The following is a 115,343-nucleotide window of genomic DNA, read 5'->3' as shown; positions in this document are numbered from 1 at the left end:
ACACGATAGATCGGCGCGCGCGTACGTCTGTCGTTCGACGGCAACAGCGGCCGGATTTGTTGCATCTGCACACGGCCCGCATGCGCTTTTCGCAGTCGCCTGCGTCGATTGCCCGCGCCGCGCGCAGGGCTTCGGGCGAGTCGCGGGGCTCGGCGAAAGATCAAGCCTGCGCCCGGAATAAAATCCGCATTTTCAACAGGGAGGATCGAGCTTGAGCGGTTGACCGGATGCGGCTCAGATGTGTTCACTCTTTGTTCTGATCCCGATCACGCAACCCAGTCCGGTCCATGCCCCCTGCCCTCTTGCCCGACTTGCCGGATTCACAAGTCGCCGAGGCACGGCAGGACATAACGCATGTCCCCTCCCCCTTGTGGGGAGGAGTTCGGGGTGGGGGTGGTGCAGAAGGCACCGCCCCGCTCGATCCTGAACCACCCCCACCTCCTGCCTCCTCCCCACAAGGGGGAGGAGAGGCCCCCCGACCTGTTCGCCTATGGGCCGGTCGACACAGTGATCCTGCTCCAACGAGTCAGAGGCCTGTTCGCCCTCCCCCGGCACGGACCGAAACCGTCCTGGCCGAGCTGCGCCGGCTCGCCGAGCCGACGCCCCGCACGGATCGCACCGTGCTGCCGTTCGGAGCCCCTGGCCTCGATCAGGCCCTCCCAGGCGGCGGCCTGGCGCTCGGTGCGCTGCACCAGATCCACGAGGGCGGTCCGCGCGGGCGCTACGCCGCCTCCGCCGTGTTGTTCGCGGGCGGCATCCTGGCCCGGCTCGACGGGCCGGTGCTGTGGTGCCTGCACAGCCGCGACCTGTTCGCCCCGGCGCTCGCCCGCGTCGGGCTCCATCCCGACCGGGTGGTCTATTGCGAGACCTGGCGCGACGCCGAGGTGCTGCCCGCGATGGAGGAAGGTCTGCGCCATCGCGGGCTGGCGGGCGTCGTCGGCGAGCTGACCCGCATGGCGCTGACGCCCTCGCGCCGGCTCCAGCTCGCCGCCGAGGGCTCGGGCGTGACCGCGCTGGTGCTGCACCGGGTCTGCGCGGGCGAGGCGGCCGAGCCGGAATCCTCGGCCGCCCGCACCCGCTGGCGGGTGAGCCCGGCCCCGTCGGACACGGCAAACCCCCGTCATCTCGGCCGCCCGCGCTGGCGGCTCGACCTGCAGCGCAGCCGCGGCGGGGCGCCGGGCTCATGGATCGTGGAGGCCTGCGATGGGCAGGGTCGTCTCGCTGTGCCTGCCCTCTTGGCCGACCGACCGGCTGCGCCGGAGCGCGCCTTCCGCCGTGCCGCCCTCCGGTGAGCCGCTGGCGACCGTGCGGCCGGACGGCCCCCGGCGGGTGCTGGCCGGGATCGACGCCGCCGCCCGACGCGCGGGCTTGAGGCCCGGCATGCCCGCCGCACAGGCGATGGCGATGGTGCCGGGCGTGCACCTCGTGCCCGCCGAGCCGGAGGCCGACGCGGCGGCTTTGGTGCGGCTCGGGCTCTGGTGCCTGCGCTACGCTCCCCTCGTCGCCCTCGATCCGCCCGACGGCCTGCTGATCGACGTCGCGGGCGCCGCCCACCTCGTCGGCGGCGAGGCGGCGCTGATCGCCGACCTCGCCGCGCGGCTGGAGCGGACCGGCCTGTCCGCGCGCCTCGCGCTGGCCGACACCCCCGGCGGCGCCTGGGCGCTCGCCCGGTTCGGGCCGGGCGGGATCGTGCCGCCGGGCGGCCTCGCCGTCGCCCTGTCGCCGCTGCCGGTCGCGGCCTTGCGCTTATCCCCGGAAACCGTCGCGGTACTCCGCGAAGTCGGCATCGAGCGGGTCGGCGGGCTGATGCAAGCGCCCCGCGCCCCGCTGCGACGGCGCTTCGGCCCCGAGCCGCTGCTGCGGCTCGACCAGGCGCTCGGCGCGGAGCCGGAGCCGCTCGCCTTCCTCACCGCGCCCGACGTGGTGCAGGCTGCCGCGCGCTTCGCCGAGCCCATCGGTAGCCCGGAAGTGCTGGAAAGAATCGTCGCCGACCTCTGCGCCCGGCTGGTGCCCGATCTGGAGCGGGCCGGGCTCGGGGCGCGCCGCCTCGATCTCGTCTTCCGCCGGGTCGATCGGCTCGATCAGGCGATCCGCATCGGCACCGCGCGGGGCAGCCGCGACGCGGCTCATCTCGCCCGCCTCCTGACCGAGCGCCTGCCGCGGATCGATCCCGGCTTCGGCATCGAGGAGATGGTGCTGACCGCCTCCCGCACCGAACCCCTGGCCGAGCGCCAGATCTCGGGCGCCGTCCTTGGGCAGGGCCCGGAGATCGCCGACCTCGCGGCGCTGATCGACACCCTGCGGATGCGCCTCGGGCCGGAGCGGGTCTACCGGCTCAGCCCCGTCGAGAGCGACCTGCCCGAGCGCGCGGTGTGCCGGGTCGCCCCGCTCAGCGCTCCCTCGGGCGCGCTCTGGCCCGCCGACCTGCCCCGCCCGGCCCGCCTGCTCGACGCTCCCGAACCCGTCGCCGCGGTGGCCGAGATTCCCGACGCGCCGCCCCTGTTCTTCGTCTGGCGCGGCGCCCGCCACCGCGTCGCCCGCGCCGACGGGCCGGAGCGAATCTTAAGCGAATGGTGGGTCGCCGACGACGAGGCCGATCAGGTGCGCGACTATTACCGGGTCGAGACCGAGGCCGGCGAGCGCTTCTGGCTGTTTCGCGACGGCCCGATGGAGGCCGAGGGCCGCTGGTGGCTGCACGGGCTCGGCGAGGCGTGACCATCCCCGAACTCCACGTCACCACCCACTTCTCCTTCCTGCGCGGCGCATCGAGCCCGGAGGAGCTGTTCGCGGCGGCCGCTCTGCTCGGCATCCCGGCGCTGGGCGTGACCGATCACGGCTCGCTCGCCGGGATGCTGCGGGCGCATCAGGCGGCCAAGGCCACGGGGGTGCGCCTCGTGGTCGGCGGCCGGCTCGATCCGGAGGATGCGCCGCCGCTCCTCGTCTATCCGACCGACCGGGCGGCCTATGGCCGGCTGTGCCGATTGCTCAGCCTCGGCAAGGCGCGGGGCGGTAAGGGCCGCTGCGTGCTGACGTGGCAGGACGTAGCGACGTGGCAGGAGGGGCTGTTCGCCATCCTGCTGGCGGACCACACCGACCCGCGCCTCGGGGACGAACTGGCCCGCCTCAAGAGCCTGTTCGGCGCGCGCGCCTCCTGCGCCCTCACCCGCCGCTTCCGGCCCGACGATGCCGCGCGACTCGACGCCCTGGCCGGTGCCGCCGGGCGGGCGCGGGTGCCCGTCGTCGCCACCGGCGACATTCTCTACCACGCCCGTCAGCGGCGACGGTTGCAGGACGTGGCAACCTGCATTCGCCTCGGCGTCACCATCGAGCGGGCGGGCTTCCTCAAGGAGCGCCACGCCGACCGCTTCCTCAAGGCGCCGGAGGAGACCGCGCGCCTGTTCGCCCGCTTCCCGGAAGCCCTATCGCGCGCGCAAGACATTGCGGAGGCCTGCCGCTTCTCGCTCGACGACCTCGCCTACGAGTACCCCTCGGAGGCCGGTCCCGAGGGGCGAACCGCGCGGGAGCGCCTGGAGATCCTGACCTGGGCCGGGGCCGAACGGCGCTACCCGAACGGCGTGCCGGAGGCGGTGGCGCGCCAACTCGTCCATGAACTCGGCCTGATCGCCCGGCTCGGCTACGCCCCCTACTTCCTCACCGTCCACGCGATCGTGGCCTACGCCGAGTCCCAAAAAATTCTCTGCCAGGGCCGCGGCTCGGCGGCCAATTCCGCGGTCTGCTACTGCCTGCACATCACCTCCATCGATCCGGTCCGACAAAACCTGCTGTTCGAGCGCTTCGTCTCCGATGCCCGGCGCGAGCCGCCCGACATCGACGTCGATTTCGAGCACGAGCGGCGCGAACAGGTGATCCAGTGGATCTTCGAGACCTACGGCCGCCACCGCGCCGCGCTCACCGCCGTCGTCAGCCGCTACCGCGCCCGCGGGGCCTTGCGCGAGGTCGGCAAGGTGCTGGGCCTGCCCGAGGAGGTGACCGGCGCCCTCAACCGGCTGACCTGGCCCTGGGGCGGCGAGGGCGCGGGCGAGCGGGAGCTGAAGGCGCTCGGCCTCGACCTGTCCGACCGGCGCCTGCGCCTGACCCTGGAGATCGCCCGCGAGCTGATCGGCACGCCGCGCCACCTGTCGCAGCATCCCGGCGGCTTCGTCCTGACCCTCGACCGCCTCGACGAACTGGTGCCGGTCGAGCCCGCCGCGATGGAGAACCGTCAGGTCATCGAGTGGGACAAGGACGACATCGACGCCCTCAAGTTCATGAAGGTCGATGTGCTCGGCCTCGGCATGCTCGGCTGCCTGCGCCGAGCCTTCGCTCTTTTGGAGGTGGCCGGGCGCAAGCCCCTCGACCTCGCCACGATCCCGCAGGACGACCCCGCCACCTTCGCGATGATCCGGCGGGCCGACACGGTCGGCGTCTTCCAGATCGAGAGCCGCGCGCAGATGGCGATGCTGCCGCGGATGAAGCCCAAAGAATTCTACGACCTCGTGATCGAGGTGGCGCTCGTGCGCCCCGGCCCGATCCAGGGCGACATGGTCCATCCCTATCTGCGCCGCCGAGAGGGGTGCGAAGAGGTGACCTATCCGACCCCCGCCTTGCAGAGGGTGCTCGAAAAGACCCTCGGCGTGCCGCTGTTCCAGGAGCAGGCGATGCAGGTCGCGATGGTCGGCGCGGGCTTCACCGCGGCGGAAGCGGACGAACTGCGCCGCTCGATGGCGACCTTCAAGATGACGGGCGGCGTCCACCGCTTCGAGAGCCGGCTGATCGAGGGGATGGTCGCCAACGGCTACGCCCGCGACTTCGCCGAGCGCACCTTCCGCCAACTCGAAGGGTTCGGCTCCTACGGCTTCCCGGAGAGTCACGCGGCGTCCTTCGCGCTCTTGGCCTACGCCTCGTCCTACCTGAAGTGCCATCACCCGGACGTCTTTTGCGCCGCCCTGCTGAACGCGCAGCCGATGGGCTTCTACGCCCCCGCCCAGATCGTGCGCGACGCCCGCGAACACGGCGTCCCGATCCATCCCGTCGACGTGAATTGTTCGGACTGGGACTGCACCCTGGAGCGGGTCGGGGATGGGTTTCTCGCGGTGCGGCTGGGCCTGCGCCTCGTCAGCGGCCTGCCCGAGCGCGACGGCGCCCGTCTGGTCGCCGCGCGCGAATCGCAAAACTTCGCGACGCTCGCCGCGCTGTCGCGGCGCACCGGCCTGCCCACGAGTTCGCTGGCCTGCCTCGTGCGGGCGGACGCGTTCCGTTCGCTCGGCCTGAACCGGCGCGAGGCCGCCTGGGCGGTACGCGCCCTGGTGCCGGCCGCGCTGCCGCTCTTCGCCGCCGCGGCAGTTGAGGGCTCGGCCGAGCCCGCCATCGCCGAGCCGCCGGTCGTCTTGCCGCCACTGAGCGCGGGCGGCGAGGTCGTGGCCGATTACCGCGCCAAGGGCCTCAGCCTGCGGGCTCACCCGCTGAGTTTTTTGCGCGACACGCTGACGGATTTGGGCGCCCGGCCCTGCAACCGCCTGGGGCAGGCCCGCGACGGGACGCGGCTCACGGTCTGCGGCCTCGTGCTGATGCGCCAGAGGCCGGGCTCGGCCAAGGGCACTTTGTTCCTGACGCTGGAAGACGAGACCGGCATCGCCAACCTGATCGTGCGCCCCGACCTGTTCGAGCGCTCCCGCCGCACCGTGCTGGCGGCCCGGCTGATGGCCTGCCGCGGCCGGGTGCAGCGGGTCGGCGAGGTCGTCCACCTCATCGCCGCCGAGCTGTTCGACCGCTCCGATCTCCTCGCCCGCATTGGCGAAGAGGGCCCGCCTTCGGAGCCGCAGCCCGTCCGGGGCGCGGCGCTGCCGGTGCGGTCGCGCAACTTCCGCTGATCGCTCGAGGCGTGGCCCATTCGCTACACGCAACCGTTTCCAAAAACGGTGGTGGAAACTGCCTCCCAAATATTCGCCCCGCAAAATGGAAAATCTTTTGGCTATTCAGTGATATACGCGGATCAACAAATCGTAAATCAATCCTCGCACTGACAACGGGCAGTGCAGGGGACCATAAATGTCTGAAACGTTCGTCAATCAAACGTTCAACGCTGGCCAGGCCGCGACCGGCGTTCTCGCGCTCAATAGCTTCACGGGGACGAACATCGCCAGCGGCGTCTCGACGATCACCATCAACGGCAACGTGAATCTTCCGGGCTCCCCCGTCACCGTCAACGCCAACCTCGTCGGTCTCGTCGGCGCAGGCCTCCAGGGCACTTATGTCGGCTTCAGCCAGCCTCAGGGTGAAACCGAGCCGACCTACTTCTTCAGCGTCGCGCCGGGCGGTCTGTCGCTCCCCGTCACCGTGGCGGTCAGCGCGGGGCAGTTGTCGACGCTCAGCCTGCTGGCTCCCGTCAACACCACCGGCAACATCTCGGCACCCGACAGCCCCACCATCGTCTGCTTCGCCTCGGGCACGCGCATCCGCACGCCGAAGGGCGAGGTGCGCGTCGAGGAGCTGAGCGTCGGCGACACGGTCGTGACCGCGTCGGGCGCGCACCGGCCGATCCGCTGGATCGGCCATCGTACCATCGATTGCGCCGGCCGGGCCGACCTCACCCAGGTCCTGCCGGTGCGGATCGCCCGCGACGCCTTCGGCGAGGGCCGGCCCACCCGCGACCTCCTCGTCTCGCCCGCCCACGCGATCTGCGTCGATCTCGTCGGCGAAATCCTCGTCCCGGCCTGCCGGCTCATCAACGGCACCACGATCACGCAGGTCGCGGTCGAGGAAATCACCTACTGGCATATCGAACTCGACAGCCACGACATCCTGCTGGCCGAAGGTCTGCCCGCCGAGAGCTACGTCGAGTGCGGCAACCGCGCCTTCTTCGCCAACGCTCCGGTGACCGACGCCGACACCGCGCCCGACGCGCGCCCGAGCGGCCGCGAGGCCTTCTGCCGCCCGCTGCGCGAGAGCGGCGCGCTGGTGGACGCCCTGCGCGAACGCCTGAGCGAGCGGGCCGAGACGCTGGGCTGGACCCTGGTCGAGACGCCGCTCGCCGAGCTGCGGGTGGTGGCCGACGGGCGGGTCCTGCGGCCGGAGAGCGACGGCTTGTGCGCCCGCGTCCGCCTGCCCGCCGACGCCCGCGAGGTCTGGCTCGAATGCGAGACCAGCGTGCCGGCCCATCTCGGCGGCAGCGGCGACGACCGGGCGCTCGGCCTCTGCCTCGCCGCTCTGACCGCCGACGACGGCCTGAGCGTGCGCCGGACCCTGCCCGCAGAAAGTGCCGAACTGGATGAGGGCTTCCACGCCTCCGGCGAGGGCCATCGCTGGACGACGGCACGGGCGCGGGTACCGGCCTCGCTGTGGCAGGGCTGCCGCGACGAGTTCTTCCTGCGCATCGACCTCGCCGCCCCGGCCCTGCCGCGCTGGGTCGATCGCGGCCGCGCCGGCGGCAAGGCCGAACTGCGGCTCGTCGCCTGAAGGCCCAACGCGGGCTCGGGGTTTCACCCGAGCCCCCTCACGAACATGAAGAACGCCGTCCCGGATGCCGCATCCGGGGCGGCGTCGCCGTTGGCCGGGAGGCTTACCCCGCCGCCTCCCGCACCGGCGCTTCGGCGGTGTCGGACAAGGCCGAGAGGCGGCGCGTGGCGAAGTCGATGAAGCTGCGCACCTTGGCCGGCAGCAGCCGCGAGGTCGTCACGATGTAGAGCGGCGTCGGCTGGAGCGTCCAATCCGGCATCACCTGCTCCAGGACGCCGCTGGCGAGATCGGGCCGGAGGCCGCTGAGGCTCGCGGCAAAAAGCCCGTGGCCGGCGAGCGCGAAGGTGCGCATCAGGCCCGGCGAATTGCAGCCGATCTGGCCCGAGACCGCGATCGAGGCGGCCTCGTCGCCGCGGACGAACGACCAGTTCGTCGGAGGCCCGGCGACGAGGACGTTGTGGTCGGCGAGATCCGGCGGGTTCATCGGCCGGCCCCAATCCTCAAGGTAGGACGGGGCGGCGAAGACGCCGTTGGCGAGTTCCGCCACCTTGCGCACGATCAGCGAGGTCTCGCGCGGCGTCTCGACCGCGAGCGCCAGATCGTAACGCTCGTCCATCAGATCGACCGGCCCATGGCCAAGGCCGAGCTGGATCCTGACATGCTCGTTGCCGTTGGCGAAGTCCGAGACGATGCCCGACAGGTGCTCGTTGACCCAGCCGTCGGCGGGCACGGCGATCTTAAGGAGGCCGCTCGGCCCCTTCGCCTCCGCCATGATGTCGTCGTAGGCCTGCTGCGCCTCCTCCACGAGGCGCATCGCCTGGAGAAAATAGGCCTCGCCGTAGGAGGTGAGCGTCAGACGGCGCGTGGTGCGGTCGAGCAGGCGCAGGCCGATCGCCGTCTCGAACACGGTGATCCGGCGGGAGAGCGAGGAAACCGGCATCCCCAGGACGAGAGCGGCTTGGCTGAAACTTCGCCGCTTGGCCACTTCGACGAACAGGGCCATGTCGCGCAAGACTTGGGGATGAGGCATGCGTGAGCGATCCGCTCCAAACGTTGAGTGCCGTGCGTGGACTTTCGCCATGCGCCTCAGGCCGAGAGCACAGCGTCGATCGAAAGTCCCGCAAGGCACGTTCGAAGGTCGTCACGAACAAACGAAACGCACATCCGCAAAAACTCGTACGGCGGCGGAGCGGCTGAAACGCGAGAGACCTTTCAAACATTTGTGAATTTTTGCCCGGCCGAAGCCGGACGACGCTTCATCAACGTAAGATGATTTTTGATAGTTGAATACCACCCCCGGAAACTCTCAATGCCCCGAAAACACCTTCCCTTTGCACAACGGGGTTTTTGAGAAAGTTCTTTCTGATTTTGCTCGTAATCAGTCCTCTTTCCCGGCTCCTCGCGAGGATGTGCGTAGTGTGATGGCTGGCGCGGGCCTGATCGACGCGGCAAAGCCTTGACCGGAGCAGCCGGTCTGCCGATTGTTACTCGCTAACACTTGTTGGGGACCGCCCTGGGAAGGGGGCAGATGATCCCCGTTCAGTCCTGTGTCTCCGCCGCCGGAAATCGGCGGAGCACGTTTCGAAGAGAGATGACGACGTGTATCAGAACTGCCCGCGGAGCTCGGAAATCCTGTTCGCCGCCGCCGACGCCACATGGCGGACCGAGGCGGCCCGGTTGCTCGACCGGCGCGCCGACGATCCGGAACTGGTGCTTTGCCCCGAGGCGCGGGGGCGCCCCCACAGCCTGCTGCGGCTTGCCTACGAGGCGCGCGAGCGGGCGCTGGCGGGCTGGAAAGCCTCCCGGGCCGAGGCCGCCGCGTAAACTCGGCCGATTGGCAGGACGACGAAAAACCCCGGAGCGGCGGACCGCTCCGGGGTTCTTTTTTTCACCCGTTCCGTGAGAGCCGGCCCCCGAGACGATCGTCCTAGAGCATCGGCCCGACCGTATCAGCGCGCCGCCATCTTCTTGGGCAGCTTGAACGCCCAGAAGCTGCCGCCCTGGTTGATGCCGGCGGTGGACTTGGCCACCTCGCCACCCCAGAGCGGGACCGCGCCGCCCCAACCGGCCGCGACGCCGACCCACTGCTCGCCGTCCTGCTCCCAGGTGATCGGCGAGGAGACCACGCCGGTGCCGACCTGGAACTTCCACACCTCTTCGCCCGACTTGGCGTCGAAGGCCTTGAGGAAGCCCTCCGGCGTGCCGGTGAAGACGAGGTTGCCGCCGGTGGTGAGCACGCCGCCCCAGAGCGGGGCCTTGTTCTTGTAGTTCCACACCACCTTGCCGGTGGCCGGGTCGATCGCCTTCAGCGAGCCGATATGGTCGTCGAAGATGGGCTTGATGGTGAAGCCGGCACCCAGATAGGCGGCGCCCTTCTTGTAGTTCACCGGCTCGTTCCAGATATCCATGCCCCACTCGTTGGAAGGGACGTAGAACAGCTTGGTGTCGGGGCTGTAGCCGATCGGCATCCAGTTCTTGCCGCCGAGGAAGCTCGGCACCGCGAACACGGATTTGCCCTTCTTGCCGTCCTCGGACTTCGACGGGTCGCCGGGGCGGAACGCGTCGTCGTAGATCGGGCGGCCGTTTTGATCGATGCCCTTGGCCCAGCTGATCTTCTCGACGAACGGCGAGGCCGAGATGAATTTTCCGTTGGTGCGATCCAGAACGTAGAAGAAGCCGTTGCGGTCGGCGGTGGCGCCGGCCTTGACGGTCTTGCCGTCCTTCTGGAGGTCGAACGGCACGAACTCGTTCACGCCGTCGAAGTCCCAGCCGTCATGCGGCGTGGTCTGGAAGCCCCACACGATCTCGCCGTTGTCGGGGTTGAGCGCGAGGCGCGAGGCCGACCACTTGTTGTCGCCCGGGCGCAGGGCCGAGTTCCACGGGCCCGGATTGCCGGTGCCGAAGTAGAGCAGGTTGGTCTCGGCGTCGTAGGTGCCGCCGAGCCAGGTCGCGCCGCCGCCGTACTTCCACAGGTCGCCCGGCCAGGTCTCGTTGACCTTGCCGGTCATGGTCGAGGGCTTGCCGTTCAGCTCGCCCATATGGCCTTCGATGACCGGGCGCTTCCAGAGGATCTCGCCGGTCTCGGCGTCGCGCGCCTCGACCCGACCGACGATGCCGAATTCGCCGCCCGACACGCCGGTGATGATCTTGCCGTTCACGATCAAGGGGGCGGCGGTGTAGCTGTAGCCGGCCTTGAAGTCGTCGATGTCCTTGCGCCACACCACCTTGCCGGTCTTGGCGTCGAGCGCGACCAGCTTGGCGTCGAGCGTACCGAAATAGACCTTGTCCTTGTAGAGCGCGGCGCCGCGGTTCACCACGTCGCAGCAGGGCAGGATGCCCTCGGGCAGTCGGGCGTTGTATTCCCACAGCTTCTCGCCGGTGCGGGAATCGACCGCGTACATGCGCGAATACGAGCCGGTGACGTAGATCACGCCGTCCTTGACCAGCGCCTGGCTCTCCTGGCCGCGCTGCTTCTCGCCGCCGAACGAGAAGGAATAGGCCGGCACGAGGCCCTGGATCGTCTCCTTGTTGATGGCCTTCAGCGGCGAGTAGCGCTGCGCCTGGAGGCCGAGGCCGTAGGTGACGACGTCGTCGGGGGTCTTGGCGTCGTTGAGGATCGCCTCGTTGCTGACGCCGGCCGACGTCTTGTTGGCCTCGGGGGCCGCGAGGGCCTGGGACGCGCCCGCGAGGAGCGCCGCCGCCCCCACGGCCGCGAGGAACCGGTCATGCACCTTCATCAAACGTCCTCCTGATCTCGGTCGGGCGGCCGGCGGACCTTGTCTTGGTCTCTCGAACGACCTCCCATGATCGGCAAGCTATCCACGCGCGCGTGGCGTGGTTATTGGCCATAAGTCCAAGATAAGATTGTTGCGGTGCGGCAAATCAGTTCGGGATTGGAGGTTCGACCGATCTCTGCAGTCGATGCCGCAAAGTCGGACGCGAAAAAGCCTCGGACCACGCGGGGAGCGCAGCCCGAGGCTTTCTCGATTCTTGGCTGCTTCCGAAATAGAAGCGGCGTCACAAGCTTTCCGGCCGGTCGCGTCGGAAGCAGCCGCTCTCCCCCCTCTTCCCGCACGCGGGGAGAGGGTCGCGACAACCCTGTCGTCGGCGCGACAAGCGGCAGGCCTTTCAAAACCCCTTCGGCGCCGCGTAGGTCACCCCGTACCGCTCGCAGATCGCCTTCAGCCGCCCGTCCTCCGTCATGGCGCCAAGCGCCTCGCCGACGGCGTAGCCGAGGTCGCGCGAATCGGAACGCACCGCGCCGCCCAACTCCCAGTTCGTCTTCACGATGCCGCCCAGCGCGATCTCGACCATCGGGAAGCGGTCCGGCCCGACATGCGCCGCGAACAGCGCGGCCTCGATCGCCGGACGCGTGCCGGCCAGGATCGCGGTCTCGCCGGAAAGAAACGCCTTGGCCGCCTCGTCGAAATTGCGGAAGTGTTTGAGGTTGTTCCGGTAGCGCCCGTTCTCGGCCATCAGGATCTGGAGGTCGGAGGCGCTGGCGCCCTCGACCGCGATCTGATTCTCTTCGATGTCGGGAAAGCTCGAAAAGCCCTCCATCTTGTCGCGCGCCCAGGCGAAGGCGAGGCGCTGCTCGAAATAGGGACGCACCAGGAAGACCTGCTCGTTGCGGATGCCGAGCAGCTTGTCGTTCGGCACATGCAGCATCAGGTCGGCGAGCTTCGAGCCGGCGAGATCGCCCTTCCACAGATTGAGGCGGAAATCGCCGTCCACGTTCTCGCCCGCATCGACGAGGCGCAGGTCGAGCTTGAGCTTCAGCGCCTCGGCGAGAGCCCGGGCCACGTCCACGTCGATGCCGACCGGTTGGCGATCGCGCATCTCCGAGAACGGCGCGTTCTCGGCGTAGAGCGCGACCCGCAGGGTGCCGTCCGCGGTCGCCTCGTCGAGGGGACGGGCGAAGGCCGGAGAGGCGGCGAGCGCCGCGAGGCCGGCGAGCGCGCCGCGCCGGGTGAGGGAGCGCGACACGGCTACTCTTCGTGCTTGGCTTCGATGTAGGTGCGGATCGCCCACATGGCTTCCTGCGAGAGGATGCCGTCGAAGGCCGGCATCTTGGTCATGCCGTTGACGACGGCGCCGTGCTTCATCCGCTCGACGAAATACTCGTCCCCCTCCTTGCCGGTCGGCAGGTAGCGCAGATCCGGGGCGAGGCCGCCGGACACGACCTGGAGGCCGTGGCAGCGGGCGCAGTTCTGGTTGTAGCCGGAATCGCCCACCGTGACCGCCTTGGCGTTGCCGCGGTAGGGGTTCTCCTCCTTCCACTCGGTGCCCAGCGATTCGAGCCCGTCGGTGTTGACCGGCTGGGGCTGCACGTCGCCGTGGGCGAACGCACCGCCTGCGAGCATGAGGCCGAGCAGCAGCCCGCCGGCCAGCCGAATCCGTGTGGTCATGTCCGTCTCGCTCCCTGGCCTGCCCGAGACTTGATGCGTGCGGGGCGGCGCGTTGTGCGGGAGGCGGGACAAGTTGTGGCCCGCGCTCCTCGATTATGCGCCACGGTATCAAGCGGGCCGGAGACGCCCCATTGTGCTTTGGTACGACAGGGCCGCGCCCCCGGTTGCGACCTTGGTCCAATATCGGCGTCGCCGACCCCGCGCCTATGCTTGCCCCAAAATCCAGGGTGGAACCGTTCGGGGCAGGATGCCGACACGCGCCGATCTCACGGAGGGCGGCCGAAGGGGCTTCGGCAGGCATGCGCTGCGGGCCCTGCTGACGGCCTGCGCGCTCATCGCCGCTGCCCCGGCGCTCGCGAACCCGCAACTTGCGATCCACTACGTCGAGCGCCGGGTGGAGCGCCCGACCCCGCTCAACAACGAGCCGCCGATCCCCGACGACGAGGGACTTCGCGGGGCCGAGTTGGGTTTGCGCGACGGCAACGCCACCGGTCGCTTCGTCGGCCTGTCCTTCGCCCTGACATCGACGGTGGTGGAGCCCGGCGCCGACCTGCCAGCGGCGTTGGCCGCCCTGGCGCGCGAGAGCGGCCCGTTGCGCTTCCTCGTCGTCAACGCCCCCGCCGACGACCTTCTGGCCATCGCCGACGCGCCCGAAACCCGCGACGCCGTGCTGCTCAATGTCGGCGCGCCGGACGTGCGCCTGCGCGACCGCGATTGCCGCGCCCGGATGCTGCACGTGCTGCCCTCGCGCGACATGCTCACCGACGCGCTGGCGCAGCTTCTGCTCTACAAGCGTTGGAACCGCCTGCTGCTCGTCTCCGGCCCCGGCGCCGACGACGCCCTCTACGCCGACGCGCTGCGGAAAAGCGCCAAGAAATTCGGCGCCCGGATCGTCGCGGAAGCGAGCTTCGACGCCCGCGGCGCCGACCTTCGGGACTCCGCTCTGAAAGAGTTCGCGGTCATCACACGCGGCCCCGAGCACGACGTGGTGGCGGTGGCCGACGAGCGGGCCGAGTTCGGGGCCAACCTCGTCTACAACACCGCCTCGCCCCGCCCCGTCGTCGGCACGCAGGGCCTGATCCCGACCGCCTGGGGCCGCCCGGTCGAGGCCTGGGCCGCGGTGCAGTTGCAGGGGCGCTTCGCCAAGCTCGCGGGCCGCCCGATGGGCGCCATCGACTGGGCGGGCTGGATGGCCGTGCACGCCGTGACCGAGGCCGCGACGCAGCTCAAGTCGAGCGACGGGAGCGCGATCCGCGACTTGCTTATCTCGAAAAAGTTCGAGGTCGGCGGGTTCAAGGGTCGCGCCCTGAGCTTCCGCCCCTGGAACGGACAGTTGCGCCAGCCGGTCTTCGTGCTCTGGCCCGGCGCCGTGGTCGCCGCCGCCCCGGTCGAGGGCTTTTTGCACCGGCGCACCGAACTCGACACCCTCGGTCTCGACGAGCCCGAGAGCGCCTGCCGCGCCTTCGGAGGCAACGGATGATTCTTTTCAGACTTTGCGTCGGTGCCATGCTGCTGATGCCGCTGGGTGCGGAGGCCCATGAAGTCTACGTCTCGAACGAGCGCGACAACACCGTCTCGGTGATCGATTCCACGACCTGGGAGGTGACCCGCACCTTCCCCGTGGGCCGGCGCCCGCGCGGGCTCACGTTCTCGAAGGACGGCCGGCGGCTGTTCGTCTGCGCCAGCGATTCCGACGCCGTGCAGGTGATCGACCCCGACACCGGCAAGCTGCTGCACGACCTGCCCTCGGGCGAGGACCCGGAGCAGTTCTCGCTCGCGCCCGACGGAAAAACCCTCTTCATCGCCAACGAGAACAACGCCACCACCACGGTGGTCGATGCCGACACCCGCAAGGTGCTGGCGCAGATCGATGTCGGCATCGAGCCCGAGGGCATGGCGGTGAGCCCGGACGGCAAGCTCGCGGTGACGACCTCCGAGACCACCAACATGGTCCACTGGATCGACACCGGAACGCTCCAGGCCACCGACGCCACCCCCGTCGGCCAGCGCCCGCGCCACGCCGAGTTCACCCGCGACGGCAAGCGGCTCTGGGTCTCCTCCGAGATCGGCGGCACGGTGGCGGTGATCGACGTCGCGACCCGCCGGGTGGTCGAGACCATCGGCTTCGAGATCAAGGGGATTTCCGGCGACCGCATCCAGCCGGTCGGCATCGCCCTGTCGGAGGACGGGCGCAGCGCCTTCGTCGCGCTCGGGCCGTCCGACCGGGTCGCCGTGGTCGATACCGAGAGCTTCAAGGTGAAGGCGACCATCCTCGTCGGTCGCCGGGTCTGGCACGTCGCGGCTCTGCCGGGCGGCGAGCGGCTGGTGACGACGAACGGCGTGTCGGGCGACGTGACCGTGATCGATGCGGTGAGCCTCAAGGCGATCCGCAGCATCAAGGTCGGGCGCTATCCGTGGGGCGCCGCGGTGCGGCCGGCGGCGGGCGTGCGCTCGGCAGGGGCGGCGGAGTGAGGCGAGCAGGGTGCCGCCGCGCCGAAGAACCCTCTCTCACGGGGAGGGATGCGCGCACGGCTTTGTGCCATCTCATTGCAATCCTTTTCGTCTTTCTCGCCCTCCCCGCCCACGCCGGCACCCTCGGTCGCGCCGGCATGGAAAAACAATTCCCCCCGCCCCTCGTCGTCGGCGAGCGCGACGACCGCATTCCGGTCTGGCCGATCCTCAAGCAGGAGGCCGGCTCCTACGAGGTCATCGCCTACGCGTTCGAATCGATCGACTTCGCCCGCATCCCCGGCTTCGGCGGCACCGCCCCGAACCTCTTGATCGCGCTCGCGCCCGACGGCACGTTTCGCGATGCCAGGGTGACTTCGCATCACGAGCCGGTCTTCCTCGAAGGCCTGGGCTCGGAGCCGCTCTTCGCCTTCGTCGAGCAATATGTCGGCCTCTCGGCCCGCCAGCCGATCCGGGTCGGGCGGCCGAACGCGCGGGCGGCCGGGGCCGCGCCCGCCACCACCGTCGACGGCATCTCGATGGCCACCGCCTCGACCCGCGTGATCAACGAGACGATGCTCGCGGCCTCGCTGGCGGTGGCGCGGGAAAAGCTCGGTTTCGGCGCCGTCAACATCGGCCTGCGCGTCGAGGCCAAGCCCGATGTCGAGCCGCTGGGCCTCGCCGAGTTGGAGCGGCGCGGCTGGGTGAAGCGCTGGCAAATCACGCATGCGGAAGTCGATGCGGCCTTCGCCGATACCGGCTTGAGCGATCCCGATCCGGGCGCACCTGAAAAACCCTTCGCCGAGCTGACGTTGGCCTATCTCAACGTGCCCACCATCGGCCGCGCGATCCTCGGCGAGGCGGCCCATGCCCGGCTGATGCGCGAGATCGGGCCGGGTGCCCACGCCGTGATGGTGGTGAGTTCCGGCCATTGGAGCCCGCTGCCGGACGAATTCGTGCTGGGCTCGGTGCCCGACCGCCTGACGATCCAGCAGGGCGGCCTCACCGTGAACGCCCGCGACGCGGCCTGGGAACGGCGTGACCTCGCCCCCGATCTCCCTGCCGGCCCCTGGAGCCTCCTGAAGATCGGCGACGCCGCCGGCTTCGATCCCTCCGCCCCCTGGTCGCTCTCGGTGAAGGTCACGCGCGAGCGCGGCCAGATCTTTCCCGAAAAGGTCGCCTGCGAGATCGCCGCCGAGTATCGCCTGCCTCCTGAGCTGTTCACCCGCGAGGTGCCGGATGCGGGACCGAGCTGGACCGATTCCTGGCGCGCCCGCGGCGTCGAACTCGGGATCATCGCGGCAGCCCTCGCGCTCCTCGTGCCGGTGCTCGCCCGTCAGGACGTGCTGGTGGCCCGCGCCCGCCCGTTCTCGCTGTTCCGCTTCGGCTTCCTCGCCTTCACGCTCGGTTTCGTCGGCTGGACCACGCAGGCGCAGCTCTCGATCGTCACGCTCGTCGGCACGGTGCGCGCGCTGGTCCATACCGGCGATTTCGGCTTCCTGCTCTACGATCCGCCCTCGCTCGTGCTCTGGGGCTTCGTGCTGGTCACGCTGGTGGTCTGGGGCCGGGGCACGTTCTGCGGCTGGCTCTGCCCGTTCGGCGCGCTGCAGGAATTCGTTGCTTTTCTCGCCAAGCCCTTGCGCATCCGGCAAGTCACCGTGCCGCCCCGCCTCGACCGGGCCCTGCGGCAGGTGAAGTACGTGGTGCTCGCCGCGATCCTGCTCGCTGCGGCTTTGGGCTCGCCGCTCGCCGACACGTTCTCCGAGGTCGAGCCGTTCAAGACGGCGATCACCCTGTACTTTATCCGATCCTGGCCGTTCGTGCTCTACGCGGTCGGGCTGATCGTCCTCAACCTCTTCGTCTACAAGGGATTCTGCCGCTATCTCTGCCCGCTTGGCGCCAGCCTCGCGCTGGCCGGACGCCTGCGCCTGCTCGACTGGATTCCGCGACGGCCTGAGTGCGGCTCGCCGTGCCAGCTCTGCAAGGTGCGCTGCCGCTACGGCGCCATCGAGCCGTCGGGCAAGATCGATTATCCCGAGTGCTTCCAGTGCATGGATTGCGTCACGATCATCCGCGATCCCGCCCAATGCGTGCCGCAGGTGCTCGCGGCCAAGCGCGGCAAGCGCCTCGTCCCACAGCCGGTGGCCGCCGAATGAGCCTCTCCCTTCGCCCCGCAATGGAGCGCCGCCGCATCCTGCTCGGCGGCCTCGGCGCGCTGGCGGCGCTCGCCACCGGTCCAGCGGCGTTTCGGGCGCTGGCCGAGCACCGCGGGCGCCGCGCCGCGACGCGGGCCGGGCTCGCCTTCGGGACCACGGTCTCGCTCACCCTGGTGGCGGAGCGCGACGACGCGTTCGAGCCGGCCTTTCGCGACGCCTTCGCGGCGATCCGCGCGGTCGAGGCGGCGGGCAGCCTCTATCGGCCCGACAGCGCCCTGTCGCGACTCAACCGCGACGGCCGGCTCGACGCGCCCGACCCGCTGGTCCTGGCAATGCTGCGTTTCGCCCTGACGCTGGCCGAGCGCAGCGGCGGTGCCTTCGATCCCACGGTGCAGCCGCTGTGGACGCTGTGGTCTGACGGGGCCGCGAGGGGCGAGCGGCCGGGGCCGCAGGCGCGCGCAGAGGCCGTGTCGCGCGTCGGCTGGCGGCATGTCGCGGTGGATGAGACCGGAATCCGCTTCGCGCGGGCCGGCATGTGCCTCACCCTCAACGGTCTGATCCAGGGATTCGCCGCCGACCGGGTGATGGCGGCGCTCGCGGCCCACGGCATCGCCGACGCCTTCGTGGATACCGGCGAGTTCGCCGCCGCAGGGGCGCATGCCGACGGCACCCCCTGGCGGCTCGGGCTCGGCGCGCACGGCGATAGGCCGTCAGAGGTCATCGCCCCGTTCGCGGGCTTCGCCGCCACCTCCGGCGACGACGCCACCGCCTTCTCGCCCGACCGGCGCGACCACCACATCTTCGATCCCGCCACCGGCCTCTCGCCGACCGCGCTCTCGCGGGTCACCGTGACGGCGCCGAGCGGCTTGTTGGCCGACGGCCTCTCCACCGCGGCCTTCGTGATGGGCGAGGCGGCGGGCGCCGCGCTGGTGCGGCTTTACAGCGGCTGCGCGGCGCGCTTTACGGTCAAGCTCTGAACTCGACGCACACCGCACATTCTCGCGACCGTGGCGATGACATGCGCACAATTGATATAGGATAGTGGTCGAGACCTGCGGTCACGCTCTATCCCGCTCCAACGGTACCCCGACACACGAAGCCCCGATCAGGATGTCCAGCGCCTCCGCCCCACCGCCACCCGCCGGCGGGCCCGTCGCCGTCGTCGCCGACGACGACGCGTTCTTCCGCCTCGCCCTGACGACCCTGCTGGTGCGCCGCCTCGGCTTCGCCCGCGTGGTCGAGACCGGCTCCCTCGACGAGGCGCTGGCGGCGCTCGCCGAGACGCCGGAGGCGAGCCTCGCCCTGTTCGACCTGCGCATGCCCGGCATGGCCGGCGCCGCCTCGCTCAGCGCCGTGCGCGAGTGCTTCCCCACGGTGAAGGCCGCGATCCTCTCGGGCTCGACCGACCGGGAGGACATTTTGACGGCGCTCGCCGCGGGCAGCCACGGCTACGTGCCCAAAACCCTGCCGCCGCCGGAGGTGGTGAGCGCGCTCGAAGTCATCCTGGGCGGCGCGATCTACGTGCCGCCGTTTCTGGCCGACATCCCCGGCCCCGGCACCGCGCCGCCACCAGTCCCGCGGGAGCCCGGCGACGTGCCCGCGGCCTCGCTGACCCGGCGCCAGCGCGACGTGCTCGAGCTGATCGTCGACGGCCGCTCCAACAAGGAGATCGCCCGTACGCTCGCGCTCGGCGAGGGCACCGTGAAGGTCCACGTCGCCGCCCTGCTGCGGGCGCTCGGCGTCGCCAACCGCGCCGCAGCCGCGGCGCTCGGCGCGCGGGCGCTGGGGCGGACCTGACGAGAGCATGTCCCATCCATCCCCCTCAGAGGTGCCGGAGCGCAGCGGAGGCCTCGAAGGTGGGCTCCAACTCGCGCGCGATCCCTGGAGCCCTCCTTCGAGGCCCGCCGAGGAGGCGGGCACCTCAGGATGAGGGGGATGGTTGGGATGGGGTGGGGCTGAAAAGCCCCTTACGCGCAGCGCGCCGGGTCGGCCCGCCCGCCCCGCGCCCAGTGCTCGACGGTGGCGAGCAGCGCCTCGCGCTTGAACGGCTTGCCGATATGGCCCTGCATGCCGGCGGCGAGATAGTCCGACATCTGGTGCGGCAGCACGTTCGCCGTCATCGCGACGATCGGAACCTCGGCCGCGGGACCGCCGAGGGCGCGGATGCAGCGGGTCGCGGTCAACCCGTCCATGCCCGGCATCTGGATGTCCATGAGCACGAGATCGTAGGTGCGCTCGGCCACCGCCCGGATCGCCTCGGCTCCGCTCGATGCGATATCGACGGCGTGGCCGCCGAGTTCGAGCACGGCGCGGCCGAGTTCCTGGTTCAGAAACACGTCCTCGACCAGCAGCACCCGGCAGGCGGGGCGACGCAGCCGTTCCGCCGTGGGGACGACCGGCGCCGGCAGGGCCACGGCCGGCAACGGCACCTCGACCCGGAAGGTCGATCCGACCTCGGGCTCGCTGGTGAGCCCGATCGTGCCGCCCATCAGCTCCACCAGCCGCTTCGAGATGGCGAGGCCGAGCCCGGTGCCGCCGAACTCCCGCCGGATCGTGCCGTCGATCTGGCTGAAGCGCTCGAACAGAAGATGCTGCTTGGCCGCCGGGATGCCGATGCCGGTGTCGCGCACCGAGAAGCCGATCCGCTCACCATCGGACGCTTCCAGCGCCAGGGTAACGCCGCCGCGGCGGGTGAACTTCACCGCGTTGTTGAGGAGGTTGAGCAGCACTTGCCGCAGCCGGTCGCGATCGCCGACGACGGACGCCGGCAGGCCGGGTCCGATCGCGACCGTCAGGCTCAGGGCTTTCTGCTCGGCGCTGGCGCGCACGATCGCGGCGGCTTCTTCCGCCAGCGGGGCCAGGGCGAAGGGCGTGGGCCGCAATTCGATCCGGCCCACCTCGATCTGCGAGAAGTCCAAAATGTCGTCGACGATGGTCAGGAGCGCCGAGCCGGCGGAGCGGACGCGCTCGGCGTGGAGGCGGGCGCCGGGACCCAGCGCCGGGTCGTCGAGCAGGAGGTCGGTGTAACCGAGCATGCCGTTGAGCGGCGTGCGGATCTCGTGGCTCATGGAGGCCAGGAAATCGGTCTTGGCGCGGCTCGCCGCCTCGGCCTGGACGCGGGCGGCGTCGAGTTCCGCCGTGCGCGCCGTGACGCGCTCGGCCAGCGTCGCGTTGAGGTCGCGCAAAGCCCGCTCGGCGGAATCGCGGGCGGTGTCGTCACGCACCGTCAGCACGGCGCCGACCTGCCGCCCGTCGGCGCCGCGCAGCGGCTGGGCGGTGCCGACCGCCAGCACCCGCGAGCCGTCGGGGCGGTGGATGCGCCAGCGCGCATCCTCGACCCGCTCGCCGGCCACGGCCCGGACGAGGGGCAGTTCGGCGATCGGATGGGGCCGGCCGTCCTCGGTGAAGAGGTGGTAGGTCTCGCTGTAGCGCTCCGGCGCGATGTCGAGCCGGGCAACGCCATGGATCGCGGCCGCCGCCTCGTTGACGAAGGTGAGCCCGCCCGATGCGTCCGCGACGATGACGCCCTCGGCGAGCTGGCCGAGGATCGCCGCGTTCTGGTCGGCGGCCGCCCGCGCCCGCTCGGCCTGCCGTTCGTAGAGGCGCAGGTGCGCGACGACGACGGTGGCGAGATCCCGCAGCCGCTCCCGATCCTGCTGCCCGAAGGCACGCGGCTGCCGGTCCATCAGGCAGAGCGTCCCGATCCGCACGCCCGGCCGCAGGATCAGCGGCGCGCCCGCGTAGAAGCGGATGCCTGCCTCGCCTGTGACCAGCGGGTTGTCGGCGAACCGCGGGTCGGCCTGCGTGTCCTCAATGACGAGATTTGCGTCCGACAGGATGGTGTGGGCGCAGAAGGCCATGTCGCGCGGCGCGCCCTCGGCCTCGATCCCGCACTTTGCCTTGAACCAGAGATCGTCGGCATCGAGCAGGGCGACGGTGGCGATCGGCACCGCAAACAGGGCGGCGGCGGTGCGGCAGACCGCGTCGAAATGCGGCTCAGGCTCGGTCCCGAGGATGCCGAGCGCGCGAAGCGCGGCGATCCGTTCCGGCTCGTTGGGCGGAGTGGCGACCATACCGATCCAGCGCCTCAAGGGCGCACGCGGCGATGAGGCCCACGTGCGTCGACCCGATCCTCGACGCGGGAAGCCTCGCATCGACCGGTTGAGGCCTGTTTAATCCCTTCCGCGGCGCGCCGGTTATCACACTTTCGGGAAAGGCGTTTCCCGCCTGTCGCGGTAATCGCCCGGAACCGGCGACGGCGCGTGCGGCAAGTCGCGGCAGCCATGCCATGTTGATGCGCCGCCGCGCGAGACCGACTATCGAAGCCGACCCGACATTCCGCGACACGCTGGCAGGGATCGACCGATGAGCGCCCTCGACGGACTGCTCCTCCTGGCCTTCCTGGCCCCGCCGACACCGATCCGGCCGGAGCCGCCGCGGCGGGTGCCGGGCTGGTTCCCGGCCTTCATCATGGGCGCGACGGTGTTCCTGATGGTGGCACCGATGATCGCGATCTGGGGCTTCCACCGCCCGGAAAAACCCTTTCGCGATGCCTGCGCGGCGGCGGGTGGGCGCGTGGTTCCGGCCTCGCTGGCGGGCGACGGCCCGCCGCGGTGCCGGCGGCCGTAAAAAAAGCGAAAAATACCAAACCCGTCATTCCGGGGCCGCGTAGCGGAACCCGGAATCCGCCCGTGATGCGCGGTGCCAGCACAACGTCGCGGCCAGTCGTAGATTCCGGGTTCTCGCCTTCGACGAGCCCCGGAATGACGGTGACAACGGTTACTGGTTCGCCTCGACGGCGCCGCGCAGCACCGGGGTCCAGCGGGCGACCTCACTCTCGACGAGCTTCTGCAAAGCCGCCGGGCCGGCCTCACCGTCCTTCGGCACCGTGCCGCCGAGTTCGAGGATGCGCTTCTTCGCGTTCGGGTCCTTGAGCGCCGCATCGAGGGCGGCCACGAGCTTCTTGCGCACGTCCTCGGGCAGGCCCTTGGGGGCGAACACCGCGTTCCAGGCGCTGACCTCGTAGCCCGGCAGGCCGGCTTCCTTGGTGGTCGGCACGTCGGGCAGGCTCGGGTTCCGCTCGGGCGTAGCCACCGCGTAGGCCTTGATCGTCCCGCCGTTGATCTGGGTCGCGACGTTGACGATCTGGTCGGTCATGAAGTCGACCTGACCGGCCATCAGGTCGTTCAGCGCCGGGCCGGTGCCGCGATAGACCACCAGCGTGGGCTTGGCGCCGATCTGCGAATCGAACAGCACGCCGGTCGAATGCGAGACAGAGCCGACCCCGGCATGCGCCTGGTTGATCGAGGCGCCACCCGCCTTCACCGCCTCGACGAAGCTCTTCAGGTCGGGGGCCGGGAACGCCTTCTTGGCGACGATGACGATGGGCGTGCCGGCGGCGAGCCCGATCGGGTCGAAGCTCGTGGCCGGGTCGTATTTCAGGCCCTTGAACAGAGCGGGTGCAGCGCCGTGCGTGCCCATATGGCCCATCATGATGGTGTAGCCGTCGGGCGCAGCCTGCGAGGCGCGGGTGATGCCGGTGGTGCCGCCGGCCCCGGTGACGTTCTCGATCACCACCTGCTGGCCGAGCGCCTTCGACATCGGGTCGGCGACGATGCGGGCGACGATGTCGGTCGGGCCGCCGGCCGCGAACGGGACCACCATGGTGATCGGACGCTGCGGGTAGGAGTCGGCGCGGGCGTTGACGGCGGTGAGCGCGGCCAGAAGCCCGAACGCTAGAGCCTTCTTCACGGTATTCCCCCTGCTTGATCTTGATGTCGTTGCGAACTCGACGCTCGGCCGCGGCGACGCGCCCCTTGGGAACGAAATCCGCCGCGGCTTTAATCCCGATGCTCTCGCGTGTTGTGCCGCATCGGCTTCTTCCGAAAACCGGTTCCCACTTTCGGGCCGATGCTCAGGCTTCGGTGAAGACTTCGTCCCGGCTTTTTCGCAACGACGGCAACAGGGCCGCGGCGAGGATCGCGAAGGCGATGATGAACAGCACCGCGCTGACTGGACGCTCCAAGAACACCATCGGATCGCCGCGCGAGAGCGTGAGCGAACGGCGCAGGTATTCCTCCATCAGCTTGCCGAGGACGAAGCCGAGCAGCAGCGGGGCCGGCTCGAAGCCGAACTTGATCAGCAGGTAGCCCATCAGCCCGAAGAAGCCGATCAGCATCACGTCGGTCGGGAGCGAGTTGATCGAGTAGATGCCGACCGAGCAGAACATCAGGATCGCCGGGAACATCAGCCGGTAGGGCACCTTCAGCAGGCGCACCCAGACGCCCACGAGCGGCAGGTTGATGATCAAGAGCATCAGGTTGCCGATCCACATCGAGGCGATCATGCCCCAGAACAGGTCCGGGCTCTTGGTCATCACGCCGGGGCCGGGGATGATGCCGTGGATCGTCATGGCGCCGACCATCAGGGCCATCACGGCGTTCGGCGGGATGCCGAGCGTGAGCAGCGGGATGAAGGCGGTCTGCGCGCCCGCGTTGTTGGCGCTCTCGGGGCCGGCCACCCCCTCGATGGCGCCGCGGCCGAAGCGGCTCGGGTCCTTGGCGATCTTCTTCTCGATCGTGTAGGCGGCGAACGGCCCGAGCACGGCACCGTTGCCCGGCAGGATGCCGAGGATCGCGCCGATGGCGGTCCCGCGCAGCGTCGCCGGGGCCGCCTGCCTCAGTTCGGCGAGGCCCGGCAGCAGCCGGCCGATGCGCTCGCGCACCACGTCGCGGGCCTCGGTCTGATCGAGGTTGCGCAGGATCTCGGCGATGCCGAACAGGCCCATCGCCAGCACTGAGAAGTCGACGCCGTCGGTGAGGAAGGCGAAGCCGAAGGTCATCCGCTCCTGGCCGGTCTCCAGATCGGTGCCGACCGCCGCGAACAGCACGCCGACGAGGATCATCGCCACCGCCTTGAGCACCGAGCCGTGGGCGAGCACGACCGCGAAGGCCAGACCCATCACCATCAGGGCGAAGTACTCGGCCGGGCCGAAGATCAGCGCGAGCTTGGTCAGCGGGGCACCGAGCGCGGCGATCAGCAGGGTCGCGACCGTGCCGGCGAAGAACGACGCGATGGCAGCCGTACCGAGCGCGATGCCGGCCTTGCCCTGGCGGGCCATCTGGTGGCCGTCGAGCGTGGTGACGACGGAGGTGGCCTCGCCGGGGATGTTGACGAGGATCGCGGTGGTCGAGCCGCCGTACTGCGCGCCGTAATAGATGCCGGCGAGCATGATGAGGGCGCCGACCGGATCGAGCCCGAAGGTGATCGGCAACAGCATCGCGATGGTGGCGATCGGCCCGACGCCGGGCAGCACGCCGATCAGCGTGCCGACGAGGCAGCCGAGGAAGCACAGCGCGATGTTCTGAAGGCCCAGCGCGACCGAGAAGCCGAGGCCGAGATTGGAAAACAGGTCCGCCACGGGAGCCGCTCCGCGATCAGGTGGTCAGGGAGTGGCGCGCGACCTCGATGGGTTCGCGCCGGCCCGAGCGACGTTGGACGACGAGGAGACCGAGCCCTACGAGCGCCATGGCGCCGGCCGCGAGCCGCAGCATCGTGCGGGCCGGCAGGACGCCGGTCATCGCCTGCACGACCGCGGTCGGGAAGATCGGGATCGGCAGGTTCAGCATGTCGCCGAACAGCAGCATGCAGCCCGCCGTCAGGAACAGGGCGAGCGTCAGCAGTTCGATGAAGCGCGCCTCGGTGCCGGCATAGCCCGCGATGATGATGGCGAGCGGGCCGGCGACGATGAGGCCGAGGCCGGGCGTGGTGATGCCGCCGAGCGCGAAGGGCCGGATCGTGACCGCGAAGGCGATGATCGCCAGGGTGATGACGACGGGGCCGCGGAACGTGAAGGACTGAAGCGGGGCACCGTCATGGGTGAAGCCGGCGATCGCGAGCGCCAGCCCGCAGAGGCCGACGCCGATGGAGAGCCAGAACGGCATCAGGCCGGGGCCTATGGCGCGGAGCGAACCGTAATCGAGGTCGCTGCCGGCCCAGATGCCGAACACCCCGAGTCCGATCAGGCCGAGGCCGGCGACCAGACTCTGCGGTGCCCGCACCGGACCGCGGCGCGACGACGTGCCGTCGAGGGGCGCGTCCATTCCTTCTTCCTCCAGAGTTCAGTGCCGCCATCGAGGGCGGCTTTTTTGGCGTTCTGACACGACAGGCCTGGCGCGTCGTGCCTGAAATGATGCCTTTGGCCGGCCATCCACGGCGGGCCGTGCCCGCCTTGGATGGCCGCGCATTCCGTCCGACGAAGCGGTCTCCGCCCCTTCGGACGGCGCTGCCGGATCAATCGGCCTGGATGCCGGCTTCCTTGACCACCGGGGTCCACTTGGCGATCTCGGACTTGACGTGCTCGGCCAGCGCCTCGGGCGTCGAGGGGGTGAGCTTGGCGCTGAAGCCCTTCATCCGCTCGGCCAGCCCCGGATCGGCCAGCGCCTTCACGGCGGCGGCGTTGAGGGCGTCGATGATCGGCTTCGGCGTCTTGGGCGGGGCGAACAGCGCGTTCCAGGTGTAGGTCTCGTAGGCCGGGATGCCCGATTCCGCGATGGTCGGCACGTCGGGGAAGGAGGGCGCGCGCTCTTTCGTCGTCACGGCGAGCGCCCGCAGGCTGCCGGCCTTGATGAATTCCGAGGCCGAGGGGAGGTTGTCGAACTGGATCGGCACCTGTCCGGCGACCACGTCGTTCAGCGCCGGGCCGGAGCCGCGATAGGGGATGTGCTGCATCTTCACGTCGGCGAGGCTCTTGAACAGCTCGCCCGAGAGGTGGAGCGGCGTGCCGACGCCCGAGGAGGCGTAGTTGTACCGGCTCGGCTCGGCCTTCAGCAGGGCGACCAGCTCCTGCACGTTCTTGGCCGGCAGGTTCGGGTTGACCACGAGCACGTTCGGCACGACCGCGAGCAGGGCCACGGGGCTGAAATCGGTGATCGGGTCGTAGGGCTTGCGCTTGAGGATCAGCGGGTTGAGCGCGTGCGTCGCGACCGTGCCCATGAGGATGGTGTAGCCGTCGGGCTCAGCCTTGGCCACGCGCGCCGCGCCGACGTTGCCGCCCGCGCCGACGACGTTCTCGACCACGACCTGCTGGCCGAGGATTTCCGACATCTTCTGCGCGACGAGGCGCCCGACCACGTCGGTCGAGCCGCCTGCGGCGAAGGGGACCACGAGGGTGATGGGCCGTGTCGGATAGGCCGGCGCCTGCGCGCGCGCACCGAGCGGCAGCGCGGCGACCAGAAGTCCGCCGACGACGAGCATACGGCGCGACAGGGTGGATAGACCCATCCAAATTCCTCCCGAATCATTCTCTTGGCGCGCCGACACGAGGCGGCACGCCTCCGCATGAAGGGAGGGGAACGGCGCGCCGCGCAAGCCGTGCGCGGCGCCGTTATGCAACAGACTTGTGGAGTCGCAACATAAATCGACCCGTCACAAGGCTGTCCACAACAGGATCGAGGATCCTGTTCAGTGCCTCCGGCGGACGAGTGCCGTCGGCAGGCGCGTCTCCTTTTGCACGGACAATCGATGCTGAGTGTCATCATCGACGGGGATCGGGCGACCCCGAAGAACGTGCCGTCAGGCCGGCCCGGAATGGGGCGGGCCGAAGAAGGTCTCGCGCTCGATGAAGATCAGCTCCGAGCGCTTGTGCGGCAGGTCGAATTCCTTGAGCCGCACGAAGCCCTGACCCTGCATGTACTCGATCCAGCGCACGTGATCGATGCGCGGGTCGCCGATCACGCGGGTGGTCCGGGAATCGTCGAGGAACATGTAGTGGAGCACGGCACGGAACCACGCCTCGACCTTGCCCGGCCCCTGATGGCGCGGGTCGCCGACGAGGAGATGCAGGCCGCGGTCGTAATCGTGCGCGTCGTAGAACGGCGAGACCCGGTCTTCCTTGGCCCAGTAGATCTCGAAATAGGCGAACGGCGCATCGTCGAAGCAGCCGATGAAGCTGGCCATGTGCGGGTCGGCGGCCACCGTCGAGAGATACTTGCGGTGATGGTCGTGGTCGCCGCGCTCGTTCCAGAAGGCGGCGACGCTGTCGAGGTTCATCCAACGGTTGATTGTGTCGAGGTCGCCCTCGATATCGACGGCGCGGATGGAGAAATCCGCCTTGAAGCGCGGCATGTGGCGCCGGTAGACCTCGCCGACCGGCTTCACCGGGCGCTTCGGATGGCGCTTATCGCCGCTCATGACGTAGGCGAGCGGCGTCCGCCCGCTGGCCCGGCCCTTCAGCCACAGGTCGGGATGCTGCCAGAACGCGCCGCGTTGCGCGGTGAGACGTAAGCCCCCCTCCCCCGGCTCGACCGACTGGACCAAGCCGGCTCGGATCGCCTCGCGGGCCCAGGCGTCGGAGGCCGGCAGGGTGATCTGCGCCGCCTCGACCTTCGGTCGCCGGGCGAAGACGTGCGCGAAGAGCGGAAGCAGGGCTTCGGGCGGCAGCGACTCCTCGAAGCCGTCGATGGCCGTGAAGACGTGCCGCTCGGGACGCGCCAGGACCAGCGCGCCGGCCCCCTCCACGACGATGCGGGCCCGCTCGTCCTCGACCTCGGCGAAGACTTTTCGCCCGTCGGCGAGGACGAGGGTGAAGGGCACCGTGACCTGATCCAATGAACTCACCACGTGTAACCCGCTCCGAGGATGACCTTGCGCTCCTGGCCGTAGAAGCAGGAAGTCGGGTCGCTGCACGCGCTGATGAACTTCCGATCGGCGAGGTTGCGGACGTTGAGGGAGAAACGCCAGTTCTCGTAGGCGTAAGACACGCCGAGATCGACGAGGAAGAATTCCGGCGCCCGGACGACCAGGGGGTTGTTCTGGTCGGTGCTATCGATGCCGCCGTAAGAGGCGCCGGTATAGCGCAGGCCCGCACCGACTCGCAGACCGCGGAGGTCGCCGGTGAGGAAGGTGTAATCGCCCCAGATTGAGCCGATGCGATCCGGAACCGCCGTCGGACGCAGACCGACATCCGAAGGGAAATCCGGGCTTCCGATCACGCGCACATCCTGAAGCGTGTAGGAGCCGATCATCCGGAAGCCGTTTCCCAGATCGACCAGCGCCTCCATCTCGTAGCCGCGCGAACGCAGATCTTGCGCGTAACCCTCTGTTCTGAACGTCGTAATGACGTTGGTCTGCGTGATGTCGAAGGCGGCGGCGCTGAGCAGGATCGGCAGGCCCGGCGGCTGGTAGCGGATGCCGATCTCCTCCTGCTTGCCAAAGCTCGGACGGAATGGAGCCGTCGTCTCGCCGGGACCCACCGCGCCGTCTCGGGCGAGCCGACCAGCGCCTGGATTGACCGTGAAGGATTCGGAATAGCTGATGTAGGGGGCTAGTCCGTTGTCGAACAGATAGACGGCACCAACTCTCGGGGACAGTGCCGTATCATTGGATACGCCTGAAACGCCTTCTTCCGCCAGCGGATCCTTGAAGTTGCTGAATGCGGAATCATAGCGGAAACCACCAGTCAGCACGAGTTTGTCGAAGATTTTGATTTGATCTTGAAAGTATGCCCCGACCTGCGAAACCGTCTGCCGTTGATCCTGATAAAGTGTCAGCGGACCACCGATCGGCTCGCCGACGCCGGTGAACAAATCCAGGGCGCCGCCGAAGGCGAAGCTCTGTCGATCGTAACTGTACTGATTTAAGTAGTCGATGCCCATCAACACGGTGTGTTTCGTCGGGCCGACGGTGAAATCCGCCTGCAGTTGATTGTCGATCGTCAGCGACCGTGCGCCGATGTTTCCGCCGATGGCGTTCCGGCCCATGCTGCGCTGGAGAGCGGGATCCGTCCCCCCCGGAAGGCTGCTATCGAATTGCGGGATACCCGCCCCGTAGACGGTGTTGATGCTGGTCCCGACGGTCGCGTAACGCAGGTTCTGACGGAAGGCGAAAATGTCGTTGAAGCGGTGCTCGAACTCGTAGCCGATGGCGTATTGCGTGCGGATCTGCTTGTCGTAGTTCAGGTTTCCCGTCCAGAGCCGACGCGAGATGCGTCCGTTCGGATTCGGCAGGACGGTGCCGCGGGCCGGCAGGAAGTCGCTGTCGATATGCGTGTCGTCCTGCAGGACCGAGCCGAACACGATCAGCGAGGTCTGGTTGTCGGGCTTCCAGGCGATCGACGGCGCGAGAGCGAAGCGCTGACCGGTGAAGGGGTTGCCGCCGTTGAGCTGGGTGTTCTGGCCGACGCCGACCATGCGGTAACTCAGCGTGCCATCGTTGTTGAGTGCCCCACCGAAATCGACGCCGACGCGCGGCTGCTCGAAATTGCCGACCTGCATTTCGACGTTGGCGAAGGGCACCGGGGTCGGGCGCTTCGAGACGTAGTTGATGGTGCCGCCGGGGCCGCCCTGACCGTAGATGACCGAGGCGGGACCGCGTAGCACCTCGATGCGCTCGACGGTGAACGGATCGACCCGGTAGCCGCTGTAGGGACGGGTCAAGGGCAGGCGCAGGTTGTCCTGAAAGAAGTTCGCCGGCAGGCCGCGGATGGTGATGTAGCTGTCGGAGCGCGAATTGTTGCCGTAGGTGTCGGCATTGATGCCGGGCGTGTACTGGAACACTTCCGAAGCACTGGTCGATTGTTGGACCTGGATTCGATCTTGCCCGATGACGGTGATCGATTGGGGGGTCTCGATGATCGGCGCGGCGGTCTTGGTGCCCGCGGTGCTGGTGCGGGCGACGTAGCCCTCGACCGGGCCCTTGCCGCCCGCTTCCGGATCGCCGGAGACCGAGACGACGTTGCGGCCCGGCGCGCGGCCGCCGGGGCGGCCGGTGCCGCCGCCCTCGCCCGCCACCGAGATCTCGTCGAGCCGGGTCGATTCCTGGGCCATGGCGCCGAGCGGCGCCACGAGGCCGACCGCGCCGAGCAACGCCGCCGAGCCGGCGGACAGCACCGACATCCGGCACAGTTCCGAGATACGCATCAACACCCCCGAAGCAGAGATCGGTCAATGGTCTAGCTTGCTATTCGGTCACGCCTTGACATGCAATACATGTCATCAAATCTGGAATTGTTTTTAGAACCGTTCTACTTTTGAAATTTTCCAGATAGACTGCCTATCCATCCCGGACGATCTGCCGAATTGTGGCTGCACCGTCACAGCGGCACGGAAATCGACGGGACGGTGGAACGAAATGGCGATTCATCCACACGAACGTCAGCCCGCCGAGGCGAGAGAGCGGCCGGCCCGGCTGGAGAGGAGGTCGCCGACGATCTCGGAGGCCCGCAGCGGCAGGATCGAGAGCAGCGTGTCGGACAGGCCGTGGCTGCGCTCGTTGCAACCCTGAAGATAGATGCGCGAGGTGTAGGTGGCCGGCGCCTTGAGGCGATAGAACCGATCGACCTCGAACGCGCCGAGGTCGGGACTGAGGCCCGCGAGCAGCCGCTCGTGGCCGTCGTGGCGGTAGCCGGTCGCCAGGATCGCGATGTCGAAGCCCTCGCTCGTCACCGCGCCGCCGACCGCGTCGCGCAGGTCGAGGACGAGGCCGTCCCGTTCGCGGGCGGCCTCGATGGTCCGCCCGGACAGCACCCGGTGGCGCTCGGTGCCGGCCACGCGCTGGCGGTAGAGCATCGCGTAGATGCGCTCGATCAGATCGTGGTTGACCACGGCGTAGTTGGTGTTGCGCATGGAGGCGATGAGGCTGTGGCGCGCCTCCGCCTCCATCGCATGCACGGCATCGACGAAGGCGGCGTCGAACACCTCGTTGACGAAGGGGCTGTCGTCGGCCGGGCGCAGGGCATGGTCGCGCAGAATCAGTGTGGCTTGCGCCTCGGGAAAGCGCTGGGTGACGTCGTAGAAGACCTCTGCCGCGCTCTGGCCGCCGCCGATCACCGCGACCCGTACCGGGCCGCGCCCGCCGATCCGCGCATCGCGCCGCGAGAGGTAGGTCGAGGTGTGGACGATCCGGTCCTCGCCAAGTCCCTCGAACTGGGCCGGGATGCGCGGGCGCCCGCCCACCGCGACGACGAGATCGCGGGTCAGGCGCTCGCTGCGGGCGCCGTCGGCGTTCCGCGAGACGACCCGCAGGCGCGAGACGGTGCCGTTGCGGGTGACGGGCTCCACCGCTTCGACGGTCTCGCCGTAGCTGACCCGATCCTCGAAGGCGGCGGCGGCCCAGCGGAAGTAATCGGTGAATTCTTCCCGTGTCGGCGCGTCCTGCTTGAGGTTGATGAAGCTCTCCAGCCGGCCCTTGTGATGGAGGTAGTTCACGAAGGTGAACGGGCTCGTCGGGTCGCGGAGCGTCGCCAGATCCTTGAGGAAGGAGATCTGGACGGTCGCGCCCTCGATCTGCATGTCGCGGTGCCAGTGGAAGCCGTCCTGGCGCTCAAGAAAACCCCAGTCGAGCCGCTTGGCGCCGGGCATCTCGGCGAGCGCCACGGCGAGCGCGAGGTTGGCTGGCCCGAAGCCGATGCCGATCAGGTCTTTCTCCTTGTGGGTCATGTCCATCCCGCTCAATCGGCTGCTTTTTTTCGCGCGGGGGGCGCCCTGCGGCGCCGCCCGGTGATTCTCAGGGTTCAAGCCGCCGCGCCGGGCAGCGCGGGCGGCGGCCAGAGCCGCGCCACCGGGCGGATGGGATCGCGGGCGGCGGCGGCCATGATTGCCGCGAAATCGTCGGCGAGCGCCGCGACGGTGGCCGCGTCGAACAGGCCGGTGAGGTAGCCGACCGAGACACTGAGGCTGCCGTTGGGCCGTTCCTTGAGGTCGAATTCGAGCTCGTAGGACTCGTCCGTGCACTCGACGTGCAGGTCGCTCGCCCGCAGGCCCGCGAGCCAGTCGGGCTTCTCGGGCTCGGCGCGGAGGTAGCTGAACATCACCTGGAACGGGCCGCCCTCGCGCTGCGGCAGACCCTTTTTCCGGAGCGCGTCGATGAGCCGGGCATAGGGCACCGGCCCGGATTCCTGCGCGGCCAAGCGCTCGTCGCGGACAGTGGCGAGAAGCTGGTCGAAGGATTGTTCCGGATCGACATCGAGCACGGTCAGCTCGGTGGCGACGAGGCAGCCCACCACCGCGTCCAGCTCGGCCGGGCCGCGGTCGGAGACGAGGAGGCCGAGGCCCAGGGCATTGCGGTCGCTGCGACGGCGCAGGGCCACGCCGAGGGCGGCGAGCGCCGCCATCGGCAGCGTCGCGTTCACCGCCTGCGCCCGGCCTGCCAGCCGCGACACCGTGGCGGCGGGAAGTTCCAAGCGCAGGCGCGCGCCCTCGCTGCCGAGCGCCGAAGTGCGCGGCCGGTCGGTCCGCACCGGATCGGGGCGCCAGGGACCGGACAGGCGTTCGAGCTTTTGCGCAAGGCGGGCATCCGCGGCGGCGGTGCGGTCCTGCGCCCGGCGCCATACTGCGTAATCGGTGGCCTGCCGCGCGGGCTCGGGCAGGTTAGGCGCGTCGCCGGTCAGGAAGGCGCGGTAGGCAGCACCCAGCTCGTCGAGCAGCAGCCCCATCGCCCGCCCGTCGCCTGCGGCGTGGTGGACGGCGAGCGTCAGCACTTGATCCTGACGGCCGATCCGGGCGAGGCCGACGCGGACGGGCACATCCGTCGCCAGGTCGAAGGGGCGGTCCGCCTCCCCTTGGGCGAAGGCGAGGGCCTGCGCCTCGGCCTCCCGGCGGGGGCGGTCGGTGAGGTCCAGGCGCTCGATCCGCATGGGTACGGACGGATGCACGGTCAGTTCGAGGCCAGCCTCGCCCTCGCGGAACGTCGTGCGTAGGGCCTCGTGGCGGGCGGCGACGTGATCGAAACTCGCCCGCAGCGCGTCGGTGTCGAGGGGGCCGGACAGGCGGATCGCCCCAAAAATGGTCCAGGCGGCGCTGTCGGGGTGACGCCGCTGCCAGTGCCACAGGCCGGCCTGCATGTCGGTGGCCGGAATTGTTTGGTTGGGCGCTGCGCGGGGGACGCCGGAGCTTTCGGCGATCGGAGGCGCGACCTCGATCCGGGCGGCGAGCGCGGCGAGGCTCGGCGCCTCGAACACCGCGCGCAGCGGAAGGTCGCGCCCGAGCTCGGCGCGGATGCGGGCGACGAGCTTGGCGGCGAGCAGAGAGTGGCCGCTGAGCGAGAAGAAGTTCTGGGAGCGGCCCACGCGCTCGACACCGAGCAAGGAGGACCACAGTCCCCCCAGCTTCTCTTCCGTCGCCCCCTGCGGCGGCTCGTAAGCGCCCGCCCGCCATTCTGGCGCGGGCAGCCCCGCCCGGTCGAGCTTGCCGCTCGGCAGACGCGGCAGGGCCGGCAGCACCACGATCAGCGACGGGCGCATATGCGCGGGCAGGCGCTCGGCCAGATGTGCGGCGAGAACCTCGGCAAGGTCCGAATCCGCCCCCTCCCCGTCCCGCCCGCCGACATAGGCGACGAGATGCGCGTCCTCGCCCCGGCGCGTGGCCGTCACCGCCGCCTCGCGGCAGCGCGGATGGGCCAGCAGATGCGCCTCGACCTCGCCGGGCTCGATGCGGAAACCCCGCACCTTCACCTGCGCGTCGATCCGGCCGAGATAGGCGAGCGACCCGTCGGCGCGCCGCACCACCCGGTCACCGGTGCAGTAGAGCCGCCCGCCGGGGGCCCCGAACGGGTCCGGCACGAAGCGCGCGGCGGTCTCGGCCGGCGCGCCGACATAGCCGCGGGCGAGGCCGTGGCCGCCGACAAAAAGTTCGCCCGGCACGCCGATGCCGACTTCCTGCAGCCGCTCGTCCAGCACGTAGGCGGTGCGGGCGCCGACCGGCGTGCCGATCGGCAGCCAGTCCGCGCCGTCCCAGGCGGCGGCTGGCGTGTCGGGGTCGATCGTCAGCAGCAGCGGGGTGATGACGGTCTCGGTCGGGCCGTAGCCGTTGATGATCCGGGCCGGGGCGAAGGTTTTTTGGACGGCCCGGAATGCCTCGATGCCGAAGGCCTCGCCGCCCGCCGTCCACGAGCGCATCGGCAGCTTCCCGCCGCCGCCTCGCACATGCGCCTCGGCGAGGCTCGACAGCAGGGCCGGCGACATGCCGGTGACGGTGACGCCCTCGGCCCGGATGGCGTCGAGGGTGTCCTCAGCGGTCCAGCACATGCGCCTCGGCGAGGCTCGACAGCAGGGCCGGCGACATGCCGGTGACGGTGACGCCCTCGGCCCGGATGGCGTCGAGGGTGTCCTCAGCGGTCCAGCCGCGGGGCTCGCCGACGACGAGGCGCCCGCCGTGAATGAGGGCGGCGAGCCACGCCTCGGTGGCGCCGTCGAAGGAGAGCGCGATGAGGTGCAGCACCCGGTCGTCGCGGGTGAGGGACGAGGCGCCCGCCGTGAATGAGGGCGGCGAGCCACGCCTCGGTGGCGCCGTCGAAGGAGAGCGCGATGAGGTGCAGCACCCGGTCGTCGCGGGTGAGGTCGTAGCGGGCGCCGACCGCCTCGGCGTGCATGGCGAGGGGCCCGTGGGCGACGGCGACGCCCTTGGGCTGGCCGGTCGAGCCGGAGGTGAAGATGACGTAGGCAAGTTGCTCCGGGTGGATCGCGACGCCGGGTTCGGTTCCGGGGCCGGCGAAGGCGTCCGGCTCGTCGAGGCGCAGGGTCGGGCAGGCGGCGGGGGGCTCGCCGGGGAGGTCGGTGAGGAGGAGGCGGGCTTGCGCCTGCCGGAGGACGGTGTCGCGGCGCTCCTGCGGGGCTTCCGGATCGACGGGGACGTAGGCCGCGCCGGCCTTGAGGACGGCGAGGATGGCGACGAACGCATCGGGGGAGCGGGTGAGGCGGAGCGCGACGCGCTCCTCGCGCCCGACGCCGCGGCGGATCAGGGCGTGGGCGAGCGCGTTGGCGCGGGCGTTGAGCGCGCCGTAGGTCAGGCGCTGTTCGCCGTGGACGAGGGCGATGCGGTGGCCTTCCACCGCGGCGACGCGGGCGCTCACCGGGACGAAGGGCGGGGCCGGCGGCATCCGGTGCTGCGCGTCGAGCAGCGCGCGTTCCTCGTCCGTGAGGAGCGGGGCCTCGCCGCAGGGCGCGCCCGGCCGGACCAGCAGGGCGCCGAGCAGGCCGACGAAGCGCGCGGCCCAGCGCTCGCCCGTGCCGGGCAGGAAGCGGGCCTCGGCGAGGATCAGCGCGCCGGAGAGCGCGCCGCCTGCCGCCTCCTCGACGCCGAGGACGAGATCGAACTTCGCCGTCTCCGGCGGGGCGGGCAACGGCTCGGCGATCAGGCCGGGAAAACGCGGCGGCGCGGCGGCGCGCTCGTAGGCGAAGAGGGCATCGAACGGGTTTTGGCCCGCGTTGCCGAACCCTTCCACGATCCGGTCGAACGGCAGCGCCTGCTCGGCCATGCCCTCCCGCAGGGTCGCGGCGGCGGTCTCGACGAACTCGGCGAAGGGCTGCGCCGGTGCCGGGCGCAGCCGCAGGGCCAGGGTGTTGACGAAGGGGCCGACGACGCCGTGGGTCGCGGCTCCTTCGCGGTTGGCCGCGGGCATGCCGAGGCAGAGGTCGTCCCGGCCGGTGCCGCGCCCGAGGAAGACCGCGAAGGCGGCGAGCATCGCGGCCGCCGCCGTCACGCCGCGCTCGGATGCGAGGCGGTGGAGCGCGTCCTGCGTCGGCTCGGGAAACACCAGCGGCACCCGCCGCGCCCGGCCGGCCTCGCGGGGCGCCGCGGGCAGACGCTCGGGGAAGGTGAGGCCGCGGGGCGCGTCGGCGAGCCGTTCGCGGATGCGGGCCAAAGCCGCGGCGTCGCGGCCGGTCTCCTGGCGGATCGCCTGCCAGGCCGCCCAATCGGCGAAGCGCAGGGGCGGGGCCGGAATTCCGTCGGGGCGCCCGGCTCGGCGGGCGGCGTAGTCCGCACCGATTTCCCGCGTCAGCACGCCGAGGGACCACGCGTCGCAGACGGCATGATGCAGGGCCAGGATCAGGGCGTGCCGGTCGGGCCCGAGGCGGGCGAGGCCGACCCGCATCAGCGGGCCGGCGGTGAGGTCGAACGGACGCTCCACCGTCTCGCGGACGAGGTCGCGCAGGGCCGCCTCGGAATCCGGGCCTTCGCACACGTACTCGGCGAGCGCGCAGGGGGCGGCCGGGTCGGCGATCTGGAACACGCTGCCGTCCTCCGCGTCCCGGAAGCGGGTGCGCAGGGCATCGTGGCGGGCGAGCAACCCGTCGAGGGCGCCCTTCAGGGCGGCCCGGTCGAGGGGCCCGGTGAGGCGCACCGCGCCGCCGACGGAATAGGCCGCGCTCGACGGATCGAGCCGCCACAGGAGGTAGAGGCGGCGCTGCACGTCCGCGGCCGGTTGCGGCTTCCCCGGATCGGTCGGCGGCACCGGGAGGTCGTCGAAGCCGATGCCGGCCGCCTCGAAGCGGGCGAGCAGGCTTTCGCGCTCCTCCGGCGAGGCCGCGGCGAGGCGCGCGGCGAGGCTGCGCAGGCGGTCGGTGAGCGCGCTCATCAGGCGTCGAGCTCCGCCAGCAGGGCGTCGGCGCGGGCGAGTTTTTCGTCGTCCGCGGTTCCGGAGCCGGCCGCCTCGACCGCGGCGGCGAAGCCGCGCAGCGTCGGGGCCTCGAACACCGCCTTCAGCGGCACGAGCCGGCCGAGTTCGGTCTCGATCCGGGCGACCATGCGGGTCGCCGTCAGAGAGTGGCCGCCGAGCCGGAAGAAGTGGTCGTCGCGGGCGATTCCGGTCACGCCCAGAAGGTCGGCCCAGATCGCCGCGAGCGCCGTCTCGGTCTCGCCCTCCGGCGCGGCGCCGTCCGCCGCGCCCGCCTCCGGGCGCGGCAAGGCGGCGCGGTCGAGCTTGCCGTTCGGCGTCAGCGGCCATCGTTCGAGGAGGAGGATCGCGCCCGGCCGCATATGCGCCGGGAGCCGCGCCGCGAGATGGTCGCGCAAGGTCTCCGGCGTGACGCCCTCGCCCGCGACGGCATAGGCCACGAGCCCCTCCCCGCCGGGGGCGGGCGTCACCGCGGCCTCGCGCACGGCGGGGTGGGCGGTCAGCGCCGCCTCGACCTCGCCGGGTTCGATTCGGTAGCCGCGGATCTTCACCTGATGGTCGAGGCGGTGGAGGTAGTCGAGACGTCCGTCGGCGCGGCGGCGGACGCGGTCGCCGGTGCGGTACATCCGGGCGCCGGGTGCGCCGAACGGATCGGGGGCGAACCGCTCGGCGGTGAGCCCCGGCCGCCCGTGATAGCCGCGGGCGAGGCCGGCACCGCCGATCCAGAGTTCGCCCGCCGCGCCCGCGGGCACCGGCTGGAGCGCGTTGTCGAGGACGTGGAGCGTGGTGGCGGCGAGCGGCTGGCCGAGATGCGGTTCGGCCTCGACGCGGCCGGCGCTGGACCAGATCGTGGTCTCGGTCGGCCCATAGACGTTCCACAGGGCGCCAACCCGCGTCTTGAGCCATCCGGCTAGGTCCGGCGGCAACGCCTCGCCGCCGCAGAGCGCCGTGAGGCCGGGCCGCCCGGCCCAGCCGCTCGCCCTGAGCTGGCGCCACGTGGCCGGGGTCGCCTGGAGGATCGTGGCCCCGCCCGCCTCCAGAAGTGCCGCGAGGCGGCGCGGGTCTCCGGCCTCCTCTCGGGCGGCGATGTGGAGGCGCGCGCCCGCGACGAGCGGCAGGAAGAGTTCGAGGGCGGCGATGTCGAAGGACAGCGAGGTGACGGCGACGAGCCGATCCCCGGCATCGACGCCGAGTTCCGCCGCCATCGCCGTCAAGAGATTGGCCAGCGCGCCGTGGCCGACCATCACGCCCTTGGGGCGCCCGGTCGAGCCGGAGGTGTAGATCAGGTAGGCGAGGTCGTCGGGACGCGGGGTGAAGTCCGGGACCGGGCCGTTCGCCTCGCCCTCGACATCGAGCATCGCCCAGGGGCCGGCGGGGGCGCCGGCGCAGAGATCGGGCTCGGTGAGAAGGGCGGACAATTCGGCATCCCGCGCCATGTAGGCGAGGCGCTCGAACGGGTAATCGGGATCGAGCGGCACGTAGGCCGCCCCCGCCTTCAGCGTGCCGAGGAGTGCCGTCACCATGGCGACGCCGCGCCCGACGAACACGCCGACCCGGTCGCCGCGCCGCACGCCGACGGCGGCGAGGCGGGCCGCCACCGCATCGGAGCGCCGGTCGAGTTCGGCGTAGCCGAGCGGCCCGCCCGGCCCGTCGATCGCGATCGTTTCGGGGGTCGCCTGCGCCTGGGCGCGCAGCTGCGTGGCGAGCGGGACGAAGGGGGCCGGGGCCGGTCCCACGGCCGGGCGGTCGTCCGGCGCGGCGAGAGAGATGCCGCCGAGCGGCGCCGTGGCTTCCGCCCCGGCGAGGGCCGTAAGCGCCCGCTCGAACGCGGCGGCGATGTCCTCGACGTCCCGCTGCGAAAAGGCGTCGGTGGCGTAGGCGAACCCGACCGTCGCGGTCTCCCCCGCCTCGACCGTAACGGTGAGCGGGTAATGCGTGTCCTCGTCGACCCGCGGGTCGCGGAAGGCGAGCGCGCCGGGGGCGGGCTCGCGCAAGGCCGGATCGACGGGATAGTTCTCGAAGATCAGCACCGTGTCGAACAGGGCCTCGCCGCCGGTGCCAGCGAGTGCCTGCACCTCGAACAGCGGGATGTGGCCGTGCTCGCGCAGGGACAGGTTTTGGTCCTGCAAATCCGCGAGGTAGGCGCCGATGCCGAGATCGGGCCGTGGCTCGCTGAGGACAGGCAGCGTGTTGATGAACAGACCGAGCATGGCGTCGGCGCCGGGCAGGGCATCCGGCCGCCCCGCGATGGTGACGCCGAACAGGGCCGGACGGCCGGTGCGGCGGGAAAGAACCAATGCCCAGGCCGCCTGAACCAGGGTGTTGAGCGTCACGCGCTTGGCGCCCGCGGCAGCGCGCAGGTTTTTCGTGAGTGCGGCGTCGAGCCGGATGTCGTGCCGGGCGCGGCCCTGTGAGCCGGCGCTGCCGGAGGATAGGCGGAACGGCTCCTCGATACGCGCCAGCATCGCGCGCCAAAAGGCTTCGTCCGCCGTGCGGTCGCGGGCGGCGAGCCACGCCACAGCGTCGCGGAAGCGCGGGGCCGGACCATCCGGCGCCTCGCCGCGGTAGCGCGCGGCGATCTCGGCCAGCAGCCGGGCCGAACTCCAGCCGTCGAGCAGGATGTGGTGGCGCACCCAGAGGAAGCGCCACACCGTCTCGCCCGTCCGCACGAGGATCAGGCGCATCGGCGGGGCCGCCGCGAGGTCGAAGCCGCGGGCGCGCTCCTCGTCGCCGAGCCGGGCGAGGCGGGATTCCGGATCGGGCAGGCCGCGCCAGTCGTGGACTTCGAAGGCTGGCTCGGCGTGCGGGTGCACGACCTGCACCGGCTCGACGCCGTCGCGGGCATGGAAGGTGGAGCGCAGGATGTCGTGGCGAGCAAAAACCCCGCGCCACGCCGCGCGGAAGCGCTCCGGGTCGAGCCCGTCGAGGGTGACGGCGAGCAGGTTGACGTAGGCCGTGTCGCCGGGCGCCAGCTGTGCGTGGAACAGCAGGCCCTGCTGCATCGGGGTGAGCGGATAGCTCTGCGCCTCGGGCTCGGTGCCCGTAAAGTGGCGCAGGGTGGTCTCGAAGGTATTTGCGATCCGCTCGGCCTCGGCCGTGTCGTAGCGGGCCGGATCGAACTGCCAGTCGAGCTGGAGCCGCCCGTCGCGCAGGCGGGCATCGAGCCGCAGCGGGTCGAGCATCGGCGCGTCGGGATCGCGCTCGGTGCCGGTGCTCTCCGGCGCAAGGGTGAAGGCGCCGCCGGCCATCGCGGCGTCGAGCCGACCGAGATAGTTGAACACCGGCCCGCGCGGGGCCGTCACCGCCGCGCGCAAGTCAGGCGTGGCGAGATGGGCGAGCAGCCCGTAGCCAACGCCGCCCTCCGGCACCGCCCGCAGCGCGTCGCGGACCGCCGCAACGTGCGCGGCGGCCTCGCTGCGGACGGGCAGGCGGACCGGGTAGAGGCTCGTGAGCCAGCCGACCGTGCGGTCGAGATCGGCCGGCGCGAAGGACGGATCGCGGCCATGGCCTTCCATCCAGAGGGTCACGCTATCGGCGTCCCCGGCGAGGGATTTGGTGAGGGCCGCCGCCATCACTTCGTGCGGGCGGGCGTCGAGGGCGGCGGGCGCTGCCTCCATCACGGCCCGCGTGGCGGCGGCGTCCAAGGTGCGGGCGAGGCGGTGGGCCTCGGCGAGCCGGGTCCGGCTCGGCGGTGCATCCGGGCCGGCGGTCACCTGCCAGTATTGCGCTTCGTCCCGCAGCGCCTCGGAATGGGCGTGCAGCAGCAAGGCGCGGGCATAATCCGAAAAATTCGTCTCGGGGGCGGGCAGCGCGGTCGCTGCGCCGCGGCGATGCTGGTCGAGGCCGAGCGCCAGATCGTCGAGCAGAATGCGCCAGGACACGCCGTCCACCGCGAGATGGTGGATCGCGAGCAGCAGGCGCTGGCTGCCGTCGGGCAAGTGCGCCAGCAGCGCCCGCAGCAGCGGGCCCGTACTGACATCGATGCTGCGCTGGGTCGCCTCGCAGGCGGCCTCGAGTTCGGCCGCGTCGGCGATCGCGCGGATGTCGAGGAGGGGAGCGGTCTCGGTCGCGGCGACGCCCTGCGTCCACCGTTCGCCCCGGGGCGTAACGCGCAGGCGCAGGGCCTCGTGCCGGGCCACCAGGGCTTCCAGAACGGAAGCCAGGACCGAGGCGTCAAGGGCGTCGCGCGGGGCGAGCAGCACGGACTGGTTCCAGTGACCGCGGTTCGGCACCGGGCGCGCTAGGAAGCCGGCCTGGATCGGCGTCAGCGGCACTTCCTTCAGCGCCGGGCGCGGCGCCATGGCGGGGGCCGGCGTCGGGGCGGCGTCGAGAGGCACCGCCATGGCGGCCAGGGTGCGGATCGTCTGATGCTGGAATACGAGCTTCGGCGTCAGCTTCAGCCCGCGGCGCTTGGCCCGCGCGATGATCTGAAGGCTCAGGATGGAGTCGCCGCCGAGGGCGAAGAAGTTGTCGTCCGGGCCGACCGAGGGGCGGCGCAGGACTTCGGTCCAGACCTCAGTGAGGATGCCTTCCGCCTTCGCAGCGCCGGACGGCGCGGCGGGCTGTGCCGCGGCGCACGGCCCGGCCGGCGCCAATGGAACCACCACTTTGGCGAGCGTCCGAACGGTCTGATGCTCAAAGACCTGTTTCGGGGTCAGCCGAAGACCCTGGCGCTTGGCGCGAGCGATGATCTGAAGGCTCAGGATCGAGTCGCCGCCCAAGGCAAAGAAGTTGTCGTCGAGGCCAACGGTCGGGCGGCGTAGCACTTCGGCCCAGATCGCCGACAGCGTCAGCTCGGCCGCGCTCGGTGCGTCGGCCGCGGGCGCCAGCGGCACGGCGACGGCGGCGAGCGCCCGCACCGTCTGGTGCTCGAACACCTGCTTCGGCGTCAGGCGAAAGCCCCGGCGCTTGGCGCGGGCGATGATCTGAAGGCTGAGAATCGAGTCGCCGCCGAGCGCGAAAAAGTTGTCGTCGAGACCGATGCTCGGGCGGCGCAGAACCTCCTCCCAGATGTCGGCCAGCACGCACTGCGCCTCGCTGCCGCGGTCGCGGGCCGGCTCCGCCGACACGGCTTCGGGCTGCGGCAACGCCCGGCGGTCGAGCTTGCCGTTGGCGGTGAGGGGAATCGTTTGGAGGTGCAGGACGTGGCTCGGCACCATCGCCTCGGGCAGCGTCCGGGCGAGTGCGTCGCGGGCGCCGGAGGCGGCCGCTTGCGTGCCGGTGACGTAGGCGAGGAGGTGCGGCCGGCCGGCCTCGGTGCGGTCGAGGACGACATGGGCGGTGTCGATGCCGGGGATTGCGCGGAGCGCTGCGGCGACCTCGCCGAGTTCGACCCGGTGGCCGCGGATCTTCACCTGATCGTCGCCGCGGCCGAGGAAGCGGATTTTTCCTTCGCCGTCGAGCCGAACCCGGTCGCCGGTGCGGTAGAGGCGGCGGCCCGGCCGGGTCGGATCGGGCACGAAGCGCTCGGCGGTGGCGCCGGGGCGCCCGAGATACCCGCGGGCGAGCTGGTCCCCGCCGATATAGAGGTCGCCGACGGCGCCCGGCAGCACAGGAGCGAGGCCGGCGTCGAGGATCACCGCCTCGACCCCGGCGAAGGGGCGCCCGACCGGAACGGTGCCCTCCTCCTCAATGTCATCCGCGACCTCGTGGGCGAGGACGCCGACCGTGGTCTCGGTCGGCCCGTAATGGTTGATCACCCGGCAGCCCGGCCGCAGCCGGCGCACCTGCGCGGCCAAGGCGGCGGGCAGGGCCTCGCCGCCGAGGATCAGCGCCGCTTCCGGCACGATGTCCTGCGCCCGCGGCGTCGCCAGCAGACCTTCGAGGTGGCTCGGCACGAGCTTCAGGACGCCGATGCCTTGCGCCTGAACCACGTCGGCGAGGCGGTCGGCGTCGAAGGCGGCGTCCGCCTCGATCAGGTGGAGGGTGCGGCCCGACACGAGGGCGCCGAACAGCATGGTGTGGCCGAGATCGGCCGCGGGGGTCGAGACGAGGCCGAAGCTCGCGCCTGCCGCCAGATCGAGCCGGGCGAGCATGGCGTGCGTGTAGGCCGCGATCGCCCGGTGGGGCACGAGCACGCCCTTCGGCGCGCCGGTCGAGCCCGAGGTGTAGATCAGGTACGCGCCCAGGTCGGGCAGCGGGGTGGCAAGCGGGGCCGCGCCCTCCGGCACGGGGCGGGCCGCGAGGGCGCCGACGGCACGATGCGTCACGCCGAGCCCGGTCGCGGCGGTCTCCCCCTCGGGGTCGAACAGGACGCGGCGGGCGCCCGTGTCGGCGGCGAGCCGGCGCAGGCGTTCGGACGGCAGCGACGGATCGAGCGGCGCGTAGACGCCGCCCGCCCGCATCACGCCGAGCGCGGCGACGACGAGATCGAGGCTGCGCCCGGCGAGCACCGGCACCACCTCTTCCCGCGTCAGACCGTCCGCGCGGAGGGCATGGGCGAGCCGGGTCGCGGCGGCGTCGAGGTCCGAAAAGGTCAGCGACGCGTCGCCGGCCCGCAGGGCGAGCGCATCGGGCGTCCGCGCGACGCACGCCGCGAAGGCGGTGAGCAGGTCGGGATGCGGATGGTCGGCGGCCTCGCCCGACAGGGCCGAGACCTCGGCCGGTACCCACTCGGCGAGCGGGCGCTCGGGGTGGGCGGCGGCGTGGCGGATGAGGTCGGCATAGGCGTGGGCGAAACGCGTGGCGAAGGCCGGATCGAACAGATCGGTGGCGTAGGTCAGCACCGCCTCGATGCCGTCCGCCCGGTCGGTCACGTCGAGGCTGAGATCGAAATGGGTGGCGTTCTCGACGAGTTCGGTGGGCGTCGCGGTCAGCCCGGCGGCCCGGATGGCCTGCGGGAAGTCGAGCTGCTGCGTGAACTTCACCTGGAACAGCGGATTGAAGCGCAGCGTCCGCTCCGGCTGCAGCGCGTCCACCAGCGTCTCGAACGGCAGGTCGGACCGGGCTTGCGCGGCGAGCGTCGTCGCCTTCACGGCGGCGATCAGGTCGCGCATCCGCGTCGCGGGCTCGACGCGCGCACGGATCACCTGGGTGGTGACGAAGAAGCCCGGCAGCCGCTCGGTCTCGGGCCGCACCCGGTTGGCGCTGGAGACGCCGACGCGGATGTCGTCCTCGCCCGTCAGCCGGGCGAGCAGCGCGTGCAGCCCGGCGAGCAGCATCATGAACAGGCTCGCGCCCTCCGCGCGGGCGAGCGCCCGCACCTGCCGGCTGGTCTCGGCGTCGAGACTGAAGCGGTGGCGCGCGCCGCGAAAGCTCTGGACCGGCGGGCGCGGCCGGTCGGTCGGAAGCGCCAGCGGCGGATGCTCGGTGCCGAGTTCCTGCTTCCACCAACCCAGCTGGCGGGCGAGTTCGCCGCCCTCCAGCTGCACCCGCTGCCACGCGGCCCAGTCGGCATAGCGCACCGGCGGGGGCGGCAGGGCCGGCGCGCGCGCCTCGCGGAAGGCCGCATAGGCGGAGAACAGCTCGCCGACGACGATCTCCAGCGACCACGCGTCGGAGACGATGTGGTGGATCGCGAGCCAGAGCAGGTGACGCTCGGGCGCGATCCGCACGAGGCCGAACCGCAGCGGCGGCGCGGCGGTGAGATCGAACGGCAGGCAGGCGCCGGCTTCGGCGATATCGTGGGCAGCGGCCTCGCGCGCGGCTGTGGGCCGGTCGGTCACGTCGGCGCGGGCGAGCGCGACCTTCGCGGGATCATGGAGGACAGGGCGCGCCTCGCCATCCGGGCTCGGCTCGAACGACGTGCGCAGGGTCTCGTGGCGGGCCACCAGCCAGTCGAGGCTGTGTTGCAGGGCGGCCTCGTCGAGGGGGCCGTCGAGACTGAGCGCGCCGCCGAGATTGTAAGCGTGGCTCTGAGGGTCGAGCTGCCAGAGGAACCACAGGCGGCGCTGGCCGAGCGCCAGCCGTTCGGGCGCGCCGTCGGCGAATGGCATGATCGGCAGCCGCTCGAAGGCGATGCCGCGGGCGTCCAGCGCGTCGAGGAAGGCGGCGCGCTTCTCGGATGCCAGGGCGGCGAAGCGCCGGGCGAGCCCGTCCCAGCTCGGGTTGCGGTCGGCGGCGGCGGACATGGTCAGACCTCTTCCCACTCGGCGAGCAGGGCATCGACGTCTTGGAGGGCGCGAGCCTCGTCGGCGTCGTCGATCAGGGCGGCCAAGGCGGCGAGCGTCGGCGCGGCGTAGAAGGCCGGCAGGCCGACATGAGCGCCCATCTCCTCGCGGATTCTTTGGACGAGCTTGGCGGCGAGCAGCGAGTGGCCGCCCAGTGCGAAGAAGCCGTCGGACCGGCCCACGCGCTCGACACGGAGCACGGAGGACCACAGACGCGCCAGGGCCTCTTCGGTGGCGCCCTGCGGCGGCGCGTCGGCGCCCGCTTTCCATTCCGGCGCGGGCAGCCCCGCCCGGTCGAGCTTGCCGCTCGCCAGACGCGGCAGGGCCGGCAGCACCACGATCAGCGACGGGCGCATGTGCGCCGGCAGGCGCTCGGCCAGATGTGCGGCGAGAACCTCGGCGAGGTCGGAATCCGCCCCCTCCCCACCCCGCCCGGCGACGTAGGCGACGAGATGCGCCTCCTCGCTCCGCTTCACTGCCGTCACGGCCGCCTCGCGGCAGCGCGGATGGGCCAGCAGATGCGCCTCGACCTCGCCGGGCTCGATGCGGAAACCGCGCACCTTCACCTGCGCGTCGAGACGGCCGAGGTAACTCAGCGAACCGTCGGCGCGGCGCACCACCCGGTCGCCGGTGCGGTAGAGCCGCCCGCCCGGTGCCCCGAATGGGTCGGGCACGAAGCGCGCGGCGGTCTCGCCCGGCGCGCCGACATAGCCGCGGGCGAGGCCCTGTCCGCCGACAAAAAGTTCGCCCGGCACGCCGATACCGACTTCTTGGAGCCGTTCGTCCAGCACGTAGGCGGTGCGGGCGCCCACCGGCGTGCCGATCGGGAGCCAGTCGCCGCCGTCCCAGGCGGCGGCCGGCGTGTCGGGGTCGATCTTCAGCAGCAGCGGGGTGATGACGGTCTCGGTCGGGCCGTAGCCGTTGACGATCCGGGCCGGCGCGAAGCTGTTTCGCACCGCCTGGAACGCCTCGATGCCGAAGGCCTCGCCGCCCGCCGTCCACGAGCGCATCGGCAGCGGGCCACCGCCGCCTCGCGCATGCGCCTCGGCGAGGCTCGACAGCAGGGCCGGCGACATGCCGGTGACGGTGACGCCCTCGGCCCGGATGGCGTCGAGGGTGTCCTCAGCGGTCCAGCCRCGAGGCGCCCGCCGTGAATGAGGGCGGCGAGCCACGCCTCGGTGGCGCCGTCGAAGGAGAGCGCGATGAGGTGCAGCACCCGGTCGTCGCGGGTGAGATCGTAGCGGGCGCCGACCGCCTCGGCATGCATGGCGAGCGGCCCGTGGGCGACGGCGACGCCCTTGGGCTGGCCGGTCGAGCCGGAGGTGAAGATGACGTAGGCGAGTTGCTCCGGGTGGATCGCGACGCCGGGCTCCGTCGCGGGGCCGGCGAAGGCATCCGGCTCGTCGAGGCGTAGGGTCGGGCAGGCGGCGGGGGGCTCGGCTGGAACGTCGGTGAGGAGGAGGCGCGCGTCGGCTTGGCCGATGACGGTGTCGCGGCGCTCCTGCGGGGCTTCCGGATCGACGGGGACGTAGGCCGCGCCGGCCTTGAGCACGGCGAGGATGGCCACGAAGGCGTCGGGGGAGCGGGTTAGGCGAAGCGCGACGCGATCCTCGCATCCGATGCCGCGGCGGATCAGGGCGTGGGCGAGCGCGTTGGCGCGAGCGTTCAACTCGCCGTAGGTCAGGCGCCGCTCACCGTGGACGAGGGCGATGCGGTAGCCTTCGACCGCGGCGACGCGGGCGCTCACCGGCACGAACCGCGCGGCCGATTCCTCGACCTGCGCGACAAACGTCCTCAGTGCCGTGCCCCTGGCCATGCCCATACTGTGCGACCGCTCCCGGAACGGCCGGTCGCCCGGCCTCTCGACGGCAGGACGGACGGGCTTGCGGGAAATTTAGAGCGATCGGCCCCAAACGGCGCGAAGTCGCGCCGACGACACCGTTTTCGACATGGAGTGCCGCACTCTCGAATCGAAACGACTAAATCCTTCCCCGCCCGATCCGTCTTCAATGGCGAACCGACCGCCGGAGGGGCAATGCAACCCGAGACCTCGGACGCGATCCCAAAAGGGGGAGCGCTTCTTCGCATCCTGGCACAGTGCCCGCGGCATCTGCTGATCCTGGCGCTGGGGGCGAGTCTGGCTGCCGCACTTGCCGGCATCGGCATGGTGGCGGCGGCCAACGAGATGCTGGCCGGACGCCATGATTCACAATGGCTTGGCGTCGGTTTCGCGGCCGCCGCCCTGCTGGGGCTCGCCGGCCGGGTCGGTGGCGGGATGCTGTTCGCGCGGCTGGGCGAAGGCGTTCTGCTCGGCATCCGCCGGACGCTGGCCGGGCGGGTCGCGGCGGCCGAGTTCGCACGGGTCGAGCGGCTCGGCGCGTCGCGGGTGCAGTCGGTGATGACCGACGACGCCGCGCGGGTGGCGGACTTCCTCGTCGCCTTCCCGAACATCGTGATGAACGCCGTGATCGTGGCGGGCTGCCTCGCCTATCTGGCCTGGACCTCGCTCGCCGCCTTCGCGCTCGCCTTGGCGACGATCCTGGGCGGCTCGCTGGTGTTCCATCTCGGCCACGCGCGGGCCCTGAAGGAGCTCGACCGGGCGGGCACGGCGCAGGACGAACTGTTTTCGCACTTCGACGGATTGTTCAACGGCGCCAAGGAGTTGAAGCTCAACCGCGAGCGCTCGGAAGCCTTTCTCAGCCTGTCCCTGGAGCGCAGCATCGAGGAGGTGCGGGCGCATCGCCTGCGGGGCCTGCGCATCTACGTGGCGGCGGCCGGGGTGGCGCTGTTCCTGGTGCATGCCCTGATCGGCGTGCTGACCTTCGGCACCGTCTCGATAGCCGGCTCGATCGTCGTGTTCCTCTATCTGATGATGCCGCTCGATGCGCTGCTGAACAACCTGCCGAACGCACAGCAGGCGCGGGTGTCGATGGGGCGGATCGACCGACTGATGGCGGCGGTGGCCGAGCCCGAGCCGGCGCTGGCGCGGGTGCCGGCGACGGGGTTCCGGGAACTGCGGTTGGAGGCGGTGCGCCACCGCTACTACCGCGAATCCGAGGACGGAATCTTCGAGCTGGGGCCGATCGACCTGACGTTCCGGCCGGGCGAGGTGACGATCCTGATCGGGGGCAACGGCAGCGGCAAGACCACGCTCGCCAAGGTGCTGACCGGGCTCTACCGGCCGGATGCCGGCTCGATCCTGCTCGACGGGGCGGCGATCACCGAACTCGATCGTGCCCGATTGCGTCGGCTGTTTTCGGCGGTTTTTTCGGATTTTCACCTGTTTCCGACGCTCGACGGCCTGAGCGGGCCGGGCACGGCGCTGGACGCGCAGGCCAACGCCCTCATCGCCAAGCTGGAGCTGAGCCATAAGGTCTCGGTGACCGGCGGGGTGCTCTCGACGCGCTCCCTGTCGCAGGGGCAGCGCAAGCGCCTCGCTCTGGTCGTCGCGTACCTGGAGGATCGGCCGTTCTACCTGTTCGACGAGTGGGCCGCCGACCAGGACCCGGCCTTCCGCGAGGTGTTCTACCGGAAGTTGCTTCCCGAACTGCGGGCGCGCGGAAAAGCGGTGCTGGCGATCTCCCACGACGACCGCTACTTCGACGTCGCCGACCGCTGCGTGAAGCTCGAGAACGGCCGCTTGGTGGAGGCCGGCGTGACGCCGGCGGCGCAGGCCAGTGCGTGAGCGCGCCTCAAACCGCCGCCGCGCGGCAGAGCGCGGTGGCGTCGCGGATCATGAAGTTGACGAGCGTCGGCGAGACGCCGGCGCGGGCCGCGATGTCCTTCTGCGGCACGCCCTCGATCCGGTGGGCCAGGAACGCCGCGCGGGTGCGGGCGGGGGCCTCGTCGAGCGCCTGGATCGCCAGCCGCAGCGACTGGCGCGCCTCGAGATGGCGCAGCGGGCAGTCGCAGGGGGCGGGCACCGCGTCGCCGGCCTCCGAGGGGGCGCTGCGGCGGCATTCGCGGCCGGACTGGCGCACCGCGTCGATGGCAGCGTTGCGGACCATCCGGCGCAGGAAGCCGGCGGCGTCGGCGATGTCGGCCGACACCGTGTCCTGGCAGATCTTCAGGGCCACGTCCTGCACCACGTCCTCGGCCCGCGCGCCGCAGCGCACCACGCGCCGCGCCGTCTCCACCAGCTCGGACCGCTGGCGGAGCAGCACCTCCAGCAAGACGGTGGAAGTTCCGTCCTTCGTTCTCGTCGGCATCGCGTTCCTACCGTGCCCGCGGCGGCGGCTCGAACCCCGCGGCCATCCAGTGAAATGCGCCCACGCTTAAGCGTAACGCCGGCGCCTATACTCAGGGCCCTTAGCACCGGACTTGCAGGCCGACAACGAAGACTCCTCTAAGAGGTTGCAGGATGGAATTATTATAGATCGAACATCCGATTGGAACGAATGTAAACTTACCTGTAGAAGACAGTCTGGGCAATCACTTGCCGCCGGGCGCGCGTCCGAACCGCACACCGGGCCGGCAGACAGGATCCGGCGCAGCGGCCGGTTCGAAACCGTATCTCAGGTTGCGGGTTTGGGCGGGGCACCGGCTGCGGTCGCATTCGGCATCGTTCGATCCGCGCCCTCATCCTGAGATGCGGATCGGATGAGCCCGTCAGGCCGCCTCCACCCGCGGATCGAGCCGCGGGCGCCCGCCCGCGAGCCGGGCGCGCAAAACCGTGGCGGCGGCCCGCGCCAGCGCTGTCGGCGCCATGAACTCGACGAGGCCGAGGCTGCGGGCGGCGTAGGCGAACAGGCGGCGGGCCTGGGCGGGGTCGTGGGCTGCCGCTTCCAGCATCAGGCGCTCGAGCCACCACCAGCGGCGCCCGCTGGCGTAGCTGGCGATGTGCCAGGCGTGGCCGGCCAGCGCCCGGCGGTGGTGGCGGGCATAGGTCTTGAGGGCGCGGTCGATAGGCCCGTGCGAAAGGATCGTCTCGGCGGTGGCATCCGACAGCCACGCGGCCGATTGCAGGGCGAAGGCGCAGCCGGTGCCCCAGACCGGATCGACCGAGAGCGCCGCGTCGCCGATGAGCGCGAGGCCGGGCCGCGTGGCCGGGCGGCGCAGGTTCGGCATGTCGACGAAGCCCATCACCGGGCCGATCCGCTCGGCGGCCGCGAGGTTCGGCCCCTCCGGCAGGGCGGCGAGGGTGCGGGCGAGCGCGGCCTCCGGTTCGGCTTTGAAGGCGGGAAGCTGCGCCCGCGGCAGGGTCGCCGCCGCGACCGTGATCCCGTCCTCGTTGGGGAAGGTGTAGCAGATGCCCTCCTCGCCCATCCACATCCGCGAGCGCCCGCCATTCGGATCAAGCCCGCGATAGGCGGCGTAGTAGAAGAAGCGCGCGTTGGGCGTCTCGCGGGGCTTTAGCCCGGCGAAGCGCGCCAGCGCCGAGGCGCGCCCGTCCGCCCCGACATGCAGGCGCCCGCGAAGAATCCGCTCGGTGCCGCGCGCATCGCGAATGGTCAGCGCGGCGACCCGCCCGGCCTCGATCCCGAGCCCGGTGGCGCTGTGGCCGGGCAGCCATTCGATGCCGGGCGTCGCCGCCGCCTGCGCGCGGATCAGCGGATCGAGCCGGACCCGGCGCAAGTTGTAGCCGTGGGCGGGATGGCCGGCCAAAACCTCGCCCTCGCGAATCCAGCCCCAGCGGGTGTGCAGGTCGAGCCGGTTGCGCACGCCGCCGCTGGCCTCGATCGCCCGGGCGAGGCCGAGCCGCTCCAGCACCGGCAGCGCGCTCGCCTGGATGTAGTGGGTGCACAGCCGCTTGTAGGCGTCCGGATCGGGGTTGCGCTCGACCAAAGCCACGGTGAGGCCGGCGCGGGCGAACAGCATCGCGGCGGCGCAGCCCGCCACGCTTCCCCCCACGATGATGACGTCGTGCGTGACCATGCCGGCCTCCGAAACTCGAGGGGATGGTGGCCGCACTGGCTTGCGCGAGGCAAGCGCCGGCTCGGGGCCCTCCGCGGCCCGACGCATGGCTCGCGGTTGCCGCCCGCACCGCGCACCGCCGGGACGGAGGGCTCGCCCGGTATAGGGTCGTAGACAAAGCCAATCGCGCGCCGATTGCCCTTAGGTTGCATTCGTGGCGCGACGCAGTCGAGAGGAGATAAGGCGTTGGGACATCACGTCGAACGCCGGGCGTGTGGCCGATCTGATACAGCGAAGATTGTTCCGTCGCGTCGCCGCTTGATCTTTGTTGGGTTCAACCTTGAGTAAACAGGCTCGAAACTGGGTGCTGACGGCTCCAGTTACAATCGATGCAGATCGTTTATGCGCGGCGAATGCCCGAATGACTTCTTGGGCGAAGCGGTTGGTCGCGGACGAGAAACAAGCGACTTGCCGGATAGATCATCGGCTTCGACATAAATCTAAGAATTGCCAAAATTAAACTCGAAACGACATCGGCAGGAGAATTTGGCCACACTCGCAAAGATTCTTTCGAGCCATGCATCGCGCCGCATACCCGGCGCTTCGATCGGCTTCTAATCTTGCGGCATCCCGGACCGTGAGCCGGGTCGCGGACACTCGGCGATGCGCTCGAAGCTTTCGGAATCCCTCTCGTGGTCGCCGACCGTGGCCCTCTCCTGGTTGTGGGGATTGGGCTTCTTCTACGCGATCCACGTGGTGCTGGCCCACGGCTGGATGGGCTTTGCCGCCTTCGCCGCGCCGAACGCGCTCGGGCTTTTCCTGTTCGGCTGGGTGCTGGGTGATCCGAAGCGCGACCCGGCGGCGATCCTGCGCAAGGCGGAAGGCGCCTACGCCGGGCTTTTTCTGCTGGCGCAGCTTTTCGCGGTCGCGATCACGCTGTTCGCCCTCCATCGGTATGTCGGCGCGCCGCTGTTCGGCGAGCGGGCGGAGGGGGGCCTCGTCGGCCTCGTGCTGGTCGCCGCGATCCTCGGCCACGCGCTCTCCTTACGCCGGCTGCGCTGGATCCATGCCGGGGGGCTCACTGTGGGGGTCGGCGCGGGACTCTTGGCCTGGACCGGCCTCGCCGCCGCGATGCCCGCCGGGCCGACGCCGCTTCTCGTCGCCGACGAGCGCTTCTTCGGCCTCGTGGCGCCGACGCTGGTCGGCTTCCTGCTGGGGCCCTGGACCGACCTGCAGCACTGGCAGCGGGTGGTGGAAATCCGGCGCGGCGGCGGCTCGGTGCGGCTCGCCTACGGGGTCGGCGCCGTGCTGTTCCTCGGGCTCCTGACGCTCAACGCGCTGATCGCCTCCGCCGCCGGCCCCGCGGGCGCGGTGACGACCGCCGACGGCCTGATCGGGTTCCAACCGGCGGTGGCCGCGGCCGTTCTCCGCACCGGATTGGAGGGCGCCGGCACGGCCTTCGCGCTCTGGGCGGTGATCGCCGCGCTCTCGACCGTCGACAGCGCCTACGCCGCCTTGCGCTGGTCGATGGGGGCCGTGACGGCGCGCAGCCAATCGGTGCTGCTCACCTTCGTGCCGCCGAGCCTCGTCGCCTCGCCGGTCTGGGTGCTCTTCGGCGCGGGTGCGCTCGCGGCCGGGGCCGCGGCGGCGGACCTGTCGATGATCTACCTGATGCTACCCTTCGCCACCCTGCTCGCGGGCGCCGCCGCCTGCCTGCTGCTGGAGGCGCTCGGCGCGCGGCGCGCCTACGATCCGATGCTGTGCGCGCTGCTCGGCGCCACCGCGGCGCTCCTGGCGGTCGCCGGCTACGTCACCCCCAGCGCCGGATTGCTGACGCTCTCCGCCCTGGTCCCGCTGGTCGGCGCCCTGCCGATGCTGTCGCAGTATCTCGGCTGGAGCGCGCCGGCTCCCGCGGCGACCGCGCCCGAGCCCGTCGCCACGGTGATCCGCGTCGTCAACGACAACGCCGCGGGCGCCGAGGGCTTCGAGGGCCGCGACTTCGTCATCCGTCTGACGCCGACCTACGACGACACCAACTCGGTCGGAAACATCTACTTCGCCAACTACGTCCGCTGGGTCGGCAAGGCGCGCGAGCTGTTCTTCCGCCATTGCGTCCCGGATTTCGACCTCGCCTCGACGGAATTCTACATCCTGACGAAGTCGTTCCAGCACGACTTCCGCCGCGAGGCGCGGGAGTTCGAGCCGCTGACGGTCCGCATCCGCGTCAAGCACGCCAACCGCAAGTTCGTCACGCTGGAGCACGAGATCCACAGCGCGACGCAGGGGCTCTTGGGCCGCGGCGAGCAGAGCCTGATGTTCGTCGATACGCGCAACTACCGCCCGCTCGACATCCCCAAGAGCATCGTCGAGGGCTTCTTGCCGTACGCCCCCGCGGGCGTCGCCCCGGCCCGCTGGCGCGAGGAGCCGGCCCTGCCGCAGCCGATGGCGTCGTGAGAGCCGAACAATCCGCATGAAGCGCGGGTCCCCTCCCCACAAGGGAGAGGAGAACGCCTTCCGATCGGGAGCGATCTGGCGTCAGTGCCCCTTCGCCTGCGCCTCGAACCGCGCCTGCTGGTCCGGGCTCGCCTCGGTCTGATGCGTCCGCTTCCACTCGTCGTAGGGCATGCCGTAGACGTGCTCGCGGCTCTGGTCCTTGGTGAGAGGAAGGCCGCGCTCGTCGGCGGCGTCCTTGAGCCAGTTCGACAGGCAGTTCCGGCAGAAGCCCGCCAGATTCATCATGTCGATGTTCTGCACGTCGGAGCGGGTACGCAGATGCGCGACGAGCCGGCGGAAGACGGCCGCCTCCAGTTCGGTCTGGGTGGTGGGATCGATGTCGCTCATGGCGTGACCTTCTGGGATGACCCTCGGAAAGATGTGGCGCTGAGGTCGGCTCGCGGGAGCCCCGCGTCAAGCCGGCGGCGTAGGGCGGCCGGTTTTTGCGCTGCATCGCGGGACCGATCCCGGTGTCGAACGTTCTCCCCTCCGACGACGGAACGCCGCCCCGCGCGGCGACGCCGCGAAGGACAAGGAGTTCCCCATGGTTGACACGGATCGTATCGTCGGCGCCGCCAAGGATCTCGGCGGTCGGGCGCAGGGAGCGGTCGGCGACGCCGTCGGCTCCGACCGGGACTCGGTGGAGGGCCGCTACCGCGAGGCCGAAGGGACCGCCCAGCGCCTCTACGGGCAGGCCAAGGACACCGTGCGGGATGTGGCCGACGATCTCGGCGACTACGCCAGCGACGCCTACGACCGCGTCTCGCGCAACAGCGGCACCTACCTGCGCGACGGGCGCGAGCGGGTGCAGAGCCAGGTCGGCGAGAATCCGTTTCTGGCCCTTCTGATCGCGGGCGCCGTCGGCTACGGCCTCGCCCTGCTCGTGAACAATTCGCGCCGCTGAGGCGAAAGCAGGGCCGGCGCGGTGATCGCGCCGGCCCTGAACTCCGAATAGATTACTGCGCCGTCCAGCCGCCATCCATGGCGAGGTTGGCGCCGGTGATCTGGCTCGCGCCGTCGCCGCACAGGAACACCGCGAGCGCGGCGACCTGATCGACGGTGACGAATTCCTTGGTCGGCTGCGCCTTCAGCAGCACGTCCTCGATCACCTGCTCCTTGGTGAGGCCGCGCGCCTTCATCGTGTCGGGGATTTGGCTCTCGACCAGCGGCGTCCAGACATAGCCCGGCGAGATGCAGTTGACCGTGATGCCGAAGGTGGCGAGTTCGAGCGCCGCCGACTTCGTGAGCCCACTGATTCCGTGCTTGGCCGCCACGTAGGCCGACTTGTAGGGCGAGGCGACCAGCGAGTGCGCGGACGCCGTGTTGATGACGCGGCCCCAGCCCTTGGCCTTCATGTGGGGGATCGCCGCCCGCATGGTGTGGAACGCCGAGGACAGATTCAGCGCGATGATCTGGTCCCACTTCTCCAGCGGGAATTCCTCGATCGGCGAGACGAACTGCACGCCCGCATTGTTGACGAGGATATCGACGCTGCCGAACGACTCGACGGCCAGCGCGATCAGGCCGCCGATCTCGGCGGGCTTCGTCAGGTCGGCGGGCGAGTAGGCCGCCTTCACGCCGAACTCGGACTCGATCTTGGTGCGGGTCGCCTCGATGTCCTCCGGCTTGCCGAAGCCGTTGAGGACGACGTCGGCGCCCTCCCCCGCGAAGCCGCGGGCGATGGCGAGGCCGATGCCGCTGGTGGAGCCGGTGACGACGGCGGTTTTCCCTTTGAGGCTCATGGAAACGTCTCTCCGTTGCACGCCGCGCGGGCAGTCGGGGACGGACATGCCCCATGGCGGGGGCGAAGTCGACGTTGCACCCTGACGGGCCGCCATGGTTGACACCCGCGCCCGCTTTCCCGACATCACGCCCCACCGCGCCGGGCGGGGCTGCGGACCCGAATTGGACTGGACCGACATTCGATGGCGGCGACGCGCTCCTATCTCGACTTCGAAAAGCCCGTCGCCGAACTCGAGGCGAAGCTCGAAGAACTCAGGGCGCTCGGCCAGCGCGACGGCGCCGTCTCGATCCACGAGGAGGTCGGGCGGCTGGAGGCCAAGGCGGCGCAGGCGCTGTCCGACCTCTATGCCGGGCTCACCCCCTGGCAGAAGACGCAGGTCGCCCGCCATCCGCAGCGGCCCCACTTCGTCGATTACTGCGCCGGACTGATCGAGGAATTCACGCCGCTGGCCGGCGACCGCACCTTCGGTGAGGACGAGGCGATCATCGGCGGGTTCGGGCGCTTCCGCGGCCGGCCCGTGCTGGTGCTCGGCCAGGAGAAGGGCGCGACCACGGAAGCGCGCCTGCGCCACAACTTCGGCATGGCCCGGCCCGAGGGCTACCGCAAGGCGGTGCGCCTGATGGAGACCGCCGACCGCTTCGGCCTGCCGGTGCTGGCCTTCGTCGACACCGCGGGCGCCTTCCCCGGCATCGAGGCGGAGGAGCGCGGACAGGCCGAGGCCATCGCCCGCTCGACGGAGGCCTGCCTCGCGCTCGGCGTGCCGAACGTCGCCGTCGTCATCGGAGAGGGCGGCTCCGGCGGGGCCATCGCCATCGCCACGGCGAACCGTGTCCTGATGCTGGAACACGCGATCTACAGCGTGATCTCGCCCGAGGGCGCCGCCTCGATCCTGTGGCGCGACCAGGGCCGCGCGCACGAGGCCGCCACCGCCATGAAGATCACGGCGCAGGACCTGCTGCGATTGGGCATCATCGACGGCATCGTCCCGGAGACGACCGGCGGGGCACATCGCGACCGCGAGGCGGCGCTGGCCGCCACCGGCGACGCGCTGGCCCGCGCGCTCGCCGAGTTCGACGGCCTCAGCCGCGACGAGATTCGCGACCGGCGTGCCCAGAAGTTTCTGGAGATCGGCCGCAAGCTCTGAGGCGATCCCCGTGCCGCCCGTTCCCGGCGCCGGGCTGCTGAAGCGGCTCGTCCGCCGCCTCCCCCGCCGGGACGCCCGCGAGCCGGGGGCACGCAATCACATCTCGCTGGGCGCCCACTGCCACATGGCGCACATCCTCAAGGCCGAGGGTCTGCGCACATGGTCCGGCCCGTTCGACTGGATCTTTTCGGCGCCCGGCATGGTCCGCGACTGCCTCGCCGACGACTTTTCGGCGCTGCTCGACCGCACCCAGTACGAGACCACGCCGCCGGACGAGCGCATGGCGCCGCACGAGACGCGCTGCCGCCACCGCCTCTACCGGGATCGGCACGCGATCCCCTTCGTGTTCAACCACCACGACCCGGCCTCGAGCGAGGCGGATTACCGTTTCTTGGAAGCGGGCGTCCGGCGGCTGCGCACCACGCTCGACACGCCGGGGACGTGCAACCGCTTTTACCTGATGACGACGGTTCCGACCGCCGAGGAGATTTTCCCCGAAATCCGCAGGCTCTTGGCTGCGCGGCGTGCGCAAAGCCACCTGACCGTGCTCGAACTCGTCCCCGGCGCCGAAAATCCGGCGACCGTCGAACGGGCCAGCGAGGCCGGGTTCGACCACCTCCGGGTCGAGACCCGCTCGCCCTCCACCGGAATCCGCTTCGCCGACCCCCGGGATGACGCCTTCGTGACCGCCCTGGTGGGGGTGCGGGCGCGACTTCTCGCGGAACCGTAACCCGAAAGCCACACGCGCCGACCAAGTGGGGCGGCACCTTGTGGTAAGGTCCGGGTAAGTTTACCCGAGCTATGGGTAACGGGGAGTGGCGTCCGTAATCGGGCTGAAAGTCCGGCGGACGAATGTATTCGAGGACGGGTTCCCCATGGCTGTGCGTCCGTTGGCGGCGGCTGCCGCCGCTCTGGCGACGAGCCTCGCGCTCTCTCTCGGTGCCTGCAACGACAGCGCCATGCTCGGCGGCGCCTCGACCCGCAGCCTGACGCCGATTCCGCCCCAGACCGTCTCGCTCATGCAGACCAAGGGCATGAGCCAGGGCGACCCGATCCTGATCCGCGCCTTCAAGAAGGAAGCGGAGATGGAGGTCTGGAAGCGCACCGGCACCGGCCAGTACGCGCTGCTCAAGACCTTCCCGATCTGCCGCTGGTCGGGCCAGCTCGGCCCCAAGACCAAGCAGGGCGACCGGCAGGCGCCGGAGGGCTTCTACACGATCACGCCGGGTCAGATGAACCCGAATTCCAGCTATTACCTCTCGTTCGACGTCGGCTATCCGAACGCCGTCGATCGCGCCAAGGGCGGCACCGGCAACTACATCATGGTCCACGGCACCTGCTCGTCGGCCGGATGCTTCGCCATGACCGACGCGTCGATGTCGGAGATCTACGCCATCGCCCGCGAGGCGTTCAACGGCGGCCAGCGCGCGTTCCAGTTCCAGGCCTATCCGTTCCGGATGACGGCGACGAACATCGCCAAGTTCCGCAACGATCTCAACGCCCCGTTCTGGAAGAACCTCAAGGAGGGCTCGGATTATTTCGAGGCCCTGAAGGACGAGCCGCGGGTCGCCGCCTGCGGTACCAAATACGTGTTCGGCGGCAACGACGTGGCGGCGGGCAACTGCTCCCCGCGGATCGACACGCAGGTGGCCGAGAAGCGCGACCGCGACAACCGCGAGGTCGCCGAGCTGATCGCCAAGGGCACGCCCGCCACCCGCGTGGTCTACGAGGACGGCAGCCAGAACCCGGTCTTTCGGCCCCAGCCCGCGCCGAACGTCACCTTCGCCAGCCTGACCGACTCCGACAAGGAGAAGGACAAGGAACTCGCCTACACGGCCAAGGATTACGGCCGCCACCATCTCGGCGAGGTGAGCCGGCCCGAGAGCCTCGCGCTCGGCCCAAGCGAGATCGAGGTCGATGCCAAAGGCAAGCCGATCCTGATCGCCGCCGCCCCTGCCGACGCGCCCGGCCCGACCAAGGCCGCCGCCGCCCGCAAGGCCCACGAGAAGCCGGTGACCGTGGTGGCGGTGCAGGCGCCGGCCAAGGACGGCCCCAAGCCGGCCGATTCGAAGCCCGCCCGCATCACCGTGGCCGACGCCGACGGCGACGCGAGCGCCTACCACAAGCTCCTGGCCAACACCGTCAAGAAGGCCAGGGACGCCGCCCCGGCCGAGGCGGAGCCCGCCGCCCGCAAGCCGACGGTGGCGACCGCGAAGCCGAAGCCCGCCCACGAAGCCGCTCCGAAGGCCGCAGCTCCGGCGGTGAAGCCGCAGGCGGCGGTCGCGACGACGGGATCGCTCAAGAACTGACGGCACGAGTGTTTCGGTACGGTCGGAAGACGGGCCGCTCTCAAAAAGCCTGACGCGTGTCCCCTCCCCCCTGTGGGGAGGGGAAACCCGCGCTCGACGCGGATCGATCAGCGCTATCGAGAGCCGAGAGGCGCCGGGAAGTTCAGGGCAACCGAATGGGCGAACGCGACGCCGCCCGACCGATCCGGCATCTGCGCATCCGCCTCGACGGCGCCCGGCCGCGCCGGTGGCATCGCCTGCTCCTCGAACGGCTGACGGCGCAGAGCCTGCACGTCTCGCTCGACGACCGCCCGGGCCCCGGCGGCCTGCCGGCCAGCGCCGAACTGCTGTTCCGCCTCGAAGCCCTCTTGGGCCGCCTGCCCCTCGACGGCCCCGCCTCTCCCCTGCCGCCCGGCGCGCTCGCGGCCCACCGCGCGGCGTCCGCCCCCCCCGACCTCACCCTCGACCTGTGCGGCGACGTCGAATCCGGCCCGGTCTGGCGGCTCGCCTATGACGGTGCCTGCGGCGAGGCCGCCCTGCTCGCGGCCCTGATGGCCGGGCACGCCCCCATAACCGCCTTGAGCGAGGGCCCCCGCCCCATCGCCGCGGGGCGACTCGGCAGCGAGAGCCCGGGCACGATGCGGGTCGCCTTCGAGGACGGTCTGATGCGCTCCATCACGCTCGTCGCCGCGGCATTGGCGGGAGCGCGTCTCACCGCCGAGCCCGGTGCCACGCCCATCGCCGTCACACCCGCCGCGATCGGCGCGCGGGCGCTCCGGGTGCTGGCGCGGGCGGTCGTCCACCGCCTCTACCGCCTGTGCTACCGCGCCCCGCACTGGCGGGTCGGCTGGCGCCGGCTCGACGGTCCCGACCTTTTCGGACTACGCGCCCATCCGGCCGGCGGCTGGCGCGTGTTGCCCGACGACGGCCGGCGGTTCTACGCCGACCCGTTTCCCCTCGACGCGGACGGCCGCACGGTCCTGTTCGTCGAAGAATACCCACACGCCACCGGCAAGGGCGTGATCTCCGCGGTGACGTTCGGCCCCGACGGGCCGGAGGGCACGCCCCGGCCGGTGCTGGAGGAGCCGTGGCACCTCTCCTACCCGTTCGTGTTCGCCCGCGACGGCGCCGTCTGGATGGTGCCGGAGGCGAGCCGGAACGGCACGGTCGATCTCTACCGGGCCAAACACTTTCCGGGCGGCTGGATCAGGGAGGCGACGCTGCTCTCCGGCGTCACCGCGAGCGACGCGACGCTCGTGGAGCACGGGGGCCGCTGGTGGCTGTTCGCCACGGTCCGCGACGGCGCCACCGCGCGCGATCCCCACGGCGCGTTCTCGGATACCCTGTGCCTGTGGTCGGCGCCCGATTTCCGCGGACCGTTCGCGCCGCATCCCAAGAACCCGGTGCTGATCGACATCGCCGCCGCCCGCCCCGCCGGCCGCATCGTCGCCCGCGGCGGCAGGCTGATTCGCCCGGTACAGGACAATCGCGCCGGTTACGGCGCCGCCCTCGCGCTCGCCCGCATCGACCGGCTGGACGAGGCCGGTTTTGCGCAGACCGTCGAGACGATCCTGCGCTCCGGCCCGCTCTGGCCCGGCACCCGGCTGCATACGCTGAACCGCAGCAAGGAGCTCGAGTTCATCGACGGCTCGGGCCGGGCTCCGCGCTGGCGCTGAGGGTGTTGGCACTCACGACGCGCTCTCCTCCCCCTTGTCGGGACGGGAATCGCGCGCGTCCTGCTACGTGTTCGACAAGCCACTCGGCAGCCCCCTCCGCATCGCTCACCGACGCCACATCCGGCAGGACCGGCGGCTGCGCGATGACGACCGGCAGCCCCAGCCGACGCGCCGCCTCGATCTTCGGATAGGTCGCCGCCCCACCCGAATTCTTCGTCACCAGAACGGTGATGCCGGCCTCGCGCATCAGCCGCATCTCGTCCTCCAAGGTGAACGGGCCGCGGGCGCGCAGCTCGGTGAGGCGGGGCACCGGCAGCGCATCGCCGACGGGCTCGATGGTCCGCACGAGATAGGCGTGTTGCGGCGCCGCGGCGAAGACGGACAGTTCCTGCCGCCCGATCGTCAGGAAAACCGTTTTCGGGACTTCGCCCAGAGCCGGCACGCAGGCGGCGACGCTTTCCACCTCGATCCAATCGTCCCCCGTCTGCCGCGCCCAGCACGGGCGGCGGATCGCCAGCAGCGGCACGGCGCCGACCCGGCAGGCCGAGGCCGCGTTGGCCGAGATGCGGGCGGCGAAGGGATGGGTCGCGTCGATCACCGCGGTGATGCCGTTGCCCGCGATCCACCGCGCCAGCCCCTCCGCCCCTCCGAAGCCGCCGATGCGGGTCGCCACCGGCTCGGGCCGCGGCGCGGCGGTGCGCCCGGCGAGCGACAGGACGACGTCGATCTCCGGCCGCCCGGCGAGTTTTTTGGCGAGGGCGCTCGCCTCGGTGGTGCCGCCGAGAATCAGAATTTTTGGGATGAGAATTTTCGGAGGACGGGGCGTCGCATCGCCCGTCCACCCCTGGCCCGCCGCGTTCGTCATTCGTACACTGTCCGCAAGCCGCCGGCTGGTGGCGGAGGTTTTCGAGCGTCGTGCCGGATATCGTATCCGGCAGGATACTCCACGTGACTGCGCCGCATCGGCTTTTTTCGAAAGCCGGTTCCCACCGTTCGGGCCGATGCTCCAGTGTCCCCCTTCTGCCGCGATTGCCTGACGACGCAAAGCGAGGGCGCCCGGCGCTGCCGCGGCTGCGGCTCGCCGCGGCTCATCGACCATCCGGCCCGCGATACGCTCACCATCGCCCATGTCGATTGCGACGCCTTCTACGCCGCGGTCGAGAAGCGCGACGACCCGTCCCTGCGCGACCGGCCGCTGATCGTCGGCGGCGGCAAGCGCGGCGTGGTGGCGACCGCCTGCTACCTCGCCCGCATCTCCGGCGTGCGCTCGGCCATGCCGATGTTCGAGGCGTTGAAGCGCTGCCCCGACGCGGTCGTCGTCCGGCCCGACATGGAAAAGTACGCCCGCGTCGGCCGCGAGGTCCGGGCGATGATGCTGGCGCTGACGCCGCTGGTCGAGCCGGTCTCGATCGACGAGGCCTTCCTCGACCTCTCCGGCACCGAGCGCCTGCACGGCACGAGCCCGGCGCTCACGCTCGCCCGCTTCGCGGCGCGGGTCGAGGCGGAGATCGGTATCACGGTGTCGGTCGGGCTCTCCGCCAACAAGTTCCTGGCCAAGATCGCCTCCGACCTCGACAAGCCGCGCGGCTTCTCGATCATCGCCGGCGAAGACGCCGCCGGCTTTCTCAAGGATCGCCCGGTCGGCATCCTGCCCGGCATCGGCGAGAGCGCGCGGACGCGCCTTGCCGGCCTCAACGTCCACCGCGTCGGCGACCTGACGCGGGTCGGGCCGGAGCGCCTACACACGGCGATCGGCCGCGATGCCCTGCGGCTGATCGCACTGGCGGAGGGGCGCGACGTGCGCCCGGTGCGCCCGACCCGCGAGGCCAAGAGCGTCTCGGCCGAGACGACGTTTGCCGCCGACATCGCCCGCTTCGAGGAGCTGCGCCCGATCCTGTGGCGGCTGTGCGAGCGGGTCTCGGCCCGGCTGAAGCGGGCGGAGCTCGCGGCGGGTAGCGTCACTCTGAAGCTGAAGGACGCGCGCTTCAAGCTACGCACCCGCACCCGCGGCGGCCTGCCGCCGACGCAGCTCGCCGAGAGTTTGTTTCGCGCAGGGGAACCGATGCTGCGCGCGGCCTGCGACGGCACCGCGTTTCGCCTCATCGGCATCGGCGGCGGCGACCTCTGCCCCGGCCTCCACGCCGACCGCGGCGACCTCGCGGATCAAGGGATCGAGCGCCTCGCCCGCCGCGAGGCCGCCCTCGACCGGGTGCGGGAAAAGTTCGGCGCGGGCGCGATCCAGCGCGGGCTGGTTTTCTCGGGTGACAGGGAGCGGCGGGGCTGATCCGCGCGCCAGTGCCATACCGCGGATCCGGTCCCGCCTCACAATGACGGGTTTGGGGCGGAGCCGCTGGCGATCACCCAAAAAACCTCAGCGCCGACACTCGGCGTCGCCCTTGCTCTTGTCCTTCGGCAAATCGAGCTGGGTCAGGTTTCCCGCGATGGCGAAATCGCCGTAATCGAGGTTGAGGCGGCCGCTGACGCCGTTCTCGTAGAGGTCGAAGGTGAGCGTGTAGATCGGCGTGCGCTCGCCCTCCCCGGCCGTGAAGTAGCTCAGCGTCACCGGCCAGCGGCGCATCCCGGCGAGATCGCCCTCGTGGAGCGGCTTGTCGCGCTCGGTGTCGGCGGCGGGCGCCGCGCTCGCCCGGCCGATGACGGCGAGCGTGTCGTAGACCTTGCGCCCGTCGTCGGAGCCGTCGAACACCTTTGCCGACACGGTCGTCTCGCCGGCCTTGGCCGCCTTCAGCAGGCGGATCATGTGGCGGACCGGAAACATCACCTCGCCCGAGGACTGGAACTCGGCCCGCTTGGGCTCCTTCAGCTTCACGGTCAGGGCCTGGGGCCCGGCCTCGGCCGTGCCGTCGACGGGGGGCGAGGGCGCGTTGTTCATCAGCGTGGCGGTGCGGAAGCGGAAGTTGCCGCCATCGCCGCTCTCGAAGGTGGTGTTGCGCAGGTCCGAGGTGCGGTTGCCGGATTCGGAGGAATCGAGCTGCGTCACCTGCCGCGTCTGCATGGTGAAGCCGCGGCAGGCGTCGCCCGAGAAGTCGATGACGATGCGCCCGCGCACGCCCTCCACCGCCCGCGTGCCCTCGGACTTGGCCAGCGACAGGTCGTAGACGGCCCGGTGGTTGGTGAGCCGGATCGGCGCCTCGTCCGGCATCGGCGCGGCGGGCCCCGCGGCCGAGGCACCTGTCGCGGCGAGAAGAAGGAGGGTCGTTGCGAGGCGCAGGCGCATGCGAACTCCGGAAAGACAGGGGGCCGCGCGCGCGACCCGGCGCCCGACAGATAGTCGAAGCGCCGGGGGAGGCAAATGCGGGTGGGGTGGATGCGAGGGTGTCGGCCACGAACACCGCCGTCTTTCCGGGGCCGCGAAGCGGAACCCGGACCCGAAGGGGCGCGCCGGAGGCGTGCGATCCATGACCGGCCGCGAAGCTTCGTATCGCCGTGCATCACGGGTGAATTCCGGGTTCGCTTATCAGCGCCGCGGAATGACGGTGGGTGGCTCTCCATCGGGCGATCGAGCGGCATCTCGGGGCGAGCGTGTGGGTTACGGCGCCGTCACCCGAATCTATAAAATCATCGATATTTCGCAGGGGTTTGGCAATGGTCCGAGCCACCCGCCCCTTCCCCGGCCGCCCGCCGCCGGCCGGGGCGCCGATTGCTGGTGGAAACCGCGGCCTAGCCCGCCGCGACCCTTGCTCCGCGGTCGAGCTGTCCTGTAGTCTCCCCGGACTGCCGAGGGGGTCTTCGGCGTTTTGTTAACCGATCTGTGCAGGGCCGCCTCGGCGGTTCGCACGAGGCGGCATTGCGCCATGGGCGGACGCTCGCGGCGGTTCAAGATTTTTTTCGGCCGTCCCAGGCCGGAGCGCGGTGGAGGGGGCAATGACGGAAGCGGTCCCGAGCTGGACGGATGAGCGCGTGGAGCTGCTGCGTCGCCTGTGGGATGAGGGGCTCAGCGCCAGCCAGATCGCGCTGCAGCTCGGCGGCGTCTCCCGCAATGCGGTGATCGGCAAGGTGCACCGCCTCGGCCTCGCCGGCCGGGTGAAGCCGATCGGCCCCGCCGTCGGCGGCCGCAGCTCTGAAGACGAGGGGGTGGTCGAGGCCGCCGGGATCGTCGAGGAGCCGACCCTCCCGGAGCCGCCCGCGATCGTCGCCCATCGCCCGGCGCCGGACTTCCCGCTGGAGCCAGTGCGGGCCGCCGCGCAGGCCCCGGCCGCCGCCCCGCCGGTGGCGCTCGCCGTGTCAGAACGCGTCACCATCATGGACCTGCGGGAATCGATGTGCCGCTGGCCGATGGGCGACCCGACCAAGCCGGATTTCCGCTTCTGCGGCGGCCGCGCCATCACCGGCCTGCCCTACTGCACCCAGCACGCCCAGATCGCCTACCAGCCGGCCGCCGAGCGCAAGCGCGACCGCCGCGTCGCCGGGATGCGCTGAGCGTCACGCCGGGGGCGGGCCCACCGCCGCGACCAGCGCGGCGGCCAGTTCCTGGATCTTGGCCCGCGCGCTGCGCTCGATCTCCTCGCGGCTGAGTTTCTCGGTCGGCACGACGACGACGCCGCTGATGCGTCCGTGTTCGGACAGCAGCGTGAAGTTGAACCGCCCGGAGCGGCTGCGGCGGACGACGTAGTGTGGACTCGGCACGCGCAAAAACCCTCTGCGGTGCCGGGTGCGCCGCGGGGTCGTTTACGGGGTGAAGGGTCGGGAGGTTTCGGGCGGCGTGCGATTCTCGGGATCGGCACCGTAGCGACCCTTGATCGATCCGCCGAGGCGCCTGAGAGAACCTGTCTTCCTCATCAGCCGGGCCGACCGAGCCGCATTGAGCGCGGGTCCCCTCCCCCCGTGGGGAGAGGAGAAGCGCCTTGTCCGGCTCCTGTCGAGGATCGGACGTCCGCCGCCTCACGAGCGCCAGCGCAATTCCTGACGGGTCAGGGGGTTGTCGAACGCCCTGCCCTCGCGGGCCGCTTCCAGCGCCTCGCGCTTCAGGCGAAAATACCATTGCGAGGGCAGGTCGCCCTGGCCGAGCAGGACCATGGTCGGCTTGCGGTCGAGGCCGGCTTGGGCGTGCTGAAGCACCTGCTGGTCCTGGCCCAGGAACTGGCGCATCAGCGGGCGGGCGAGCGGCTTCAACAGGTTGAGGGCCGGCATGCTCCAGTAGAGCGCGTTGGTCAGCATCGTCCGGTTGGCCGAGAGCGGGGTCGCGAAGGTGTAGTTCGCCACCCGCTTGTCGCCCGCCGCGATCCGCTCCAGCCGCACGCCGGGCAGGCGGAACTCGATCTCGACCTCGGGCACGCCGCCGAGCAGCCGATAGACCGGCGAACTCTTCGTCGTCGCGTGGCTCGTCATGACGAAGCCGTGCGGCACCGGCTGGAAGGTTTTTACTTTTTCTCGCAACTTTTTGGACGGGCGGAACCACCACGAATCGTGGACGAAGGCGACATGGCCGGGATCGACCAGGCTCAGCGTCGTCAGGTCGAACGAGGCCTCGACCTCCAGTTCCACCACGAGGCTGCCCGCGGGTGTGAAGCCGAGTTCCGGCAAAGCCGGCACGGCGGTCGGGTCGGCGGGGCCGAGATGCGGGTTGACCCAGAGGAAGCCCGCGCTCTCGCGGATCGGAAAGCGCTGGACCGCGATGCGCGAGAAGTCCGAGGCGTCGTGCGAGGAGAGGGTCGGCACGTCGCGGCAGCGCCCGTCGGTGCCGAAGCGCCAGCCGTGGAACGGGCACATCAGCGTGTCGCCGTCGAACTTGCCTTTCGAGAGCGCCATGCCGCGATGGGGGCAGCGGTCGCGCAGCGCGAACAGCGCGCCGTCCTGGCCGCGGCCGAGCACCACCTGCTCGCCGTTGAGCGCCACCGCCCGCATCTTGCCGCCCGCGATGCTGGCGGCCTGCCCGACGCAGTACCACGCGTTGGACAGCGGCTCGCGCATCGCCTTCGGATCGAGGCTGTCGTCGGAGGCGCGCGGGGCGGCGGCGGATGACATGCTTGTGAGAACTGACCGGTTTCAGACGGGCGCCCTGTTTAGGCGCTCCTGCCTCCGCGTGCCAGCACTCCGGAAAGGTGGGTTTTTGCACCGCGGCGAGACAACGCAGCGGACAAGTCCCGTCGGGGCTATCGCACCCCGAAAAACGTCCCTACCTTGGGCTTCCCAGCAACGAACGAAAGGAGGTGATCCAGTGTCTCATTGTCATCAGCCGTCGCCGACGACCACGACCTGGACCGTTACCTCCCTCGTCTGCGCCTGACGCATTCGCGGGATCACGACAGGTTTCGTCGGGCCGACCGGTTCGACAATGGAAGGGCCGCTCCCGGCAAGGGAGCGGCCCTTCGCTTTTGTGGGTTAGAGCCCTGAACTCTCAGCGCTGGCCGATCTGGAACAGCGGCGAGGCCAGGGCCTCGCAGCGGGCGCGCCACAGGTCGCGCTCGGCGCGCAAGTCTTCCATCTTGCCGACTTCCTCGGCGATGTGGGCGCGCAGTTCGCGCAACTCGGCGGCGAGCAGGATCTGAAGCTCGTCGCGGCGCTCGGCCTCCAGACGGAGCTTGGCCTTGAGCATCATGTTCTCGGCCATGATCTCGGCGAGTTCGTCGTCGGCCTCTTCGCCCGACTTGGCGACGTTGACGAGGCGGGGCGCCCAGCCGCCGCGGCTGTCCTGAAGGGTGGGGCGCACGTCCTCGGCGGCGATCTCGACCTTGGCGACCGGCTCCGGTTCGATGGGGGCTGCCTCGACGATGCGGGGACGCAGCACCGGCTCGGCGGCGGGCTCGGCGCGTGTCTCGGTCGGGCGGGTCTCGGTCACGGCGCGCATGGCGGCGAGCCAATCGCGCAGGGGCGCGGCGGTGCCGGGTCCGCGGATGGCGGATTCGTGGGACGCAGTCTGTCGCGCGGGTTCCGACATCGGGTTAGTCCTCAGGGCACCTCCTTGCGGTGCATGGGATTGTTTACCGTCGTTATACTTAATGATCGGTAAAGCTCTGACTCCGGCGGACCGCCCACCGCCGGGACATCGCCGGGCCCGTCGGGATTGACTTAGGGGGCCATCGCGCCTATCCGCCCGAACTCCATTTCGACGTTTTGACGTCCCGATGAGCCGCCGACCGGTCCGAGAGGCCGGAGGTCAACGTCCGACAGCGCGTCCGCGCCCTCGGGCGCACTCGTCGTTGCCGTGAAAGCGCGAAAGCCGAACTCCGAGCCCGCTCATGGCGCCCGCCCACGACCCGACGCTGCGCATCGAGGATGCCGTCAACGATCTCTGCCCGTGGTCGGGCAAGCCGATCGTGGCCGAGGCGCTGACGCTGTACAACGGCGCCGTCGTGGGCTTCTGCAACACGGAATGCCGAGACAAGTTCGCCCGCGCGATCGCGTCGTTCGAGGACGCCCTGCGCGCCCGCCGCGTGGCCAATGCCGGCCTCCACCAGTAGCACGGGCTGATCGAGACGCATGTTCGAAGGCCTTTCCGACCGCCTCTCCGGTATCCTCTCCGGGCTGACGCGCCGCGGCGCGCTGACGGAGGCCGACGTCACCGCCGCCCTGCGCGAGGTGCGCCGCGCCCTCTTGGAGGCGGACGTGGCGCTCGAAGTGGTGCGCGACTTCACCGACAAGGTGCGCGAGAAGGCGGTCGGCGCCGTCGTGCTCAAGTCGGTGACGCCCGGCCAGATGGTGGTGAAGATCGTCAACGACGAACTCATCACCATGCTCGGCACGGATGCCGGCATCATCGACCTCAACGCGCCCGCCCCCGTCGCCATCCTGATGGTGGGTCTGCAGGGCTCGGGTAAGACCACCACCACCGCCAAGATCGCCCGGCGCCTCAACCAGCGCGACAAGCGCCGGGTGCTGCTGGCCTCCCTCGACACGCGGCGGCCCGCGGCGATGGAGCAGCTGGCGGTTCTGGCCAAGCAAGTGGAGGTCGAGAGCCTGCCGATCGTCGCCGGCCAGACCGCCGTGCAGATCGCCAAGCGCGCCATGGAAGCCGCGCGTCTGGGCGGCTTCGACGTGGTGATGCTCGACACCGCCGGCCGCACCACGGTCGACGAGGGCCTGATGAACGAGGCCGCCGAGGTGAAGGCGGCGACCAACCCGCACGAAACCCTGCTGGTGGCCGACGCGCTCACCGGCCAGGACGCGGTCAACACCGCCCGCGCCTTCGACGGCCGGCTCGGCGTCACCGGCATCGTCCTGACCCGGATGGACGGCGATTCCCGCGGCGGCGCGGCGCTCTCGATGCGCGCGGTCACGGGCAAGCCGATCAAGCTCGTCGGCGTCGGCGAGAAGGTTGATGCGCTGGAGGAGTTCCACCCGCAGCGCGTCGCCAACCGCATCCTCGGCATGGGCGACATCGTCTCGCTCGTCGAGAAGGCGGCCGAGACCATCGATCAGGAGCAGGCCCTCCGCACCGCCGAGAAGATGCGGAAGGGCAAGTTCGATCTCGAAGACCTGTCGATGCAACTCGCCCAGATGGAGAAGATGGGCGGCATCGGCGGCCTGATGGGCATGCTGCCCGGCATGGGCCAGATCAAGAAGCAGGTCGAAGGCGCCAACCTCGACGAGAAGATGTTCAAGCGCCAGCGCGCGATCATCTCCTCGATGACCGCGCAGGAGCGCAAGAACCCCGATATCCTCAAGAATTCCCGCAAGAAGCGCATCGCGGCGGGTGCCGGCGTCAAGGTCGAGGAGATCAACAAGCTCCTCAAGATGCACCGGACCATGGCCGACATGATGAAGTCGCTGGGGTCGGGCAAGCGCGGCGGCATCGGGCAAGCGCTCGGCAACATGTTCGGGATGGGGGGCGGCATGCCGGGCGGGATGCCGCAAATGCCGCCGGGCATGCCCGAGCCGACGCCGGAGCAGATCGCCCAGATCGAGAAGCAGTTCGGCGGCAAGCTGCCGCCGATGCCCCCGGGTATGGGGGGCAAGATGCCGGGCCTGCCGGGTCTGGGCGGTCCCAAGCTGCCGGGGCTGGGCGGCTTCCTGCCGGGCAAGAAGAAATGACGATTCTGTCCGGGCAAGGGGTCGATCCCGAACTCGCGCGCCTGCGCGACAGCATCGACAACTTCGATGCCGCGCTGATCCATCTGCTCGCCGAGCGCTTCCGCTGCACGCAGCGGGTCGGCGAGCTGAAGGCCCGCAAGGGCCTGCCTCCCTCCGATCCGGACCGGGAGGCCCGTCAGGTCAAACGCCTGAGGAATCTCGCGGTCGAGGCCAAGCTCGACCCCGATTTCGCCGAGAAGTTCCTGGCCTTCGTGGTCAAGGAAGTCATCCGGCACCACCAGACGATCGCGAAAAGCGTCGATCTCACCCAAGACACCGAAAGGAACGACTGATGTCCCTCAAGATCCGCCTCACCCGCGGCGGCGCCAAGAAGCGCCCCTACTACCGCATCGTCGTCGCCGACGCCCGCGCCCCCCGCGACGGCCGCTTCATCGACAAGGTCGGCGCCTACGACCCGATGAAGGCCAAGGACGATCCGGCCCGCATCGTGCTCGACAACGAGAAGATCCAGTCCTGGCTCGCCAAGGGCGCCCAGCCGACCGACCGCGTCCTACGCTTCCTCGACGCCGCCGGCCTCGCCAAGCGCCCGGCCCGCAACAACCCGCAGAAGGCCGAGCCGGGCGAGAAGTCCAAGGAGCGCGCCGCCAAGCGCGCCGAGAAGGCCGCCGCCCCGGCCGAGGACGCCGCAGCGTAAGCTGCCGCCTATAGCCCTCCCCCCTCCGCGGGGGAGGGTTTTTCTCCCCGTCTTCTTGTCGAGGCATCCCGCATGGCCCGCCGTCCCGGCTCCTCCTTCCGCGGACCCGCGCGGCCCGAGCCGTTGGGGCCTCAAGCCGTCACCTCCGCGCGCAAGCCCGCTGCCAAGCCGGCCCCGCCTGCCTCGCCTGATCCCGATCTCGTCCTGCTCGGTGAATTCGGCCGACCGCACGGCCTGCACGGCGAGGTGCGCCTGAAATCCTATACGGCTGAGCCCGCGGCCATCGCGGATTACGGCCCCTTGCGCCTGCCCGACGGCCGCACGGTCGAGCTGGAAGACGCTCGCCCGGCGCCCGGCGGCTCGCCGAACCTGCTGATCGTGCGGGTGAAGGGCGTTTCCGACCGCAATGCCGTCGAGGCGCTGAACCGCCTCACCCTCGCGGTCGCCCGCGACCGACTGGGCGAGGCGGCGGAAGAGGACGAGTTCTTCCTCACCGACCTAATCGGGCTCACGGTCGAGGACGGCCGCGGCACCGCGATCGGCACCGTCGTCGCCGTGCCGAATTACGGCGGCGGCGATTTGCTGGAGATTCGGCCCTCGGCCGGCGGCCCGACCGCGCTCCTGCCCTTCACCAAGGCCTTCGTGCCGACTCTCGACATCCCCGGCGGTCGCATCGTCGCCGACCCGCCCGAAGACCTGTTCGCGCCGCCGGGGTCGAAGCCGGCCGACGATCCGGGCTGATCAGCGCCCGCGCGTCGCCTCGTCCCGGCACGGCCGGATCGCGGCGGGATCGGGCCGCTTGTCCGGGGCCGGCGCCTCGAACACCGCGAGATAGCCCACGCCGCCCTTGAGCGTCGTCATCGACAACTCGCGGTAGCCGACCGCCGCCAGCTCGCAGCGCAGCAGCTTCGGCGGCGTGCCGTGGCGCGAGGGGATGGCGTCGGCATCGACGATCCCGACGCGCCCACCGGGCTTCATCATCGCGGCGAGGTTCCACAGCAGGCCGAAGGGCTGGTCGATCTCGTGATACATGTGGACCAGCACGGCCGCATCGAGCGAGCCCGACGGCAGGCGCGGATCGTGCGATTCGCCGCGCACCACGGTGACGTTGGTCAGCCCCTTCGCGGCCACCCGCTTTTCGAGCTCGGCGAGGTAGTCCGGCGTGATGTCCTGCGCGAGGATGCGCCCCTGCGGTCCGACCTCCGGGCTCAACCGCATCACGTAATAGCCGTTGCCGGCGCCGATATCGCCGACCGCCTGCCCCGGCCCGATCCGCATCAGGCGGGCCACCTGCCCGACCTCGTCGGCGCGGTCGCGCTCCCTGTCACCGGCCCATTGGGGGGCGACGATCTCGGCCACCGGCCGATCCGGCTTCGGAAATTTTTGCGGGTCTGCACCGGAAGGCGCGAGCGGCTCGGCGGCGGCCGCCGGCAGGGTCAGCAGCAGGAGAGCGAGGAGCAAGCGGATCATCCGCGGACAACCCGCGGCGGCCCGGATCGTGCCACCCCGCGACAGGCTGGCCGGATACCGTGCAGCCTGGCTTGGGTTAGCGTGAAGCCATGCGAATCCTGACTCTCACCGTCCTGTCGCTTGCCCTCACCGGCTCCGCGGCACTCGCCATGCCGGGCGCCACGGTCGGCATCCCGGTCGGCTCGCCCGACCCGTTCGGTACGATGCGCCGCGACGCGGAGCCTCCCGCGACGAGCCTGGACGAGCCCGGGCGACGCATCGAACGGCGACCGAGAACACCGCGCCTGTCGCGGCACCGGGCGCAGAAGGCCCGCCGCTGAGCCCTCAGAAAGCCCAAACCCGTCATCGCGAAGCGGAGCCGAAGCGATCCAAAGCGCGACGGGGCCGGAAGAAGCTGTTCGACCGGCTTCTCCCACCCCTCCCCCTCATCCTGAGGTGCGGAGCGACGCGCAGCCTCGAAGGAGGGCTCCAGCGTATCGCGCGATCCCTGGAGCCCTCCTTCGAGGCCCGCCGAGGCGGGCACCTCAGGATGAGGGAGTGGATGGGACGAGCGCGCCGAACGGCAATCCCCCACGTGCCCCACGATTGACCGCCCCGCCCGCCCCCGCCATCAAGCGGCATGAGCGACGGCGCTGAACCCGGCACGATGTCCCCCTGGCGGGCGACCGTGCTGACCCTCTACCCCGAGATGTTCCCTGGGCCCCTCGGGCTGTCGCTGTCGGGCGATGCGCTCGCGCGCGGCGCCTGGAGCCTGGAGGCGAGGAACATCCGCGCGCACGGGCTCGGCCGCCACCGCAACGTCGACGACACGCCCGCGGGTGGCGGGGCCGGGATGGTGCTGCGCTGCGACGTGCTCGGGCCCGCCATCGACGCCGCCGCACCTGCGGACGATCCGCGCCCCCGCCTGCTGATGTCCCCGCGCGGACGACCGCTCACCCAAGCGCGGGTGCGGGCGCTCGCCGAGGGACCGGGCGCCGTCATCGTCTGCGGCCGGTTCGAGGGCGTGGACGAGCGGGTGATCGAGGGGCGCGGCTTGGAGGAGGTGTCGATCGGCGATTACGTGCTGTCCGGCGGCGAGATCGCCGCTCTGGTACTCATCGACGCCTGCGTGCGTCTGCTGCCCGGCGTGATGGGCAAGCCCGCCTCCGGCGTCGACGAAAGCTTCGAGGGCGGCCTGCTCGAATACCCGCATTACACGAGGCCTCGCGAATGGGAGGGCCGCGCGATCCCCGACGTGCTGATGGGCGGCAACCACGCGGCCATCGCTCGCTGGCGGGCGGAGCGCAGCCGCGCGCTCACCCGCGCGCGCCGGCCCGACCTTCTGCGCGATGACAAACTCTAGAAAAAGTTTCTCTTAAGAACATCTTGCCGGAACTGTCACACGACCTGTCACCGCCGCAACACGCTGTGTAAATTCTGAAAAACACCGCTTGCGCTGCGGCCCGTAATCCGTCATCCCCGTCGGCGGGACACCTCCCCCCAACGGGAGGCGCTCATCTGGAAGGATGGATGACATGACGGCTCAAAAGCCCGCCGCGCGTCCGCGCGTGCCTTACTTCTCGTCCGGCCCCACGACCAAGCGTCCGGGCTGGACCCTCGATGCCCTCTCCGGCGCGGCGCTCGGCCGCTCGCACCGCTCGGCCGCCGGCAAGGCGAAGCTCGCGCAGGCGATCGAACTCACCCGCACGGTCCTTCAGGTCCCGGCCGATTACCGCATCGGCATCGTCCCCGGCTCCGACACCGGCGCCGTCGAGATGGCGATGTGGTCGATGCTCGGCCCCAAGGCCGTCGAGGTCATGGCCTGGGATTCCTTCGGCGCCGAGTGGGTCACCGACGCGCTGAAAGAACTCAAGATCGATCCGATCGTCCGCACCACCGAGCACGGCATCCTGCCCGCGCTCGACGCGATCGACACCAAGAACAACGACGTCGTCTTCACCTGGAACGGCACCACCGCCGGCGTGAAGATCCCGCACAGCGACTGGATCGCCGACGACCGCGACGGCGTCACCATCTGCGACGCGACCTCGGCCGCCTTCGCGATGCCGCTGCCGTGGGACAAGCTCGATGTCGTCACCTATTCCTGGCAGAAGGTGATGGGCGGCGAGGCCGCGCACGGCATGCTGATCCTCTCGCCGCGCGCCGTCGCGCGCCTGGAGAGCCACACGCCGGCCTGGCCGATCCCCAAGGTGTTTCGTCTCACCAAGGGCGGCAAGCTGATCGAGGGCATCTTCAAGGGCGATACCATCAATACGCCCTCCATGCTGGCGGTCGAGGACTACATCGACACGCTGAAATGGGGCGAGTCGATCGGCGGCCTGCCGGCTTTGCATGCGCGGGCGAACGCCAACATGCGGGTGGTTCACGACTGGGTGGCCCGCACCCCCTGGATCGGCCACCTCGCCGTCGATCCGGCGACCTACTCGAACACGGGCGTCTGCCTCGTGATCACCGACCCGGACGTGCTCGCCAAGGGCGACGCGGTGGTCAAGAAGGTCGCCGCCGGCATCGTCTCCCGCCTGGAGAAGGAAGGCGTGGCGTTCGACTTCGGCGCCTACCGCGACGCTCCGGCAGGCCTGCGCATCTGGTGCGGCGCCACCGTCGAGGCGTCCGACATCGAGGCGCTGACGCCGTGGCTCGACTGGGCGTACGCCCAGGAGAAAGCCGCGCTCGCCGCTGCGGCGGCCTGAGGCTGCGCCGAATTCAGCGCAACGCTAAACCCTCTCCCCTCCGCGGGAGAGGGTGGCCCCCGAAGGGGGTCGGGTGAGGGGCCGGCTCCGCACTATCCGTGAGCGTCGCCCCCTCTCCCGCCCTGCAACCGCAGGGCACCCTCCCCCGCAGAGGGGGGAGGGGCGAACCCGCTCGCCCCTTCCCATTCGCGTCTCCGACAGAACGCTCGCCGCGCGGCTGCGCTTGAAGCGAAGCCGGCCTGAAACGGGAATTCTGCGAGGCGCCTCAAGAGCCGGAGGCTCCCATGCCCGCTCCCAAAGTCCTCATCTCCGACGCCCTCTCCGACGCCGCCGTCCAGATTTTTCGGGATCGCGGCATTCAAGTCGATTTCCAGCCGAACCTCGGCAAGGACAAGGAGGCGCTGGCCCGCGTCATCAGCCAGTACGACGGCCTCGCCATCCGCTCCGCCACCAAGGTGACGGGCAAGCTCCTGGCCGAGGCGCCCAACCTCAAGGTGATCGGGCGCGCCGGCATCGGCGTCGACAACGTCGACGTGCCGGCTGCGACTGCCAAGGGCGTGATCGTGATGAACACGCCGTTCGGCAACTCGATCACCACCGCCGAGCACGCCGTGGCGATGATGTTCGCGCTGGCCCGCCAGATCCCGCAGGCCGACGCCTCGACGCAAGCCGGCAAGTGGGAGAAGAACCGCTTCATGGGCGTCGAGCTGACGGGCAAGACGCTCGGCGTGATCGGCTGCGGCAACATCGGCGCCATCGTCGCCGAGCGGGCGATCGGCCTGAAGCTGAAGGTCGTGGCCTACGATCCCTTCCTGTCGCCGGAGCGGGCGGTGGAACTCGGCGTCGAGAAGGTCGAACTCGACACGCTGCTGGCGCGCGCCGACGTCATCACGCTGCACGTGCCGATGACGGACCGCACCCGCAACATCCTCTCGGCCGAGAACCTCGCCAAGACCAAGCCCGGCGTGCGGATCGTCAACTGCGCCCGCGGCGGCCTCGTCGATGAGGTGGCGCTCCGCGCGCTGCTCGATTCCGGCCATGTCGCGGGCGCGGCCTTCGACGTGTTCGTCACCGAGCCGGCGACCGAGAACCCGCTGTTCGGCCACCCCAACGTGGTCTGCACGCCGCATCTCGGCGCCTCGACTTCCGAGGCGCAGGAGAACGTCGCGCTGCAGGTCGCCGAGCAGATGGCCGACTATCTCGTCAGCGGCGCCATCACCAACGCGATCAACTTCCCCTCGATCTCGGCCGAAGAGGCGCCCCGCCTCAAGCCGTTCGTGGCGCTCTGCGAAAAACTCGGCTCGTTCCTCGGCCAGCTCACCGAGGCACCGATCAAGGGCATCCGCATCACCTACGAGGGGGCGGTGGCCGGCATGAACACCCGCGCGCTCACCTCGGCCGCGGTGACCGGCGTGCTCCGGCCGATCCTTCAGGACGTCAACATGGTCTCGGCGCCCGTGATCGCGAAGGAGCGCGGTATCGTCGTGGACGAGATCAAGCGCGAGGGCGGGGCCAGCGACTACGAATCGGTGGTGCGCATCACGGTCGATGCCGAGGACATGCCGCGCGACGCCGCCGGCACCGTGTTCCACGACGGCAAGCCACGCGTCATCGAAATCCGCGGCATCGACATCGACGCGGCGTTCGCGCCGCACATGCTCTACGTGCGCAACTTCGACAAGCCGGGCTTCATCGGCCGGCTCGGCACCGTGCTGGGCGAGGCGGACGTGAACATCGGCACATTCGCCCTCGGCCGCGAGGAGGAAGGCGGCAACGCCATCGCCTTCGTGGCGATCGATGCGTCGGTCTCCGCGCAGGTTCTGGAGGCCATCGCCGCGATCCCGCAGGTGAAGCGTGTCCGCCCCGTCCACTTCTGATCCGCCCCCCGAGGACGACGCGGCCGCGTCGTCCCCCCTCCCCCGGACGCAAGAGGAGCCCGCCATGAGCCAACCGATCACCGTCCGCTGCGGCTGGGACCAGAGCGCGGGCCTCTACGTGGTGCGCGATTCGGAGGTGCCCGGCCTCGTCGGCGAGGCCCCGACGATGCAGGATCTGATGTGCCGGTTGCCGGGACTGATCCGCGACCGGCTGGGCCTCGCGCCGGATGCGGCGATCGATGTGTTCATCGAGCGGGTGGCGCGCTGAGGGTTTGGGATACACTCCAACGTCATTCCGGGGCGCCGCAGGCGAACCCGGAATCCACGACTGGCCGCGACGGTTCGTAGAGCCGCGCATCACGGGTGGATTCCGGGTTCCGCTCCGCGGCCCCGGAATGACGGCCGAAGGGATTGCGCGGCAACCGCAGCACAGTCATCCTCGCCCCGGTCATGACGAGTATTGTTCGATGAACCGGCACGTGGTCATCCGCTGCGCCTGGGACGACGAAGCCGGCGTCTGGTTCGTGCGCGAATCGGACGTGCCCGGTCTCGTCACCGAGGCCGAGACGCTGGACGCGCTGCGGCGCAAGCTGCCGGGGATGATTCAGGATTTGCTGGAGGTCGAGACGACGGCCGATATCGAAGTCGATCTGATTGCCTATGCGCATGACCGGGTGCGAATCGAGGCTGCTTAATTGATTTTCGTGTACACAGCGTGAATTTGGCCTTGACAGGCAAAATACTCAGTAGAGTCCCGTAAGAAGCACGGGAGCTTCCGTGTCAGTCTCGCACGTGACAGCGATCACGAGGCACGGCACGTGACGGACTTCACCCCCGCCCTAAAAAAGCTCCTGCGCCAGAACGGCTTCGCGTTCTGGCGCAGCGGACGCGGCGATCACGAGATTTGGCGCAGCGAGGAGACCGGCCGAAAGGTCGGCGTCGACCACGCCATCAAGTCACGGCACACCGCCAACGGCGTTCTCAAGCAGGCTGGATTGCCGAAGGCGTTCTGAACCGCTTACGCGAACGTATCGAGCTTCCCATGATGCTCGGCCAACAAATAGTAAAACGTCAGCCGCGACTTCGAGCGCGTCGCCTTCATGGTCTCGCAGACGCTCTTGATCGAGGCGTCGAGATCGTCGCCGCTCAAGCCGAGCTTCTTCTCCAAAAAGTTCTTGCGCACGGTCTCCAGTTCGGCCTTGTCGGAGCAGGCGACATAACGCGTATCGGGCTTCGACAGGACCAGCCGGTAGGTCTTTTCCAGGCTCGCGACCGCGGCCTCGTTGACCGGTTTTTTGGCGTATTTCTTCACGTCGTCGAGATGCGCGGACATCGCGGGGCCTCCGTCACAGAGCCGCGGGGCGCGAGTCTGTCTCGGGCAGCGGCGCTACCAACAATGCTCATTATCGGGTCGCTGTCATGTCCCCGCGGGACAAGAGGTCGTGCGTTCCACAATCGAATGCAGTGTCGGGCGATGGGACATCATCCCGAAGACAGATGATGACGGTGGCGTGACGCGCTCCAGTTCCGTGGGGCTGGCCTCGTCCGCCGCTTCGTGCGAGAGGCAGGCCATGAACATCGACGGACAGCCCTACCGCACCATCTTCCCCGACGGTGATGCCGTGACGGTCATCGACCAGACGCGGCTGCCCTTCGCGTTCGAGCTGGAGCGGCTGGCGAGCCTGGACGACGCGGCGGTGGCGATCCGCACCATGGTGGTGCGCGGCGCGCCGCTGATCGGCGTCACCGCCGCCTACGGGCTGGCGCTGGCGATGCGCGACGATGCGAGCGAGGCCGGGATCGAGCGGGCCTGCGCGACGCTCGCCGCCACGCGCCCGACCGCGATCAACCTGCGCTGGGCGCTCGACCGCGCGGCCGCCGTGCTGCGCCGCGCAGCCGAATCCGAGCGTGAAGCGACCGCCTTCGCGGAAGCCGCCCGGATCGCCGACGAGGACGTGGCGAGTTGCCGGTCCATCGGCGAGCACGGCGCCAAGATTCTCGCCGAGATCGCCGCCAAGAAGGGCGGCCCGGTCAACGTGCTGACCCATTGCAATGCGGGCTGGCTCGCAACCGTCGATTGGGGCACCGCGCTGGCGCCGATCTACGTGGCGCACGATGCGGGCGTGCCGGTCCACGTGTTTGTCGACGAGACGCGGCCACGCAACCAGGGCGCAGCGCTCACCGCCTTCGAGCTGAACGCCCACGGCGTGCCCCACACCGTCATCGCCGACAACGCGGGCGGGCACCTGATGCAGCACGGCGCGGTCGATATCTGCATCGTAGGCTCGGACCGCACCACGGCGTCGGGCGACGTCTGCAACAAGATCGGCACCTACCTGAAGGCGCTTGCCGCGAGCGACAACCGCGTGCCGTTCTACGCCGCCCTGCCGTTCTCGACGATCGACTGGACGCTGGACGACGGCGTGCGCGACATTCCGATCGAGGAGCGCGACGCCCGCGAGGTCACGCACCTGACCGGCCGCACCGAGGACGGCGGCTTTGCCACCGTGCAGGTGGTCTCGCCGGGCAGCCCGGTGGCCAACCCGGCCTTCGACGTGACGCCGGCCCGGCTCGTCACCGGGATCATCACCGAGCGGGGCGTGTGCGCGGCGAGCCACGAGGGATTGGCGGGGTTGTATCCGGAGCGGCGGCGGGCGGCGTGACACGCCACCCGGTGTAAGGGAGAAAATCAGTCCTTCAGCGGGTCGTGGCCCCAATTCATAAGCGACAGGCGCCAGGGCGAGTCCTTCACCTTGTCCTTGTCGTCCGGGCCGCCCTGCTTGAGGTGGCGATTCACATAGCCGACGACCTTCTTCATGTGGGCGTAGTCGTCGTCGGTGAGGTCGGCCTTCTTCTTGTGAAGCATCTCAACGATGCGGCCGCCTTGCCTGTGGCCGGTCGCCTCGCCGCCATCTTTTTTCTGACCGACGGACTGGCTCTCGTCGGTCTCGAGGAATTTTTCCAGCGCCGAGGCCGTCATGTTCACGGCCGCCTTGAAGTCCTTGTAGATCTCCGCGTGATCGTCGCTCGCCGCCATTGCGTCCTGCCCCTTCCGTGACGCCGAGGTCTGAACCGGCGCGCGCGGGGGCGGTTCGGGGCTGCGCGTTTCAGACGCGGGCGCTCAACCGCAGCCAGCGGGTCACGAGCAGGATCGAGACCGCGAGCAGTCCGGCGCAGAAGCCGGCCCAGATGCCCTGTCCGCCCCAGCCCGCGCCCCAGGCCAGCGCGGCGCCGAGCGGCACGCCGATGCCCCAGTAGCCGGTGAGCGCGATCACCATCGGCACCGTGGTGTCCTGCAACCCGCGCAGGGCGCCGAGCGCCACCGACTGCACCCCGTCCGACACCGCGAACAGCGCCGAGAACGCGAGGAAGCCGACGGCGACCGGCATCACCGCGGCGGCGCCCGGCGCGTCGGCGTCGAGGAACAGGCCGATCAGCGTGCGCGGCACGGCGAGTTGCAGGGCCGCGCAGGCCAGCATGAAGGCGAGCCCGAGGCCGATCGCCACCGCGCCGGCCCGGCGCAGGCCCGCGGAATCGCCAGCACCCAGCGCCCGCCCGACCCGCACGGTGGCGGCCTGCCCGATGCCGTTGGGGACCATGAAGCAGGTCGCGGCGATCTGCAGCGTCACCGCGTGGGCCGCGAGCGGCACGGTGCCGAAGGTGCCCATGGCGATGGTCGCCGCCTCGAACAACCCGGCCTCGGCCACGCCCGCCACGCCCATCGGCGCGCCGACCCGCACGAGCCGCCCCAGTTTTTCACCGTCGAACTGCCAGAGCCGAGCGAACATCCGGTAGCGCTGCAGGACGGAATCGCGACCGATCACGAGGATCAGCGCAGCGAGCGCCAAGAATTCGGTGACGACGGTGCCGAGCGCCACGCCGACGATGCCGAGCCCCGGCGGACCGAAGGCGAAGAAGGCGCCGAGCGCGATGTTGAGCGGCAAAGCGGCCAGACTCACGGCGAGCGGCGGGCCGGGCCGCTGGAGCGCGGCGAGCGCGCCTTTCAGCACCATGAAGGCGAGCGCGGGCAGCATCCACCATTGCAGCACCCGCATGTAGGCGCCGGCATCGCGCAGCACGGCGGGGTCTTGGCCCAGCGGCGCGAGCAGTGCCTCGGTGTGCCACAGCAGCGGCATCAGCACCGCGCCGAGCAGGGCGCCGAGCCACAACCCGGCCCGCACCGTGCGGCGCACCTCGCCCGCGTCGCCGGCCCGGCCGCTCCCGGCGGCTTCCGCCACCAGCGGCGCCACCGCGGAGGTAAGGCCGATGCCGCCGATGAACAGCAGCAGGTAAAGGCTGGTGGCGAGCGCCCCCGCCGCCACCGGCTCGGCGCCCAGGCGCCCGAGCAGGATCGCGTTCGAGGCGACGAGCCCGTGCTGGGCGAGGTTGATGAGGACGAGCGGCGCGGAGAGGCGCAGAGTGGCGCGCACCTCGTCGCGCCAGGGCGAGGCCGGGCGGGGGTGCAGGGCCGTCTCGGCGAAGCCGGTCGAGCGGGTCACGGTTCTTTTTCCTTGTTTTCGTCTGAGGGGCGGCGCCTCCCACCCATTCCCCTCATCCTGAGGTGCCCGCGTAGCGGGCCTCGAAGGAGGGCTCCAGCTCGCTCACGACTCCTGGAGCCCTCCTTCGAGGGCGACGCTTCGCGTCGCCACCTCAGGATGAGGGGGTGGGATGGGCGAAGGGTGGAAGCGCCGCCTACGTCACCGGCGCCTCGGCCCGGTCCCCCAAGAATCCCCCCGATTGCCGCCGCCACAGGTCCGCGTAGAGCCCCCCGCGGCGGATCAACTCCACATGCGTCCCTTCCTCGACGATGCGGCCGCGATCGATCACGATCAGGCGGTCGAGGGCCGCGATGGTCGAGAGGCGATGGGCGATGGCGAGCACCGTCTTATCGCCCATCAGCGCGTCGAGCGCCTCCTGAATCGCCGCCTCCACTTGGCTGTCGAGCGCGCTCGTGGCCTCGTCGAGGATCAGGATCGGCGCGTCCTTGAGGATGACGCGGGCGATGGCGATGCGCTGGCGCTGACCGCCCGAGAGCTTCACGCCGCGCTCGCCGACATGGGCGTCGTAGCCGCGCCGTCCCTTGTGATCGACGAGGTCGAGGATGAAGTCGTGGGCATGCGCTTGCCGGGCCGCCGCCTCGACCTCGGCATCGGTCGCGTCGGGGCGGCCGTAGGCGATGTTGTCGCGGATCGAGCGGTGCAGGAGCGAGGTGTCCTGGCTCACCATGGCGATGCTCTGGCGCAATGAATCCTGCGTGACGGCGGCGATGTCCTGGCCGTCGACGAGGATGCGCCCGCCCTCGACATCGTGCAGGCGCAGCAGCAGCGAGACGATGGTGCTCTTGCCCGCCCCGCTGACACCAACGAGCCCGACCTTTTCGCCCGGGCGGAGGCGGAAGGAGAGATCCTCGACGATGCTGGCGTCGCCCCGCCCGTAATGGAAGTCGACGTTCTCGAAGCGCACCTCGCCGCCGATGACGGCGAGCGTGCCGGCATTCGGCGCATCGACGAGGCCGTGGGGCCGGGCGATGGTCTGCATGCTCTCCTGGATCACGCCGACATTCTCGAACACGCCGCGCACGGTCTGCATCACCCAGCCCGACATCGCCATCAGCCGCAGGATGAGCGCGAGGCCGGCGGAGGCCTCGCCGGTCGTCATGGCGCCGCGCTGCCACAGCATCAGGCAGACGCCGGCCGTGGACAGGATCAGGACGCTGTTGAGGCCGCCGAGCAGGCTCGTCGTCAGCGTGGTGAGCCGGAACTGGTGCAGGTAGGCCTTGGTGTGGACATCGACCGAATCCCGCACCGCCGCCCGCTCCTCGCGGTCGCGGGCGAACAGCTTGACGGTCTGGATGTTGGTATAGCTGTCCACCACCCGCCCGATCAGGGCCGAGCGGGTCTCGGCGGTCTTGTGCGAGCGCTTGCGGGCGCGGGGCACGAACCACGCGGTCAGGCCGGCATAGGCCGCGACCCAGGCGACCACCGGCAGCGCCAGCCACGGCGAGATCGAGGAGAACAGGCCGATGGCGGTGATCGCGTAGATGGCCACGTAAAGCAGCGTGTCGATGAACACGACCGCGAGTTCGCGCACCGCCGGCCCGACCTGCACGACGCGGTTGGCGAGCCGCCCGGCGAAATCGCCCTGGAAGTACGAGAGCGAGTGGCCGAGCGTGTAGAGGTGCGTGCGCCAGCGGATCTGGTTGGTCGATTGTGGCACCACGAGCTGGCTCGAGGCGATCTCGTGCAGCCAGATGGTGAACGGGCGCACCACCACCAGCAGGAGCGTCGCGAGGATCAGCGGCACGGCGTGATCGGAGACGACGCTGGCCCGGTCGGCGGTGTTCATCAAATCGATGAACCAGCGCATCAGCAGGTAGAGCGAAGCCTCGATCGAGCCCGCGATCACCGCGACGATGAACAGGAACAGCAGCGCCCCGCGGATCGGCTGAAGGTAGAAGGCGGCGAACCCCAGCACGGTCTTGGGCGGCATGCGGCCCTCGTCGAAGGGCGCGAACGGGTCGATGCGGCGCTCGAGCCAATCGATGAACATGTTTTTGTCCGTACCGAGCCAAAGCGTAACCCGACGGCGGCGGCCGATCGTCGGAAGGCGCTGCGCGAGGGAGACCGGGCGTCGCCCTCGATCCCGCAGGGGCGGAGGTGGCGCTCGGGATGAGCCGCTGAGGTAAGCCTCCTTGACCGAAGGCCAACCCTGCCGCCATGCCGCGGGGCCCGCCCTGCGTTCGGACCCCGATGCTGCGCCTCGCCCTCTACCAACCCGACATCCCGCAGAACACCGGCACGATGCTCCGCATGGCCGCGTGCCTCGGGCTCGCCGTCGAGATCGTCGAGCCCGCGGGCTTCGACGTGTCCGACCGGCACCTGCGCCGCTCGGGCCTCGATTATCTCGACCAGGTGCCGATCACCCGGCACCGCTCCTGGGCCGCGTTCGAGGCGTGGCGGCGCGAGGCCGGCCTCCGCCTCGTGCTCGCCACCACCGCGGGCGCCGTGCCCTACACGGCGTTCCCCTTCCGCGACGGCGACTGCCTGCTGATGGGCCGCGAATCGGCCGGCGTACCGGAGGCGGTCCACGCGGCGGCCGACGCCCGCGTGTTCGTGCCGATGCGGCCGGGGATGCGCTCGCTCAACGTCGCGGTGTCGGCGGCGATGATCGTGGGTGAGGCGCTGCGGCAGGTGCGCTGAACGGTCATTGAGCCATCGCATTGCGATAACCGCTCCCCCCTTTCCCCGCGTACGGGAGAGGGGATGCGCGTCAGGCCAAGGCGATCAAAGGCAGCCTGTGAGGCGTAACAATCGGCCCCCTCGCCGACAACCGAAGACTGCACCGATCTTGAAAACACCAAATCGGTATCTTATACCCTATCGGTGACCCGATCCGAACCACTCCCGTCGCGATTGACCTACCGGCTCCTGCCCAGCGCGGAGGATCTCGACGCGGTTCGGGCGCTGCTCGACGCTTACCGGCGCATGCTAGTGATGCTGGCCGATATACGTGCGGAATTCGGCCTGCGGGCCAACGTCGTCGCCCTGATCGAGCATGGCTACCAGCGCGTGCGCGACGAAACCGGGCTGCCGGCCCGCCTCGTGACGCTTGGCATCCGCGACTTCGCGCAACTCTCCGCCGGGACCGACCCCGCGAGCGTCTCCTCGCTGCCGCTCGACGACAAGCTGTTTGCCGTGAAGGGCGCCGCCGAGATCGCGCTGACGACGCTGAGCGGCCGGCGCACCATGCCCTACCGCGTCGAGGGGTACGACGGCCCCTGGCGCGAGGCCTCACCCGCCCGCCTCACCCTCACGGGCGATGGGCTCACGATCCAGGTGGGCGTCGCCGTCACCGCCCCGGCCCCGAAGGAGGACGCCCGAACCATGCCCGAGACCATCCTCACCCGTGTCGGCCGGATCATCGGCGGGCTCTCCAACGCGGCGCTCGACGCCGTGGAGGATCGCAACTCCCTCGCGGTCGCCGAGCAGGCCCTGCGCGAAATCGACGCCGTGATCGACGAGGTCCGGCTCGACCTCGGCCGGATCAAGGCCGAGGAACACCGGCTGACCGCCCGCCGCGGCCAGCTCCAGGGCGAACTGACGGCGCTCCCCGAAAAGCTCTCGGTCGCGCTGGCGAGCGGGCGCGAGGATCTGGCCCGCTCCGGCATCGCCCGGCAGCTCGATCTGGAGAGTCAGATCGAGGCGATCGATTCGAGCCTCGCCGAAGTGGCCGAGCGTCACGGCGCCACCGCCAAGGCGCTGCAGGCGGCGGGCGCCGCGCGCCGCGATGCCGAGCATCGGATTGCGCTCCTGCGCCACCCGAGCCCCAAGACCGCCAACCCGCTGGCCGGCTACGGCGACGAGGACGCGGCCCGCGCCGGCCGGCTCGACCGCTCGCTGCGGACGGTCGATCGGGTGACCGGCACGGCGTCCGCCGCGGCCGACGCCTCGATCGAGGATCTCGACCGGCTGCACCGCGACCACGCCATCGAGCAGCGCCTCGCCGCGCTGAAGCAGGGCCGGCCCTCTTGAGTGCGCTGGTCGGTCCCGGCCTGTTCCCGTTCACCCTGGCCGCGTTGGTGATGGCCGGCCTCGTGCTGGTCGAAGTGTTGTCGCTGCTCGCCGGCCAGTCCGCCTCGGGTGCGCTCGACGGCGTGATCGGCCACGACGACATCATGGTGGGTGAGACGGCGGAGGGCCTGTCGCCGGCAGCCCTCCTGTCCTGGATCAATCTCGGGCGGGTGCCGTTCCTGATCCTGCTGATCCTCGGGCTCGCCATTTTCGCGCTGGCCGGCCTGATCCTGCAGGGGTTCGCCGCCGCGCTCCTCGCACCGCTGCCCGCACTTGCTGCCGTTCCGCTGGCCGCCGGGGCGACCCTGCCCGCGCTGCGACTGACGACCCGCACCGTGGCCCGGCTGATCCCACGGGACGAGAGCTACGCCGTCACCGCCGACGATCTCGTCGGCGCCACCGCGGAGGTGACGCTCGGCCCTCTCGATCAGGGTCTGCCCGGTCAGGTCCAGGCGCGCGACCGCTACGGCAACGTCCACTTTTTGCGCGCGCGGGCCGCCGCCGACGCGAACCCCATGGCGACCGGCACGCGGGTGCTGCTGGTGGACCGGGTGGACGCGGTCTTCGTCGCGGTCCCGGCGCCCGCCGACCTGTGAACCCCACCCGCCCCCTCCGGCCGAAGGAACGCACGCCCCCCGATGGACATGATCAGCCCCGGCCTCATCAACCTGCTGGTGATCGCCGGCATCATCGTCGTCGCGCTGCTCGGCATCGGCTTCGTGTTCAGCCGGCTCTACCGGCGCACGACCCGCGACACCGCCTTCGTGCGCACGGGGCTCGGTGGTCGCAAGGTGGTGGTCGATGGCGGCGCGGTGCTGCTGCCGGTGTTCCACTCCATCGCCATGGTGAATCTCAACACCCTGCGCCTCGAAGTGAAGCGCTCGGGCAACGAGTCGCTCATCACCAAGGACCGGCTGCGGGCCGACATCACCGTCGAATTCTACGTCCGCGTCGAGCCGAAGGAGGAATCGATCGCGCTGGCCGCCCAGACGCTCGGCGACCGCACCAACGACGCGATGTCGCTGCGCGAGTTGATCGAGGCGAAGTTCGTCGATGCCCTGCGCGCGGTCGCCGCCGGCATGACGCTGCCCGACCTTCAGGAGCAGCGCGCCGCCTTCGTGAAGGGCGTGCAGGAGGCAGTCTCGGGCGATCTGCGCCACAACGGCCTCGAACTCGAATCCGCCTCGCTGACCCGCCTCGACCAGACCTCGATCGAGCATTTCAACCCGGACAACTCGTTCGACGCCGAAGGCCTCGCCCGGCTGAAAGAGATCACCGAGCAGCGCCGCAAGGAGCGCAACGCCACGGTGCGCAACGCCGAGGTCGCGGTGGCCGAGAAGGACCGCGAGACCGCGCTGAAGCAACTCGAAATCCGCCGCGCCACCCGCGAGGCCGAGTTGGCCCAGGAGCGCGACATCGCCAACAAGACCGCCGAGACCCGCGCCGAGACCGCGCTCGCCGAGCAGCGCGCCCAGCAGAGCGAGGAGACCGCGCGCATCGAGCGCGAGCAGGCGGTGCGCCTGCGCGAGGCGGAGGCGCGCAAGACCTCGGAGACCGCCCGGATCGAGGCCGACCTCGCGATTGCGCAACGTAACGCCGAATCCGAGCGCGAGCGCCAGCTCATGATGCAGGAGAACGCGATCAAGATCGCTGAGCGCTCGCAGCGGGAATCCGAGGCCCGCGCGTCCGCCAAGGCCGCGGAGGCGCTCGCTGTCGCAGCGGAAGAGCGCGTCGCCACCGCCAAGGCTAAGGAAATCGCCGAGCGCGAGCGCGAGGTCACCGTCATCGCGGCCAAGCGCGAGGCGGAGCGGGAGGCGACCGGCATCACCGTGACAGCCGAAGCCGAGCGGCGCGCCGCGGAGGATCGGGCCAACGCCATCACGACGCTGGCCGAGGCGGAGGCCGTCGCCGCCGCCTCCAAGGCCGAGGCCATCGCCAAGCTCGGCCGGGCCGAGGCCGAGCGCGAGACCGCGCTGAACGAGGCCCGCAACGCCCTGTCGGTGGAGGCCCGCGCCTACGAGACCGGCCTGCGCCGCCTCGCCGTCATCCCCGATGCCCTGCGCGAGAGCATGAAGGCGGTGGAGAAGATCGATTCGATCAAGATCTTCGACGCAGGAAGCATGATGGGTGCGACCGGTACCGGCACGGTCTCGGCGAGCCTGGGCGACAACCTGTCGGGCCATCTCCTACGCTATCAGTACAACAGCCCGATCATCGGCGCGCTGCTGGCCGAGGCGGGTTTCGGAGAAGGCCGCGGCAGCTTCGATACGCTGGTCGGCGGCTTGAAGGACGGTGCGGCCCCGCCCGCCGCCCGGCCGACCGGCGCGAATTGACGGAACGGCGCCCCGATGGGAAAGCCTTGAGAATGAGCGACGCGCCCACATCCCAGTCCCCTTCCACCCTGCCCGCCCCCGACGACCTCGCCGCTCTGAAGGCCGAGGCACAGGGCTGGTTCGCGACCTTGCGCGACAAGATCGTCGCCGCTTTGGAGACCCTGGAGGATCAGGCCGCCGGCCCGTTCCACCCGGACGCGCCGACGGAGGCCGGAAAATTCGAAAAGACGCCGTGGCAGCGCACCGACCATAGCGGCGTGCCGGGCGGCGGCGGCGTGATGGCGATGCTGAAGGGCCGCGTGTTCGAGAAGGCCGGCGTCCACATCTCCACGGTGCACGGCGAGTTCGCCCCGGAGTTCCGGGCGCAGATGCCGGGCGCGGCGGAAGACCCGCGCTTCTTCGCCACCGGCATCTCGCTGATCGCGCACCCGTGGAACCCGAACGTGCCGACGGTGCACATGAACACCCGATTCGTCGTGACGACGAAGGCATGGTTCGGCGGCGGGGCCGACCTCACCCCCGTGCTCGACCGCAGGCGCACGCAGGACGACCCGGATTCGCAGCACTTCCACACATGTCTTCAGGAAGCCTGCGATGCCCATGCGCCGGCCGCAAACTACGAAAAATACAAGGCGTGGTGCGAGGAATACTTCCACCTCAAGCACCGCAACGAGCCCCGCGGCATCGGCGGCATCTTTTACGATTATCACTGGACCGGCGATCCGAAGGCGGATCTGGCCTTCACCCGCGACGTGGGCGAGGCCTTCCTAAAGGCCTACCCCGAGATCGTCTGGCGCAACCTTTCCTCCGCCTGGACCGAGGAGGACCGGCTGGAGCAGCAGGTGCGGCGCGGCCGCTACGTCGAGTTCAACCTGCTCTACGACCGCGGCACCATCTTCGGCCTCAAGACCGGCGGCAATGTCGCCTCGATCCTGTCCTCGCTGCCCCCGACCGTGCGCTGGCCGTAGCCTTCATCGATGGCCGAGACCTCGCTCCCGACCCGCTTCGCCCCGCAGCAGGACGCCGCGCTCAAGGCCATCGCCGCATGGCGCCGCGACGGCGGCTCCCAGGTGTTTCGCCTGTTCGGCTATGCCGGCACCGGCAAGACCACGCTCGCCCGCCGCATCGCCGACGACGTCGATGGCTCCGTCGTCTTCGGGGCCTTCACCGGCAAGGCGGCCTCGGTGATGCGCCAGAAGGGCTGTCACGACGCGGCGACCATCCACTCGATGATCTACCGCACCAAGGAGGGCGACGAGGGCGGGCCGACCTTCACCCTCAACCGCTCGGGCCCGGCGGCCAAGGCCGACCTCATCGTCATCGACGAGTGTTCGATGGTCGATTCGGACCTCGGCAACGACCTGCTCTCGTTCGAGAAACCGGTTCTGGTGCTGGGCGATCCGGCCCAGTTGCCGCCGGTGCGCGGCGGCGGCTTCTTCACCGAGGCCGAGCCCGACGTGATGCTGACGGAGGTTCACCGCCAGGCCGCCGACGATCCGATCGTCCGCATGGCGATGACGATCCGCGAGGGCGGGCGGCTGGAGGTGGGCGAGTACCGTGAGAGCCGGGTGATCCGCCGCCGCGACATCGATCCGGCCCAGGTGCTCGACTGCGATCAGGTGTTGGTGGGCCTCAACAAGACCCGCCGCCTCTACAACAACCGCCTGCGGGAACTCGCCGGCCACACCGACCCGATGCCGTCGGTCGGCGAGAAGCTGGTCTGCCTGAGGAACGACCGCACCAAGGGCCTGCTCAACGGCTCGACCTGGACGGTGCAGGCGCTGCGCGCGGCGCCGCGCCCCGACACGGTCCGCCTCGACGTGGTGCCGGAGGACGACCCCGCCGTGCGCCGCCGCGCGGTGGACATCAAGGTGCTGCGGCAGGTGATCGAAGGCTCTGAGGAGGAGATTCCGCTCTACCTCAAGCGCGAGACCGACGAGTTCACCTACGGCTACGCGCTCACGGTGCACAAGGCGCAGGGCTCGCAGTGGGACAAGGTGGTGCTGTTCGACGAGTCGTACGCGTTCCGCGAGCACCGGGCGCGGTGGCTCTATACCGGGCTGACGCGGGCGGCGCAGGCGATCACGGTGGTGGTGTAGAAGCACGTGCGGTGATTGACGGCGTCAATCTCCGCAAATCATGCGGAGAACAAGCACCGACGCTTCCATCACATCCCTCTCCCCTCTGCGGGAGAGGGTGGCCCTCGAAGGGGGTCGGGTGAGGGGCTGGTTCCGCTCTTTCCGGCACCGTCGCTCCCCTCTCCCGCCCGCTCCGCGGGCACCCTCCCCCGCAGAGGGGGAAGGGTTAACGCAGCGTCAGTCTTCCGTTTTTTCCACCGCCGCCAGCAGCGTGCACAACGCCACCGCCTCCGCCGCCTTGCGCACGGCCTCCAGGCTCGGGAAGGTCGGGGCGATGCGCAGCGTCCGGTCCTGGGGGTCCCGGCCGTAGGGGTGGGTCGCGCCCGCGGGCGTGAGCGCAATGCCGGCGTCACCGGCGAGGCGCACGACTTCCGCCCCGGTGCCCTCGGTCACGTCGAGAGTGATGAAGTAGCCGCCGAGCGGACGGCTCCAGCTCGCCACGTTCCAGCCGTCGAGGCGAGCGGCGAAGGCGTCTTCGACGGCGGCGAATTTCGGGGCGATCAGGGCGCGGTGGCGCTCCATGTGGGCGGCGATGCCGGCGGCGTCGCGCAGGAAGCGGACATGGCGTAGCTGGTTGAGCTTGTCCGGCCCGATGCTGCGGCGCCCGGCCTGGGCGAGATACCACTTCACGTTGGCGGGCGAGGCGGCCAGCATCGCGAGGCCGGCGCCGGCCAGCGTCACCTTCGAGGTCGAGGCGAACACGATCGGGCGGTCGGCGTGGCCGGCGTCCGCGCACGATTCGAGGATGTTGGGGAGCGCGGGCCGCTCGGCGGTCAGGTGATGCACCGCGTAGGCGTTGTCCCACAGGATGCGGAAGTCGGGCGCTGCCGTCTGCATCGAGGCCAAGCGCCGGACGGTCTCGGCGGAATAGGTCTCGCCGCTTGGGTTCGAGTATTGCGGCACGCACCAGATGCCCTTCACGGAAGGATCAGCCACCGCCTTCTCGACCGCGTCCATGTCCGGCCCCTCGCCGGTCATGGGGATCGGGATCATGCGGATGCCGAAACCTTCGCACAGGGCAAAGTGGCGGTCGTAGCCGGGCACCGGGCAGAGGATCGTGATCGGCTCCCCCTTGCTCCACGGCTTCTCGCCGCCGGGCACGCCCTTCAACAGCGCGTAGACGAGCACGTCGTGCATCAGCGCGAGGCTCGAATTGTTGGCGATCACGATCTGATCGGCCGGCGCGCCGAGCACGGACGAGAACAGCGCGCGGGTCTCGGGCAGGCCCTGGAGGTTGCCGTAGTTGCGGGCGTCGGTGCCGTCCTCGGCGGTGGTGTCGCGGTTGCCCGGCAGCGCCAGCATCTCGGCGGCGAGGTCGAGCTGATCCGAGGCCGGCTTGCCGCGGGTCATGTCGAGCTTGAGCCCACGCGCCTTCAGGGCCTCGTACTCGTCGCGCAGCGTCGCGCGCAGATCCGCCCGCTGCTCGGGCGACAGGGTGGACAGAGACGGCATCGGCTTCTTCCTGCTCGAAAAAATCGCCCCTCTTCCACTCCCTCGCGCCGCGTCGGTCAAGCCGATTGGTGCGTCGCAGCAGCAGGGACAGCGCTCGAAGAAGGAACGGCCGGGTGGCCCGGCGCGAAGAGCGCCGCGCGCAGCGGCCTCGGCTTTTGCCGAGGCGTCCAGCGGAGCGAACAGCCTTGGGCCGCGGACGCGGCCGCCAGCGCTTGAGGCTGAAAAGAAGAACCGGGTCACAGGATGCTGTGACCCGAAAACCACTCACGGTTCCGTGATGATACCGACATCCTAACGCTTGGCCGTGAGCTTAACCGGTCGTTAACCTTTCCAGCCAAAAAGCTAACGTCATACAAATGATGCACGAGACGAAGCGCGGAACGGCCCGAACTAAGTAGAGCGGCCTAGTCCTCGCCAAGTCATCCGGCATCGCCCCGCACGACAACCAGTAACGACCCGACACGGCGCGCATTCGCTTCGCGCCGAGCGACGGATCGCGCCTTCTTCCGGAGATCGCAGGGTGTACATCGTCGTCGATGAGCGTCAGTCGGTAGCCGACCAGTACGTGGCGGGCTTCGGGGCCGAGGGGGCGTCCGCCCGCTTCGTCACCGCCGAGTCGATGCAGATCTGGCTCGGCTCGGCCCCGCGCCGGGACGTCGAGGCGATCGAAGGCTTCCTGATCGGCGATTGCCAGGACCGCGCCTCCTGCACGGTGGCGATCCGGGCGCAGACCCAGGCGCCGATCATCGCGCTCAACGAGACCCGCTCGCTGGAGCAGACGCTGGCGCTGTTCACCGCCGGCATCGACGACGTGGTGCGCAAGCCGGTGCACGTCCGCGAGATCATCGCCCGGGCGAGCGCGATCCGCCGCCGGATGAACCGCGGCATCGAGAAGGCCCCCTCCCCCGACCGTGCGGGCCGGCTCACCGTGTTCACCGACGGGCGCGATCCCGAGATCGACGGGGAGAGCCTGATCCTGCCCCGGCGTGAGCGCCACATCCTGGAATATCTCGCAAAGAACCGCGGCCGGCAGGTCACGAAGGGCCAGATCTTCACGGCGGTCTACGGCGACCTCGACACCGATTGCGAGGAGAGCGTGGTCGAGGGCCACATCAGCAAGCTGCGCAAGAAGCTGCGCATGCGGCTGGGCCACGATCCGATCGAGGCCAAGCGCATGGCCGGCTACACCTTCGTCGGCTGAAACGCAGACATCACCCGAGACGCGAAAAGGGCCGCCCCCCAGCTGGGGGCGGCCCTTTCGTATTCGGCAGGTGTCCCGGCCGCGGGGGCGGCCGGGGCGCCGGTCTTAGCGGAACAGCGACAGGACGTTCTGGCTGCCCGAGTTGGCGATCGACAGCGCCTGGACGGCGAGCTGCTGCTGGGTCTGCAGCGCCTTCAGCTTGGTCGACTCTTCCTCGATGTCGGCGTCCACGAGGATGCCGATGGTGCGGTCGTTGGCCTTCATCAGGGTGTCGACGAAGGTCTTCTGGCCGTCGATCTGGGTCTTGTTGGCGCCGAGCTTGGTGCCGGCGTCGGTGACCTTGGCGATGGCCTTCTCGACCTGGGTGATGATGGTGCCGAGCGTGGCGTCGCCGGTCGTGCCCGAGAGGGTCGAGATGTCGATCGTGCTGATCGAGTAGGCGCCCTGGACCGTGTCGAGGATGCCCTTGCCGGCGGTGGTGCCCGCCGCCGAGCCCTTACCGCTGCGCGCGTCGGTGGCGGCGGTGCCGGTGCCGAAGCCGACATCGACCAGGGTGTTGCCGGCGGAGACGGCGTTGTTCTGGATCGTGACCGAGGCCGTCGCGCTGGCCGCGGTGGTCTTGAAGGTCAGGCGGCCCGCGGAGTCGAGCGAGGCGGACACCTTGCCGGCGAGCGGGGTGGTGGCGGTGTCGGCGGCGATCTGGTTGTTGACCGCGTCGAGGAACTCCTGCGTCGTCACCTTGGTCAGGTCGGCGGCGGCCGACGCCATCGTGGTCTTGTTGACCAGGATGTCGGCCGTGAAGCCGCCGTCCAGAAGCAGGTTGAAGCTGACCTCGTTGGTGCCGCTGAAGTTGGCGGTGCCGCCGGTGAACACGGTGGTGCCGGTGAGCGAGGTCGAGCCGAACACCTGAGCGGAGGTCGCCGGGGTGGTGATGCTGGCCGCGTTCACGTCGTAGAGCTTGATCGCGTTCACATCGACGCCGATCGTCGAGAACGTCACCGTGCCGGTCGGCGAGCGCGAGAAGCCGGCCACCACGTTCTGGGTCGCCTGGTAGGCGGTGTTGGTCGCCGAGGAGTCGACCGACAGCCAGTTCTGGCCCGACGAGGTCGAGGAATCGGCGGTCGAGCGCATCTTGTCCTGGATCGCCTTGATCTCGGTCTGGACCTTGGCGCGGTCCACGCCCGGCTGCAGCGCGGTCTGGAGCTTGGCGCGCATGTTCTGCAGGTCCGAGAGGACCGAATTCAGACCATTGTAGGCGGTGTCGACGGCCGAGGAGCCGAGGCCGAGCGAGTCCTTCACGGCGGACAGCGAGGCATTGTCGGTGCGGACCGTGGTGGCGATCGACCAGTAGGCGGCGTTGTCGGAGGCGGCGGAGACGCGCTGGCCGGTCGAGACGCGGTTGGAGGTCGCGTCGAGCTGGTTGTTGATGCCCTTGAGGGTCGTCAACGCCGTCATGGCGGAGATGTTGGTCAGCAGGCTGGTCACGGAGGGGCTTCCGGCAAATGAAGGACAGGGAGGGTTCGTGGAACCGGGCTCACACCGGTGCGGCGTCGCCGGCCCTGTTAGGAGCCGTGGCGGACCTCACGAGGCCCGTCCGCACCGCGCATCACACCTCCGGACTCGCACCGGATCGGCGGGACGGACATCATGTCCCTGGGTCTTGAGAAGACCCACCCGCCGGCCTGTCTCGGACAAAGTCGCCGTCATCTCGGCGCCGCGTCTCGATGTCGTGAGAATGCCGGGGTCGCGTTACGAAGCGATTAAGCAGACGAACCTGGACCTGTCCCGCAGGCGTTGTTCCACAGTCGGACGGAATCTGGGGAGAGACTGATGCAGGGCGCGGTTCTGCGCCGGGAATGCTGACGGCGGGAAGGAAAGCGTTAACTTCTGTTTTAGCGGGCCGCCGGACACAAGGCCGTATGTGTCTTGGCGGGCCTCCAAGATCGTTTCCGGAATGATCGTGTTGGATTCGGCCGGCTCCCCCCTCTCCCCGCACGCGGGGAGAGGCCGGCTTGCACCTTGTCGTGCAAGCCGGAAGCGGAGGCGAAGCCGCAGCGGCGGTGAGGGGGCGCTTCAGGTTGAGGCTTCTCCGTCGAAGCCCCCTCACCTTCGGCTGCCGCCTCGCCGCGCCGACGACAGGGTCGTCGCGGCCCTCTCCCCGCGTGCGGGGCGAGGGGATGCGCGGCGAACGGTGCGACCCGCCCGTCACCCCTCGAACGTCACCCCGGCAAAATCCCCCCGGCGCCAGCGCAGGCGTACGGTGAGGGTGCGCAGGTCGTGGGCGGCGATGACGAGGGAGAAGGTCTCGGGCAGGCCGATCTCCGGGGCGACCCGGAGCTTGGCGCCGGTGCGCGACAGGTCGCGGATCACGCAAGCAACCAGTTGCTCGGGGCCGAGCACGATGCGGCCCTGCTGGACGACGCGGTGGCGCTTGCCCGCCCGCTCGACCGGATCCCCGTCCTTGATGTCGGCCATCGTTCCTCGGGCTCCCGTCGCGGCGGTTATACAGGCGCGCGCTTGCCTGTCACCGATCGGGCGCGATGATCCGAGCGTTAAGGTTTCGGTAACCATCTCCGTTCACGGTTCGTAAACCGGTACGATCCCGCGCCCGCGGGCGCCGGCCGGCGAGACGGACATGACCACACAGACCCGGCGCCCCGCCCCCCGCTCGATGGCCCGCCCCTCGGCCCGTCCGGTGGACCCGCCCGCCGCCCGCTCCTTCGCCGGCCTGATCGCGGCCCGGCGCGCCCGCGAGGCGGCCCTGGAGCGGGTGCTGCTCGGCGGCCTCGTGCTGCTCGCCTTCACGGTCAGCGGATTTGCCGGCTACGGCATCGCCACCGGGGAACGCGCTTACGACGTGCGCGCCGTGCTGCCCGAGTTCGCCGGCCCCTTCGCCTGGAAGAAGACGGTCGCGGAAGGGCGGCTCGCCAGCGCCGACCTCGATCCCGTCACCACCGGCTCGCTGCCCGACCGCCCGGCCCCGGCCGCCCCGGTCCAGGTCGCGAACGCCGCCCCCGCCCAGATCGAGCGCCCGACCGCGCCCGCGCCCGGCGGCTACGCCCTGCGCCGGGTCGCCGACGGCGTCGCGACGCTGGAGGGCCCCGGCGGCACGCGGCAGGTGGTGCTCGGCAGCATGCTGCCCGGCGCGGGCCGCGTCCTCTCGATCCGCCGCACCGGGGCGGGCTGGGTGGTCATCACCACCGAGACCATCATCGGGCCGCAGGCGCTGTAGCGCCCGCCAGCCTGGGACAAGCGACCTCCGTTAGACCGACGATGCAGCAGGCCCCGGACGACCGGGCCTCCCAAATGAGTCCGCCCGTGACCGACACCCTCACGAGCTACCGGCTGATCGCCAGGGACCTCACCGCCTCGCTCAAGCGGAAGGCGGCGGAGCCGACGCTCGCGCGCGAGACCGCCTATTACGAGGCCAACATCGGCAAGGTGAAGACCGTCGACGACCTGATGTCGGACCGGCGCCTCTACACCTACGCCATGAAGGCCTACGGCCTGGAGGACATGACCTACGCCAAGGCCTTCATGCGCAAGGTCCTGACGGAGGGGGCGGGCAGCGCCGCGAGCTTCGCCAACCGGCTGGCCGACGACCGCTACGTCGCCTTCGCCCGCGCGTTCAACTTCAAGGCCGCGGTGTCGGCCGCGGGCACCGACCCGACCGAATTCGGCAAGGCCGGGGGCCGGGCTGGGATCACCGCGTCGGCCGCGCTCGCCGCCACGACGGATCTCAGCGGGACCAACGAGGCGCGCTTCCTCATCGAATCCACGATCGACGCCACGACCACGAAGTCGGTCACGATCACGCTGAACGCCAAGACGCTCGCCGGCCTCGCCGCCGATGTCGCCAAGGTCACGCCCGAAGAAATCGCCCGGGCGATCAACGCGCAGATCGCCGCCTCGGGCGAGGATGGGATCACGGGCGAGACCGGCCTCAGAGGCAAGGTGCAGGTCGGCGTCGGCGTCACCGGCGCGCTGTTCTTCGAGACCACCGCCTACGACAGCCTCGGTGCGGACGGGGCGGTCGGCGGCACCGGGCGCGACGCCGACGTCACGGTGTTCGCGGGCGGCAAGGCCCGCACCCTGTCGATCCGCAACGTGGGACTCACCGGCGACGACAGGATCGCCGTGAATGTCGGCTTCGGCACCGGGCTCGGGCCCGACGCCTCGGCCCGCACCGTCACCGACGCCTACCTGCGCCAAGCGCTGGAGAGCGAGGCGGGCGTCGAGGACACCGGCGTGCGCCTCGCCCTCTACTTCGCCCGCAAGGCGCCCACCATAGGCAGCGCCTACGACATCCTCGGCGATCCGGCGCTGAGCCAGGTTGCCAACACGGTGATCGGCCTGCCCGCCACCAGCGGCGCGGCCACCAGCGAGGCGCTGGCCCGGCGCGTGCGGCTGATCTCGTCGAAGATCGACATCCCGAGCTTCCAGGAGCCGGCCAAGCTCGACGCCTTCGTGCGGCGCTTCGCGGCGATCTGGGACGCGCAGAACAACACGTCGAGCGCCCCGGCGCTGGCCCTGTTCTCATAGAGGCGAACCGATGCAGCCGAGCCTCTATGTCTCGCTCTCCAGCCAGATCGCGCTGGAGAAGCGGCTGACCACCACGGCCAACAACGTCGCCAACATGGCGACCGTGGGTTTCCGCGCGGAAGAAACCAAGTTCGCCGAGTTGCTGACCCGCTCGAACCGCGGCGAGGTCGCCTTCGTCGGCCCCGGCACCAGCGCGATCTCGCGGGTCGCCGGCCCGACCACCAAGACCGACTCGCCCCTCGACGTGGCGGTGCAGGGCGATGCGTGGCTCGGCGTCTCGGGCCCGAAGGGCACGCTCTACACCCGCGACGGGCGCTTCACGATGGACGCCAACGGGCAGCTGCGCACGCTCACCGGCAAGGCGGTGGTCGATCCCGGCGGCGGGCCGATCACCCTCGATCCGCAAGCCGGCCCGCCGACGATCGGGCGCGACGGCAGCATCTACCAGAACCGCCAGCAGGTCGGCGCCATCGGCCTGTTCACCATCGATCCGAAGGCGACGCTCTCGCGCGCCGCCGACAACACCGTGTCGTCGAGCCTGCCCGGCCGCGCCGTGCAGGACTTCACCCGGCTCGGCATCGCGCAAGGCTACGTCGAGGGCGCCAACGTCAACCCGATCATGGAGATGACCCGGCTCATCGCGATCCAGCGCGCGTTCGAGAGCGCGGCGACCCAGACCTCGCAATCGGAAAACACGCTGTCCGACGCGATCAAGACGCTGGGACCGCAGGGCTGATCCGATGACCAACGCCATCGAGCGCCTGGAGCGGGCCCTTGAGGCCGGCCGCCGCGACCTCGCCCTGGTGCGGGTCGGCGGGCCGGTGCGGGAGATCTCCGCCACCGCCGCCCGCGTCGGCGGCGTCTCCGCCTTCGTGCGGCTCGGCGACCGCATGGGCTTCACCGCGGACGGGCGCACCCAGATCGGCGAGGTGGTGCGGATCGACGGCGGCGGCGCGACGGTCAAGCCGTTCGAGAGCCGGATCGACGTCGGCCTCGGCGCCCGCGCCCACCGCATCGGCCCGGCGCGCCTGCGCCCCTCGCCCGCCTGGAAGGGCCGGGTCATCGACGCGCTCGGGCGCCCCGCCGACGGCCTCGGGCCGCTGCCTGAGGGCGCCGCCGACGTGCCACTCGATGCCGACCCGCCCGCCGCGATGACCCGCGCGCGGGTGCGCCGGCCGCTCCCCACGGGGGTGCGGGCGATGGACCTGTTCACCCCGCTCTGCGCCGGCCAGCGCATCGGCATCTTCGCCGGCTCCGGCGTCGGCAAGTCGACGCTGCTCGCGATGCTGGCCGGCGCGCAAGGGTTCGACAGCGTCGTGGTGGCGCTGGTGGGCGAGCGCGGGCGCGAGGTGCGCGAATTCCTCGAAGGCCCGATCGCCGCCGCGCGGGATCGTGCCGTCATCGTCGTCTCCACCGGCGACGAGAGCCCGATGATGCGCCGACAGGCCCCGAAGGTGGCGCTCGCCATCGCCGAATCGTTTCGCGACCGCGGCGAGTCGGTGCTGCTCATCGTCGATTCGGTGACGCGCTACGCCCATGCCGCCCGCGACGTGGCACTCGCGGCCGGCGAGCCGGCGGTCGCCCGCGGCTATCCGCCGAGCGTGTTTTCGGATTTGCCGCGTCTTCTCGAACGCGCCGGCCCCGGCGCGGAGGGCGCGGGCACCATCACCGGCATCTTCTCGGTGCTGGTCGATGGCGACGACCACAACGATCCGGTCGCCGACTCGATCCGCGGCACGCTCGACGGCCACGTCGTCCTCGACCGGGCCATCGCGGAACAGGGCCGCTATCCGGCGATCGATCTGCTCGGCTCGATCTCGCGGCTGGCGGGCGAGGTCTGGACCGGCGACCAGCGCGAACTGGTGCGCAAGCTCAAGAGCATGATGGCCCGCTTCGAGGAGACGCGCGACCTTCGCCTCATGGGCGGCTACCGCGCCGGCACCGACCCGGACCTCGATCAGGCCGTCACCCTGGTGCCGCGCATCTACGAGGCGATGCGCCAGGAGCCCGGACAGGCCCCGAGCCGCGACGCCTTCCTCGAACTCGCCCAATCCCTGCGGGGATAGGCGCTCACCCCCTCCCCATCAGCCCCGCGCAAGCGACCGCGTGTCCACTGCGCCCCAATTCGAAGATCAACGAGGTCTCCGCATGAGTCTCATCGGCGTGCTCCGCACCGGCGTTTCCGGGATGAATGCCCAGTCGAACCGCATTTCGACCGTGGCCGAGAACATCCAGAACGCCGGCACCACCGGCTACAAGCGAACCTCGACGGAGTTCTCCTCGCTCCTGATCGAGGGCAACGACCAGGGCCAATACAACTCCGGCGCCGTCGAGACGACGGTCCGCCGCTCGGTCGGCCAGGACGGCCCGGTCACCTCCACCACCTCGGACAGCGATCTGGCCATCAGCGGCAGGGGCTTCTTCGTGGTGAAGGACGGCGCGGGCGCCCCGTTCCTGACGCGGGCCGGCAACTTCGTCATCGACGGCCCGACCGGCAACCTCGTCAACGCGGGGGGCTTCACCCTCCAGGGCTACAGCCTCGCCAACGGCGAGCCGAACCCGGTGCTCAACGGCATCGCCGACCTCCAGCCGATCAACGTGTCGAGCCTCGGCATGCAGGCGCGTCCGACGCTCAACGGCACCGTCGAGGGCAATCTCTCGTTCGAGACGGCGGTCTCCGCCGGCCCGGTCTCGAAGAAGAGTTCGCTCAAGGTCTTCGACAATGTCGGCCAGGCCAAGATCCTCGACGTCAACATGACGAAGACCGCCGCCGGCACTTGGGCGGTGAGCTTCGCCGACCAGGCAAACCCGGGCGTGGTGCTCGCCAACACGACGCTGACCTTCGACGCCAACGGCAAGGTGGCGAGCGGCGGCACGGCGACCCTGACCGTCCCCAACGGGCGCCCGATGACGATCGATCTCACGTCGCTGACGCAGCTCTCGGGCAACACCGCGCTCTCCGGCACCGCCGACGGCTCGGCCCCCACCGCCGTCACCGGCACCGCCTTCGGCAGCGACGGCACGGTCTACGCGACCTTCGCCGACGGCACCCGCAAGGCCGCCTTCAAGGTGCCGCTCGCCAACGTGGCGAGCCCGGACAACCTGAGCCCGCGGGCCGGCAACGTCTTCATCCCCTCGGTCGATTCCGGCGACATCCAGGTCGGCTTTGCCGGCGAGAACGGCCGCGGCGCGATCAAGTCCAAGGCGCTGGAGCAGTCGAACGTCGATGTCAGCACCGAGCTGACCACGATGATCGAGTCGCAGACGGTCTACACCGCCAATTCCAAGGTGTTCATGACCGGCAACGAGATGCTCGAAACCTTGATGAACCTGAAGCGCTGATCGGTCGCTCTGCGAAGCCGCGTAGGCGGCTTCGCAGGACGCGACCGCCGACGCTTGAGGCCAGACAAAAGAGGGCGCGCTGCCGGAGACCCCTGGCGCGCCCGCCCTGTCAGAAAACTTGCTGGACGCCCCCGATGGGTCTCTCCCTCGCGCTCAACACCGCGCGCGCCTCGCTCGCCGCCTCCTCGAACCAGATCGCGGTCTCGGCGCGCAACGTCGCGGGGGCGAGCGATCCCGGCTACTCGCGCAAGATCGCCGCCCTGGTGACGACCGGCGCGGGCGGCGCGGTGGTCAACATCACGCGGGCGACCGACGCGGCGCTCTACGCCCGCACGCTCTCGGCGAGTTCGTCCGCCGCCTACGGCGACGCCGTGCTCACCGGCCTCACCACGCTCGCGCGCACGGTCGGGGACACCGAGGACGCGACCTCGCCCGCCGCGCGCTTCGCCGGCTTCGAGGCCGCGCTCCAGGCCGCCGCCAACCAGCCGGATTCGACCGATCTCGCCCGCGCCGCGGTCAAGGCCGCCAGGGCGCTGGCCTCAAGCCTCAACGACGCCGCGGGCGCGGTCCAGGCCGCCCGCGCCGAGTCCGATGCCGGGATGCAGGCCTCGGTCGCGCGCATCAACGACCTGCTCGGCCAGTTCGACCGCGCCAACACCGCGGTCACCCGCGGCCTCGCCTTCGGTGCGGACGCCACCGACGCGCTCGACGACCGCGACCGGGCACTCACCGCCCTGTCTGCCGAGATCGGCGTCACCGCGGTCGTGCGCGAGGGCGGCGACGTGGCGCTCTACACCGACAGCGGGGTGCCCCTCTACGACCGCGGCGCCCGCGCGGTGCGCTTCACGCCGACCCCCACCTTTACCCCCGGCAGCACGGGCGGCATGGTGGTGATCGACAACGTGCCGGTGACGGGCCCGAACTCGCCGATGCCCCTCGCCTCCGGGCGGCTCGCCGGGCTGGCCGCCTTCCGCGATACGATCGCCCCGGCCTACGAGGCGCAGCTCGACGCCATGGCGGGCGGGCTGATCGAGTCCTTTGCCGAGACCGACGCCATCGGCTTCGACAGCGGCCCGCGCGCCGGCCTGTTCACCGACGGCACCAGCGCGCTGCTGCCGAGCGACCGGCTCGGCCTCTCCAGCCGGATCGGGGTCAATGCCGCGGTCGATCCGGCCCGTGGGGGCCAGCTCCCACTCCTGCGCACCGGCGGCCTGAACGGCACCGATTACCGCGACCTCGCTGCCGGCACTGACGCGTCCTACGCCGGACGCCTGCGCACGCTGGTCTCGAACCTCACCGCCCCGAAAACCTTCGATCCTGGCCTCGGGCTCGGCACGTCGCTCAGCCTCGCCGACTTCGCCGAGAACGCGGCGGGCTGGATCGAGGGCCGGCGCAAGGACGCGTCGGAGGCGGCCTCCTACCAGAAGACGCTGCTGTCGCGGGCGAACGAAGCCTTGTCGAACGTCGCGGGCGTGAACGGCGACGACGAGACCGCCCTGACGCTCCAGCTGGAGCGCTCCTACACGGCCTCGGCCAAGATCATCTCGGTGATCAACGACCTCCTCAAGACCCTCCTCGACACGGTCCGGTGAGCTTAAAGCCATGATGACCACCGGCTTCATCTCCAGCCTCAACCTGTGGAACGCGCCGCGCACCGGCGCCGCCCGGCTCCAGGGCGAGCTTGCCGACGCCAACCGCGAGATCGCCACCGGCCGCCACGCCGACGTCGGCGCGACGCTCGGCGGCGCGGTGGCGCAAGCGTTCGGCCTGCGCCGCCAGGGCGCGGTGCTCGCCGCGCTCACCCAGAGCAACGCGGCGGCCTCGCTCCGGCTCGACACCACGCAAGGGGCGCTCAAGGCGATCCAGGCGGATGCCGACGCGATGCTGAAGGAGCTGACCGGCTTGCCCGCCGACAAGCGCGCGGCGGCGATGTCTTCGACCTCCGCCGCCCGGCTCGCGACGCTGACGGCGTCGCTCAACGCGAGCGTCGGCGGACAGTTCGTGTTCGGCGGGACCGATTCCGGCACCGCGCCGCTCAACCCCTACGAGGGCAGCCCGGCCTCGCCCGCCAAGACCGCCGTGGCGGACGCGCTCGCCGCCGCCTTCCCCTCGGGCACGGCCAACGTCACGGCGGGCCAGATGACGGCCTTCCTCGACAACCTGCATGCCAACCTGTTCGACGGGACCGGCTGGAGCCGGTTCTCCGGCGCCTCGAACCGCACGCTGGACAGCCGCATCTCGCTCACCGAGACCGCCACCACCTCGGCCTCGGCCAACGCCGCGCCCTTGCGCGACCTCGCCATGGCCTACGTGATCGGCTCCGGGATCGGCCTCTCGGGCTTCCCGGCCGAAGCGCAGGCCGCGGCTTCCGCGCGGATGAGCGACCTTCTCGGCAGCGCCAGCCGCGGTCTCGTCCAGATGCAGGCCGATCTCGGCATCAGCCAGAGCCGCATCGCGGAGGCCAACGCCCGGATGGAGAAGCAGACCGCACTCTTCACCGGCCGGATCGCCGCGCTGGAGAGCGTCGATCCCGCCGAGGCGAAGTCGCGCGTCGATGCGCTGACGACGCAGATCCAGATGTCCTACGGGCTGACTTCGCAGCTGCGCAGTCTCAGCCTGATCAATTACATTTCTTAACCCGTTTCTGCTAACATCTCGACCGAATTCATGGAGTATCGGCCCCGATGTACCGCATGTCCTATTCCGAGATCATGGAGGACGCGCCCGATCTCGGCCGAGAGCGCGAGCGCGCGGCGTTCGACCGGGCGATCGGCCTGCTGCGTTCGGCCGAAGCGCGCGGCGCGTCGGCCGTGGCCGAGCGCTCGGAAGCGGTCGGCTACGTCCAGAACCTGTGGAACCTGCTGGTGCGCGACCTGCTCGACCCCGAGAACGGCCTGCCCGAGGGCCTGCGCTCCGACCTCGTCTCCATCGGCATGTGGACCATGCGCGAGGCCGGCGAGGTCCTGAGCGCGCCCGAGCGCAGCCTCTCCGCGCTGATCGAGGTCAACGCCTCGATCCGCGACGGGCTGCGGTGAGGCGCGCCATGGCCCGCGATCAGGCTAAGGTGGAGAAGTCCGCCGCCCGGACCATGCATCTCAACCTGCGGGCGGGCGAGCGCGTCTACATCAACGGCGCCGTGGTGCGGGCCGACCGCAAGGTCTCGCTGGAGTTGATGAACGACGCGACCTTCCTGCTCGAAGGCCACGTGCTCCAGCCGGACGCCGCCACGACTCCGCTGCGCCAGCTCTACTTCGCCGCCCAGACCATGCTGATCGAGCCGGCCCAAACCGAACTGGCCCGCACGGTCTACGGCACGCTGCAGGACAACATCCTGGCGGCTACCACCGAGCCGGCGATCCGGACCGGGCTGAAGACCGCCAGCGGCCTCGTCGATGCCGGGCGCCCGTTCGAGGCGCTCAAGGTGATCCGCGGGCTCTACGCCGCCGAGGCGGCCCTGATCGAGGGCGCCGGACTCGACCCGGTCGAGCGCATCGGCACCCGTTTTCCCGCCCCCAAGGCCGACACGATGGCGGCGAAGGTGATCCCATGAGCGTCGTCAGCACCACCGGTTCGACCACCGGCGTCACCTCCACCACCGGCGCGGCGGCCAAGGCCGCGACTTCGGTGGCCTCCAAGATGAACGCCGACACCTTCCTGACGCTGCTGATGGCGCAGCTGCAGAACCAAGACCCGACCAAGCCGATGGACTCGACCGAGTATGTCGGCCAGCTCGCGACCTTCTCGCAGGTGGAGCAGGCGACCAAGACCAACCAGAAGCTCGACTCGCTGCTCTCGGCGAGCTTCCTCGATCAGGCCGACGCCATCATCGGCCGCACCATCACCTCGGACGACGGCACGGTGTCGGGCATCGTCGAATCGGTGCGGGTGACGAGCGACGGCGCGGTGGCCAAACTCAAGGACGGCCGGGAGATGCTCCTCGCCTCCGGCATCTCGATCAGCTAATTCGAAACGCATTCTCGTGCCGCATCGGCTTCATCCGAAAGCCGGGGCCGCCTTTCGGGCCGATGTTTCATGAACGAGGTCGATGCCCTCGAACTGGTCCGTTCGGCGATCTGGACCGTGCTGATCGGCGCCGGCCCCTCCGTCGGCGCCGCGATGCTGATCGGCATCGTCGTGGCGCTGGTGCAGGCGCTGACCCAGATTCAGGAGGTGACGCTCACCTTCGTGCCGAAGATCGTCGCGATCCTGCTGGTGCTGCTCGTGACCGGCACCTTCGTCGGCGGCCAGATCCACGCCTTCGCCGAGCTGACCTACGGCAAGATCGCGACCGGGTTCTGAGGGGGAGAGACGGGGCGGGACCGAGCGGAAAAGCTGTCGAGACTTGAGCCGCCCGGTCCCTTCAAAGCCTCGACCTTGGGAAGGACAAAAGCTTCGACTTTGGTCCATATCACGAATTCGGGATCGCCGTGAGTGCGATCACCGATTTGCCGCAATGCGTCCGCCGCCTGTTCACCGCTTTCAATGGCCAAGGTGGTCAAACGGTTCCGTGCCGACCATCCATTCCGGGCGGGATCGGAGGGCGGCGGCGCTCCGCCCCCGGTCGGGTACGCCCGCTTACCGGCTGTCGGCAACGAACCCGCGAATGCTCGCGACCATGCCGGCCTGATTGAACGGCTTGTCGTGGAACACGCCCCGTGCCGGGATGCTCGACAGGTTCGGCTTCACCGCGCCCGTGAGGACCAACTCGATCGGCGGCCAGCGATCGCGGATCATGGCCGCCAGTTGCAGCCCCATGACCGAACCGCGCACATCGAGATCGGCCACGACGACGCGAATGTCGGTACGCTCTCCGAGGATCCGAATGGCCTTCGCGGCCGTCGTCGCCTCGACGACGTCGCAGCCCGCCTCTTCGATAAGGTCGGACAGGACCATGATCTGAATCGGCTCGTTCTCGATCAAGAGAACGACCGGCCGTGTTTCGGTCGATGCCGTCACAAAATCCTCCTTCGAGGACTTGCGTCTGCCCCGATCACGATGTCACCACCTGTGAGATGGGCGCGCGGAACTCCGCGTCCAGGCCTGTGACGGAATAATCCAGCCGTGTGTCGCGGGTGCCGACGAGCCCGGACTGGATCAGCCGCGCCCCGAAACCCCGTCGCGTCGGGGCCGTGGCCGGTGGTCCGCCGCGCTCCAGCCAGCTCAGGACGACGGTCTGCTCGGGCTCGGCCTCGATCCGCCAACCCAATCGGACGACCCCCGCCTCGGTGGAGAGCGCGCCGTATTTCACGGCGTTCGTCGTCAGCTCGTGCAGGAGCAGGGACAGTGACAGCGTCGCTTGCGGCGCAAGGGCAAGGTTCGGTCCCTCGATCACGAAACGGTCGAGGGACACTTGCAGCGCCAGCACCTTCTCGATGACGGACCGGATCGGCGCGGCGGCCCAACTGTCCTGCAAGAGGACGTCGTGCGCCCGCGACAAGGCGATCAGACGCTCGGTGAAGGCCTTGACCGGAGCCTGATCGGGCACGAGGCGGAGCGTCTGCCCTGCGATGCCCTGGACCATCGCCAGCGTGTTCTTGAGCCGGTGCGACAGTTCGCCGTTGAGCAGCGCCTGCTGCTCCTCGGCGCGCACCCGACCGACGCCGACCTCGACGCGGTCGGTGACGTTGCGCAGGAACGCGAGTTCCTCGGATGTCCAGACTCTCGGCTTATCGTCGTGGACGACGAAGATCGATACCGTGCGACCACGCTCGCGCACCGGCACGTTGATCAATGCGCGGATGCCGATGGCCAGCATCGGCTCCGGGTCGTCGCGCGTCCGGGGGTCGGTCGTCACGTCGTCGATGACCAGGGCCTCGCCTCGGGCCAACTGGGCGCGGATGTCGCCGTAATCGTCGAAGCGGTGGCGACCGGCGATGCTGACGTGACCGGGGACGAACCAGTCCGGCTCGACCGTGACGAACTCCACCTCGCCTTCGATCTGACCGAAGGCCGCACGTGTGGCACCCAGCGTGCGCCCGACGATTTCAGCGGCTGCGGCCGTCATCGCCGAACTCGTGTCCACATCGCGCAAGCGGTCGCCGAGGCTGAGGAGTGCGTTGCGCCGCGCCTCGGCCTGAACGCGATGCGTGATCTCGAGGAAAATCACGCCGAACCGCTCCAATCCGAGCGGAAAGGCGCGTCCCTCGTACCAGCGCTCGAGCGCGTCGACCCGCCGGGTGAACGATGTGGACTGACGGGTCTCGACGACGGTCGCGAACTCGTCGATCCAAACATCCTCGACGTCGGGAATGACCTCGCGCAGGGTACGCCCGACGACCCCGGCGGGATCGATGCCGACGAGTTCGCCCCAGGCCGCGTTGACATCGACGTAGCGCCAATCCGTGATCGCGCCCGACGTATCGCGCACGACCTCGCCGACGAGGAACCCTTCGGACAGGTTCTCGAAAAGGCTGCGCCAGTGGGATTCGCTCGCGCGCAACGCCTCCTGCGCCGCGTACCGCTCCTCGATGTCGAGGAGCACGCCGGGGAAGCTCCGAGGCTTGCCATCCGAGCCCCGTTCGACCCGCCCGTTCGCCTCGATCCAGTAGTACCGACCGTCGGCGCGGCGCACCCGGTACTGGTGGGCATAGGCCCCGCCCCGCGTGACGGCCTCCCTGATGGCGTCGGAGAGGCCGGCTTGATCGGCGGGATGGACCGTGGCGACGATCCCGGCGAGCGGGATGCCCTCGCGACCGAGCGCGGGGTCGAGGCCGAAGGCCTGCGCGAACGCCTCGTCCACCGTGAAGCGGTCATTGGGAATGTCCCAGTGCCACGTGCCGATGATCGCACCGGCTGCGAGGGCGAGCTGAACGCGCTGGATATTGTCGCGGGCCAGCGCTTCGCTTGCCTGCTGCGCCGCCATCATTCCTTCGAGGCGGGTGGCATTGGCGACGGCGGCTTCCTGGGCGCGGCGCTCGCTGGCCGAGGTCCGGCGCAATTCCAACAGGTTCGAAACCTGACGGCCGAGCGCGCGCAGGTCCTCGGCCTGCTCGGGCGTCAGGCCGTCCGGGCGCGCCACGGTGTCGATGACGCAAAGCGAGCCGAGCACGACCCCATCCGGCATGCGCAGCGGCGCGCCGGCGTAGAAGCGGATGCATGGCTCGTCGATCACCAGAGGGTTGGCCGCCGTGCGAGGATCCTTCGTCAGGTCCGGAACGACGAGGAGATCGGGCTCGGCCAGCGCGAATTTGCACACCGACCGGTCGAGATCGGTCTCACAGCGGGGAAAGCCGATACTTGCCTTGAACCATTGTCGGTCCACGGCGACGAGACTGACGAGCGCGACCGGCACGTCGCACAGGCGCGTGGCGAGTCGCGCGATGTCATCGAAGCCCTCCTCCGGCGCCGTGTCGAGGACGCTGTAGCCACCGAGCGCGGCCAGACGTGCCGGGTCGAGGACGAGCTCGGTGATTGGGCTATCTTGCATTGCGAGCGCGGGCTGGGCGACAGGCCCTCGGCGCCTGATCTGCTCTATCTTAACAGAAGACTTGGCTTTGGCTACGCAACCGACAATTCCGTGAGCCGTCGAGCGACGAGGAGAGCCGGACGCGCGGACCTTCCCTGAGCGGCGAACGTCCGATGGCAAATCTCCACGCTCGACAGCGCGTCCCAAGGTCGAGCCGTTGAGGTTTCGACCCCTCCCCATCCCCGCGCAAGCTTGCTCCGCCATCACCGCCCCATGATGCGGGAAGCGGTGTCGTCATGGCGGTGAGCGAGGTGCTCGTTCTGGAGAAGAAGTCGCGGCGGGATTTTGGCTTCGCGGCCGGCATCGTCGCGATCCTGGCGGTACTGTTCCTGCCGGTCCCCGCCGTCCTGATCGATATCGGGCTCGCCTTCTCGATCGCGCTCTCGGTGCTGATCCTGATGGTGGCGCTCTGGATTCAGAAGCCGCTCGAATTCTCCGCCTTCCCGACCGTACTTCTGATCGCGACCCTGCTGAGGCTCGCGCTCGGCATCGCCACCACGCGCCTGATCCTGGCCAACGGCCAGAAGGGCGTGGACGCCGCCGGCCACGTCATCCAGGGCTTTTCGCAATTCGTGATGAGCGGCGATTTCGTCATCGGAATCGTGGTCTTCATGATCCTGATCACGGTCAACTTCCTCGTCATCACCAAGGGCGCGACCCGTATCGCCGAGGTCGGCGCCCGCTTCACGCTCGACGCCATCCCCGGCAAGCAGATGGCGATCGACGCCGATCTCAATGCCGGGCTGATCGACGACAAGGAGGCGCAGCGTCGCCGCCGGGAACTCGAAGAGGAATCGGCTTTCTTCGGCTCGATGGACGGCGCCTCGAAGTTCGTGCGCGGCGAGGCGGTGGCCTCGCTCATCGTCATCGCGGTCAACGTCTTCGGCGGCATCATCATCGGCACGACCCGCCACGGCATGCCGCTGGGGCAGGCCGCGGACGTGTTCGTGAAGCTTTCGGTCGGCGACGGCCTCGTCTCGCAGATCCCGGCCCTGATCGTCTCGCTGGCCGCCGGCCTCCTCGTCTCGAAGGGCGGCACCCGCGGCACCGCCGAAGAGGCGGTGATGGGCCAGCTCGGCGCCTATCCCCGCGCGCTGCTGGTCTCCGCCGTCCTGATGCTGCTGTTCGCCCTGGTGCCGGGCCTGCCGTTCGTGCCCTTCGTCGCGCTCGCCGGGCTGCTCGGCTTCATGGCGATCACGATCCCCAAGCGCCGCGCCGCCGCGGCCGCGCTCGTCGCCGCCAAGACCCGGCACGACGTCGAGGCCAAGCAGGCCGAGGTCAAGGATTCGGTCAAGGAGCAGCTCAAGACGCCGGAGATCGAGCTGTGCCTCGGCCGTCAGGTCTCGGCCCAGATCCAGACCAGCCACGCCGAGTTGCAGCACCGCGTCGCCAAGATGCGCCGCAAGTTCGCGCGCCAGTACGGCTTCGTCGTCCCCGAGATCAAGCTGACCGACAGCCTGACGCTCCCGCCGAAGAGCTATCAAATTCGCATCCACGGCACGACCGCGGCGACGCAGGAGATGCGGCCAGGCGAGCTGCTCGTCGTCGTCGGCGAGGGGCCCCGCCCCGACGTGCCCGGCGAGGAGGTGCGCGAGCCCGCCTTCGGCATGAAGGCGCTCTGGGTGGTCGATGCCTATGCCGGCGAGGTGCGCCGCTCCGGTTTCGAGGCGATCGACGGCGCCTCGGTGCTGCTGACCCACCTCTCGGAAGTCATCCGCAACAACCTGCCGCAATTCCTATCCTACAAGGACATGCGCGCCCTGCTCGACCGGCTCGACCCCGAGTACAAGCGCCTGCTCGACGAGATTTCGCCCTCGCAGATCTCGCATTCCGGCCTTCAGGCGGTGCTGAAGCTGCTGCTGTCCGAGCGGGTCTCGATCCGCAACCTCCACCTGATCCTGGAGGCGGTGGCCGAGATCACCCCGCATGCGCGGCGCGCCGAGCAGATCGCCGAGCACGTGCGGATGCGCGTCGCCCAGCAGATCTGCGGCGATCTGGCCGAGGACGGCACGCTCCACGTGCTCCGGCTCGGCGCCAACTGGGACCTCACCTTCCACCAGAGCCTCAAGCGCGACGCCAAGGGCGAGGTGATCGAGTTCGACATCGACCCGCGCCTCGTCGAGCAGTTCGGCGCAGAGGCCGGCACCGCGATCCGCGACCGGATGCGGCAGGTCCACGGCTTCGCCCTCGTCACCGCGCCCGACGCCCGCCCCTATGTCCGCATGATCATCGAGCGGATGTTCCCGACCCTGCCGGTACTCTCGCATCTCGAGATCGCCCGCGGCGTCGAGATCAAGTCGCTGGGCACCATTTCGTGATCCCGCTGGCCGGCAGCCTGCTCGGGGGGGAGGCCGCGCTCGCGACCTTCCTGATCTTCTGCCGCGTCGGCGCCTGCCTCCTCATCGTGCCCGGCCTGTCGAGCCCGCGGGTGCCGGCGCAGGTCCGCCTCATGATCGCGGGCGGGGTGTCGCTCGCGGTGACGCCGCTGCTGCTGCCGCTGTTCCAGGCCAAGGTTTCGGGGCAGGCGCCGACCGAGACGCTGACGTGGATCGCCAGCGAGACCTTCACCGGGCTGCTGATCGGGCTCCTCGGCCGCATCTTCCTGTTCGTCCTGGAGACCGTGATGAACGCGACCTCGACCATGGTCGGCTTCGGCTCCATGCCGGGCACGCCGGTGGAGGGCACCGAGGCGATTCCCGCGGTCGAATCGTTCATCGTGTTCTCGGCGGTCGCCCTGATGTTCGCCGCCGACCTCCACTGGGAGCTGTTCCACGGGCTGATCGATTCCTATTCCCGCATCCCGCCGGGCGAGGGTTTCGGCACCCAGACCGCTCTGGTGCGCATCACCGACCAGATCGGCGAGGCTTTCACGCTCTCGCTCCGAATCGCCGCCCCGTTCGTGATCTACGCGGTGGCGGTGAACCTCGCGGCGGGCTTCGTGAACAAGCTCACGCCGACGATCCCGGTCTACTTCGTGGCGACGCCCTTCATCATGTTCGGCGCGCTGATCCTGCTCTACGCGGTGGCCGGCGAGTTCATGACGCAGTTCCTTGCGGGCTACGCCGCCTGGCTGAGGCGGGGCTGAACCGTGGCCGCGACCGGAGACCTCGCGAAACGCCTCAAGCGCGCCGAGCGGCTCACCGCCGTGCAGGAGCAGATGCGCCGCGCCGCCGAGTGGCAGCTCGCCGCGATCCGCCGCGACGCGGATGCGGTCGAGCAGGATCGGGCGGCGTTGCTGAGTGCTCTCGGCGGCGACAGCCACGGCCACCTGTTTCTGGAGGCCGCCAACCGGCGCCTGCGCGCGCTCGCCTCCCGCGCCACCGAACTCGAACAGGCCGCCGCCCGCCAGAGCGACGACGTGCGCGAAAAAGGCCTCGCGCAGAAGCGCGCCGAACTCGGTGCCGACCGCGTCGGCGACCTGCTGCGGCGCGAGCGCGAGCGGGTCGCGGGTATCGAATGCCTCGACGGGCTGGCGCAGCGCCGCGACGCAAGCCTCCCGTAAGCCAGGGGCCTTAAGGTCTCGGCAATACAGGCGGCGAACCGCGACCGTCGCTTCCCTCCAGGACCGGTTTCGCGATGAGCATCACCCCTCCCTCCGACATCGTCATGGACGTCGCCCGCGCCGCCGACCCGGCGCGCTATCAGGAGGCGGCGGCCAAGCTGTCGCAGCCGGGCGACCCGGCGGCCTTCGCGGCGGCGACGGCCGAGGCCGCCCGCGATGCGGGCTACGGCCTGCACATGCCCATCGACGCCCGCGGCGCGCTCACCAGCCTGAAGAACGACACCTCGCTGAAGGGCAGCGCCGACCCCTACCGCAAATTCGAGGGGCAAGTGCTGGCGCAGTTCATCGAGACGATGCTGCCGGACAAGTCCGAGGCGGTCTACGGCAAGGGCAACACCGGCAACCTGTGGAAGTCGATGCTGGCCGAGCAGGTCGGCCAGCAGATCGCCAAGTCCGGCGGGATCGGCATCGCCAAGATGCTGGAGAAAGCCCAACCCAATACGGTGCCGAATCTGCCCGCCGCGGCGACGGGCGTGGCCGGAAAGGTCTGACGATGCTGCTCGATTCCCTCAAGCGCCTGGAAGCCACCATCGAGGCCGAGACCGAGGCGCTCGACACCAACGCCGAGATCGACCTGGAGGCGGTCAACCGCGCCAAGAGCCAGAGCCTGCTCGAGCTCACGCGCCTCGCCCGCACGGTCTCGGCCGACGAGATCGACGCCACCACCGGCATCGTCCTGGCGCGGCTGCACGACAAGCTCACCCGCAATCAGGTGGCGGTCGCCCGGCACCTGCAGGCGGTCGAGGAGATCGGCGACACGCTGGCGGCGACGCTGCGGGCGGCCGATTCCGACGGCACCTACTCGGCGCGGATCGGGCGCTGACGGATCATGAAAGTTCTCGTCACCGGCCTGTGGATCTGCGCCGTCACCATCGCCTCCTGCTACGCGGCGGTGACCTTCGGCGGCGGCTTCTTCTCGAAGCCCACCGAGCCCTATCTCGAAGGCCTGCAGTACCAGAAGCTCGCGCCGATCAACATCCCGATGGTGGCTGACGGCAAGATCCAGGGCTACGTCATCGCCGTTCTGGTCTTCACGGCCGACGCCAAGCTGATGCACACCCTGCCGGTGCCGCCCAACAGCTTCGTAGTGGATGAAGCCTTCCGCCAGATCTACGGCGACCCGACGATCGACTTCAGGAAACTCGCCCGCTACGACATCAACGCCCGGCTCGCCCAGATCCGCACCAAGGTCAACGAGCGCCTCGGCGCCGACGTGGTGAAGGACGTGCTGGTGGACGAGCTGAACTTCGTCGCCAAGCGCGAGGTGCGTTCGTAACACCTCTCCCCCATCCAACCCCCTCATCCTGAGGTGCCCGCCTCGGCGGGCCTCGAAGGAGGGCTCCGGGGATCGCGCGATGTCTGGAGCCCTCCTTCGAGGCTCCGCTGCGCTCCGCACCTCAGGATGAGTGGGTTGGGTGGGATGCAGGCCTGCATGCGCTCGCTGGTCCGGGTACGGCCGGACATGATAGCCGGTCGGCAACCCGTCACGCCGCGCGGCAGCCCATGGCCCTTCTCACCTTCGACGACCTCGCCCCCGGCCAGGAATACAAGGCCGGCCCGGTCACCGTAACCCGCGAGGCGATGATCGCCTTTGCCCGCGAGTACGATCCGCAGCCCTTCCATCTCGACGAGGCGGCGGCCCAAAAGACCTTCGTCGGCACGCTGATCGGCTCCGGCTGGCAGACGGCCGCCGTCGGCATGCGGCTCTTCGCCGAGGCGCTGGTCGGGCATGCCACCTCCATGGGCGCGCCCGGCATCGACCGCTTACGCTGGCTCAAGCCGGTGCTGCCGGGCGACGCGCTCTCGGCGACGATCCGGGTCGAGGAGACCCGCGCCTCCGCCTCCAAGCCCGACCGCGGCATCGCTCGCTTCAGCCTGACGCTCGCCGACGCGCGCGGCGAGGCGGTGATGACCCAGAACTTCGCGGCACTCTTCGCCCGCGCCGGCGCCAGCCCGGAGCCGCGCGAAGTCACCCTCGACACTGATACGGCGCCTGTGACGGAGGCGCAGGATGCGGAACTCTTCCCCTATCTCGGCGAGGCCGAGATCGGCCGCGTGCGGGCGCTCGGCGCCCACCGCTTCGACGCCGAGGCCATCGTGGCGTTCGCTCAGCGATACGATCCGCAGATCTTCCATCTCGATCCGGACGCCGCGCGGGCCACGCATTTCGGCGCGCTGTGCGCCTCCGGCTGGCAGACGGCGGCGGTGTGGATGAAGCGGCTGCACGCCACCTTCGCCCGCGACCTCGCGCTCACCGCCCGCTCCGGCCCGGTGCCGCAGCTCGGGCCCTCGCCCGGCTTCAAGGACATGCGCTGGCGGCAGCCGGTCTACGCAGGCGACACGCTCACCTATGCCTGCCGCCTGATCGACCGGCGGTCGTCCGCCTCGCGCCCCGGCTGGGGCATCGCCACCCACCACAACACCGCGCACAACCAGCGCGGCGAGTTGGCCTTCGAGTTCACCGGCTCGGTGTTCTGGCAGTGGGCTCCGCCGCGCTGAGGTTCAGCAAAGCCGCGATCAGGGGCTCGGCCGAATCCGCTACCGCGCGGCCGCGGGTGGCGAGCGTCAGGTCGGGCGCCTCCGGCGGCTCGTAGGGCGCCGAGATGCCGGTGAAGTTCGGGATCGCCCCGGCGCGGGCCCGGTCGTAGAGCCCCTTCGGATCGCGCGCCTCGCAGACCGCGAGCGGCGTGTCGATGAAGACCTCGAGGAACGGCACGTCGCCCGCGATGTCGCGGGCCGTCTGCCGCTCGGCCCGAAAGGGCGAGATCAGCGAAACGATGACGACGAGCCCGGCCTCCGCCATCAGCCGGGCGGTCTCGGCGGCACGGCGGATGTTCTCGGCCCGGTCGGCGGCGGTGAAGCCGAGATCGCGGTTGAGCCCGTGGCGCAGGTTGTCGCCGTCGAGCACCATGGTGTGGCGCCCGGCCTCGGTGAGCGCCCGATCGACGGCGTCGGCGATGGTCGACTTGCCCGCCCCCGACAGCCCGGTGAACCACGCGATCACCGGCCGCTGGCCCATCCGCTGCCAGCGCCGCTCGCGCGGCTGCAGCGTCTGCCAAGTGACGTTGGAGGCAACGGTGGAAGCCATGCTCTCGAGCGCGACCTTCGGCTTGCGGTTCGGTACGGCCAAGCGGATCGTCCTCCGGCGGATGGCGTTGGCGGGGAGGATGCCCTATTTGCGCCCGCTCGACAAAGGATGTCGTCGCCGGCCCTTCCATACCCGAGCCCGCGCCCGCGCGGCGTTTCAAAGAACCCGACGCATGGCGCCCCTGTTCTTCATCCACCTGCCGAAGACCGGCGGCACCAGCCTGCGCCAAGCGGCGGCGCAGATCTTTCCCGCCGACAAGCTGCTGATGGCCTACGGGCGCGACGCCAAGACGACGAGCCCATTCGCCAACCGGATCATGCATTACAGCCCGGAGATGCCGATCGAGCAGAAGGTCGTGGCGCTGGCAGAGTACATCGTCGAGAACGACATCGCGTTCTTTTCCAGCCACATGAGCGCGGCCTACCTGCCCTGCTACGACCCGGCCCGCGCCTTCGCGCTGTTTCGCCCGGTGCCGGATCAGGTGCTGTCCTACTACGCCTTCCAGAAGGCGCAGGGGCGCACCGCCGAGAGCTTCGAGGCGTTCACCGAGCGGCCGGAGAACCAGAATATCCAGGCGCGGTCCTTCGGCATCGCCGACCTCGACACGGTCGGCGTCGTCGGCATCCTCTCGGATTACGACCGCTTCGTCGCCCGCCTCAACGCGCGCTTCGGCACGACCTTCCCGGTGCTCCACCGCAACAAGCGCTCCATCGTCAGCCGGCTGACGGGGCCCTCGCTCGACGAGGCGGCGCGAGCGCGGCTGGAGGCGCTGAACCCGGAGGACGTGGAACTGTACCGCCGCGCCGAGGCGCGGTGGCGGCGGGACGTGGGGGAGTAGGGCGGCGCCTGTTTCTCTTATCCCACCCACGACCTCATCCTGAGGTGCCGCGTAGCGGCCTCGAAGGAGGGCTCCAGGGATCGCGCGCGGGCTGGAGCCCTCCTTCGAGGCTCGGCCTTCGGCCGAGCACCTCAGGATGAGGGGATTTGTTCGGTGGGGGCGGCCTACCCCAGCACCTTGTCCAGCGTGATCGGCATCTTCCGCACCCGGACCCCGGTCGCGTGATACACCGCGTTGGCGATGGCGCCGGCCGTGCCGGTGATGCCGATCTCGCCGACGCCCTTGATGCCGAGCGGGTTCACGTGCGGGTCGTGCTCCTCCACGAGGATCGCCTCGATCGAGGGCACGTCGGCGTTCACGGGCACGTGGTACTCGCCGAGGTTCGGGTTCATCACCCGGCCCGAGCGCGGATCGACCACGGCGTTCTCGTGGAGCGCGAACGACACGCCCCAGATCATGCCGCCGTAATACTGGCTGGTGACGAGGCGCGGGTTGACGATGCGGCCGGCGGCGAAGGCGCCGACGAGGCGCGTCACCCGGATCTGGCCGAGATCGGGATCGACGGTGACCTCGGCGAAGACCGCGCCATGGGCATGCATGGCGTAGGATTCGCGCGAGGCCGGATCGGGCGCGCCCTTCCCCGAGGCCGAGACCGAATTTTTTTTGGCCCGCGCCAGGATGTCGGAGAACGACTCGCCACGGCTCTCGTCGTCCCGTCGGATCAGGCGCCCGCCCGCGGCGTAGACGCCGGCATTGCCGGCGCCGAACAGTGGCGAGCGCTCGTCGGTGGTGGCGAGCTCCGAGAGCTGCGCCAGCACGGCGGCGGCGGCCGAGTGGATCGCCGAACCAGCGGTGGCGGTGTGGGCCGAGCCGCCGGCGATGCCGCCGTTCGGCAGGTCCGAGGAGCCGCTCTGGAAGTCCAGCCGGTCGA

96 protein-coding genes and 1 pseudogene (1 of these 97 cut by a window edge) are annotated in these 115,343 nt (G+C 70.3%); 59 read left to right on the top strand and 38 right to left on the bottom strand.

Translation table 11 applies throughout. From position 1 onward, the window contains the following. The first annotated feature begins 569 nt into the window (after positions 1–569). The 4 genes from ASG52_RS10735 (at position 570) to ASG52_RS10720 (ending at position 7,455) form a co-directional block, all read left to right on the top strand. Positions 570–1,292, top strand: coding sequence for an ImuA family protein (locus tag ASG52_RS10735; protein ID WP_056243207.1), 723 nt, complete (start codon positions 570–572; stop codon positions 1,290–1,292). Then, on the top strand, positions 1,204–2,715 hold the full coding sequence (locus ASG52_RS10730) for a DUF6504 family protein (RefSeq protein WP_082552492.1): 1,512 nt from the start codon (positions 1,204–1,206) through the stop codon (positions 2,713–2,715). The genes ASG52_RS10735 and ASG52_RS10730 overlap by 89 nt, the downstream gene beginning before the upstream one ends. After that, on the top strand, positions 2,712–5,870 hold the full coding sequence (locus ASG52_RS10725; RefSeq protein ID WP_056242753.1) for an error-prone DNA polymerase: 3,159 nt from the start codon (positions 2,712–2,714) through the stop codon (positions 5,868–5,870). Before ASG52_RS10730 ends, ASG52_RS10725 begins: the two co-directional genes overlap by 4 nt. Before the next feature lie 178 nt (positions 5,871–6,048). Continuing rightward, positions 6,049–7,455: a Hint domain-containing protein gene (locus ASG52_RS10720; protein ID WP_056242752.1), complete on the top strand. Its 1,407-nt coding sequence runs from the start codon at positions 6,049–6,051 to the stop codon at positions 7,453–7,455. Positions 7,456–7,558: 103 nt separating this feature from the next. On the opposite strand, the gene ASG52_RS10715 is transcribed toward ASG52_RS10720, so the two are convergent. Beyond that, positions 7,559–8,485: a LysR family transcriptional regulator gene (locus ASG52_RS10715; protein ID WP_056242750.1), complete on the bottom strand. Its 927-nt coding sequence runs from the start codon at positions 8,483–8,485 to the stop codon at positions 7,559–7,561. 569 nt (positions 8,486–9,054) lie between these two features. Here ASG52_RS10715 and ASG52_RS10710 point away from each other — a divergent pair. After that, entirely contained in the window at positions 9,055–9,279 is a 225-nt protein-coding gene (locus ASG52_RS10710; RefSeq protein WP_056242749.1) for a hypothetical protein, read from the top strand. A 125-nt stretch (positions 9,280–9,404) separates the two neighbouring features. Here the strand turns inward: ASG52_RS10710 and ASG52_RS10705 are convergent, their stop codons facing one another. The 3 genes from ASG52_RS10705 to pedF form a co-directional block, all read right to left on the bottom strand. Continuing rightward, positions 9,405–11,192 (bottom strand): PQQ-dependent methanol/ethanol family dehydrogenase, encoded by a 1,788-nt coding sequence (locus ASG52_RS10705; RefSeq protein ID WP_056242747.1) that lies wholly within the window; start codon positions 11,190–11,192, stop codon positions 9,405–9,407. A 391-nt stretch (positions 11,193–11,583) separates the two neighbouring features. After that, a complete protein-coding gene (locus ASG52_RS10700; protein WP_286159012.1) occupies positions 11,584–12,441 on the bottom strand; it encodes a substrate-binding periplasmic protein in 858 nt (285 codons plus the stop codon). 2 nt (positions 12,442–12,443) lie between these two features. Continuing rightward, a complete protein-coding gene (gene pedF, locus ASG52_RS10695) occupies positions 12,444–12,863 on the bottom strand; it encodes a cytochrome c-550 PedF (protein WP_056242743.1) in 420 nt (139 codons plus the stop codon). Between the two features lie 247 nt (positions 12,864–13,110). Here pedF and ASG52_RS28290 point away from each other — a divergent pair, with 247 nt between their 5' ends. The 5 genes from ASG52_RS28290 (at position 13,111) to ASG52_RS10670 (ending at position 19,264) form a co-directional block, all read left to right on the top strand. Beyond that, a complete protein-coding gene (locus tag ASG52_RS28290; RefSeq protein ID WP_082552491.1) occupies positions 13,111–14,343 on the top strand; it encodes a lanthanide ABC transporter ABC transporter substrate-binding protein PedA1 in 1,233 nt (410 codons plus the stop codon). Next, positions 14,340–15,335 carry a YVTN family beta-propeller repeat protein gene (locus ASG52_RS28285; RefSeq protein ID WP_056242741.1) on the top strand — a complete coding sequence of 332 codons (996 nt, stop codon included), beginning with the start codon at positions 14,340–14,342 and terminating at the stop codon, positions 15,333–15,335. Before ASG52_RS28290 ends, ASG52_RS28285 begins: the two co-directional genes overlap by 4 nt. Positions 15,336–15,472: 137 nt before the next feature. Further along, positions 15,473–17,467 (top strand): 4Fe-4S binding protein, encoded by a 1,995-nt coding sequence (locus ASG52_RS10680; protein WP_082552504.1) that lies wholly within the window; start codon positions 15,473–15,475, stop codon positions 17,465–17,467. Further along, a complete protein-coding gene (locus ASG52_RS10675; protein ID WP_056242739.1) occupies positions 17,464–18,444 on the top strand; it encodes an FAD:protein FMN transferase in 981 nt (326 codons plus the stop codon). The genes ASG52_RS10680 and ASG52_RS10675 overlap by 4 nt, the downstream gene beginning before the upstream one ends. A gap of 133 nt (positions 18,445–18,577) precedes the next feature. Continuing rightward, positions 18,578–19,264, top strand: coding sequence for a LuxR C-terminal-related transcriptional regulator (locus tag ASG52_RS10670; protein ID WP_056242737.1), 687 nt, complete (start codon positions 18,578–18,580; stop codon positions 19,262–19,264). A gap of 170 nt (positions 19,265–19,434) precedes the next feature. On the opposite strand, the gene ASG52_RS10665 is transcribed toward ASG52_RS10670, so the two are convergent. After that, positions 19,435–21,540, bottom strand: a complete 2,106-nt coding sequence (locus ASG52_RS10665) for a GAF domain-containing hybrid sensor histidine kinase/response regulator (RefSeq protein WP_056242736.1) — start codon at positions 21,538–21,540, stop codon at positions 19,435–19,437. 292 nt (positions 21,541–21,832) lie between these two features. On the opposite strand from ASG52_RS10665, the gene ASG52_RS10660 reads away from it, so the two are divergent. Beyond that, positions 21,833–22,096, top strand: coding sequence for a hypothetical protein (locus ASG52_RS10660; protein WP_056242734.1), 264 nt, complete (start codon positions 21,833–21,835; stop codon positions 22,094–22,096). A gap of 150 nt (positions 22,097–22,246) precedes the next feature. On the opposite strand, the gene ASG52_RS10655 is transcribed toward ASG52_RS10660, so the two are convergent. The 12 genes and pseudogenes from ASG52_RS10655 to ASG52_RS28280 all read right to left on the bottom strand — a co-directional run. Continuing rightward, positions 22,247–23,218 (bottom strand): tripartite tricarboxylate transporter substrate-binding protein, encoded by a 972-nt coding sequence (locus ASG52_RS10655; protein WP_056242732.1) that lies wholly within the window; start codon positions 23,216–23,218, stop codon positions 22,247–22,249. A 163-nt stretch (positions 23,219–23,381) separates the two neighbouring features. Further along, positions 23,382–24,887, bottom strand: a complete 1,506-nt coding sequence (locus ASG52_RS10650; protein ID WP_056242731.1) for a tripartite tricarboxylate transporter permease — start codon at positions 24,885–24,887, stop codon at positions 23,382–23,384. Positions 24,888–24,903: 16 nt separating this feature from the next. Beyond that, positions 24,904–25,569: a tripartite tricarboxylate transporter TctB family protein gene (locus tag ASG52_RS10645; protein ID WP_056242728.1), complete on the bottom strand. Its 666-nt coding sequence runs from the start codon at positions 25,567–25,569 to the stop codon at positions 24,904–24,906. A gap of 190 nt (positions 25,570–25,759) precedes the next feature. Then, positions 25,760–26,749 carry a Bug family tripartite tricarboxylate transporter substrate binding protein gene (locus ASG52_RS10640; RefSeq protein WP_056242726.1) on the bottom strand — a complete coding sequence of 330 codons (990 nt, stop codon included), beginning with the start codon at positions 26,747–26,749 and terminating at the stop codon, positions 25,760–25,762. A 291-nt stretch (positions 26,750–27,040) separates the two neighbouring features. Beyond that, on the bottom strand, positions 27,041–28,084 hold the full coding sequence (locus ASG52_RS10635; RefSeq protein ID WP_210170408.1) for a GNAT family N-acetyltransferase: 1,044 nt from the start codon (positions 28,082–28,084) through the stop codon (positions 27,041–27,043). Beyond that, positions 28,081–30,360 (bottom strand): TonB-dependent siderophore receptor, encoded by a 2,280-nt coding sequence (locus tag ASG52_RS10630; protein ID WP_056242722.1) that lies wholly within the window; start codon positions 30,358–30,360, stop codon positions 28,081–28,083. The genes ASG52_RS10635 and ASG52_RS10630 overlap by 4 nt, the downstream gene beginning before the upstream one ends. Positions 30,361–30,618: 258 nt before the next feature. Next, positions 30,619–31,902: a lysine N(6)-hydroxylase/L-ornithine N(5)-oxygenase family protein gene (locus ASG52_RS10625; protein WP_056243197.1), complete on the bottom strand. Its 1,284-nt coding sequence runs from the start codon at positions 31,900–31,902 to the stop codon at positions 30,619–30,621. Between the two features lie 74 nt (positions 31,903–31,976). Continuing rightward, entirely contained in the window at positions 31,977–34,487 is a 2,511-nt protein-coding gene (locus ASG52_RS10620) for a condensation domain-containing protein (RefSeq protein WP_056242720.1), read from the bottom strand. An 83-nt stretch (positions 34,488–34,570) separates the two neighbouring features. Continuing rightward, entirely contained in the window at positions 34,571–36,817 is a 2,247-nt protein-coding gene (locus ASG52_RS10615) for a condensation domain-containing protein (protein WP_056242718.1), read from the bottom strand. Beyond that, positions 36,817–44,925 carry a non-ribosomal peptide synthetase gene (locus ASG52_RS10610; RefSeq protein WP_056242716.1) on the bottom strand — a complete coding sequence of 2,703 codons (8,109 nt, stop codon included), beginning with the start codon at positions 44,923–44,925 and terminating at the stop codon, positions 36,817–36,819. The genes ASG52_RS10615 and ASG52_RS10610 overlap by 1 nt, the downstream gene beginning before the upstream one ends. Before the next feature lie 2 nt (positions 44,926–44,927). After that, positions 44,928–46,040, bottom strand: a complete 1,113-nt coding sequence (locus tag ASG52_RS10605; protein ID WP_056242714.1) for an AMP-binding protein — start codon at positions 46,038–46,040, stop codon at positions 44,928–44,930. 71 nt (positions 46,041–46,111) lie between these two features. Further along, positions 46,112–46,780 (bottom strand): annotated as a pseudogene (locus ASG52_RS28280) (AMP-binding protein); the annotation flags it as partial. A gap of 219 nt (positions 46,781–46,999) precedes the next feature. Here ASG52_RS28280 and ASG52_RS10595 point away from each other — a divergent pair. Further along, positions 47,000–48,649, top strand: a complete 1,650-nt coding sequence (locus ASG52_RS10595) for a cyclic peptide export ABC transporter (protein WP_056242710.1) — start codon at positions 47,000–47,002, stop codon at positions 48,647–48,649. A gap of 7 nt (positions 48,650–48,656) precedes the next feature. Here ASG52_RS10595 and ASG52_RS10590 read toward each other — a convergent pair whose 3' ends face one another. Beyond that, on the bottom strand, positions 48,657–49,172 hold the full coding sequence (locus ASG52_RS10590; protein WP_056242707.1) for a sigma-70 family RNA polymerase sigma factor: 516 nt from the start codon (positions 49,170–49,172) through the stop codon (positions 48,657–48,659). Positions 49,173–49,572: 400 nt separating this feature from the next. Then, positions 49,573–50,838 carry an NAD(P)/FAD-dependent oxidoreductase gene (locus ASG52_RS10585; RefSeq protein ID WP_056242705.1) on the bottom strand — a complete coding sequence of 422 codons (1,266 nt, stop codon included), beginning with the start codon at positions 50,836–50,838 and terminating at the stop codon, positions 49,573–49,575. A 642-nt stretch (positions 50,839–51,480) separates the two neighbouring features. Here ASG52_RS10585 and ASG52_RS10580 point away from each other — a divergent pair. Then, a complete protein-coding gene (locus tag ASG52_RS10580; protein WP_056242703.1) occupies positions 51,481–53,271 on the top strand; it encodes a thioesterase family protein in 1,791 nt (596 codons plus the stop codon). Positions 53,272–53,352: 81 nt separating this feature from the next. Here the strand turns inward: ASG52_RS10580 and ASG52_RS10575 are convergent, their stop codons facing one another. Next, positions 53,353–53,658 carry a DUF1244 domain-containing protein gene (locus ASG52_RS10575; protein WP_056242701.1) on the bottom strand — a complete coding sequence of 102 codons (306 nt, stop codon included), beginning with the start codon at positions 53,656–53,658 and terminating at the stop codon, positions 53,353–53,355. Between the two features lie 196 nt (positions 53,659–53,854). Between ASG52_RS10575 and ASG52_RS10570 the strand changes: the two genes are divergently transcribed. Next, positions 53,855–54,214 (top strand): CsbD family protein, encoded by a 360-nt coding sequence (locus ASG52_RS10570; RefSeq protein ID WP_056242699.1) that lies wholly within the window; start codon positions 53,855–53,857, stop codon positions 54,212–54,214. 52 nt (positions 54,215–54,266) lie between these two features. Here ASG52_RS10570 and ASG52_RS10565 read toward each other — a convergent pair whose 3' ends face one another. Continuing rightward, complete coding sequence (locus ASG52_RS10565) at positions 54,267–55,052, bottom strand: 3-hydroxybutyrate dehydrogenase (protein ID WP_056242698.1); 786 nt, start codon at positions 55,050–55,052, stop codon at positions 54,267–54,269. A gap of 183 nt (positions 55,053–55,235) precedes the next feature. Between ASG52_RS10565 and ASG52_RS10560 the strand changes: the two genes are divergently transcribed. The 4 genes from ASG52_RS10560 (at position 55,236) to ASG52_RS10545 (ending at position 60,162) form a co-directional block, all read left to right on the top strand. Then, complete coding sequence (locus ASG52_RS10560) at positions 55,236–56,198, top strand: acetyl-CoA carboxylase carboxyltransferase subunit alpha (RefSeq protein WP_056242696.1); 963 nt, start codon at positions 55,236–55,238, stop codon at positions 56,196–56,198. Between the two features lie 10 nt (positions 56,199–56,208). Next, the gene (locus ASG52_RS10555; RefSeq protein WP_056242694.1) at positions 56,209–56,928 is read left to right on the top strand and encodes a DUF1796 family putative cysteine peptidase; all 720 of its coding nucleotides are present in this window, start codon (positions 56,209–56,211) and stop codon (positions 56,926–56,928) included. Between the two features lie 145 nt (positions 56,929–57,073). After that, positions 57,074–58,507, top strand: coding sequence for a L,D-transpeptidase family protein (locus ASG52_RS10550; protein WP_056242692.1), 1,434 nt, complete (start codon positions 57,074–57,076; stop codon positions 58,505–58,507). Between the two features lie 155 nt (positions 58,508–58,662). Next, complete coding sequence (locus ASG52_RS10545) at positions 58,663–60,162, top strand: glucosamine inositolphosphorylceramide transferase family protein (protein WP_056242688.1); 1,500 nt, start codon at positions 58,663–58,665, stop codon at positions 60,160–60,162. Here the strand turns inward: ASG52_RS10545 and ASG52_RS10540 are convergent. Then, a complete protein-coding gene (locus tag ASG52_RS10540) occupies positions 60,125–61,027 on the bottom strand; it encodes a cobalt-precorrin-6A reductase (RefSeq protein WP_082552486.1) in 903 nt (300 codons plus the stop codon). The genes ASG52_RS10545 and ASG52_RS10540 overlap by 38 nt on opposite strands. Before the next feature lie 144 nt (positions 61,028–61,171). Here ASG52_RS10540 and ASG52_RS10535 point away from each other — a divergent pair, with 144 nt between their 5' ends. Next, on the top strand, positions 61,172–62,446 hold the full coding sequence (locus ASG52_RS10535) for a DNA polymerase IV (RefSeq protein ID WP_056242687.1): 1,275 nt from the start codon (positions 61,172–61,174) through the stop codon (positions 62,444–62,446). An 87-nt stretch (positions 62,447–62,533) separates the two neighbouring features. Here ASG52_RS10535 and ASG52_RS10530 read toward each other — a convergent pair whose 3' ends face one another. Further along, positions 62,534–63,397 (bottom strand): cell envelope integrity EipB family protein, encoded by an 864-nt coding sequence (locus ASG52_RS10530; protein ID WP_056242685.1) that lies wholly within the window; start codon positions 63,395–63,397, stop codon positions 62,534–62,536. A 647-nt stretch (positions 63,398–64,044) separates the two neighbouring features. Between ASG52_RS10530 and ASG52_RS10525 the strand changes: the two genes are divergently transcribed. Beyond that, the gene (locus ASG52_RS10525) at positions 64,045–64,599 is read left to right on the top strand and encodes a GcrA family cell cycle regulator (RefSeq protein ID WP_056242683.1); all 555 of its coding nucleotides are present in this window, start codon (positions 64,045–64,047) and stop codon (positions 64,597–64,599) included. Positions 64,600–64,602: 3 nt separating this feature from the next. Here the strand turns inward: ASG52_RS10525 and ASG52_RS10520 are convergent, their stop codons facing one another. The 3 genes from ASG52_RS10520 to ASG52_RS10510 all read right to left on the bottom strand — a co-directional run bounded on the left by ASG52_RS10520 (position 64,603) and on the right by ASG52_RS10510 (position 67,057). After that, positions 64,603–64,806 (bottom strand): hypothetical protein, encoded by a 204-nt coding sequence (locus tag ASG52_RS10520; RefSeq protein WP_056243195.1) that lies wholly within the window; start codon positions 64,804–64,806, stop codon positions 64,603–64,605. A 255-nt stretch (positions 64,807–65,061) separates the two neighbouring features. Further along, positions 65,062–66,144 carry a Rieske 2Fe-2S domain-containing protein gene (locus ASG52_RS10515; RefSeq protein WP_056242679.1) on the bottom strand — a complete coding sequence of 361 codons (1,083 nt, stop codon included), beginning with the start codon at positions 66,142–66,144 and terminating at the stop codon, positions 65,062–65,064. Between the two features lie 373 nt (positions 66,145–66,517). Further along, complete coding sequence (locus ASG52_RS10510) at positions 66,518–67,057, bottom strand: hypothetical protein (protein WP_056242677.1); 540 nt, start codon at positions 67,055–67,057, stop codon at positions 66,518–66,520. A 301-nt stretch (positions 67,058–67,358) separates the two neighbouring features. On the opposite strand from ASG52_RS10510, the gene ASG52_RS10505 reads away from it, so the two are divergent. The 5 genes from ASG52_RS10505 (at position 67,359) to rimM (ending at position 70,585) form a co-directional block, all read left to right on the top strand. Continuing rightward, entirely contained in the window at positions 67,359–67,580 is a 222-nt protein-coding gene (locus tag ASG52_RS10505) for a hypothetical protein (protein WP_056242676.1), read from the top strand. A 19-nt stretch (positions 67,581–67,599) separates the two neighbouring features. Beyond that, positions 67,600–69,150, top strand: coding sequence for a signal recognition particle protein (ffh, locus tag ASG52_RS10500; protein ID WP_056242673.1), 1,551 nt, complete (start codon positions 67,600–67,602; stop codon positions 69,148–69,150). Then, positions 69,147–69,482: a chorismate mutase gene (locus ASG52_RS10495; RefSeq protein WP_056242672.1), complete on the top strand. Its 336-nt coding sequence runs from the start codon at positions 69,147–69,149 to the stop codon at positions 69,480–69,482. Before ffh ends, ASG52_RS10495 begins: the two co-directional genes overlap by 4 nt. Then, positions 69,482–69,844, top strand: coding sequence for a 30S ribosomal protein S16 (gene rpsP, locus ASG52_RS10490; protein ID WP_012452566.1), 363 nt, complete (start codon positions 69,482–69,484; stop codon positions 69,842–69,844). The genes ASG52_RS10495 and rpsP overlap by 1 nt, the downstream gene beginning before the upstream one ends. Before the next feature lie 72 nt (positions 69,845–69,916). Next, entirely contained in the window at positions 69,917–70,585 is a 669-nt protein-coding gene (gene rimM / locus ASG52_RS10485; RefSeq protein WP_056242667.1) for a ribosome maturation factor RimM, read from the top strand. On the opposite strand, the gene ASG52_RS10480 is transcribed toward rimM, so the two are convergent. Beyond that, positions 70,586–71,314 carry a class I SAM-dependent methyltransferase gene (locus ASG52_RS10480; RefSeq protein ID WP_056242666.1) on the bottom strand — a complete coding sequence of 243 codons (729 nt, stop codon included), beginning with the start codon at positions 71,312–71,314 and terminating at the stop codon, positions 70,586–70,588. Between the two features lie 89 nt (positions 71,315–71,403). Between ASG52_RS10480 and ASG52_RS10475 the strand changes: the two genes are divergently transcribed. From ASG52_RS10475 to ASG52_RS10445, 7 genes are all read left to right on the top strand, one after another. Then, positions 71,404–71,634, top strand: coding sequence for a hypothetical protein (locus tag ASG52_RS10475; protein WP_056242664.1), 231 nt, complete (start codon positions 71,404–71,406; stop codon positions 71,632–71,634). Positions 71,635–71,933: 299 nt separating this feature from the next. Continuing rightward, positions 71,934–72,656, top strand: a complete 723-nt coding sequence (gene trmD, locus ASG52_RS10470; protein WP_056242662.1) for a tRNA (guanosine(37)-N1)-methyltransferase TrmD — start codon at positions 71,934–71,936, stop codon at positions 72,654–72,656. Between the two features lie 172 nt (positions 72,657–72,828). Continuing rightward, on the top strand, positions 72,829–74,004 hold the full coding sequence (locus ASG52_RS10465) for a phosphoserine transaminase (protein WP_056243193.1): 1,176 nt from the start codon (positions 72,829–72,831) through the stop codon (positions 74,002–74,004). 284 nt (positions 74,005–74,288) lie between these two features. Beyond that, positions 74,289–75,881 (top strand): phosphoglycerate dehydrogenase, encoded by a 1,593-nt coding sequence (serA, locus tag ASG52_RS10460; protein ID WP_056242659.1) that lies wholly within the window; start codon positions 74,289–74,291, stop codon positions 75,879–75,881. 64 nt (positions 75,882–75,945) lie between these two features. Next, positions 75,946–76,149 (top strand): DUF1902 domain-containing protein, encoded by a 204-nt coding sequence (locus ASG52_RS10455; protein WP_056242657.1) that lies wholly within the window; start codon positions 75,946–75,948, stop codon positions 76,147–76,149. Between the two features lie 199 nt (positions 76,150–76,348). Continuing rightward, positions 76,349–76,576: a DUF1902 domain-containing protein gene (locus ASG52_RS10450; protein WP_056242656.1), complete on the top strand. Its 228-nt coding sequence runs from the start codon at positions 76,349–76,351 to the stop codon at positions 76,574–76,576. A 123-nt stretch (positions 76,577–76,699) separates the two neighbouring features. Further along, positions 76,700–76,894 carry a type II toxin-antitoxin system HicA family toxin gene (locus tag ASG52_RS10445; RefSeq protein WP_056242654.1) on the top strand — a complete coding sequence of 65 codons (195 nt, stop codon included), beginning with the start codon at positions 76,700–76,702 and terminating at the stop codon, positions 76,892–76,894. A gap of 5 nt (positions 76,895–76,899) precedes the next feature. On the opposite strand, the gene ASG52_RS10440 is transcribed toward ASG52_RS10445, so the two are convergent. Then, the gene (locus ASG52_RS10440) at positions 76,900–77,214 is read right to left on the bottom strand and encodes a DUF2853 family protein (protein WP_056242652.1); all 315 of its coding nucleotides are present in this window, start codon (positions 77,212–77,214) and stop codon (positions 76,900–76,902) included. Between the two features lie 238 nt (positions 77,215–77,452). Between ASG52_RS10440 and mtnA the strand changes: the two genes are divergently transcribed. Continuing rightward, the gene (gene mtnA / locus ASG52_RS10435) at positions 77,453–78,544 is read left to right on the top strand and encodes an S-methyl-5-thioribose-1-phosphate isomerase (protein ID WP_056242651.1); all 1,092 of its coding nucleotides are present in this window, start codon (positions 77,453–77,455) and stop codon (positions 78,542–78,544) included. 26 nt (positions 78,545–78,570) lie between these two features. Here the strand turns inward: mtnA and ASG52_RS10430 are convergent, their stop codons facing one another. The 3 genes from ASG52_RS10430 to ASG52_RS10420 all read right to left on the bottom strand — a co-directional run bounded on the left by ASG52_RS10430 (position 78,571) and on the right by ASG52_RS10420 (position 82,430). Further along, entirely contained in the window at positions 78,571–78,918 is a 348-nt protein-coding gene (locus ASG52_RS10430) for a DUF3140 domain-containing protein (RefSeq protein ID WP_056242649.1), read from the bottom strand. Between the two features lie 70 nt (positions 78,919–78,988). Beyond that, entirely contained in the window at positions 78,989–80,380 is a 1,392-nt protein-coding gene (locus ASG52_RS10425) for an MATE family efflux transporter (protein WP_056242647.1), read from the bottom strand. A 193-nt stretch (positions 80,381–80,573) separates the two neighbouring features. Next, positions 80,574–82,430, bottom strand: a complete 1,857-nt coding sequence (locus tag ASG52_RS10420; RefSeq protein ID WP_056242645.1) for an ABC transporter ATP-binding protein — start codon at positions 82,428–82,430, stop codon at positions 80,574–80,576. 200 nt (positions 82,431–82,630) lie between these two features. On the opposite strand from ASG52_RS10420, the gene ASG52_RS10415 reads away from it, so the two are divergent. The 6 genes from ASG52_RS10415 (at position 82,631) to ASG52_RS10390 (ending at position 88,883) form a co-directional block, all read left to right on the top strand. Next, entirely contained in the window at positions 82,631–83,080 is a 450-nt protein-coding gene (locus ASG52_RS10415) for a tRNA (cytidine(34)-2'-O)-methyltransferase (RefSeq protein WP_056242643.1), read from the top strand. A gap of 213 nt (positions 83,081–83,293) precedes the next feature. Beyond that, a complete protein-coding gene (locus tag ASG52_RS10410) occupies positions 83,294–84,412 on the top strand; it encodes a PspA/IM30 family protein (protein WP_286159011.1) in 1,119 nt (372 codons plus the stop codon). Further along, positions 84,409–85,047 (top strand): OB-fold-containig protein, encoded by a 639-nt coding sequence (locus tag ASG52_RS10405; RefSeq protein WP_056242639.1) that lies wholly within the window; start codon positions 84,409–84,411, stop codon positions 85,045–85,047. The genes ASG52_RS10410 and ASG52_RS10405 overlap by 4 nt, the downstream gene beginning before the upstream one ends. Positions 85,048–85,089: 42 nt before the next feature. Next, complete coding sequence (locus tag ASG52_RS10400; RefSeq protein WP_056242637.1) at positions 85,090–86,784, top strand: flotillin family protein; 1,695 nt, start codon at positions 85,090–85,092, stop codon at positions 86,782–86,784. A gap of 32 nt (positions 86,785–86,816) precedes the next feature. Continuing rightward, a complete protein-coding gene (gene hemF, locus ASG52_RS10395; RefSeq protein ID WP_056242636.1) occupies positions 86,817–87,752 on the top strand; it encodes an oxygen-dependent coproporphyrinogen oxidase in 936 nt (311 codons plus the stop codon). 9 nt (positions 87,753–87,761) lie between these two features. Next, positions 87,762–88,883 (top strand): ATP-dependent DNA helicase, encoded by a 1,122-nt coding sequence (locus tag ASG52_RS10390; protein ID WP_056242634.1) that lies wholly within the window; start codon positions 87,762–87,764, stop codon positions 88,881–88,883. A 216-nt stretch (positions 88,884–89,099) separates the two neighbouring features. Here the strand turns inward: ASG52_RS10390 and ASG52_RS10385 are convergent, their stop codons facing one another. Continuing rightward, positions 89,100–90,374: an aspartate aminotransferase type Ic gene (locus ASG52_RS10385; RefSeq protein WP_056242632.1), complete on the bottom strand. Its 1,275-nt coding sequence runs from the start codon at positions 90,372–90,374 to the stop codon at positions 89,100–89,102. A 520-nt stretch (positions 90,375–90,894) separates the two neighbouring features. Between ASG52_RS10385 and ASG52_RS10380 the strand changes: the two genes are divergently transcribed. Further along, the gene (locus tag ASG52_RS10380) at positions 90,895–91,575 is read left to right on the top strand and encodes a response regulator transcription factor (RefSeq protein ID WP_056242630.1); all 681 of its coding nucleotides are present in this window, start codon (positions 90,895–90,897) and stop codon (positions 91,573–91,575) included. Between the two features lie 105 nt (positions 91,576–91,680). On the opposite strand, the gene ASG52_RS10375 is transcribed toward ASG52_RS10380, so the two are convergent. Both ASG52_RS10375 and ASG52_RS10370 read right to left on the bottom strand, forming a co-directional pair. Then, positions 91,681–93,060, bottom strand: a complete 1,380-nt coding sequence (locus ASG52_RS10375; RefSeq protein WP_056242629.1) for a flagellin N-terminal helical domain-containing protein — start codon at positions 93,058–93,060, stop codon at positions 91,681–91,683. 720 nt (positions 93,061–93,780) lie between these two features. Further along, complete coding sequence (locus ASG52_RS10370) at positions 93,781–94,050, bottom strand: PilZ domain-containing protein (protein ID WP_056242626.1); 270 nt, start codon at positions 94,048–94,050, stop codon at positions 93,781–93,783. Positions 94,051–94,210: 160 nt separating this feature from the next. On the opposite strand from ASG52_RS10370, the gene ASG52_RS10365 reads away from it, so the two are divergent. From ASG52_RS10365 to ASG52_RS10315, 11 genes are all read left to right on the top strand, one after another. Further along, positions 94,211–94,807, top strand: coding sequence for a hypothetical protein (locus ASG52_RS10365; protein WP_286159010.1), 597 nt, complete (start codon positions 94,211–94,213; stop codon positions 94,805–94,807). Positions 94,808–94,893: 86 nt separating this feature from the next. After that, the gene (locus tag ASG52_RS10360; protein WP_056243189.1) at positions 94,894–96,117 is read left to right on the top strand and encodes a DUF1217 domain-containing protein; all 1,224 of its coding nucleotides are present in this window, start codon (positions 94,894–94,896) and stop codon (positions 96,115–96,117) included. A gap of 10 nt (positions 96,118–96,127) precedes the next feature. After that, on the top strand, positions 96,128–96,853 hold the full coding sequence (flgF, locus tag ASG52_RS10355) for a flagellar basal-body rod protein FlgF (RefSeq protein ID WP_056242625.1): 726 nt from the start codon (positions 96,128–96,130) through the stop codon (positions 96,851–96,853). 4 nt (positions 96,854–96,857) lie between these two features. Beyond that, positions 96,858–98,183: a flagellar protein export ATPase FliI gene (gene fliI, locus ASG52_RS10350; RefSeq protein ID WP_056242623.1), complete on the top strand. Its 1,326-nt coding sequence runs from the start codon at positions 96,858–96,860 to the stop codon at positions 98,181–98,183. Positions 98,184–98,265: 82 nt separating this feature from the next. Further along, entirely contained in the window at positions 98,266–99,459 is a 1,194-nt protein-coding gene (locus ASG52_RS10345) for a flagellar hook protein FlgE (protein ID WP_056242621.1), read from the top strand. 134 nt (positions 99,460–99,593) lie between these two features. Next, entirely contained in the window at positions 99,594–101,051 is a 1,458-nt protein-coding gene (gene flgK, locus ASG52_RS10340; RefSeq protein WP_056242619.1) for a flagellar hook-associated protein FlgK, read from the top strand. 10 nt (positions 101,052–101,061) lie between these two features. Beyond that, entirely contained in the window at positions 101,062–102,096 is a 1,035-nt protein-coding gene (locus ASG52_RS10335; RefSeq protein ID WP_056242617.1) for a flagellar hook-associated family protein, read from the top strand. Positions 102,097–102,143: 47 nt separating this feature from the next. Next, positions 102,144–102,494, top strand: a complete 351-nt coding sequence (gene flaF / locus ASG52_RS10330; RefSeq protein WP_056242615.1) for a flagellar biosynthesis regulator FlaF — start codon at positions 102,144–102,146, stop codon at positions 102,492–102,494. Positions 102,495–102,523: 29 nt separating this feature from the next. Then, the gene (gene flbT, locus ASG52_RS10325) at positions 102,524–103,009 is read left to right on the top strand and encodes a flagellar biosynthesis repressor FlbT (protein ID WP_502691049.1); all 486 of its coding nucleotides are present in this window, start codon (positions 102,524–102,526) and stop codon (positions 103,007–103,009) included. Then, positions 103,006–103,422, top strand: a complete 417-nt coding sequence (flgD, locus tag ASG52_RS10320; RefSeq protein ID WP_056242612.1) for a flagellar hook assembly protein FlgD — start codon at positions 103,006–103,008, stop codon at positions 103,420–103,422. The genes flbT and flgD overlap by 4 nt, the downstream gene beginning before the upstream one ends. A 69-nt stretch (positions 103,423–103,491) precedes the next feature. Next, the gene (locus ASG52_RS10315) at positions 103,492–103,758 is read left to right on the top strand and encodes a flagellar biosynthetic protein FliQ (RefSeq protein ID WP_056242610.1); all 267 of its coding nucleotides are present in this window, start codon (positions 103,492–103,494) and stop codon (positions 103,756–103,758) included. A 276-nt stretch (positions 103,759–104,034) separates the two neighbouring features. Here ASG52_RS10315 and ASG52_RS10310 read toward each other — a convergent pair whose 3' ends face one another. Both ASG52_RS10310 and ASG52_RS10305 read right to left on the bottom strand, forming a co-directional pair. Beyond that, a complete protein-coding gene (locus ASG52_RS10310) occupies positions 104,035–104,415 on the bottom strand; it encodes a response regulator (RefSeq protein WP_286159008.1) in 381 nt (126 codons plus the stop codon). A 34-nt stretch (positions 104,416–104,449) separates the two neighbouring features. Continuing rightward, a complete protein-coding gene (locus ASG52_RS10305) occupies positions 104,450–107,044 on the bottom strand; it encodes a GAF domain-containing protein (protein WP_156383881.1) in 2,595 nt (864 codons plus the stop codon). Positions 107,045–107,160: 116 nt separating this feature from the next. Here ASG52_RS10305 and flhA point away from each other — a divergent pair, with 116 nt between their 5' ends. The 7 genes from flhA to ASG52_RS10270 all read left to right on the top strand — a co-directional run bounded on the left by flhA (position 107,161) and on the right by ASG52_RS10270 (position 112,985). After that, on the top strand, positions 107,161–109,242 hold the full coding sequence (gene flhA, locus ASG52_RS10300; RefSeq protein ID WP_056242606.1) for a flagellar biosynthesis protein FlhA: 2,082 nt from the start codon (positions 107,161–107,163) through the stop codon (positions 109,240–109,242). Continuing rightward, positions 109,239–110,009 carry a flagellar biosynthesis protein FliR gene (fliR, locus tag ASG52_RS10295; RefSeq protein WP_056242604.1) on the top strand — a complete coding sequence of 257 codons (771 nt, stop codon included), beginning with the start codon at positions 109,239–109,241 and terminating at the stop codon, positions 110,007–110,009. Before flhA ends, fliR begins: the two co-directional genes overlap by 4 nt. 3 nt (positions 110,010–110,012) lie before the next feature. Next, positions 110,013–110,426, top strand: coding sequence for a hypothetical protein (locus ASG52_RS10290; protein ID WP_056242602.1), 414 nt, complete (start codon positions 110,013–110,015; stop codon positions 110,424–110,426). A gap of 74 nt (positions 110,427–110,500) precedes the next feature. Further along, positions 110,501–110,977, top strand: coding sequence for a rod-binding protein (locus ASG52_RS10285; RefSeq protein WP_056242601.1), 477 nt, complete (start codon positions 110,501–110,503; stop codon positions 110,975–110,977). A gap of 2 nt (positions 110,978–110,979) precedes the next feature. Next, positions 110,980–111,309: a hypothetical protein gene (locus ASG52_RS10280; protein ID WP_056242599.1), complete on the top strand. Its 330-nt coding sequence runs from the start codon at positions 110,980–110,982 to the stop codon at positions 111,307–111,309. A gap of 6 nt (positions 111,310–111,315) precedes the next feature. Then, positions 111,316–111,762, top strand: coding sequence for a hypothetical protein (locus ASG52_RS10275; protein WP_056242598.1), 447 nt, complete (start codon positions 111,316–111,318; stop codon positions 111,760–111,762). A gap of 227 nt (positions 111,763–111,989) precedes the next feature. Then, on the top strand, positions 111,990–112,985 hold the full coding sequence (locus ASG52_RS10270) for a MaoC family dehydratase (RefSeq protein WP_056242595.1): 996 nt from the start codon (positions 111,990–111,992) through the stop codon (positions 112,983–112,985). Here ASG52_RS10270 and cysC read toward each other — a convergent pair. Beyond that, entirely contained in the window at positions 112,945–113,574 is a 630-nt protein-coding gene (gene cysC / locus ASG52_RS10265; RefSeq protein WP_056243185.1) for an adenylyl-sulfate kinase, read from the bottom strand. The genes ASG52_RS10270 and cysC overlap by 41 nt on opposite strands. 172 nt (positions 113,575–113,746) lie before the next feature. Here cysC and ASG52_RS10260 point away from each other — a divergent pair, with 172 nt between their 5' ends. Continuing rightward, the gene (locus ASG52_RS10260; RefSeq protein ID WP_056242592.1) at positions 113,747–114,412 is read left to right on the top strand and encodes a hypothetical protein; all 666 of its coding nucleotides are present in this window, start codon (positions 113,747–113,749) and stop codon (positions 114,410–114,412) included. 164 nt (positions 114,413–114,576) lie between these two features. Here ASG52_RS10260 and ASG52_RS10255 read toward each other — a convergent pair whose 3' ends face one another. Next, positions 114,577–115,343, bottom strand: the end of a protein-coding gene (locus ASG52_RS10255) for a xanthine dehydrogenase family protein molybdopterin-binding subunit (protein WP_056242590.1). Its footprint extends 1,477 nt past the window's final position; the window shows 767 of its 2,244 coding nt (coding positions 1,478–2,244); its start codon lies off the right edge, out of view; its stop codon occupies positions 114,577–114,579.

This window comes from Methylobacterium sp. Leaf456, assembly GCF_001425465.1.
Lineage (GTDB): Bacteria > Pseudomonadota > Alphaproteobacteria > Rhizobiales > Beijerinckiaceae > Methylobacterium.
This window is presented reverse-complemented; position numbering and strand designations above follow the sequence as displayed.

Bases quoted from the DNA above. Each gene is read 5' to 3' on its own strand.
- ASG52_RS10730 (WP_082552492.1), top strand. From the start codon at position 1,204: ATGGGCAGGGTCGTCTCGCTGTGCCTGCCCTCTTGGCCGACCGACCGG.
- ASG52_RS10720 (WP_056242752.1), top strand. From the start codon at position 6,049: ATGTCTGAAACGTTCGTCAATCAAACGTTCAACGCTGGCCAGGCCGCG.
- ASG52_RS10715 (WP_056242750.1), bottom strand. From the start codon at position 8,485: ATGCCTCATCCCCAAGTCTTGCGCGACATGGCCCTGTTCGTCGAAGTG.
- ASG52_RS10705 (WP_056242747.1), bottom strand. From the start codon at position 11,192: ATGAAGGTGCATGACCGGTTCCTCGCGGCCGTGGGGGCGGCGGCGCTC.
- pedF (WP_056242743.1), bottom strand. From the start codon at position 12,863: ATGACCACACGGATTCGGCTGGCCGGCGGGCTGCTGCTCGGCCTCATG.
- ASG52_RS28290 (WP_082552491.1), top strand. From the start codon at position 13,111: ATGCCGACACGCGCCGATCTCACGGAGGGCGGCCGAAGGGGCTTCGGC.
- ASG52_RS28285 (WP_056242741.1), top strand. From the start codon at position 14,340: ATGATTCTTTTCAGACTTTGCGTCGGTGCCATGCTGCTGATGCCGCTG.
- ASG52_RS10680 (WP_082552504.1), top strand. From the start codon at position 15,473: ATGGAAAAACAATTCCCCCCGCCCCTCGTCGTCGGCGAGCGCGACGAC.
- ASG52_RS10675 (WP_056242739.1), top strand. From the start codon at position 17,464: ATGAGCCTCTCCCTTCGCCCCGCAATGGAGCGCCGCCGCATCCTGCTC.
- ASG52_RS10670 (WP_056242737.1), top strand. From the start codon at position 18,578: ATGTCCAGCGCCTCCGCCCCACCGCCACCCGCCGGCGGGCCCGTCGCC.
- ASG52_RS10665 (WP_056242736.1), bottom strand. From the start codon at position 21,540: ATGGTCGCCACTCCGCCCAACGAGCCGGAACGGATCGCCGCGCTTCGC.
- ASG52_RS10660 (WP_056242734.1), top strand. From the start codon at position 21,833: ATGAGCGCCCTCGACGGACTGCTCCTCCTGGCCTTCCTGGCCCCGCCG.
- ASG52_RS10645 (WP_056242728.1), bottom strand. From the start codon at position 25,569: ATGGACGCGCCCCTCGACGGCACGTCGTCGCGCCGCGGTCCGGTGCGG.
- ASG52_RS10640 (WP_056242726.1), bottom strand. From the start codon at position 26,749: ATGGGTCTATCCACCCTGTCGCGCCGTATGCTCGTCGTCGGCGGACTT.
- ASG52_RS10630 (WP_056242722.1), bottom strand. From the start codon at position 30,360: ATGTCGGTGCTGTCCGCCGGCTCGGCGGCGTTGCTCGGCGCGGTCGGC.
- ASG52_RS10625 (WP_056243197.1), bottom strand. From the start codon at position 31,902: ATGACCCACAAGGAGAAAGACCTGATCGGCATCGGCTTCGGGCCAGCC.
- ASG52_RS10620 (WP_056242720.1), bottom strand. From the start codon at position 34,487: ATGTGCTGGACCGCTGAGGACACCCTCGACGCCATCCGGGCCGAGGGC.
- ASG52_RS10615 (WP_056242718.1), bottom strand. From the start codon at position 36,817: ATGAGCGCGCTCACCGACCGCCTGCGCAGCCTCGCCGCGCGCCTCGCC.
- ASG52_RS10610 (WP_056242716.1), bottom strand. From the start codon at position 44,925: ATGTCCGCCGCCGCCGACCGCAACCCGAGCTGGGACGGGCTCGCCCGG.
- ASG52_RS10605 (WP_056242714.1), bottom strand. From the start codon at position 46,040: ATGTCGCCGGCCCTGCTGTCGAGCCTCGCCGAGGCGCATGCGCGAGGC.
- ASG52_RS10595 (WP_056242710.1), top strand. From the start codon at position 47,000: ATGCAACCCGAGACCTCGGACGCGATCCCAAAAGGGGGAGCGCTTCTT.
- ASG52_RS10590 (WP_056242707.1), bottom strand. From the start codon at position 49,172: ATGCCGACGAGAACGAAGGACGGAACTTCCACCGTCTTGCTGGAGGTG.
- ASG52_RS10585 (WP_056242705.1), bottom strand. From the start codon at position 50,838: ATGGTCACGCACGACGTCATCATCGTGGGGGGAAGCGTGGCGGGCTGC.
- ASG52_RS10580 (WP_056242703.1), top strand. From the start codon at position 51,481: ATGCGCTCGAAGCTTTCGGAATCCCTCTCGTGGTCGCCGACCGTGGCC.
- ASG52_RS10575 (WP_056242701.1), bottom strand. From the start codon at position 53,658: ATGAGCGACATCGATCCCACCACCCAGACCGAACTGGAGGCGGCCGTC.
- ASG52_RS10570 (WP_056242699.1), top strand. From the start codon at position 53,855: ATGGTTGACACGGATCGTATCGTCGGCGCCGCCAAGGATCTCGGCGGT.
- ASG52_RS10565 (WP_056242698.1), bottom strand. From the start codon at position 55,052: ATGAGCCTCAAAGGGAAAACCGCCGTCGTCACCGGCTCCACCAGCGGC.
- ASG52_RS10560 (WP_056242696.1), top strand. From the start codon at position 55,236: ATGGCGGCGACGCGCTCCTATCTCGACTTCGAAAAGCCCGTCGCCGAA.
- ASG52_RS10550 (WP_056242692.1), top strand. From the start codon at position 57,074: ATGGCTGTGCGTCCGTTGGCGGCGGCTGCCGCCGCTCTGGCGACGAGC.
- ASG52_RS10545 (WP_056242688.1), top strand. From the start codon at position 58,663: ATGGGCGAACGCGACGCCGCCCGACCGATCCGGCATCTGCGCATCCGC.
- ASG52_RS10540 (WP_082552486.1), bottom strand. From the start codon at position 61,027: ATGACGAACGCGGCGGGCCAGGGGTGGACGGGCGATGCGACGCCCCGT.
- ASG52_RS10530 (WP_056242685.1), bottom strand. From the start codon at position 63,397: ATGCGCCTGCGCCTCGCAACGACCCTCCTTCTTCTCGCCGCGACAGGT.
- ASG52_RS10525 (WP_056242683.1), top strand. From the start codon at position 64,045: ATGACGGAAGCGGTCCCGAGCTGGACGGATGAGCGCGTGGAGCTGCTG.
- ASG52_RS10515 (WP_056242679.1), bottom strand. From the start codon at position 66,144: ATGTCATCCGCCGCCGCCCCGCGCGCCTCCGACGACAGCCTCGATCCG.
- ASG52_RS10510 (WP_056242677.1), bottom strand. From the start codon at position 67,057: ATGTCGGAACCCGCGCGACAGACTGCGTCCCACGAATCCGCCATCCGC.
- ASG52_RS10505 (WP_056242676.1), top strand. From the start codon at position 67,359: ATGGCGCCCGCCCACGACCCGACGCTGCGCATCGAGGATGCCGTCAAC.
- ffh (WP_056242673.1), top strand. From the start codon at position 67,600: ATGTTCGAAGGCCTTTCCGACCGCCTCTCCGGTATCCTCTCCGGGCTG.
- ASG52_RS10495 (WP_056242672.1), top strand. From the start codon at position 69,147: ATGACGATTCTGTCCGGGCAAGGGGTCGATCCCGAACTCGCGCGCCTG.
- rpsP (WP_012452566.1), top strand. From the start codon at position 69,482: ATGTCCCTCAAGATCCGCCTCACCCGCGGCGGCGCCAAGAAGCGCCCC.
- rimM (WP_056242667.1), top strand. From the start codon at position 69,917: ATGGCCCGCCGTCCCGGCTCCTCCTTCCGCGGACCCGCGCGGCCCGAG.
- ASG52_RS10480 (WP_056242666.1), bottom strand. From the start codon at position 71,314: ATGATCCGCTTGCTCCTCGCTCTCCTGCTGCTGACCCTGCCGGCGGCC.
- ASG52_RS10475 (WP_056242664.1), top strand. From the start codon at position 71,404: ATGCGAATCCTGACTCTCACCGTCCTGTCGCTTGCCCTCACCGGCTCC.
- trmD (WP_056242662.1), top strand. From the start codon at position 71,934: ATGAGCGACGGCGCTGAACCCGGCACGATGTCCCCCTGGCGGGCGACC.
- ASG52_RS10465 (WP_056243193.1), top strand. From the start codon at position 72,829: ATGACGGCTCAAAAGCCCGCCGCGCGTCCGCGCGTGCCTTACTTCTCG.
- serA (WP_056242659.1), top strand. From the start codon at position 74,289: ATGCCCGCTCCCAAAGTCCTCATCTCCGACGCCCTCTCCGACGCCGCC.
- ASG52_RS10455 (WP_056242657.1), top strand. From the start codon at position 75,946: ATGAGCCAACCGATCACCGTCCGCTGCGGCTGGGACCAGAGCGCGGGC.
- ASG52_RS10450 (WP_056242656.1), top strand. From the start codon at position 76,349: ATGAACCGGCACGTGGTCATCCGCTGCGCCTGGGACGACGAAGCCGGC.
- ASG52_RS10440 (WP_056242652.1), bottom strand. From the start codon at position 77,214: ATGTCCGCGCATCTCGACGACGTGAAGAAATACGCCAAAAAACCGGTC.
- mtnA (WP_056242651.1), top strand. From the start codon at position 77,453: ATGAACATCGACGGACAGCCCTACCGCACCATCTTCCCCGACGGTGAT.
- ASG52_RS10430 (WP_056242649.1), bottom strand. From the start codon at position 78,918: ATGGCGGCGAGCGACGATCACGCGGAGATCTACAAGGACTTCAAGGCG.
- ASG52_RS10420 (WP_056242645.1), bottom strand. From the start codon at position 82,430: ATGTTCATCGATTGGCTCGAGCGCCGCATCGACCCGTTCGCGCCCTTC.
- ASG52_RS10415 (WP_056242643.1), top strand. From the start codon at position 82,631: ATGCTGCGCCTCGCCCTCTACCAACCCGACATCCCGCAGAACACCGGC.
- ASG52_RS10400 (WP_056242637.1), top strand. From the start codon at position 85,090: ATGGACATGATCAGCCCCGGCCTCATCAACCTGCTGGTGATCGCCGGC.
- hemF (WP_056242636.1), top strand. From the start codon at position 86,817: ATGAGCGACGCGCCCACATCCCAGTCCCCTTCCACCCTGCCCGCCCCC.
- ASG52_RS10390 (WP_056242634.1), top strand. From the start codon at position 87,762: ATGGCCGAGACCTCGCTCCCGACCCGCTTCGCCCCGCAGCAGGACGCC.
- ASG52_RS10385 (WP_056242632.1), bottom strand. From the start codon at position 90,374: ATGCCGTCTCTGTCCACCCTGTCGCCCGAGCAGCGGGCGGATCTGCGC.
- ASG52_RS10370 (WP_056242626.1), bottom strand. From the start codon at position 94,050: ATGGCCGACATCAAGGACGGGGATCCGGTCGAGCGGGCGGGCAAGCGC.
- ASG52_RS10365 (WP_286159010.1), top strand. From the start codon at position 94,211: ATGACCACACAGACCCGGCGCCCCGCCCCCCGCTCGATGGCCCGCCCC.
- flgF (WP_056242625.1), top strand. From the start codon at position 96,128: ATGCAGCCGAGCCTCTATGTCTCGCTCTCCAGCCAGATCGCGCTGGAG.
- fliI (WP_056242623.1), top strand. From the start codon at position 96,858: ATGACCAACGCCATCGAGCGCCTGGAGCGGGCCCTTGAGGCCGGCCGC.
- ASG52_RS10345 (WP_056242621.1), top strand. From the start codon at position 98,266: ATGAGTCTCATCGGCGTGCTCCGCACCGGCGTTTCCGGGATGAATGCC.
- flgK (WP_056242619.1), top strand. From the start codon at position 99,594: ATGGGTCTCTCCCTCGCGCTCAACACCGCGCGCGCCTCGCTCGCCGCC.
- ASG52_RS10335 (WP_056242617.1), top strand. From the start codon at position 101,062: ATGATGACCACCGGCTTCATCTCCAGCCTCAACCTGTGGAACGCGCCG.
- flaF (WP_056242615.1), top strand. From the start codon at position 102,144: ATGTACCGCATGTCCTATTCCGAGATCATGGAGGACGCGCCCGATCTC.
- flgD (WP_056242612.1), top strand. From the start codon at position 103,006: ATGAGCGTCGTCAGCACCACCGGTTCGACCACCGGCGTCACCTCCACC.
- ASG52_RS10315 (WP_056242610.1), top strand. From the start codon at position 103,492: ATGAACGAGGTCGATGCCCTCGAACTGGTCCGTTCGGCGATCTGGACC.
- flhA (WP_056242606.1), top strand. From the start codon at position 107,161: ATGGCGGTGAGCGAGGTGCTCGTTCTGGAGAAGAAGTCGCGGCGGGAT.
- ASG52_RS10285 (WP_056242601.1), top strand. From the start codon at position 110,501: ATGAGCATCACCCCTCCCTCCGACATCGTCATGGACGTCGCCCGCGCC.
- ASG52_RS10280 (WP_056242599.1), top strand. From the start codon at position 110,980: ATGCTGCTCGATTCCCTCAAGCGCCTGGAAGCCACCATCGAGGCCGAG.
- ASG52_RS10275 (WP_056242598.1), top strand. From the start codon at position 111,316: ATGAAAGTTCTCGTCACCGGCCTGTGGATCTGCGCCGTCACCATCGCC.
- ASG52_RS10270 (WP_056242595.1), top strand. From the start codon at position 111,990: ATGGCCCTTCTCACCTTCGACGACCTCGCCCCCGGCCAGGAATACAAG.
- cysC (WP_056243185.1), bottom strand. From the start codon at position 113,574: ATGGCTTCCACCGTTGCCTCCAACGTCACTTGGCAGACGCTGCAGCCG.
- ASG52_RS10260 (WP_056242592.1), top strand. From the start codon at position 113,747: ATGGCGCCCCTGTTCTTCATCCACCTGCCGAAGACCGGCGGCACCAGC.